Source organism: Methylocaldum szegediense (assembly GCF_949769195.1).
Classification (GTDB): domain Bacteria; phylum Pseudomonadota; class Gammaproteobacteria; order Methylococcales; family Methylococcaceae; genus Methylocaldum; species Methylocaldum szegediense.
Genome location: NZ_OX458333.1, coordinates 4,091,372 through 4,206,714 on the forward strand (window position 1 = coordinate 4,091,372; position 115,343 = coordinate 4,206,714).

Sequence of the window (115,343 nt, forward strand, 5' to 3'; positions counted from 1 at the left end):
CTCTGCTAATCCTCAACTTCGTCAAAAGGTTGTTCAAATTGCCGCGGCCTAAGCCGGAGGCAGCGGTGAGTGCCAGGATTTATCCGCGATCCGAACACATGATTTCCCGCTCGATGATCAGCGGTAACGCACTAAAGGTGCTGTATCGCCTAAAGAAATCGGGGCATCAGGCGTATTTGGTCGGCGGTTGCGTGCGCGACTTACTTTTGGGGCGCGAGCCGAAGGATTTCGACGTCGTCACCAGCGCACATCCCGAAGAGATTAGGACGATCTTTCGTAATTGCCGTTTGATCGGGCGGCGCTTTCGCCTCGCGCATGTGCACTTCGGGGATGAAATTATTGAAGTGGCCACCTTTCGAGGACTAGCAGGTGAGGATAGCTCTGAGGGGCGCGTCATAGAGAACGGCCGCATTTTGAGGGACAACGTCTACGGAACCATCGAAGAAGACGCTTTCCGCCGAGATTTTACGGTCAACGCGTTGTATTACAACATCGCCGACTTTTCTGTAGTTGATTACGTCGGCGGCATGGAGGACCACAAGGCCGGTGTGCTGAGACTGATCGGTGATCCGGAACAGCGGTATCGGGAAGATCCGGTGAGGATGCTTCGAGCGATACGTTTCTCGGTCAAACTTGGTTTCACCATTCATCCCAGTTGCGCCGAACCGATCAGACGGCTCTCCCATTTGCTGCGAGAAATCCCACCAGCCCGTCTTTACGAAGAAGTTCTGAAGCTGTTCTTATCCGGATACGCCGTACAGACTTTCGAACAGCTCCGGCAATTCGGGTTGTTTGCGGTGCTGTTTCCAGAGACGGAGACATGTCTGGCCAAGGAGCAGCAGGGTTTTCCTCTGACCTTTTTGGCGAAAGCCCTGGAGCGTACCGACCAGAGAATTCAGGAAGGCAAACCGGTGGCGCCGTATTTTCTGTTCGCGGCTTTACTGTGGGAGCCTGTGCGGTCGAGGGCCCAAGCCCGAGTCGACGCAGGTGAAAACGATATTATGGCTTACCAAGAAGCCGCAGGCGAGGTGATCGGAGCTCAAGTCCGGCATACCGCTATGCCGCGGACCGTCAGCCAGCCAGCACGCGAGGTATGGGCGCTGCAGCCGCGGTTTGAGCGGATTCTCGGTTCAAGGCCGTTCCGCTTGCTGAGTCACCCTCGTTTCCGTGCTGCGTATGATTTTCTGTTAATCCGGGCGGAGACGGGCGAAGCCGAGCCTTCGCTCGCTCAGTGGTGGACTCGATTCCAACAGGCGGACGAAGCCGAACGCAAGGCCATGACGAGTCCGGGTCGGCGTCGCTCTGGCCGGTCGCGGTCACGCAAACGCAGGGTTCGTACTGAACCTCCCGCCAATGTGTCCGTCTGATTGTTCAAAGCGGCTCAGCAAAGTGGTGGCCTATATTGGTCTAGGGGCCAATTTGGGTGACCCCGTGATGACCATCGAGTCGGCGCGGTCGGCCGTGAGTCGGATTGCAGATGTTCGGGAATTGGCTTTTTCAAGCCTATACCGCAGTACGCCGATGGGGCCTGCCGATCAACCCGACTATGTCAATGCCGTGATGGCGGTCGAGACAACATTAGCACCCCTGGCATTGTTGCGCGAACTCCAGATCATAGAAACCTCCTACGGACGGGTACGCACGGGTGAGCGCTGGGGACCTCGTACGCTGGATTTGGATCTCTTGCTGTACGGCGACGAAACCATAGTGAGCGATGTGTTGACCGTACCTCATCCGGGGATCGCGGACCGCGAATTCGTGCTCTATCCGCTCGCGGAGATCGCGCCGGACCTCGATATTCCCGGCCGGGGACCGCTGGCCGATCTGGTTAGCAAATGTCCGCAACGAGGATTGAAGGTGATTGAGCATGCCTGACGCGCTCAAGGCTTTGACGATTCCGGACCTGGCGGAAATGAAGGCGAATGATAAGAAAATCGTCGCGCTTACCGCATACGATGCCAGTTTTGCCAGGATTCTGGACGAGGCCGGGGTCGATCTTGTATTGGTCGGCGATTCCTTAGGGATGGTTGTGCAAGGCCAGCCGACGACACTGCCGGTGACCCTGAGCGACATGGTTTACCATACCCGGTGTGCGGCGCGCGGCGTCCGCCGCGCGATATTGGCGGTGGATATGCCGTTTGCCAGTTATTCCGGGCCAGCGCAGGCGATCGATAGTGCCGCTCGTCTGATCCGGGCCGGAGCGCATATGGTTAAGCTCGAGGGGGGGCAAAAACGGGCGGAGACCGTTCGTGCCCTGGTCGAACAGAGTATCCCGGTGTGCGGGCATTTGGGATTGCTGCCCCAATCGGTCCATCAGGTCGGCGGCTATCTGGTACAGGGAAAGGACGAGAAAGCCGCGCAAGCGATCCTTCAGGATGCCATTGTTCTTCAGGAAGCCGGTGCCAGCCTTTTGGTGCTCGAATGTGTGCCGGCGACCTTGGCCGCCGAGATTACCGCGGCTCTCGATATTCCAACGATCGGCATAGGGGCTGGTCCGGACTGCAGCGGTCAGATTCTCGTGTTATACGACATGCTCGGGATTACGCCGGGTAAGCGGCCTAGGTTTTCTCGAAACTTTCTTCAAGGCGTAGAAGATATTCCGTCGGCTATCCGCGCTTATGTGGAGGATGTGAGAGCGGGTCGGTTCCCGACCTCGGAACACAGTTTCTAGAGGTTTTGCAGCGGAAAATTCAAAGCTCAGCATGCTGATTATCGACTCTGTCGCTGCTCTGCGTGAAACCGTTCGGGGGTGGCGTTTGAAAGAACTTTCGGTGGCTTTCGTGCCGACGATGGGAAACCTGCATGAAGGGCATTTGCATCTGGTTCGTGAAGCAAAGCGACTCGCCGATCGCGTGGTGGTGAGCGTTTTCGTCAATCCAACACAATTCTCTCCGGGCGAGGACTTCGATGCCTATCCGCGTACGCCCGCAGCAGATGCGGAAAAGCTTCGCGGCGTTGCGACCGATCTCTTGTTCATGCCTTCGGCAGGCGAACTGTATCCGGCGGGTTTGGGTGCGACGACGTTCGTCGAGGTGCCGGTATTATCGGATGAGCTCTGCGGACGTTTCAGACCGGGGCATTTCCGGGGCGTCGCCACCATCGTCTGTAAGCTTTTTAACCTGGTGCAGCCAGATGTCGCGCTGTTCGGCGAGAAGGACTACCAGCAGTTGTTGATCATTCGGCGCATGGCGGCGGATCTCGATTTTCCCGTGCGAATTCACGCTGTCCCGACCGTTAGAGAGGCCAGCGGCTTGGCGCTGAGTTCTCGAAATACGTATCTCACGACTGAGCAGAAGGAGCAGGCGGCTCTCCTATATCGCTGTCTGTGCCGCGCAGCTGAGGCCATCCGTCGTGGAGAACTGGATTTTGAGCGTATCGAACGGCAGCAGATCGAGACCTTGCAAGCGGCCGGATTTCGCCCCGATTATTTCAGCGTCCGCCGCGAAACCGATCTGGCGCCAGCAGGACCGGAGGATTCTTGTCTCGTTATTCTGGCCGCAGCTTGGCTGGGTAAAGCTCGCCTAATCGATAACGTCCGGTTGACTCGTGAGCTGAGTCGGTAAAGCCGGAGAAGACTGCTTGCCGACCAAGGCAGCCTTGATGATATCACTTTTAACAAAGCGCTCGGCTTCGGTTCGGACGAATGCCTCGAACTCTCTTGCCACGGCCGACAGACGCTTGCCGGCCCGATGCACGATGTACCATTGGCGCATGATCGGAAACGATTCGACATCCAAAACGACGATCCGTCCGTCTTCCAGTTCGCGCTCTACAGTATGTATCGATACGATGCCTAGGCCGAGACCTTCTTCGACGCCTTGTTTGATGGCGCTATTTGTGTTCATTTCCATGCTGGCCGAAATCTGCACGCCTTTTTCCGCCAGGAAGCGCTCGACGGCATCGCGGGTGCCGGAACCTTTTTCCCGCATAAGAAAGGTCTCCTGGCTGAGTTCGCTTAAGGGTATGCTTTTTTTCCCAGCCAAGGGATGATTGGCGGCGGCGACCATGACCAACGGATTGACCATAAACGCTTCCGCCACCAAGTCTTGATCTTCCGGTGGTTGTCCCATGAGCACAATATCAGCCTCGTTATCGTCCAGTTGCTGCAGCAACCCTTTACGGTTGGTGACCTTAAAACGGACTTTTACCTTCGGATAGCGCCGGCAGAAATCGGCAAGAAGGCGAATTGCAAAATAATGGACGGTACTGGCGACAGACACCGCCAAGTGTCCACCTTCCGTGCCTTTCAATTCTTCGATCAGCTGTTCCGCTTCCTCTAATTGCAAGGAGATCGTTCGACTCAGCCGATACAACTCCTCCCCAGCTCGGGTCAGGTAAATTTTCTTTCCCAACCGCTCAAATAAGGGTAAACCGACGGCATCTTCGAATTGTTTGATTTGCATCGAAACAGCGGGCTGGGTTAGATAAAGTTCTTCCGCTGCTCGGGTGAAGCTCAAGCAGCGAGCCACCCTTTCGAAGACCTTTAATTGCCGAAGCGTAATATTCATGCTCTTGGATCGACATGCGAATATAAAAAATATTTATTTTGAAAGTATGGACTCAATGCTTCTTCTTATGCAATATCCTCGAACTGAAGCTGGCCTTGACTTTGATCGCGAGCAAGTAGTAGTGCAATGGCCGATTCAGGGCTAGGCGTGAGAAGTTCCATCGTAGTTTCGGATACCATAATTTACTTAGGCTTTTCCAGGGAGCCATTGGCACCGAGATTGCCGATCGACCTCGTTTTGCCTGGTGCCACGTCTTCGTGGCGGTTTTTCGGCGTTTTTAGCTTCGCGGCAACGCGATCCGCCAAGAATTTCGACGTGTTTTGCGGTTCGCGGTTACGCTTGTGCGGTTAAAATAACGAATTAAGGAGGAGGTATCTCATGTCCAAGAAACATCCTGTCATAGCAGTCACCGGTTCGTCCGGTGCGGGTACGACTACCGTCAAGCAGGCATTCGAGCGTTTATTTTTCCGCCTGAATATCAACCCGGCGGTGGTCGAGGGTGACAGTTTTCATCGCTACGACCGGGAGGAGATGCGCGCACTGATCGCCAAAGCGCAAGCGGAAGGACGGCACTTCAGTCATTTCTCGATAGAGGCGAACCTGCTCAAGGAGCTAGAGTATTTGTTCCGGCAGTACAGCGAGACCGGCACTGGAAAGCGCCGTTATTACATCCATAACGAAGAGGAAGGTCAGCGTCTCGGAGGCTACAAACCGGGGACCTTCACGCCGTGGATCGATATTCCTGAGGGAACGGATTTGCTGTTTTACGAGGGTTTGCACGGCGCGGTGAAAAACGAGTTCGTGGATATTCCACGATACGCGGATCTCTTGGTCGGTGTCGTTCCCATCGTCAATCTAGAATGGATACAAAAAATCCACAGGGATACCGCAGAGCGCGGCTATAAGCCCGAGGATGTCACCGATACGATCCTCCGCCGCATGTACGATTATGTGAAGGTCATCACGCCTCAATTCTCCCAAACGGACATCAATTTTCAGAGGGTGCCTCTGGTCGATACCTCAAATCCGTTCATCGCCCGCGACATTCCCTCGCCGGACGAGAGCCTCGTGATCATCCGGTTCAAAAATCCGCGCAAGTTCAACGTGGATTTCCAGAACCTTTTGGCGATGATCAAAGATTCATTTATGTCCCGCTACAACTCAATTGTCGTGCCGGGTGGCAAGATGGGACTCGCCATGGAAATCATTTTCCGCCCCATTCTGGAGCGGATGATGGAAGAGAAGAAAAGTGCCTGATCAATCGTGAGGCTCGTGTCGATACGGTCTTTTTTAAGCCGGCTGTAAATTGGCGTAGGCAAGCATTAGCCATTTAGTGCCAGCCTCGGCGAAGTTCACCTGAACCCTGGCTTGGTTGCCTTCTCCCTCATACTGAAGAATTACGCCCTCGCCGAATTTCGCGTGCCGGACGCGCTGTCCGAGTTTATAGACGCTGGCACGCTCGCTCACGCCTGATGAAACGTGCGAGGACATCATCGGCCGTCCGATGCTTCCGCGCATGCGTACCTCTTGAAGATACTCGGACGGAATTTCCCGCAGGAACCGGGAAGGGCGGGGATAGGTTTCTTTGCCGTAGAGGCGGCGGGTCTCCGCGTAGGTAAGAAAAAGCTTGCGCTTCGCACGGGTGATGCCCACATAGCAGAGGCGGCGTTCTTCTTCCAGGCGCCCGGGCTCTTCCAAGGACTGCAGGCTAGGAAACAGTCCTTCCTCGAGTCCGACAATGAATACCAGGTCGAATTCCAGCCCTTTGGCCGCGTGTAGGGTCATGAGCTGCACGCAGTCCTCGAACTCGTCGCTTTGATTCTCTCCGGCCTCCAGTGCAGCATGGGATAGAAACTGGTCGAGTTTCGACAGTTCCATGTCCAGTTGCGGTTCGTATTCGAACTGGCGTGCGGCGTTGATCAGCTCGTCCAGGTTCTCGATTCGCGCTTCGGCTTGCTCGCCTTTCTCCTTTTCATAATGGGCGCGGAGACCGGAAGCCAAAACCACATGTTGCACCTGTTCCCAAAGCGTATGTTCCGCCGTGTCCCGGGCCATGGCTTCGATCAGCTGCAGAAAGCCGGTCAGTGGCGTTCGAGCTCGGGCCGGCAACGCAGAGTCGCGGCACAAAGCTTCGGCCGCCTGCCAGAGGGAGCAGCGCTCGGCGCGGGCAACGTCGCGGATCAAGTCGATTGTCTTGGCGCCAATTCCACGTACGGGCGTATTGACGACGCGCTCGAAAGATGGATCGTCGTGGCGGTTGGCGATCAGGCGGAGATAGGCGAGCGCGTCTTTGATTTCCGCACGTTCGAAGAAGCGAAGTCCGCCGTAGACCCGGTACGGTATCCCCATGGCCAGAAATTTTTCTTCGAACTGTCGGGACTGTGCGTTGGAACGGTAAAGAATAGCGGCGTCTCGACGGGCATTGCCCTCCTGAGCCCACTGTTTGATCCGCTCGGCGACGAAATAAGCCTCGTCCTGTTCGTTGAAAGCGGCGTATACGGAGATCGGCTCCCCGATGCCGCCCTCGGTCCATAAGGTCTTTCCGAGTCTACCCTCGTTGTTTGCGATCAGAGCGTTCGCCGCGTTCAAGATGTTGCTGGTGGAACGGTAATTCTGTTCTAGCCGGATGAGCCGGTGGCTAGGATAGTCTTTCTGAAAGCGGTGGAGATTTTCCACTTTGGCTCCGCGCCAACTGTAGATGGACTGATCGTCGTCGCCCACGACGAACAAGTTTTCGCGTTCCTGGGTCAAGAGTCGCAGCCATGCATACTGAATCCGGTTGGTGTCCTGGAATTCATCTACCAGTACGTGGTGAAAGCGGCGCTGATAATGCTCCAGCACCTCCGGCGTGTCGCGGAGAAATTCGTGGGCGCGCAGCAGCAATTCGGCAAAATCCACTAGCCCGGATCGTTCGCAGGTTTCCTCGTAGGCGAGATAGATGCGTTGCATCTGCTTTTGGTATGGATCGTACGATTCCGGGAGATGGCGGGCCCTGCGGCCTTCTTCTTTGTGCGCATTGATGAACCATTGCACTTGACGGGGCGGCCAGCGCGCTTCGTCCAGATCAAGGCTCTTGAGCACGCGGCGAATGAGCCGATGCTGATCGTCGGAATCAAGGATCTGAAAAGCGTCGGGTAGTCCTGCTTCCTTGGCATGACGCCGCAATAGGCGGTGTGCGAGACCGTGAAAGGTGCCGACCCATAGGCCCTGGGCGGAGATATTCAGAAGCTGTTCAATGCGACCTCGCATTTCGCTCGCGGCTTTGTTGGTAAAGGTAACCGCCAAAATTCCGTGCGGTGAAATACCCTCCATTTGCATGAGCCAGGCAATGCGGTGTACAAGCACGCGGGTTTTGCCGCTTCCGGCGCCGGCCAATACCAAGAGAGCTGGGGTAGGTGACGTGACCGCCTCCCGCTGCGCAGGATTTAGAGGACCGATGATAGGGGTAATGTCCATGATGCTATTCTAATCGGCTTGCGTGAACGATATGAAGCTTGCACAATCGCAATCTCTTTCTGAGAGAGGAGGTTAGCGATGAGTTTCGATATAAAAAAAATGACTAAACGCGAGCTTAATGTTGGGCTCAAGGATCAAAAAATTCGCTACGGCGTCGGCGCCGCACTGGCGCTGCTTTCGGTATTTCTGGCCAACATCCCGCTGTTGATTATCGGCGGTCTTTTACTGGGATCTGCCCATCTCCGTTGGTGCCCAGTTTATTCCGGGCTTGGCCGGAGTACAGTGGAACCAGGAGAAGAGCAATCCGGTTCCACCGGGCCTCAGACCAATCATTAGATCGCATTTCTTGGAACGGATTCTGTCGGTTTCAATCCAACATGGCGCAGGGAGGCGCCGAGTACCCGTCGCCTCAAACTTTTTATCTGTCAAGCTAACCCCTTTTTCGGCTTTGCCGCTGTCCTCTCCAGAGCCTCCTTCGTCGCAAAGAATAGAGCCACCAACGCAATCGTCCACTTGGGTCGGTTCTTGCAAAAAGTTTCCTATAAAGAAACAATATTTATATTATATGGATAATTGTAAACAATAAGTTGTTAGATAAGATGAGGCTGTAAGCGATCATGAGTCGGTTAACGTCCGAAGGGAGGTTCAGATGATTGCGATGACTTGGGTTGAATTGTTGCTAACTGGTCTGCTTGTAGCTTCCATTGCTTTCTCGGTTGGGTTCTGCGTCAGCAATTACGCAAAAGCCGACAAAGACGATGTAGGTTTTTTTAAGAAAAGCGGTTAAATAGGTCACCGTCATAAGGTTCCTTTTGGGACCGTGGTGATGAGATCTGACGTTTTCATGATAGGTTTTTGTAGCTTTTTCCGGGGGAGCCGCCGACCGGTTTTTTCCCGGAAAAAGCTTTTGCCCTCCGAATCGTCTCGTCTTTGGTCATAGCGGCTTTCGGTATCGACTTCATTCCTTTTGGCTGCTCTTGACCGATCGATAGGGGTGAACGCCCTTTTCCGCGACAAGCGTCCTATTTCCGGACACTGCACTTTTCCAGCAGTTGAACGAGTGTGAGCTGCTAGGCGGCTAGCAGTTTCGGCTCGTGAAATGACCGTTATCCGACTTCCCGGCTTTGCGGTACCCACGATGTGGCTTGCGGTTGACGCACACTCCTCGCTGCGCTCGCGGGGCTCTGCTGGGGTATTGTCTTAAGTTATTGGTTTAAAAAAGAAAGAATCCTGTCGAAGCAGCTCTGCCGGAGCTTGTCTTAAGTACGTCATCACCTCGAAAAAATAATCGGGATCTCGCTTGACTTGATAGCGGATGATTTCTATATTCCATTCAAGTGGTAAGAAGTGGAAAAAAATGGATCCCGATGGAAGTAGGGGGATTTCTTGTTTCGAGGCGTTAGCTCGATCAATCTCGACGAAAAGGGTCGATTGACCATGCCCACCCGTTATCGGGCGGAACTGCATGAAACTTGTGATGGCCAGTTGGTGGTTACCGTCGGTTTGGATAAATGCCTCATGCTCTACCCGCTTCCCGAGTTTGAAGAAATCGAACGTAAGCTGGTGAAGCTTCCTTCCCTGAATAGGCAAGCCAAGCGGCTGCAGCGTTTGCTGATCGGCCATGCTACCGAGTGCGAGATGGATGGCCAGGGACGCTTCCTGGTTCCGGAGCCTTTGCGAAAGTTCGCCGGGCTGGAAAAGCGTGTGGCGCTGATCGGTCAAGGCAATAAGTTCGAGATCTGGGACGAGGACTTATGGAGCGCCTCTCGCGATGAGTGGATACAAGAAGAGCGCATGGAAAGTCTGGAAGACCTCTCGCCCGAGCTGGGATCGTTGGCACTGTGAGCCAGGAGGGTCGCACCCACCGGCCGGTCATGCTGCGTGAGGTGCTCGATGGTCTGGCTCTGAGGGCTGACGGTTTATATGTCGACTGCACCTTCGGGCGTGGTGGGCATAGCGCGGCGATTCTCGAACATTTGGGCGCGGAAGGACGGTTGCTGGCGCTCGACAAAGATCCGGAAGCCGTGGCTTCCCAAGAAGCGAGACGTCTTTGCGCGGATCCACGGTTTGCGCTTGACCACGGTAGTTTCGCAAATCTGCGCGAGTTCGTGGAACGGCGCGGGTGGTTGGGGCATATCGCCGGTGTGTTGATGGACTTGGGCGTATCGTCGCCCCAACTGGATGAAGCCGATAGAGGATTTAGCTTCATGCGAGAGGGTCCTCTAGATATGCGCATGGATACCACACAAGGCATGACAGCGGCCGAATGGCTTGCGGGCGTATCCGAAAGGGAGTTGGCTAGCGTGCTTCGAGATTACGGGGAGGAACGTTATGCGCGGCGTATTGCCCGGGCAATCCTTGAAGAGCGATCGAAGCACCCGATCCTTTCTACGCGCGAATTGGTCGAGATCATCGAGAACGCCGTCCCTACCCGAGAAAGGAGTAAGCACCCGGCCACGCGGAGTTTTCAGGCAATACGCATTTTTATCAACAGAGAGCTGGAAGAGCTTGAGCGGGGACTACGGCAGGCCGTGGACGTACTTAAGCCCGGTGGGCGGTTGGTGATCATAGCTTTTCATTCTTTGGAGGATCGGATCGTGAAGCGATTTATGCGCGACGAGGAGCGTGGCGGAGCGTCACTCCCGCATTTGCCCTTGCAGGCGACCGAGCCCGGAAGGCTGAAACGCATCGGCAAAGCCCGCATGCCGGGACCAGAAGAAGTTCGAGACAATCCGCGTGCTCGCAGTGCGGTCCTGCGTGTGGCGGAGCGCCTCTAGCCATGAGGGTTCTTCTAGTTTTACTCGTGGTCGCGGTGGCTTCCGCCTTGGGCGTCGTTTACACCAAGTACCGTTCGCGACTGTTGTTTGCCGAGGTTCAGCGACTCGAACAGGAGTTGGACGCGTATGACGAGGAATGGGGACAGTTACAGCTCGAGCAGAACACCTGGGCCGAACATAGCCGTATCGAACGGATGGCGCACGGCCGCTTGGGCATGCTTCTGCCGCCAAGAGAATCGATTATTTATATCAAACCTTAGACGTAGACGTCGCGTCGAAATATGTTGATTATCCAACCCAGGCCGGTAAATGAGGCAAATTACAACGGGCGCTGGTATTTTCTGCTGGCCGTCATGCTGATGGCCATGGTGGTTTTGATCGGACGCGCCGTTCACCTACAGGTGCTGGACCGGCAGTTCCTCAAGCGCCAGGGTGATTTGCGCCATATCGGCATACTGCCGGTCCCGGCGCACCGCGGTCGAATTCTCGATCGTAACGGAGAGTTGCTGGCTATCAGTACACCGGTCAAATCGATCTGGGTTAACCCGAAAGAGTTCCGCGCGGCGGAGATCCCAGCGGGTAAGCTTAGGCTGCTGGCCGAGCTTCTAGGTCTAGCCCCGAAAGCGCTTGAAAAACACATTGGACGCAATGAGAACCGCAGCTTCGCTTATCTGAAGCGCCGGATCAATCCCGAGTTGGCCGACCAAGTTTTGGCTCTAGGTATCCCGGGCGTTTATGCGGAGCGGGAATATCGTCGCTACTATCCGACGGGGGAAGTGGCCGCCCACCTGGTCGGCTTCACCAATATCGATGACAAAGGTCAGGAGGCGATGGAACTCGCCTACGACGACTGGTTGAAAGGTGTGGATGGGGCGAAACGGATTCTTCGCGACGGCAAGCGGCGTATCATCGAAGACTTAGAATCTATCAGGCCGCCTGTGCCCGGCAGGGATCTCATTCTGAGCATAGATCAGCGTCTGCAATACCTCGCTTATCGGGAACTCAAGAAGGCCGTACTCCAGCATCAGGCGCGCTCCGGTTCTTTGGCGCTGCTGGATGCCCAGACAGGCGAAGTGTTGGCGATCGTCAATCAACCCTCTTATAACCCTAACAGCCGCATTCAGGTGAAGGGAAGCGCATCGCGTAATCGGGCGATAACCGATGTGTTCGAGCCGGGGTCGACGATGAAGCCGTTCGTCGTGGCCCTGGCCTTGGAACTCGGACTCTATCGTCCCGACACCGTGATCGATACCACGCCGGGTACGATGCGCGTGGGGCGCAATGTCGTCAAGGATATCCATAACTATGGGGTCCTTGATGTGGCGCATGTCCTTCAAAAATCGAGCAACGTGGGTGTTACGAAGATCGCGCTTAACTTGCCGGCGAGGAAGCTCTGGGCTTTCTACAATAATCTAGGCTTCGGCCAGCCTTTGGAGACGGGGTTTCCCGGCGAAGCAAACGGCCGCCTTCCCGATTATCAAGGCTGGAGCCCGTTCGAACAGGCAACTCTCTCGTTTGGTTATGGCATGTCGGCCTCGACGTTGCAGTTGGCGCGAGCTTATCTAGCGCTCGCCAATGACGGGGTGATGCCCATGGTAAGTCTCGTCAAGCGAGACAAAGCCCCCGAGTCGCATCGCATCATGTCAGACCATACGGCCGTCAGCGTACGCAGGATGCTCGAGCGGGTCGTTAGCCGCGAAGGTACGGCACTGAAGGCCGCGATTCCGGGCTTCCGAGTCGCCGGCAAGACCGGGACAGTGAAGAAAAGTGCCGTCGGTGGCTATTCATCTTCTCAATATCTATCGGTATTTGCTGGGATGGCGCCAGCAAGCAAGCCGCGTTTGGTTATGGCGGTCATGATTGACGAGCCATCGGCCGGAGAGTATTACGGCGGTGCCGTGGCCGCACCGGTTTTTTCACGTGTCATGGAGGGAGCTTTGCGGTTACTGAACATCGCTCCGGATCAGGAGGAGACCATGCCTATCCTTGCCGCGCAGCAGGATGAACCGGCATGACAAACGTCGAAAAACCGGTTCAAGGATACAAGCTTGATTCCTTGGTATCCGGATTTATCGATAATCCCGTTCCGTTGTCGGTTGACGTCACCGGGCTTTGTCACGACAGTCGGCGCGCTCGTCCCGGTGATCTTTTCGTGGCATTGGCAGGACACCGTTCGCATGGTATGCGCCACGCCGAGCAGGCGGTTCGGCATGGTTGTTCGGCCATCATTTACGATCCTGCCGGAGACGGACATCTCTTCGCGAGCGGTATTGCCGGCATACCCTGTATTCCGGTCGAGGCGCTGAGTCAAAAGCTGGGGTTCATCGCCGACCGTTTTTTTGGCACGCCTTCCGCATTTCTGGATGTCATCGGGATTACCGGCACGAACGGCAAGACGTCGTGCAGTCACTTTCTCGTCCATGCACTTTCGGCCAGAGCGACTGCGGCCGTAGTGGGGACCTTGGGTTTTGGAGCTCCGGGTGCGCTCGAGGTGACGCACCATACCACGCCGGACGCCATCGAGGTTCACCGACTCTTGGCTCGTTTGCGCGGTCAGGGCGTCAAAACCGTGGCGATGGAGGCATCGTCCCACGGTCTGGTGCAGGGCCGTCTCAACGGTGTGCGTTTTAAAGGCGCGTTGTACACGAATTTCGGCCGCGATCATCTCGATTACCACGGCACCATGGAAGCTTATTTGGAAGCCAAGCTAAGTCTTCTCACCTGGCCGGGGCTGGAGTTCGCGGTCTTCAACGCCGATGACCCGATCGCGGACGCCATTTTGAGGCGAGCACCGTCTCAATTAAAATTGATAGGTTTCAGCTTGAGCGAGCGATCCATCGAGTCGGCGCCCGTGGTTTCTGCGGAAGCCGTACGTCAAGATGCACAGGGAATCTCTTTTCGGGCGCGATATCATCAACAACTCGCTAATGTATCCGCCCCGGTTTATGGCGATTTCAACGTAGAAAACCTTGCCGCCACATTGGCGGTTTTGGTCGCTTTAGGATACGGGTTGCCCGAAGCGGCGGAATTGCTCAAGAATGTTCAGCCCGTTCCGGGACGGATGGAACGGTTTTCACGGCTGGGACGCACGGCCGTCGTGGACTATGCCCATACCCCCGATGCATTGGCTAGCGTATTGCGCAGCTTGCGCCGACATTGCGAAGGCAGACTATGGGTGGTCTTCGGGTGCGGCGGCGACCGCGACCGTGGTAAACGCCCGCTGATGGGGGCCGTCGCCGAGGAACTGGCCGATGTCGTCATATTGACCGATGACAATCCCCGCTTCGAGAATGGAGACGCGATCATCAGGGATATTCTGTCTGGCTGCCGTCAGAATAAAGCCGCCACTATTCGAAATCGCCGCGAAGCCATCGTCTGGGCGCTGGAGCGGGCGGGGGCGGGCGATATCGTTCTTATAGCCGGAAAAGGACACGAAGATACCCAAGAAATTCAGGGACAGAAATATCCTTTCCGTGATCGCGACGTCGTAATGGAAACTCTTTCGGTACTGGAATTGCCGAGATGAAGATGCACCTTTCCGAGTTTAGCGCGATCGTCGGCGGTGAGTTGCGGGGCGACGATGTGGCATTTGAGTGTCTGAGCATCGATACGCGCACTATGAAGCCGGGCGATGTTTATCTGGCAATCCGAGGCACTCGGTTCGACGGCAACGATTTCGTTGCTCAGGCGAAAGCTGCGGGCGCGCCTGCGGCGGTGGTGGAACGCTGGGTAGATTGCGATTTGCCCCAGGTGCGGGTTGAAAACGGGCGAATGGCGCTCGGACGATTTGCGGCGGCTTGGCGCGATCGATGGAGTGGCCGTTTGGTCGGCATCACCGGCAGCAACGGGAAAACCACGGTCAAGGAAATGATTGCGGCGATTCTGGAGGTCGCGGCACCGGTGCTCAAGACGCAGGGCAATCTCAACAACGATATTGGCGTTCCATTGATGCTGTTGCGGCTAACGGACGAATACCGTTTCGCCGCTATCGAAATGGGAGCGAATCATCCGGGCGAGATCGCTTATGTTGCTGGATTGGCGAAACCCGATGTTGCTGTGATCTCGAATGCCGGTGCAGCGCATTTGGAAGGATTCGGTTCGCTCGAGGGGGTCGCGTCCGCGAAAGGTGAATTGATTTCATCGCTGAGACCGGGCGGTACGGCGGTGCTCAATGCCGAGGATCGTTTCTTTGATTTTTGGCGTGATATGGCTGGCAGTCGAGCGGTGATCAGTTTCGGATTCGGCCCCGGTGCCGTTGTGCGTGCCGACAAAGATTCCATACGGATGGGATTGAGTGACGGCAAATTCCGCACGTCTTTCGATCTTCTCTATCAGGGCGGGCGGTATCCAATAGCTTTGGCCTTGGCTGGAGATCACAATGTCGTCAATGCCTTGGCGGCGGCGGGTGTGGCTTGCGCCCTGGGGCTCGACATTGAGCAGATCCGGGTGGGGCTTTCCCGTGTAACTCCCGTGTCGGGACGTTTGGAGCCGCTGACCGGCGTTCGGGGATCCTTGGTGATCAATGATGCCTATAACGCCAATCCCAATTCCTTTCGGGCCGCGCTGAGCGTTTTAACGCAACTTCCGGGCGAGCGCTGGGTTGCCTTAGGTGCGTTTGGCGAGTTGGGCGATGCGAGCGCGGAATTGCATGCCGAGATCGGTCGTCAGGCGAAGGCGATGGGCGTCGCGCGACTGTTCGCCGTGGGGCCGAACGCGGATCGAGCAGCGGAGTCCTTCGGCGAGGGCGCCATGTACTGTCGCGGGCAGGATGAATTGATTGAACGAATACAACAGCAGATTAACGAGAACGTTGTGTTATTGATTAAAGGTTCACGCAGTCAGCGTATGGAACGGGTGGTGGAAACCTTGCGCGAGCGGAGCGGTTTATGCTGCTGATAGTCGCGGAGGCGCTCCAGAAGTACTTCGACGTTTTTCGCGTCTTTCAGTACCTGACTTTTCGCGCCATTCTGGGCGTGCTGACCGCCCTGATCATTTCGTTCATCGTCGGTCCGGTGATGATCCGCCACCTCAGCAAATACAAAGTCGGACAGAACATCCGGAGTGACGGGCCGCAAAGCCATTTTTCCAAGGCCGGAACCCCAACCATGGGCGGGGCTCTCATTCTGGTCTCGATCGCGATCAGCACCGTGCTCTGGGCTGATCTCGGTAACCGCTACGTGTGGGTTGTCTTGCTGGTTACGCTGGCGTTCGGGCTGATCGGCTTCGTCGACGATTACAAGAAGCTTGTGCTGGGCAATAGCGATGGCCTCGCCGCGCGACACAAATATTTCTGGCAGTCCGTCGTAGGCACGTTGGCGGCGTTATTTCTCTATGGTACTGCCACGGTTGCCGCTGAAACTCAGTTCATCGTTCCCTTTTTCAAGCAGGTTGTGCTGAATCTGGGGGTCGCTTATCCGATTCTGGCCTATTTCGTGATTGTGGGTTCGAGCAACGCGGTGAACCTCACCGACGGTCTCGATGGCCTCGCCATCATGCCGACGGTTATGGTGGGCGGTGCGCTAGGCATTTTCGCGTATGCCTCCGGCAACGTGAACTTTGCGGAATATCTGGGCATTCCATTCATACCCAAGGCCGGCGAGTTGGTGGTCTTTTGCGGCGCATTGGTGGGTGCGGGGCTCGGGTTTCTCTGGTTCAACGCATATCCCGCCCAAGTTTTCATGGGGGATGTCGGCGCGCTGGCCCTTGGCGCCGCCCTCGGAACGCTCGCCGTACTTGTTCGGCAAGAAATCGTATTAATGATCATGGGCGGCGTGTTCGTCATGGAGACGGTTTCGGTGATGCTTCAGGTCATTTCCTTCAAGCTCACCGGACGTCGGATTTTTCGCATGGCACCTATTCATCATCATTTCGAGCTAAAGGGATGGCCGGAACCCCGTGTGATCGTCCGTTTTTGGATTATCACCGTGATTCTGGTCTTGATTGGACTCGCGACCTTGAAGTTGAGGTGAAAAATGGCGGCAAACGCAGAAGCTCATCTTGATGCCGAAAATCCATTGGACAAACTCGGATTGGACCGGCGCACCTCGCGTGTGCTGATCTTCGGACTGGGCAAGACGGGGCTTTCGGTAGCGCGTTTCCTGAAAAGCCAAGGTATTGAGTTTGCAGTGACCGACACACGCGACTGGCCACCTGGTTTGGCCGAGTTCCGGGAGACCTGTCCCGACGCCGGAGTGTTTTTAGGAGGGCTTCACAATGCGGCGTTTTCGGCCGCTACCCATTTGATCGTCAGTCCTGGCGTGCCGTTGGACCAACCGAAGATTAAGGAGGCGCGACGGCGCAAGATACCGGTATTTGGCGATCTCGATCTTTTCGCCTGTATGGCCAAGGCACCTGTCTTGGCGATCACCGGGGCGAACGGCAAGAGTACCGTAACGACTCTGGTCGGTTTGATGGCCGAGGCCGATGGCAGGAACGTGAGGGTAGGGGGGAATCTCGGTACGCCAATGCTCGATCTTCTAGACGATCAGGCGGACCTTTATGTTTTAGAGCTGTCGAGTTTTCAGCTGGAGCGTTCTTCGCTTCTTCAGCCCGCCGCGGCGACCGTTCTCAACATCAGTCCCGACCATATGGATCGCTATCCGGATATTCAGGCTTACGCCGACGCTAAGCGGCGCATCTTCCGAGGGTATGGCGTGATGGTGCTGAATCGCGATGATCCTATGGTCGCGGCGATGGCAGAACCGGACAGACGTTGCGTATGGTTCGGATTGAAAGAGACTGAAGTCGACTATGGTGTTTCGGTCATCGATGGGACGGAATGGCTCACCTGTTGTGGCGAGCCTCTGATGAGGACCGACCAGATCGGGATTCAAGGTAGCCATAATGTGGCAAACGCTCTTGCGGCCGTTGCATTAGGAGAAGCGATCGGTTTGTCGCGCGCGGCAATGGTCAGTGCGCTCGAGCGCTTCGATGGGTTAGCGCATCGCATGCAGAAGGTGGCGGAAATCGATGGCGTCACATGGATCAACGATTCCAAAGCAACCAATGTGGGTGCCTGCATGGCGGCCTTATCCGGTTTGCACAACAAAGCGGTGCTGATCGCAGGGGGAGACGGGAAGGATGCTGAGTTTTCCGTACTCAGGCCTGTGGTTGCGGAAAAGGTTAGGGCGGCGGTGTTGATGGGCAAAGACGCCCCTCGGTTGGAACAGGCGTTAAGGGACGTGGTTCCTACGGTATGCGTCCAAAACATGCGCCAGGCGGTTCAAGCGGCGAAATCTCTGGCGCAGCGCGGGGATTCCGTACTGCTTGCGCCGGCGTGTGCCAGTCTCGATCAGTATAAGGACTATCAAGAGCGAGGCCGCGTGTTCACTGAAGAAGTCATGGGCCTCTTGCCATGAGAGCGAAAGTAGCGCTCAGAGGACAAGGTTTAGTTTTGCGGCGAGGCCACCGGCGTTTTTACGTGGACACGCTCTTGCTGATCACGTCATTGGGACTTTTGCTCCTCGGTTTTGTCATGGTCGCCTCGGCCTCGCTGCACCTGGGCGAAAAGATCGCTGAGGACAGCTTCTATTTTTCGAGGCACCAGCTCATCCACATCGCTCTCGGCCTATGCGCTGGTTGTGCCGTTGCCGCGATCAAATTAGAGGTGTGGCAGAAATTGTCGTTACCCCTATTCCTGTTTGGGCTTGCTCTGTTGGCTGTGGTTTTGATACCCGGAATAGGCAAGACCGTCAACGGGAGTTCGCGATGGATCGATTTGCTCGGCCTCCGGGTTCAGGTTTCCGAAATCTTCAAGCTCATCGCCGTGATTTACATGGCGAGCTACATTCACCGTCATCTCCATACAGTGCGCGATTCGGTTCAGGGAATGATCCGCCCCTTGGCTTTGCTGTCCGTAGGCGGGGTGCTCCTGCTGATGGAACCCGATTTTGGTGCGACAGCGGTCATCATGGCGACGGCGCTGGGCATGTTATTTCTGGGCGGCGCGAGACTTTGGCAGTTTGGCGTACTGATCGGCCTGATGATTGTTGCGGGGATCGGATTGATTTGCAGTGCAGAATACCGTCTGCAGCGCGTACTCAGTTTCACTAATCCCTGGGAACACCCGCTCGACACCGGTTTTCAGCTAACCCAGGCACTGATCGCTTTCGGCCGCGGGGAATGGACGGGGGTTGGCCTGGGTTCGAGCGTGCAGAAGCTGTTTTATCTTCCCGAAGCGCATACCGATTTTCTCTTTTCCATCATAGGTGAGGAATTGGGTTTGGTCGGGACGACGACCGTCATCGTACTGTTCATGATGGTTGTTTGGCGTGCGCTCGTGATCGGCCAACTGGCTGAGCGGGCCGAGCATCGGTTCGGCGCATTCGTTGCTTACGGAATAGGCATTTGGTTCGGCTTGCAGTCTTTTATCAATATGGGAGTGAATATGGGCATGTTGCCCACGAAAGGACTGACCTTGCCGCTGATGAGTTACGGCGGTGGAAGCATGTTGGTGATGTGTGCGGCATTGGGGCTTTTATTTCGGGTTCGGAGCGAAGCCCTCGAAGCTTATGCTGCGGCACCCAGGGTTAGAGCCAGATGGGCGCACGTGTGATGATCATGGCCGGCGGTACCGGCGGTCACGTGTATCCCGCCCTTGCGGTTGCCCGGGAATTGTTGTCCCGCGGACACGAGGTGGTCTGGATGGGGACACGGCAAGGGTTGGAAGCGCGGGTCGTGCCGGCCGCTGGCATACCCGTGGAATGGTTGTCGGTATCGGGTTTGCGCGGCAAAGGGTGGATGGCAACGTTGAGATTTCCATTCATGTTGACAAAAGCTTGTCTGCAGGCTTTGCGCATTTTGCGCCGCGCCAAGCCCGACGTGGTCCTCGGAATGGGAGGGTTCGTATCGGGCCCGGGCGGACTCATCGCGCGTTTACTGGGTATTCCTTTAGTATTGCACGAGCAAAACCGTATCCCAGGAACTACCAATCGCTGGCTCGCTCGGAGGGCACAAGCGGTTCTGGAAGCGTTTCCGGAAAGCTTCGGACCTAAGATAGCCGCACACTGCACAGGAAATCCGGTACGGGAGGAAATCGTCACGCTAAGACGGGAAGTCGGTGCAAGATGGGACGAGCCGCTAAAGATTTTGGTCCTCGGCGGCAGTCAAGGCGCTAGGGCATTGAACGAGATCGTACCGGAGGCTCTTGCGCGGGTTGACATGCCCATTCGCGTTTTTCATCAGACCGGGGAGGCTATGCGCGCCAAAACGGCAGTTCGCTATGCACAGTTAAGAATTTCGGCGCGCGTAGAGGCCTTTGTCGAGGACATGGCCGAGGCTTATGCCTGGGCGGATCTGGTGGTCTGCCGCGCAGGGGCGATGACCATCAGCGAACTAACCGCCGCGGGTTTGCCGTCGATCCTGGTGCCGTATCCGTACGCCATAGACGATCATCAAACTCATAACGCCCGATACTTGGTCGATAACGGTGCGGCCATCATGATCCCGCAATCCGAACTGTCCGCCGAGCGTCTTGCCAACGAAATCACTGCGCTGATGCGGGATCCGGTCCGGCTGAAAACGATGGCCGAGCATGCCGCGGCTCTGGCGAAACCGGAGGCGGCCCAAGCGGTTGCCGAGATTTGCTTGAATGAGGCGAACCGTGAAGCTGCCTGAACAAATCGCTGGACAGTACGGTATGAACCGCATCCGCCGCATTCACCTCGTCGGGATCGGCGGAACCGGCATGTGTGGCATTGCCGAAGTTCTTTTGAATCTGGGATATCAGGTTTCGGGGTCGGATCTCAACGAAAACGCCAATACACGCCGTCTGGCCGAACTCGGCGCAAAAATATTTCTCGGTCACTCGCCTGAGCACGTCGCGGAATCCGAAGTCGTGGTCGTTTCCAGTGCCGTCAGTCGATCCAATGTCGAAGTCGTTTCCGCGCGTTCCCAGAAGATTCCGGTCATTTCGCGGGCGGAGATGCTCGCCGAATTGATGCGCTTCCGGTACGGCATCGCCGTCGCCGGCACTCACGGCAAAACCACGACCACCAGTCTGGCGGCGAGTGTACTTGCGGAAGCCGGGCTCGACCCGACTTTTGTTATCGGTGGGCGTCTCAACAGCGTTGGCACCAACGCCCAGCTCGGGAAAGGCTCGTATCTGGTCGCTGAAGCAGACGAAAGTGATGCCTCGTTTCTCTACCTGCAGCCAATGATCGCCGTGGTCACGAATATCGATCGGGACCACATGGAAACCTATAGCGGCGACTTTGGCAAAGTGAAGAAAGCTTTTGTCGAATTCCTGCATCATGTGCCTTTTTACGGTCTGGCCGTGCTGTGCCTGGACGATCCGGGCGTTAGGGACATTCTTCCCGAAATCAGCAAGCCGATGAGAACCTACGGTTTTAGCGAAGAAGCCGACGTACGCGCCGTGAATATCCGTCAAGACGGCTTGCGTTCGCACTTTACCGTGCTGAGGCCCGGTCATGACGAGCCGCTGGACGTGAGTCTGAATCTTCCGGGACGCCACAACATACTGAACGCCCTATCCGTGATCGCGGTGGGGGCAGAGTTGGGAATCTCCGACGAAATCATCCAGCGCGCTTTGCGGGGATTCCGGGGGATCGGACGGCGTTTTCAGATCAACGCCGAGGTGCCTTTCGGCGGTTCCGTGGTCACCTTCGTCGACGATTACGGGCATCATCCGCGGGAGATAGCGGCGACACTCGATTCTGCCCGGCAGGCCTGGCCCAACCGTCGACTGGTATTGGTTTTTCAACCCCATCGTTACACGAGGACTCGTGATTTGTTCGAGGATTTCGTGGAGGTTCTCTCCCGGGCCGACGTGCTGGTGTTGCTCGACGTTTATGCCGCTGGCGAAGCACCGTTGATCGGTGCGGATGGGCGTGCGCTATCTAGAGCGATCCGGGTGCGGGGCCAGATCGATCCGGTGTTTGTCGGAAACATGAACGATTTGACGGAAGTTCTGCCGGGCATCATTGAACCAGGCGACGTGGTTTTGACTTTGGGGGCCGGGAGCGTCGGGCAAATTGCGGTCGAACTGCCTCTTTGCTTGACCGGAACGCCGGTCGGGGCAATCCAGTGACCGCTGTTTGCAATGACGGAGTGAGCGCATCCCGTCCGGTAGGGCTGAGGGGCGAACTGCGCTTTAACGAGCCGCTGGCGAACCACACCTCTTGGCGTGTTGGCGGACCAGCCGATCGTTTTTATTTGCCGGCAGATGCAGACGATTTGATTCTGTTTTTACGCTCGCTTCACCCCGATGAGCCGGTTTTTTGGTTGGGTTTGGGCAGTAATCTACTGGTCCGAGATGGGGGAATCAGAGGTACGGTCATTTGTACCCGAAACCGGTTGAGACAGCTTCGGCGCAAAGACCACCAATCCATTTATGTTGAGGTAGGCGTGCCTTGCGCTCACGTTGCCCGGTTCTGTTTGGAACAGGCGTTAACCGGTGCCGAATTCTTGGCGGGGATTCCGGGGACCATGGGTGGTGCTTTGGCGATGAACGCAGGGGCGTTCGGGGGCGAGACATGGTCGCTGGTGCAACGGATATTGACGGTCGATCGTACCGGCGTGTTGTGGGACCGCGAGCCGGCTGATTTTGTCATCGGCTACCGTAGTGTGAAGAAGCCAGAAAATGAATGGTTTCTGGCCTGTGAACTCCGGCTTCGGTCCGGCGACACGGCGGTCGGCCGCAAGCGAATCAGAGATTTGTTGGCGAAACGGAACGCATCGCAGCCCATTAATTTGCCGAGTTGTGGTTCAGTGTTCCGGAACCCGCAAGGTGATTACGCGGCGCGTCTCATCGAAGCCTGCGGGTTAAAGGGGTATCGTATCGGAGGCGCTTATGTTTCCGAGAAGCATGCCAATTTCATTATCAACTCCGGCGCGGCCACGGCAGCGGATATCGAGGCACTGATATTGCTCATCCAGGCAAGGGTAGAAGAGAAATTTGGGCAGCGCTTGGTTCCGGAGGTTCGGATCGTAGGCGAAAGATCGCGAGGAGAGAGTGAATGAACAAGCGAATCCAGAATCCGGCCGAATTCGGACGTGTCGCCGTATTGATGGGTGGAGCCGCCGCCGAGCGCGAAATTTCCTTGAAGAGCGGTCAAGCGGTACTGGCAGCTTTGTTGAATAACAACATTGATGCTGTAGGTATCGACGTTGGGGAAAACCCGATCGAGCCGCTTCTCGGACAAGGTTTCGATCGCGTGTTCAACATCATCCATGGCCGTGGCGGTGAAGACGGTGTCCTACAGGGCGCATTGGAAGCCTTAGGATTGCCCTATACCGGCAGTGGAGTGCTGGCTTCTGCCCTGAGCATGGACAAGCTCAGGACTAAGCTGTGCTGGCTCGGAGCCGGGTTGCCGACGCCACGCTGGATGAAGCTTCGGGGTCCCGAGGACGCGGATCGGTGCGCGGATTTCCTGGGGTTCCCGGTGATTGTGAAACCCGCTCAGGAGGGATCCAGCATCGGTATGGGGCGGGCCGAAAACAAGAATGAACTGTTAGAAGCGTGGGAACGCGCTTCACACTATAATTGCGCGGTTTTTGCCGAGACTTGGATCGTCGGTCAGGAATATACCGCGAGCATACTCGATGGCGAGGCCTTACCGCTGATTCGCTTGGAAACGCCGCGTGCCTTTTACGATTTCGATGCCAAATACCGCGCTGAGACGACTCGCTATCATTGCCCCACTGGACTTCCGCTCGAAAAGGAGACGGCGCTTCAGCAACTGGCTTTGCAAGCTTGCGACACACTGGGTGTTACCGGCTGGGCTCGGGTGGACTTTCTGGTCGATCAAAATGATCAGCCGTGGTTGATCGAAGTCAATACGGTCCCCGGCATGACCGATCACAGTTTGGTTCCGATGGCGGCCAGGGCGGCCGGCTTGTCGTTCGAGGAATTGACTTGGCGGATATTGGAAACGAGTTTTCGGCGCGGCGGAGAGGGCGATGCCGCGGTCTAGAAAATTGCCCGTCAGGGTGTCGTACTTCTTGGGGCTTTCGGCTCTTTGCACATTTGCGGCGATCAGCAACGATTTCAGCGCGCTCAAAGGGCTTATGCCTATACGTTATGTGCGTGTCGAGGGCGAGATCCGAAATCTCGATGTGGAGGCGTTCGAAAGGACGCTGCTGCCGTTGACCCAAGTCGGATATCTTCAAGTCAATTTGCGTGGCATAGAAGATGCCGCGAAATCATTTCCCTGGTTGGATCGCGTGCAGGTGACGCGGCTTTGGCCCGATACCCTGGTGTTGAAAATCGTTGAGCAAAAACCGGTTGCCCGAACCCACGACGGCAGTTTGATCAATGATCGCGGAACGCGGTTTTCGCCTGGAAACATTCAAGCGTACGCAAGCTTGCCTATGCTCGACGGTCCGCCAGGGCAGGAGAAGCAGCTTTTGAACACGCTTTATCGATTGAACAGAACGTTGAAACAGAAAGGGATGCGGGTCGATGCTCTCAGGCTTACGGGGCGGAGGGCGTGGAGCGCTCGTCTGACGAGCGGCATGGAGATCGAGTTCGGAAAGCAGGATCCCGTCCGTGCTTTGGAGCGCCTTTTGGGCCTGTTGCCGCGCCTGGGCGAGGCGCGTACTGCGGCGCTCCAGAAAGTGGACTTGCGCTACCCGAACGGATTCGCAGTGATTTTCCGGCCGCAATCCGGAGCGGATCAGGTTTCCCTGATGCGGTCGGACCGCTTGGAGCGAAGCCGAATTCGGAGCAGGGCGTATTCCTGACTTGAATTGAGAAAAGATTCATCCAATGGCTAGAAAATCAGATCGAAATCTCATCGTCGGTTTGGACATCGGCACCTCCAAGGTCGCTTGCATTGTCGGCGAGCTGAACGAAGACGGTGAAATTGAGGTGGTGGGCATCGGAACGCACCCGTCCCGTGGCTTAAAAAAAGGGGTGGTGGTCAATCTAGAGACTACGGTGCAATCGATCCAGCGGGCCGTCGAGGAAGCCGAACTGATGGCGGGTTGCCGGATTCAGTCGGTCTATGCGGGGATCGCGGGTAGCCATATCAACAGCATGAATTCGCACGGCATCGTTGCCATCAAGGATAAGGAAGTCACTCAGAGCGACGTGGATCGCGTGATCGATTCGGCGCGCGCGGTGGCCATTCCGGCGGATCAGAAGATCCTTCACATTCTGCCGCAGGAGTTTGTCATCGATCGTCAGGAAGGGATCAAGGAGCCCGTCGGCATGTCCGGGATCCGTCTCGAAGCCCGTGTGCATATCGTTACCGGGGCGGTCAGTGCGGCACAAAACATCGTCAAGTGCATTCGACGCTGTGGTCTCGAAGTCGAAGACATCATTCTGGAACAGCTCGCGTCTTGTACAGCTGTGTTGACAGAGGACGAGAAGGAGCTCGGGGTTTGCTTGGTGGATATCGGCGGCGGCACAACCGACGTCGCGGTATTCACCGACGGAGCGATTCGCCATACGGCCGTCATTCCCATTGCCGGCGATCAGGTGACGAACGATATTGCAGTCGCGCTTAGAACGCCAACCCAGTTTGCCGAAGAAATCAAGATCAAACACGCCTGTGCGTTAACCCAATTGGCCAAGCTGGAGGACACGATCGAGGTACCCAGCATCGGCGATAGACCGGCGCGCCAGATTTCCCGCCTGAATCTCGCTGAAATTGTCGAGCCGCGTTACGAGGAGTTGCTGTTGCTAGTGCAGCAGGAACTGCGCCGGAGCGGTTTCGAGGATTTGATCGCGGCCGGGATCGTGCTGAGCGGTGGTAGCGCCAAGGTCGAGGGATTAGTCGAGTTAGCGGAAGAAATTTTTCACATGCCGGTACGCTTGGGTTTGCCGCAATACGTCACCGGTCTGACCGATGTGATTCGCAATCCGATTTATGCGACCGGCGTCGGATTGCTTTTGTTCGGCAATCAGCACCAGGCGCTGGCAGGGAGATACATGCCTTTGGGAACCGGCATCAGAGGGTTGTTGGCAAGGATGAAAAATTGGTTCACGGGGAATTTTTAGGATTGAAAATTCGAGTGGAAGTGAGTTTAAAACGGGGTGGAAACAATGCAATTCGAATTAGTGGATTCTTATAGCCAAAATGCGGTAATCAAGGTTATCGGGGTCGGTGGTGGTGGCGGAAACGCCGTAAATCATATGGTCAACAGCCATGTCGAAGGGGTCGAATTCATATGCGCCAATACCGATGCGCAAGCATTAAAGAGTATTAAGGCAAAATCGGTGATTCAATTGGGAAATGCGCTGACCAAAGGATTAGGGGCGGGAGCGAACCCGGAAATCGGTCGGCAGGCGGCATTGGACGACCGCGATCGCATCATGGAAGTTCTGGAAGGAGCCGACATGGTTTTCATTACGGCCGGTATGGGGGGCGGAACCGGGACGGGAGCGGCGCCTGTGATTGCCGAGATTGCCAAGGAGGCCGGTATTCTTACGGTTGCTGTTGTAACCAAACCGTTTCCATTCGAGGGTAAGAAACGCCGCAGCGTGGCCGAAAAGGGCATTGAGGAACTCGGGCAGTTCGTCGATTCGCTGATTACGATTCCGAACGAGAAGCTTCTGACGGTGTTGGGTAAAGACGTCAGTCTGATCAACGCATTTGCCGCAGCGAACGACGTTTTGCTTGGCGCTGTGCAGGGCATTGCCGATCTCATCACCCGCCCAGGGCTCATCAACGTGGATTTTGCCGACGTGCGTACGGTAATGTCCGAGATGGGGATGGCCATGATGGGTACTGGCGTCGGGACAGGCGAACACCGCGCGCGCCAGGCTGCGGAAAAGGCCATCGCCAGCCCCTTGCTCGAAGACATTAATCTGCAAGGTGCGCGCGGCGTTCTGGTCAATGTGACCGCATGCCAGACGCTCTCCATAGGCGAATTCAACGAAGTGGGCGACGCGATAAGAGACTTCGCTTCGGATGATGCGATCGTCGTGATCGGTACCGCCATCGATCCGGAGTTGGATGACGAAGTGAGGGTTACAGTGGTTGCTACGGGTTTGAGCAACCAGCGCCAGACCAACGAGGCGCCGATCAAATTGGTGCATAAGCACACCGGTGAAATCGATTATGACCAGTTACAGCGTCCGACGGTAATCCGCAAGCAACCCAAGCACGATGTACGCGCGGAGACGAAGAAAGATATGGACCTTGATTATTTGGATATCCCGGCATTTTTGCGGCGCCAAGCCGACTGAAGAAGTTAGTGGGGACGTTTCGGTCCGCCCCGTCGCTCCTTTCTGCCCTGCAGGTTGTCCCGCCTAAGCAGCTTGACTATGCAGGGCTGTATGAAGGATTTTTGGGGGATAATTAGAACAAGACAGGTGAATCGAATGATCAGGCAAAGAACACTTAAAAATGTCATCAGAGGTACCGGCGTCGGGCTGCACACCGGGGAGAAGGTTTATTTGACCCTTCGTCCAGCTGCTCCGAACGTTGGTATCGTATTCCGCCGCGTGGATTTGCCTGAACCCGTCATAATCGAGGCGAGACCGGAAAATGTCGGCGAAACCACCCTGTCAACGACCCTTGTCAAGGGTGATGTGAAAATTTCCACCGTCGAGCACCTCTTGTCTGCCTTCGCGGGGCTGGGCATCGACAATGCCTACGTCGATGTCAGTGCCCCGGAAGTCCCCATCATGGATGGTAGCGCAGGGCCGTTTGTATTTCTCATTCAATCGGCCGGCGTCCAGGAACAAAACGCACCGAAGCGCTTCATCAGGATCAAACGCAAACTGAAGGTCGAAGACGGCGACAAATGGGCTAGTTTTGAACCATACGAAGGCTTTAAAGTCACTTTCACGATCGACTTCGAGCACCCCGCGTTTCGCAAGGAGGTACAGACAGCCAGCATCGACTTTTCTTCTACGTCTTTCGTGAAGGAAGTGAGCCGCGCGAGAACCTTCGGTTTCATGCGCGATATCGAAGCCCTGCGCAAACGGCGATTGGCCTTGGGCGGCAGCATGGATAACGCTATCGTGGTGGATAATTATCGTGTTTTGAACGAAGATGGTTTGCGTTGCGCGGATGAATTTGTGAAACACAAGATTTTGGATGCGATTGGAGACCTTTATCTTTTGGGGCACAGCCTTATCGGTTCGTTTACCGGCCATAAATCCGGGCACGGTCTGAACAATCGCTTGCTTATGGAGTTGCTCAAGCAGAAAGATGCTTGGGAATTGGTGACTTACATGGAAGATGACGTGTTGCCGATTTATTTCATGAGAGCAGCCCAGGCCGCCGGTTGATTCACGTTTAGTTCCGAGCCTTTTCTGGGCTCTATGATCAATCGAAACCGAATCCTAAACGGAACTGTGGCAGCGAGGCCGATGTCGAATTATCCGCCGCACCGCTCGTTTCCCGAGCAATCCTAATTCCCTGGGGCTGGGGAGCTTATCATCGGCGTGTTATTCGCCCTAAAACGGCATTTTGGTCAAAAATTTCTTCCTTGTTTCACGAGCGTAAGGTGAGCGCGCAGATTCGGCTTCTCCGGCATAGTTCGTTGACCGGGCGAGTCCGGGCCTGTCATGGCACCAGCCGCCGTTTTGGTTCAATCGATTTCTTGGGACGGCGAGTTCCTTAGCGTAAGCACCGTTTGGCTCAGCCGTAATAGCGCGTCCTTGAGTTCCCCAGACGGCGATGACAATGCGCAATCTTTCAAGAGTTTGGCCACGAATCCAGGCGACGAGACGCCGATAGGTTTGCGCCGCGGCTTTGTAGTGACGGGAAAAGTGTTACGGGTTACCAAGTCCTGAAACCGATGGCCGGTCGACTGTTGGACCGTGGATAAGAGGTGCGGTGCGTAGAATCGAATTTGTGCGGCCCAAGCCGGCGAGTCTACGTAGAGAATCAGCCGGTCCGGCTTTATGACGCAATCTATGCAATGGTCGGCGAGAAACTTCGGCAGTGCCTTTCTGGCTGCATCGAGTATCTGACGGTGCTTTTCGATCTGAGCGCGGATCAGTTGAAGCGCGGCCCCTTGGCAGAGCCCCGCAACGGGTTCGGGGCGGTGCATTTTAGACTTCAATCCGGTGACGGCCCGGTGGTTTGCCGAATCGAACCCACCTTTGCTGAGGGCTCTTTCCTTCGACTCCTGATAAAGCTCGATGAGACTCTGAACTCATTATAAATACTGTGGATTTGCGGTATCATCGTTTGATTGTTTATTCGTTTGGACTCGGAATTAAACCGCAATGCTTGGCAAGCTGGTAAAAAAAATCGTTGGCAGTCGCAACGAAAGAATCATCAATAGAAAACGCAAACTCGTCAAGAAGATCAATGCCCTGGAACCGCAGTTCCAGAGTCTGTCGGATGATGCGTTACGGCAAAAGACCCAAGAGTTCAGGCAACGTCTGAACGAAGGCGAAACGCTCGACGATTTGTTGCCAGAGGCTTTCGCCGCCGTCAGGGAGGCGTCTTCGCGCGTTTTAAATATGCGCCACTTCGATGTTCAGCTCATCGGCGGGATGGTTCTCCACGACGGCAAAATCGCGGAAATGAAGACCGGCGAAGGTAAGACGCTGGTCGCCACCTTGGCGGCGTACCTGAATGCACTGCCCGGTAGAGGCGTGCATGTCGTGACCGTCAACGACTATCTAGCGCGCCGCGACGCCGAGTGGATGGGAAAGATCTACAATTTTCTCGGACTATCTGTGGGTGTCATCATAAGCGGCCTTAGCGCGGAGGAGCGTCGTGCATCCTACGCGGCCGACATCACCTATGGCACCAACAACGAGTTCGGTTTTGATTACCTCCGGGACAATATGGCGTTTTCCCGGGATCAAAGGGTACAGCGAGATAGGTATTTCGCGATCGTCGACGAAGTTGACTCCATTTTGATCGACGAGGCACGGACGCCCCTGATTATTTCAGGACCGACCGAGGACCGTAGCGACCTGTACCACAAGATCAACGCGCTCATACCTCACCTTAAGCGCCAGGAAAAGGAAGGCGCCCACGGCGATTACACCGTCGACGAAAAATCCCGGCAGGTTTATCTCACTGAAGAGGGCCACGAGCGCATCGAGAAGTTGCTGGTTCAGCAAGGGCTGATCAATGCGGATGAAAGTCTGTACGACGCGGTTAATATCCGGCTCATGCATTACATCAACGCGAGTCTGAGGGCGCATGCGCTGTTCCAGCGGGACGTCGACTATATCGTTCGGGACAATCAGGTCATCATCGTAGATGAGTTTACCGGTCGCGCGATGCCGGGACGTCGGTGGTCCGAAGGTCTGCATCAGGCCGTTGAGGCGAAGGAGAACGTGCCGGTCCAAAACGAAAATCAGACGCTGGCTTCCATCACGTTTCAGAATTATTTCCGGCTTTACGACAAACTGGCAGGCATGACCGGTACGGCCGACACCGAGGCGGCCGAATTTCATCAAATCTACGGCCTGGAAGTCGTCGTCATCCCAACCAACCGTCCCATGATTCGGCAAGATCTCGGCGATCTGGTTTATCTGACCGTTCGAGAGAAATACAACGCCATCATCGAGGATATCCGCGGGTGTGTGAAACGCGGCCAACCGGTACTGGTGGGAACCACATCCATCGAAAACTCGGAGTTTCTCTCGGGGCTGCTGCGTAAAGAGGGTATTCCACATCAGGTACTGAACGCTAAACATCACGAGAAGGAGGCCCACATCATCGCGCAGGCCGGCAAGCCCGGTGCGGTGACTATTGCGACTAATATGGCTGGGCGCGGTACCGATATCGTTCTCGGAGGCAGCCTGGAAGAGGATTTGGCGTCAGTCGATCCCAACGATCAGGCAACTGTGGCCCGCTTGAAAGAAGAGTGGAAAGCCCGTCATGCCCAGGTCGTAGAAGCCGGGGGGTTGCATGTCATCGGGTCGGAGAGACACGAATCGCGGCGTATCGACAATCAGTTGAGGGGAAGGTCCGGACGGCAGGGTGACCCCGGTTCGTCACGATTCTATTTGTCCCTGGAAGATCCTTTGATGCGCATTTTTGCTTCCGACCGGGTGGCGGTTCTGATGCAGAAGCTGGGTATGAAGGAAGGTGAGGCGATCGAGCACCCGTGGGTGACACGGGCTATCGAGAGCGCGCAACGTAAGGTGGAGGCGCGCAACTTCGACATTCGCAAGCAGTTGCTGGAGTATGACAACGTCGCCAACGATCAGCGCAAGGTGGTGTACCACATGCGTGACGAACTGATGGAGGCTGACGATATTTCCGAGGCGATTACCAACATGCGCCGCGATGTCCTTGGCCAGATATTCACCCAGTTCATTCCGCCGCATACCTTGGAAGAGCAGTGGGACGTCAAAGGACTGGAGGAAACACTGTTGCGGGAATTCGGGGCGAAGTTGCCTGTGCAGCAATGGTTGGATGAGGATTCGCGCCTGGACGAGAACCGTTTGCTAGCGAAAATCATCGACCAGATGGAAACGATTTACCGGGAAAAAAGTGCCGCGATCGGCGAACCGGTCATGCGCCATTTCGAGAAAACGGTCATGCTGCAAGTTCTCGATAACGCCTGGAAAGAGCATCTGGCAGCCATGGACCACTTGCGCCAAGGCATTCATCTGCGAGGTTACGCACAGAAGGATCCGAAACAGGAGTACAAACGCGAGGCGTTCGAGATGTTCACCTCGATGCTGGATGGCATCAAACACGAGGTGATCGGTATTGTGTCTAAAGTCCAGGTGCACAGCGAGGAGGAAGTGGTCGTTATGGAGGAGCAGCGCCGTGCCGTACCGCAAGAAATGCATTTCGAACACGCCGAGGCGCACGCGCTGACTGCTGAACCCGAAGAAGCGGAAATCGTGGAAAAGCCGGTCAAACCCCGGCCCGCACAGCCTTATATCCGGGATGTTGCAAAAGTCGGGCGCAACGAACCTTGTCCTTGCGGTTCCGGGAAGAAATTCAAGCATTGTCACGGCAAACTGGATTGAAATAGCGGCGCATGAGCGTAGCAAGCGAAGAATTGAATGTGCGGAAAGTAAAGGGGGTTCGGCTTGGCTCGGCGTGCGCTGGTATCAAGCGGAATGATCGCGACGATCTCGTGGTGATCGAAGCGGCCGAGGGGTCTATTTGTGCTGCGGTTTTTACCCAAAATGCCTTTTGCGCCGCTCCTGTCATCGTGGCAAGGGAACACCTCGGCCACCACCCGCGCTGGCTTTTGGTGAATTCCGGCAATGCCAATGCCGGCACCGGCCAACGGGGACTGGACGATGCTCGCCGCACCTGCCGGGCATTGGCGCGTTTGACCGGCAGTCCTGCCGAGCGAGTGCTCCCTTTTTCGACGGGCGTTATCGGCGAGTATCTTCCTGTAGAAAAGATCGAATCGGCTTTACCCGAAGCCTTAAGCGCCTTGGACGAAATGGGGTGGGCTCGGGCTGCGCGCGCGATTATGACAACCGACACTCGACCGAAAGGCGTGAGCCGTACCTTCGATTTGTCGGGTGTGCCCGTGACCGTCACCGGTATTGCCAAAGGCGCCGGTATGATTCATCCCAATATGGCCACCATGTTGGCTTTCATCGCTACCGATGCGAACGTCGAGCAGGCAAGCTTACAAGCTTGTTTGAGCGAGGCCGTGGACAGCTCTTTCAATCTGATCACAGTGGATGGCGACACCTCGACCAACGACGCCTGCGTGTTATTGGCGACAGGCGCGGCCGGCAATCCGTTGCTGAACCAAGAGAGCGCGGATTTTCAACTCCTGTCCCGAGCAGTACGGGAGGTTTGCGAGGCGTTGGCCGAAGCCATCGTACGGGACGGCGAGGGTGCTACCAAGCTGATGCGGATAGAGGTCGAGCAGGCCCGTAACGAGGCCGAGGCGCGCCAAGTGGCCAAGACCATCGCCCATTCGCCCCTGGTCAAGACCGCTTTTTTTGCCAGTGATCCGAATTGGGGACGTATTTTGGCCGCGATTGGTCGGTCGGGTTGCGTTGATCTCGATATTTCCCGTGTGTCGATCTGGCTCGGGGACGTGCTGATCGTGGAAAACGGCGGACGCGCCGCGAGTTACAGCGAGGAAGCCGGACGTTCCGTGATGTCTGAAAACGATATTCTGATTCGGGTTGCGCTGGGAAGGGGGAGCGCGCGTCAACGCGTACTAACCTGTGACCTCTCTTACGATTACGTCCGCATCAATGCGGAATATCGAACCTGAACCAACCTCATTGTCGGACGCGTGAGCGATTGCTCAGAGCTACATGTTGCTGCCGGCGTTATTCGTAACGACCGTGGCGAAATTCTCATTGCGAAGCGTCCAGCCCATGTCCACCAAGGCGATCTCTGGGAGTTCCCGGGCGGCAAGCTGGAACCCGGTGAGACGGCAAGGGAAGCTTTGAGCCGGGAGATCTACGAAGAACTCAACCTCAAGGTTATCGACACATCGCCTTTGATCCGAATTCGCCACACTTATCCGGAGCGGCGCGTTCTGCTTGACGTGTGGCGGGTGGACCGGTTTGACGGTACGCCCGTGGGCATGCAGGGACAACCGATTCGTTGGGTTTCGCCCGACGATCTGCCTCGGTTTGTGTTTCCTGCGGCGAATCGACCCATTGTCACGGCCGCGAGGCTTCCCGATCGATACGCGATTCTGGACGATGAATCGGGCGATGAAGCGGTCTTGCGCGAGCGCCTGTACCGTATCGTTTCGCAAGGCATAGAGCTGATCCAATTACGGGCGCGGCGCTTAGCTGTGCACCGATATGAGGCATTGGCTGAATTCGCTGAGGACTATTGCCGGGCCCGGGGCGTAACCTTGTTGCTGAACGCGGATCCCGAATGGGTTTCCAGAACATCGGCTGCAGGTGTACATCTCACGGCAGAGAGGCTCATGCGTCTGAATGGACGGCCATTAGAGCAGGATCGTTGGGTTGCCGCATCTTGCCACGATCTGCGTGAGCTGAGACATGCGGAGCGGATCGGCGTCGATCTGGCCGTTCTTGCCCCGGTGCTGCCCACGCCCACGCACCCGGCAGCCAAGCCGCTAGGATGGAAACGTTTCGCCGAACTGGTGGATCAGGTAAACCTCCCGGTCTTCGCTTTAGGGGGGCTATCGCCAGCAGATATTGAGGTCGCGAGATGGCATGGCGCTCAAGGCGTGGCGGCTATCCGAGGTTTTCTTCGATAGGATGCACCGTAAAAGGTCAGGTGCACCAAAATAGGTCATTTAGTTTAGTGCCAGCGTCGTCGCACTAATGTAATTTCGGAGAATCAAAGCATTTTTTCGCTGGTATGGTTTTTGTTAGTTAATCCGCTTGAGATTTATACCACCCTAAAATTCGGGAGAAAAAAATGACGCCAAAAGATGTACTCCAGCTGATGAAGGAAAAGGAGGTCAAATATGTCGATTTGAGATTTGCCGATACCCGCGGCAAGGAACAGCATGTGACGGTTCCGGCGAATACTGTCGACGAAGACTTATTTGAAGACGGCAAGATGTTTGACGGTTCGTCTATCGCGGGCTGGAAAAGCATCAACGAGTCGGACATGATTCTTATGCCCGACCCGACAACGGCGGTTATGGATCCGTTCTTGGACGATCCAACCCTGATTCTTCGCTGTGACATCGTGGAACCGGCGACGATGCAGGGATACGATCGCGACCCACGGTCGATCGCGAAGCGCGCCGAAGCTTACCTGAAATCCACCGGAATCGCGGACACGGCCTTATTTGGGCCGGAAAACGAGTTCTTCGTTTTCGACGACGTGCGCTGGAGCGTTTCCATTCAGGGTGCCTTCTACAAAGTCGATTCCGAAGAAGCCAGCTGGAATACCGAGAAAGTTTACGAAAACGGCAATATCGGTCATCGCCCGAGCGTCAAAGGGGGATACTTCCCGGTGCCGCCCGTGGATTCCATGCAGGATTTGCGCTCAGCGATGTGCAATACGCTGGAAGATATGGGGCTGACGGTCGAGGTTCATCACCACGAAGTGGCGACCGCCGGGCAATGCGAGATCGGCGTCAAGTGTAATACGCTTGTAAAGAAAGCCGACGAAGTTCTCATTCTCAAATATGTGGTGCAGAATGTCGCCCACGCTTATGGTAAGACGGCCACATTCATGCCGAAACCATTGGTCGGTGATAACGGTAACGGCATGCACGTTCACCAATCCCTGGCTAAAGAAGGGGTGAACCTATTCAGCGGAGACTTGTACGGCGGTCTCTCCGAATTGGCCCTGTTCTACATCGGTGGCATCATCAAGCACGCTAGAGCCTTGAATGCCTTCTGCAACGCGTCGACCAACAGCTATAAGCGCCTGGTCCCCGGTTTCGAAGCGCCGGTTATGCTGGCCTACTCCGCGCGCAATCGTTCGGCGTCCATCCGGGTGCCGTATATCATCAATCCGAAAGCACGCCGTATCGAGGTTCGCTTCCCGGATTCCACCGCGAATCCGTATTTCGCCTTTGCGGCTATGTTGATGGCTGGGCTGGACGGTATTCAGAACAAGATCCATCCGGGCGATGCCATGGACAAGGACCTTTACGATCTGCCGCCGGAAGAAGCAAGGGAGATCCCGCAGGTTTGTCATGCGCTCGATATGGCGCTAGAAGCACTGAGCGCGGACCGCGAGTTCCTGACCCGCGGGGGGGTGTTTACCAACGATGCGATCGATGCTTACATCGACCTCAAAATGCAAGAAGTTACCCGCCTGCGTATGAGCACGCATCCGGTCGAATACGATATGTATTACAGCCTCTAGGGCTCGTTCGACTCGAGACTCAAAACGCCCCTTTTTGGGGCGTTTTTTTGCGCCTAAATCCCGGCGGATCGGAAGACATCGTAGCGGAGTACGAGCCTTTCGGCGGGATTTATTATTCGCTAAATCTGAACCATGCCTCATCCGGAACAGATTTTCCGGTAAACTGGTCCAAAATGCACCACGATGGTGCATTTTGGGTTCGTGCGGAGCGGTCGCTTGATGTTCGCGTTCATAGGTACCCATACGCTCCTGCTCAAAATAGCTTCTTCGAAAAATCGTTGGCCCTTATCTTGCTTTGCAAGCGGTAATGAATAATCCAGATCCGGTCGCGCTTTATCAGCGCATTCTCGATCATCTAACCGACGCTGTATTGGTCTTCGATCCCGGGTACCGTTTGATTTACATCAACGTCGCGGGAGAAATGCTGCTGGCCGTGAGTTCGCGACAGGTTCTCGGTACAAGCGCGAAAGAACTATTCTTTCTGTACGATCAGAATATTGAGCGTGATCTAAAACGGACCTTGCAGCAAGGGGAATCGTTGACCAAACGAAATCTAGCCTTGGGTCTTCCATCTCAGGCCATTACCGTAAACTTTACAATCACGCCGATGCTGGAACAGGACAAGCCGGTTGCTGCGCTCGTGCAGATCGAACAGGTGGACCGGCACCTCCGTATATCCATGGAAGAACAGCTTCTCGCGCAGCAAAACGCCGCCCGTATGCTGCTGCGCGGCTTGGCCCATGAGATAAAGAACCCGTTGGGCGGTTTGCGCGGCGCGGCTCAGTTGCTCGACAGAGAGTTGGTCGAAGAAGAGCTGCGGGAATATACGAAAATCATCATGGATGAATCCGACCGGCTACAGTTACTTATCGATCGGATGCTCGAGCCCAACAAACCGCCTCGGAAAAGCCGGCTCAATATCCACCAGGTGCTGGAACGGGTTCGCCAATTGGTGCAAGTGGAAGCACCGCCAAGCGTCGTCATCGAAAGAGACTATGACCCGAGTATACCCTTGGTGAATGGCGACAACGATCAGCTGATTCAGGCGATCTTGAACATCGTGCGCAATGCCGCACAGGCGGTAGGACAGAAAGGGCATATCCTTATCCGCACGCGGATTCACCGCCAGGTTACGATCGGCCACCGCCGCAACCCAATGGCCGTAAAGATCGACATAATAGATGATGGACCGGGCATCAAGCCGGAACTGCTCGGCCAGATTTTCTACCCGATGGTGACCGGGCGCGCTGACGGTACCGGCCTGGGGCTGTCGATCGCGCAGTCCCTGATCAATCAGCACGGCGGATTAGTCGAGTGCTCGAGTTCCCCGGGCAATACGGTTTTTTCTATTTTCCTGCCTTTGGAGAAGGAACATGAGTAGTTCAGCCCAAGTATGGGTGGTGGATGATGATCGCTCGATCCGATGGGTGCTGGAAAAAGCTCTTCAGAAGGCGTCGATACATACGCGTTGCTTTTCCAACGCCAATGGCTTGCTCGATGCGCTCGATCATGGCGTGCCCGACGCCGTCCTGACCGATATCCGAATGCCCGGTATGGACGGGCTCGAGCTCTTACGGCAGTTGCAGATCAAATACCCGCAGCTGCCCATCATCATCATGACGGCGCACTCGGATCTGGAGAGCGCGGTTTCCGCTTTTCATGGCGGCGCATTCGAATATTTGCCCAAGCCTTTCGATGTGGACGATGCCGTCGACTTAGTTCGTCGTGCCTGCGCTCAAAGCCAAAGGGCGCGGCAAGAGCAAAGACCGCCTGAGACGCCGGAAAAAACGCCGGAAATCATCGGGGAGGCACCGGCCATGCAGGAGGTTTTTCGCGCCATCGCCCGCCTTGCCCGCTCTCACATCACGGTTTTGATCAACGGTGAATCGGGCACCGGCAAAGAATTGGTCGCCCGCGCCCTGCATCGCCACAGTCCACGAGCGGACAAACCGTTTATCGCTCTCAACATGGCCGCCATTCCGCGCGATCTGCTGGAATCGGAACTGTTCGGCCATGAACGCGGTGCATTCACCGGTGCTCAGGCTCGTCGGGCCGGGCGTTTCGAACAAGCCGATGGAGGTACGTTGTTTCTGGATGAAATCGGTGACATGCCGGCCGATTTGCAAACTCGGTTGCTGCGTGTCCTGGCCGAAGGCGAGTTTTTTCCCGTCGGTGCTCACGCGCCGGTCAAGGTGGACGTCCGTATCATCGCCGCGACTCACCAAAATTTGGATGCGCTGGTTGCCGAGGGGCGCTTCAGGGAAGACTTGTACCACCGTCTAAATGTCATCCGCATTCACCTCCCGCCTTTACGCGAGCGACGCCAGGATATTCCTTTGTTGCTAAACCACTTCCTGAAGGAAGCGAGTCAAGAACTGAAGGTTGAAACGAAAGTTCTGTTGCCGGAGGTGGAGGACTACCTCTGCAGGCTCGACTGGCCGGGTAATGTACGCCAGCTGGAGAATACCTGCCGCTGGATCACGGTTATGGCGGCGGGCAAGGAGGTTCATCTGGACGATCTCCCGCCGGAGTTGCTGAGTACCAAGGCGAGCACCCCCACGGTCGTCGATAATTGGGAGGAATGTTTTCGGGAATGGGTCGACAAGCGGTTGAGGCGCGGGGATAGGAACGTAGCAAAGGAAGCGATCGATTCCGCCGAGGGCATTTTGATTTCCACCGCGCTGCGATTCACCCGTGGCCGCCGCCAGGAGGCCGCTAAACTCCTGGGTTATGGTCGCAATACGTTGACGCGAAAGATCAGCGAGCTGAGTCTGGACGTATAAGGATCGGCTGGCAGTCAGCCTCAACACCATCGGCTTTTTGGTGCGATAATGGCGGCCGTCGGCTTTCCGGCGGCCCATTCTTTGGTCGTCTGGGGCCGCCGGAAACGGCGATCTTTTTCCGTGCCCAATCTGATTTTGCTAAACACCGGATCGACTATGCCAAACAAGAGTCTAGTGAACAACAAGCGGAAACCGTGGCTGGCTGAGTTGCCGGCGCTCGGAATAAAGGCCAAAGACCTGGCCTTGGACATTCGCCGTCATTTCAGCTACACGCTCGGGCGCGACAAATACTGCGCATCCGCGCACTATGCCTACACGGCCGTGGCTTTGACGGTCCGGGACCGCCTGATGGAGCGGTGGAAGAATACGCACTATGCCTACGAGGAAGCGAATTGCAAACGTGCCTACTACCTGTCTATGGAATTTCTGATGGGGCGGGCGTTGAGCAACGCGATGCTGAATCTAGGCATCGACGACCCGCTGAACGAGACGCTGCATGATCTGGGACTGGATCTCGAGGAGATCGTCGAGTGTGAGCAGGATGCCGGCTTGGGTAACGGCGGACTGGGACGCTTGGCCGCTTGCTTCATCGACAGTTGCGCGACGCTACAGCTGCCCGTGATGGGGTACGGTATCCGTTATGAATACGGCATGTTTCGGCAAAGTATTGAGAATGGGCATCAAGTCGAGGAGCCGGATCATTGGCTGCGTAACGGTCATGTTTGGGAACTGGAGCGTCCGGAATTGACGGTTCGCGTACGATTCGGCGGACGGACAGACGACTACGGCGACGGATCACACCCGAGGAGGCGCTGGGTGGATACCCAGGATGTGCTCGCGGTGCCCTACGATGTTCCGGTTCCCGGGTACAGAAATGGCACGGTTAACACGCTGCGTCTCTGGAAAGCGGTGGCCACAGACGAATTCGATCTGCAAGACTTCAATGCAGGCGATTACGCGGAAGCCGTCCGTTCGAAAAATATGGCGGAGAACATCACCATGGTGTTGTATCCGAACGATGCCAGCGAGAACGGCAAGGAGTTGAGGCTCCGCCAGCAGTACTTCCTGGCTTCGGCCAGCCTGCAGGACGTGGTTCGCAAATGGGTGCTGGTGCACGGCGAAGATTTCAGTGAGTTTGCGGACAAGAACTGCTTTCAACTCAACGATACCCATCCCAGCATTGCCGTCGCCGAACTGATGCGCCTATTGATAGACGAGCACGGGCTGAGTTGGGACGACGCTTGGTCGATTACCACGCGTTGCATGGCTTATACCAATCACACGCTGCTCCCCGAAGCATTGGAAAAATGGCCGGTGCGCCTGTTCCGGCAGTTGTTGCCGCGTTTGCTTGAAATCATTTTCGAAATCAATGCCCGGTTTTTGGGAGAGGTCGCCAGCCGCTGGCCCGGCGATTTGGATCGATTGGCGCGAATGTCCCTGATCGAGGAAGGCTGGGAGCAGCAGGTTCGCATGGCTTATCTCGCTATCGTGGGGAGTTTTTCCGTCAACGGTGTGGCGGAACTCCATTCCCATCTGCTCATGCAGGGATTGTTCCGCGATTTTTATGAGCTTTGGCCGAATAAGTTCAATAACAAGACCAACGGCATCACACCGCGCCGCTGGCTGGCCGGGTGCAACCCCAAGCTCGCCTCATTAATCACTGAAGCGATCGGAGACGGCTGGCTGACTGATCTATCTCAGCTCAGCCGGCTTGCGGAGTTTGCCGACGATTCTGCGTTTCGCCAGCGTTGGAGGGAGATCAAGCGCTACAACAAAGAGCGTCTATTGAAGTACAAAAAGGCGGAGCTCGATTTGGATGTCGACCTGGAAGCGCTATTCGATGTTCAGGTCAAACGGATACATGAATACAAGCGCCAGTTGCTCAATGTGCTTCATGTCATTCACCTTTACGATCGGATTAAACGCGGTGACACGTCCAATTGGACGCCGAGATGCGTTCTTTTCGGCGGAAAGGCGGCCCCGGGCTACTTCATGGCGAAAAGGATCATCAAACTGATCAACAATGTTGCGAGCGTTATCAATCGGGATGCCGAGGTCAGCGCGTTCCTCAAGGTGGGCTTTTTGCCTAATTATCGGGTTACGGCGATGGAATACATTTGTCCCGGCACCGATCTATCGGAGCAGATTTCGACTGCCGGTAAGGAAGCTTCCGGTACCGGCAACATGAAGTTCATGCTGAACGGGGCGCTCACTATCGGTACGCTCGACGGCGCCAACATCGAGATCCGGCAGGAGGTGGGACCCGAAAACTTCTTCCTGTTCGGTCTTACGGCCGAGGAAGTGGAAGCCATGCGCAGCCACTACGATCCCGAGTCCATCATCAACGGCAACGAGGACCTACGTCGGGTGATGCATCTCCTGGAAAGCGGCCACTTCAATCAATTCGAGCCGGGAATCTTCGATCCCCTTATTCAGTCCATAAAAAGTCCGAGCGATCCATGGATGACGGCAGCCGATTTTGCGAGTTATGTGGAGGCTCAAAGGCGCGCGGCCGCTGCTTATCTCGATCAAGAGCAGTGGACCCGGATGAGCATCCTGAACTGTGCGGCGAGCGGCAAGTTTTCCACCGACCGCACAATTTCCGAGTACAACCGAGACATTTGGAAGCTGACGCCGGTTAGTCCTTCGCCGGTTGGGGCTCAATCGTAGACGTGTTCCACGTCGTTCTTTACGAGCCGGAAATACCGCCTAACACCGGAAACATCATCCGCCTTTGCGCCAACACAGGTACATGCCTGCATCTCATACATCCTCTCGGTTTCCGGTTGGATGATGCGAAGCTGCGCCGCGCCGGACTGGATTACCGGGAATGGGCGGATGTGCAGGAATACGGCGATCTGGACGAATTCTTGGAGCGAATCCGGCCAGAGAGGTTGTTCGCGCTCAGCACGAAGGGACGCCGTTGTTATGCCGATGCGGATTTCCGGCCGAACGATGCACTGCTGTTCGGCCCGGAGACCAGGGGTTTGCCAGAATCCCTGCTGGCTTCCTTGCCGGAATCGCACCGGCTTTATGTGCCGATGAAGCCAGAAAGCCGTAGTCTGAATCTTTCCAATACCGTAGCGCTTGTACTTTACGAAGCCTGGCGGCAGAACAGGTTTTCAGGTGCGGTTAGGTTCGGCTGACCGGACAGTGCTTAACACGCCAGCGTTTCCGATTTTTGTTCTCTTAAGAGCAGATTGTTGACGGCATCCAGGGGTGCGAGGTTCTCGTACAGGATCTTGTAAGTCTGCTCGGTAATCGGCATCTCGATTCCAAGGTTTTGTGCCAGTTGGTGAATCACTTTCGTCGTCACGATGCCCTCGATTTCCTGGCCGATTTCGGCGACGATCTGATCCCGCGGTAGCCCTTTGCCTAGCCCTAGACCGAAGCGCCGGTTCCGGGACTGGTTGTCGGTACAGGTCAAAATGAGATCGCCGACTCCGGCAAGTCCCATGAATGTTTCCGGCTTGCCGCCCATCGCCAAGCCTAGGCGCATCATTTCGGCAAGTCCACGGGTAATCAGCGCGGCGCGTGAATTGGCGCCAAAACCCAAACCGTCGGCGACGCCGGCGGCGATAGCCAGTACGTTCTTGGTGGCTCCGCCCAATTGAACTCCAATAATGTCGTCCGTGGTGTAAGCCCGGAAGCGGTTGTTATGAAGCAGCCCCGCAAGCATTTTAGCGAATCCGATTCGCCGCGATGCCACCGTAACGGCCGTCGGGAGATTGGCGGCCAGGTCGCGGGCGAAGCTGGGGCCAGACAACACGGCAGCCGGAATTTCGGGTCCCAGAACATCCTCGATGACCTGATGCAAGAGTTTTCCGCTTTGTAGTTCCAGCCCTTTGGTAGCCCACGCGATCTTGGACTTTGGGGAAAGATGCGGCGTGAGGTTCGTCAAGAAGCTGCGAAAGGCATGGCTCGGCACTGCGACGATGAGAACCTCGGCGAACCTGACGGCTTCGGCCAGATCGGCAAGGACGCGAAGATTGTCGGGAAAGTTAAAGCCGGGTAAATAACGCTCATTACAGCGCGCGGCGGCAAGCTTGGCGATATGTTCGGGTTGGCGGCCCCAGAGTGCTACGGAATGACCGTTGCGAGCCATCAATAGGGCTAGGGCCGTACCCCAAGAGCCCGCGCCAAAAACGGATACTGCAGTCATGTGGAATGGCAAGCTTGCCCTGTTAATGGCTTGTGGGAGCGGCGCCTTGCTGTTGCTGCAACTGCTGCATATATAGGGCGTCGAAATTGATGGGGGCGAGGAGCATGGGCGGGAAGCCGCCTTTGGTCACGAGATCGGAAACGGCCTCGCGTGCATACGGAAAGAGTACGTTCGGGCAGTAACTGCCGATCAGGGGACCGAGTTCCTGGTCGTTGAATCCCGCCATGGCAAAAATTCCTGCCTGGCAGACTTCCACCAAGTAAGCGGTTTTTTCGCCAAGCTTGACGGTTACCGTAGTGGTCAGGCTAACCTCATACAGGTTTTCCTGAAGCTTCTGCGCATTGCTCGAAAGATTGAATTCGACCTTGGGCTCCCATTTGTGTGTGAATATCTCCGGCGAATTCGGCGTCTCGAACGAGACATCTTTCACGTAAATCTTTTGCAGGACGAACTGCCTTTCCGGCTGCGTGGTTTCTTCGGCCATGGATAATCCTTGATTCTTGGACTGGAAAACTCAATAAACACGAGGAGCGGGTAGAATTATTTACTATTCCGCTTTTTAACGATGGGGTATTTTTGGTCTTCCCAGGCCAGCATTCCACCTTTCATCTCGAATACCCGGGTAAAGCCTAAACGGATCAATTTTTTGCAAGCCTGGGGAGAGCGTGTGCCGGACTGGCAGGTTACGACGACTGGATTTTGCTTATAAGCTTCCAATTCGTTCGCGCGTTCTTCAATCTTACCCAGGGGGATGAATTTCGCGTTTTGGATATGGCCGTTGGCATATTCATGTGGTTCGCGTACGTCGACAATGACGGTGCTTTCGTCATTCATCAGCTTCACGGCCTCCAAGGGCGAGATCACTTTATGCTTACGGAAGGCGCTCTCGATGAAATCCTGAATTAACAAAATCGTAACAATAAGCAAACCGCTGGCCATGATCCAGTGGTTGCCGAGGAATTCCAATAGACGGTCAGGTGTGACACTCATACAGAAAATTCGGCTCCAACTAATGATGACAAAATACTTCTTTCATAAGCTTAATCAGCTGCAATGTGCGCTCGTCGTCCACGTAATAGTACACGCGGTTGGCATCTTTTTTACAGGCGAGTATGCCTTTGTCGCGCAGGATGCCTAAGTGCTGGGAGATATTGCTTTGGGTTGTGCCGACCTGCTCGACGATCTCCTGAACGCTGACTTTGTTGTTCCCCAACGTACATAGAATCTTGAGCCGCAACGGATGCGACATCGCTTTTAGGCAATAGGCGGCCTGTACGATGTCGGCGTCTTCCGTAATCAATATCTCGTCTGATTTGCTCATCGGAGGCTTCGCATTGTAAGAATTTGTATGCTCTTCAGCCGCACTTGCTCGATCAACACGGGGCGGTAAAAAGGCGTTAAAATAGCACCTCGTATTTCCCTTTGCCTAAACGCATGGCGCGCCGTTTTCAGATCCATTGTTATCAGACGATATTTATTATTTCTGGATCCTTTCCTTCCCGCGAAAGCGGCAGCTCAGCCGTTAGGGCATTCTGATTCTTCTGCTGCGGGGAGCAACAAGCTGCAATTGCCAGGCAAACGCGCAAAAACCGAGAGGGAGATTATACTTTGAAGTTGAATCGTCCTAAACCCGTAGTTCTCATCATACTGGACGGCTTCGGCTATAGCGAAACCAGGGATCATAATGCCATCGCGCTCGCGGCAACCCCGACTTGGACGAGGCTTTGGAATACATGTCCACATACTTTGCTCGATTGTTCCGGTGAAGCCGTTGGCTTACCCGATGAGCAAATGGGCAATTCCGAAGTCGGGCATCTGCATTTAGGGGCAGGCCGACTCATCTATCAAGATTTTACGTTAATCAGCAAAGCTGCGAGAGACGGTTCGTTTTACGCTAACCCGGTCTTGTCCGAGGCGGTGGATAAGGCCATTCGAAACGACAAGGCGCTTCATGTCTTAGGATTGCTTTCGCCCGGTGGGGTTCACAGCCACGAGACACACATCCATGCCATGGTTGAACTCGCGGTCCGGAAAGGCTTGCGAAAAGTCTATGTTCACGCCTTTTTGGACGGACGGGATACGCCACCCAAAAGCGCTGGCGATTCGATCCGTGAGATGAGCGCCAAGTTTGACGAACTTGGAACAGGACGCATTGCGTCCATAATTGGACGTTTCTACGCGATGGACCGCGACCAGCGCTGGGAGCGGGTCAAGGAGGCGTACGACCTTATCGTACAGGGAAAGGCCGATTACCGTGCCGAAAGCGCGATTGATGGCTTGAGGCTGGCATACGAGCGGGGGGAGACGGACGAATTCGTCAAGGCCACGGTGATCGTTCCGAACGGCGAAGCGCCAGTCACTGTCAATGATGGCGATGTCGTCGTATTCATGAATTTCAGGGCCGACCGTGCTCGAGAATTAACGCGAGCGCTGAATGATGCCGATTTTTCGGGATTTCGGCGCGAAGTCATTCCAAAACTGGGTGGATTCGTTACATTAACCGAGTATCATCGGGAGTTTAAGTTTCCCGTCGCTTTCCCTCCGCAAAACGTGACCAATAGTCTGGGTGAAGTTTTGGCGAAGCATGGTCTCAGGCAACTGAGATTGGCGGAGACCGAAAAGTACGCTCATGTAACGTTTTTCTTCAACTGCGGGGTGGAAACACCCTTCCCGGGAGAAACCCGCATTCTGGTACCGTCACCCAAGGTCAAGACCTACGATTTGAAGCCGGAAATGAGCGCTCCGGAAGTGACGGACGAATTGGTCAAGGCCATTGAGTCCGGCGAGTACGATGTCATCATTTGTAACTACGCGAATGGCGACATGGTTGGCCATACCGGCAATTTGGATGCGTCGATACGGGCAGTGGAGGCCTTGGATCAGGCGTTGGGTCGAGTGGTCGAGACCCTGGAAAAGGTCGGGGGCGAAATGCTGATCACCGCCGATCACGGCAACGTGGAACAAATGATCGACCCTGCGACCGGCGAGATTCAGACGGCGCATTCGGTCAATCCAGTGCCGCTCGTATATAAGGGGCGTCAGGGAAGGTTGGACGATGGCGGTAACTTGGCCGACGTGGCGCCGACCTTGCTAGCGATCCTCGGGATTGAAAAGCCTGTGGAGATGACCGGGCGGTCACTGCTGCTTTGATGTTTGCCGGCTTGTCCAATTACGGGATCACGTGCATTTTGTGTCTGGCTTTGGTCATCAATGCTCCTCCGGCATCGGCAGTCTCGGAACCAAAGGACCGAGGGGACGAACTAATTACGATTCGAGAGCGTATTAAGACGGTTCAGAAGTCGCGTGATGCGTTGGAGTCGCAAAGACGCGCACTGGTCGCGCAATTGAGCTCGATCGAGCGAGATTACGGACGTTTGGCAAAACGGCTCAAAGAGCTCGAGGTCAAAGCGGAGGCTCAGTCGCGACATTTGAAGGATTTGGAGCGTCGCCGCAGCCAGTTGCAGAAGGCGGTGAAAGAGCATCACAAGACTTTGACGGGACAGGCTCGTGCGGCTTACGCTGCCGGTCGCCAAGATTGGCTGAAGCTGGTGTTGGATCAGGAAGACCCGACAAAGGTTAGTCGTATGCTGGCTTATTACAATTATCTTAGTCGAGCGCGATTTGCACTGATGAACGAGATGCAAAAGGACTTGGCGGCCGTTTCGCAAATGCAGCAGGAGGTCTCGGCGGAGGCGGATAGGCTCAGACTGACCCGGGAACAGTTGGCGAAAGATCGTCTGGAGTTGGATAAATTTCGACGATCCCGGCAACAGGTTTTGGCTGGCTTAGAGCGTAACCTTGAGGATAAGGAGTCGCAACTGAAGCAACTCCGTGAGGATGAGGAACGCCTCCGGGATTTGGTTGCCGCCATTCGGCCCATGGTCGACGACTCGGCGCCGAAGCGTTCGGTTGCGGGCGGACCTTTTGCGACTCTTTATGGTCGTTTGACGTATCCCGCCGAGGGACCGTTGATCGAGCAGTTCGGCAGTCCGCGTGCGGGCGGGCGTTGGGATGGCGTCGTCATCCGAGCACCGGAGGGTACGCCGGTACACGCCGTCGCGGCAGGGAAGGTGGCCTATTCGGACTGGTTACGGGGTTATGGATTGTTGACCATCATTGATCACGGCGACGGATATATGAGTCTCTATGCGTTTAACCAAAGTCTGTATAAGAATGTCGGAGATTGGGTGAAACGCGGTGATATTATCGCCACGGTCGGGACTAGCGGCGGCCGTAAGGAGCCGGGACTCTACTTCGGTATTCGAGAAAAAGGAAAACCATTGAATCCGATGCTATGGTGCAGTCACAAGGATTGACGGTCTCTACGGATTGATTGAGAAGCCTTAAATTCAGGGCGTTTTTGGTTGTAGGAAAATCTATGTTGCGACAAAGAAATTTTCTGGTTCTTATCTTTGGCGTTCTGCTCGGAATTTTGATCAGCACGGGCGGTAGTGTGCTCGCCGAGCGCGACAGCGACATGAATGCAATTCCCTTCGAAGGTTTAAAAACCTTTTCGGAAGTTTACGGTCGCATACGTCAGGATTACGTCGAGCCGGTAACGGACCAGAAATTGCTGGAAGATGCTATCCGAGGCATGCTTGCCGGTCTCGATCCACATTCGGCCTATTTGGATCAGGAGCAGTATAACGAACTGAAGGTCGGCACTACGGGGCAATTCGGTGGTTTAGGCATCGAGGTCGGAATGGAAAACGGCTTCGTGAAAGTCATTGCGCCGATCGATGACACGCCTGCGCAGAAAGCGGGAATAAAAGCCGGCGATCTCATCATCCGGCTAGATGATAAACCGGTAAAAGGCATGAGCCTAAACGATGCGGTTAAGCTGATGCGTGGCGAGCCTGGCAGCGAAATCGTTCTGACCGTAGTTCGTGAGGGCGTCGAACAACCGCTGAAGATCAAGATCGTACGCGATGTGATCAAGGTCAAGAGCGTAAAAAGCCGGCTGCTCGAGGAAGGATACGGCTATGTTCGCATCACCAGCTTTCAGTCGAAGACCGGCGACAACGTCATAGAAGCTGTCAACGAACTCAAGAAGAAAGGCGAGCTGAAGGGCCTCGTACTCGATCTCCGGAATAATCCGGGCGGTGTTCTCAACGCGGCGGTGGCGGTTAGCGATGCTTTTCTGGAGAGCGGACTCATCGTTTATACCGACGGCCGAGTCGAAGACGCCAAAATGCGATTCAATGCAACACCGAACGACATTTTGAACGGTGCGCCTATCGTCGTGCTGATCAATTCCGGTTCTGCTTCGGCCTCGGAAATCGTGGCGGGCGCTCTGCAGGATCACAGACGGGCCATCATCATGGGCGAAAAGACGTTCGGCAAAGGGTCGGTTCAAACGATCTTACCAACCAGCAACGGGGGCGCTGTCAAGTTGACCACGGCTCGGTATTACACGCCTTCCGGACGTTCGATACAGGCTGAAGGTATTTCTCCTGATGTGCCGATTTCGAAGGTGAAGCTGGAATTGGCCTCCCAGTCCGAGTTTGCTCCGATCAAGGAAGCCGATTTGCTGAACCATCTGGAGAACGGGAACGAGAAATCCCAGAAGAAAGACGAATCCGCCAAAAAACAGGAATCTAAAGATGGCGGAGAGAATGGCGAAGAGAATCTGGCCTTGCAGGATTATCCATTGAATGAAGCTCTAAACCTATTAAAGGGCATCAATATCATGAGATCTAGCCCCAAAAAGAACTAACCCCTATTCGGGGCTGTTCTGGATTTGTGCCTTAAGAGAGCCGTTTGCTCAATTACCCCCGGCGTAGCTGGGGGTAATTCGACTTATCGATAGTCATTTTGTTGAGGAAGCTTTGCAGTAAGCTCCGTCCCCTCCGGGAAAGGAGCCTTATAGTTTTTGCCCCGGCGGATAATGGCTCGGCGCTCCTTAAGGCGAGCGACAGCGGCGATAGGCAATGCTGTGTGCGGCATCAATCCTCGATCGTTGGGTGCAAGGAATGACGGTTCCGCGTTTAGCGCCGGATCCTGGAATCTATCCGTTCACTACCGCGAATGCGCAAATCAAACCCCGTAAGGTTTATCCTAAATTCAACGGGGTGATAGGCATTAGAAGTCGCACCTTCAGCTGTAGTGCCGGACATCGAGGCACTTGAAACGCTCCAAAACCTCAATAGTGCTTCTGCGGGCCTTCCTAGGATTCCGATGTAATAGAGGCGGCGATGACTCGCGTGTTATGTGGGTCGCCTACGAAGCGGTACTTTGACGTCCACGGCGGCTTGATATTTCACCGTGAACTCCTTTAGTGCCGGCAGCATGTCCTGCAAATTCTGGGCGTCTTTCGGCTCGAAAGCGTTTACGCCCACCCGAGTTAGAAAAAACATCTGGTCCCTAATAAAGTCTCCACGAGCGCGGATTTCGCCATCAAAACCATAACGCTCACGCAAGAGCCGAGCCAGAGAGAAGCTACGGCCATCGGTGAACTGGCGAAATTCCAGAACGACGATCGAGAAATGTTTCAGATCGTCTACGATTTCCTCAAGTGGGTCGTCGCTGTTAAGGCGTAATCCCAATGGGATTCCGAAGGTGGTCTGGCGGTCTTTCTCGTTTCTCCAGCGCGAGAGCGAAACGGTGACAGCCTGCTCCGGCACTGCTTCGTCATCGCTCAAATGTCGCCAGTCGTTTGCGACGATTTGGCCGTCTTTAATGATCTCCATACACTCGCTCCTGGAAGGGTCGTATGCCAATACGCCGAACCGTTTCGAGAAACGTCTCGTCCTCAAGCCGGTGCTCGCAGTAGGTATGAAAAATAGCTTCGACTGCATGGCAGATTTGGTCTTTAGCTACTGAAGGACCGAGACGTTCGCCGAGAGCAGCGTCCTTACCGGACGAGCCGCCCAGCGTAATCTGGTACCACTCTTCCCCTTTCTTATCCACACCCAAGATACCTATGTGACCCACGGTGTGGTGCGCGCAGCCGTTCATGCAACCCGAGATGTTGATCCGAATATCGCCGAGATCGTAGAGATAGTCCAGATTGTCGAAAATCTGCTGAATGCCGTTAGCGATTGGGATCGATGTTGCGTTCGCGAGCGCGCAGAAATCAAGGCCCGGACAGCAAATGATGTCGCTCGCCGTTCCGATATTGGGCGTTGCCAGTTCTAAGAACTCGAGTTGCTTCCACAGTTCGTATAAATCCGTCTGTTTGACATCGGCCAATACCAGGTTCTGAGTGTGCGTCACGCGTACTTCGCCGAAACTGTATTGGTCCGCCAGATCGGCTACTGCATCCATTTGGCTATCCGTAAGGTTTCCTGGCGGTTTTCCGGGCACTTTCAACGAGAGAAACACAGCCCGATAACCAGGCACTTTATGAGCATGAGTGTTGTGACGGAACCAGGCACCGAACCGACTGTCTTGAGCTGTTCTTTCCGCCAACGAGGGATCGTCGGACAAGGTCTCATAAAGAGGCGGTTGGAAGAACGTTTTGATCCGCTCGACTTCTTGGAGATCGAGGAGCAGGTGATCTTTGATCGCCGCCCACTCGGTTTCAACCATTTCGGTAAATTTCTCTTTTCCGAGTTCTTTGACAAGGATCTTGATCCGGGCCTTGAACTTGTTGTCGCGCCGGCCGAAGCGATTGTAAATGCGGAGAATCGCTTCCAAATACGAAAGCAGATGGATTTTTTCGAGAAACGGGCGGATTGTCACGCCGATCATCGGCGTTCGTCCAAGGCCGCCACCAACCAACACCTCGAAACCGATCTCACCACGGTCGTTCCTGACTAGTTGCAAACCGATATCGTGAAGTTGGGTCGCTATCCGGTCTTTTGCTGCACCGTTAACCGCGATCTTGAATTTACGTGGAAGGTAACTGAACTCAGGGTGTAGCGTGGACCACTGCCGGATGATTTCGCAATACGGGCGAGGGTCTTCGAGTTCGTCCTCCGAGACGCCGGCGAGGTGATCGCTAGTCACGTTACGGATGCAATTGCCGCTGGTTTGAATGGCATGCATCTGTACCGTCGCAAGCTCACCCAAAATCGTCGGCACGTCTTCGAGTTTCGGCCAATTGAATTGGATATTCTGTCGCGTGGTGAAATGGCCGTAACCTTTGTCGTAAGTCCGCGCGATATGAGCCAGCTTGCGGAGTTGACGCGACGAAAGCAGGCCATACGGAATAGCGATGCGCAACATCGGCGCATGTCGCTGGATATACAAGCCATTCATCAAGCGAAGAGGTCGAAACTGGTCTTCTGTGAGTTCTCCTCTCAAGAACCGTTCCGTTTGACCCTTGAATTGAGCGACGCGCTCATCGACTAGGGTCTGGTCGTAATCGTCGTACTGGTACATATAAAAGGAAATCCATCCGCCTGGCGAGAAAAAGCCTGAGTGTAGCAGTAGGACAAGACTATAGCATAGGGTTGCTAGTGAGAAAAAATAATTAAGACCGAATTATCTATAACCTGACGTTATATACGTATGTCTACAGCCGTGTTCGTGTCGCTTGCGACCGGTGACGAAGCACGTAACAACTTTTTTATTCATGCATCATCCCGTCCTCAGATATAATCCTCAGTATTTTTGACTCGGGGGCGCGCTGCTAGACGGCAGTGGTATAGACGGTTTTAACGAAACACAGAAGAGGGCTTACCTTTGTTACGGGCATTCGTTTTACTCTCCTTGCTATCTCTGTTACCCGGCATGGCATCAGCCGAGGAACTCGAAGTTTTGGGGCTGACCGGTACGCATCGGGGGCTTTATTGCGTTTTGGTCTTCATCATTGCGTACGGTTTCGTAATGACCGAAGAATTCAGTCACTTGCGCAAGTCGAAACCGGTCATCGTAGCGGCCGGGATCATCTGGGCGCATGTGGCTTATTTGGCCGCCAGCAATGGCGTCCCGGTGGAGAAAGTGCACAAGGCGTTCGAGCACGATTTGCGCGAGTACGCCGAGCTGTTTTTGTTCCTGCTGGTCGCCATGACCTACATCAATGCCATGGCCGAGCGAAACGTGTTCGAGGCGCTGCGTTCATGGCTGGTGAGTCGCAAATTCGGTTACCGCAAACTCTTCTGGATCACTGGTATAATTACCTTCTTCCTTTCCTCGGTGGCCGACAACTTGACTTCGGCTCTCTTGGTCGGGGCCGTGGTGATGGCGGTTGGCGTCAACAGTCCGCGTTTCGTGGCCTTGGGATTCATTAACCTGGTCAGCGCGGCCAACGCGGGAGGTGCATTCAGCCCGTTCGGCGACATCACGACGCTGATGGTCTGGCAGGCAGGTAAGGCGGAGTTCTTCGACTTTTTCATGCTGTTCATTCCGTCGCTGGTGAATTTCGCCGTGCCGGCCGCGTTCATGCACTTCGCCATTCCGGATGAAACGCCGACCTTCCCTGAAGAAGAGCAGGTCAAGATGAAGGAAGGGGCGTTGGTCATTTGCGGCTTGTTCGCACTCACGATCATAACCGCCGTCAGCTTCAAGCAGTTCCTTCATCTGCCGCCGTTCTTGGGAATGATGGTGGGCCTTTCCTATTTGATGTTCTATGGCTATCGCTTGAAGCTGCTGCACAGTGCCGACAACGGGAAGTTCGACGTATTCGCCCATGTCCGCGATGCAGAGTGGGACACTCTGCTGTTTTTCTTCGGCGTGGTTTTCGCGGTAGGTGGTTTGGGCTATATCGGTTATCTGGAGTTGGCTTCCGAGGCGATGTATGAAGGACTCGGCCCGACGACCGCCAATATTCTGATCGGCATACTTTCGGCTATCGTCGACAATATTCCGGTCATGTTCGCGGTGCTGAACATGAATCCGGACATGGATATCTATCAATGGATGCTGGTGACCTTGACGGCCGGCGTGGGCGGAACCATGCTGTCCATCGGTTCTGCCGCGGGTGTGGCTCTTATGGGGACATCGCGTGGGATGTACACCTTTTTCAGTCATTTGCGGTGGACCCCCGCCATTATTGCAGGTTATGCGGCGAGCATCTTGACCCACTACTGGCTCAACGGCTGAACGCCGATCCAACTCACTCAAAACAAGGCGTAGCCGTACCTCGCGGCTACGCCTTGTTACGTGGTTCACGTTTTTCCCAAGCATCGAGCAAGATCGCGACAAGCATGTCGGCGAGTACGTTCACGCCGGATCGGATGCGCGCAAGGATCCAATCGACCGGTGCGATGAGTGGTATCGCAGCGGCGACAACAGCTTCCGGCAAGCCGGACGCGCTCAGTACCAGCGGTAAAATAATCAATCCCGCTTCAGGAATCCCGGCGACGCCGATACCGGCCATGACCGCGGAAAGTACAATGATCGCTTGCTGACCAGCGCCGAGTTCGTAGCCTAAAGCCTGTGCTAGGAACAGTGCAGCCATGGCCTCGTATAGGGTGATGCCGTCGTTGTTGAGGTTCGTACCGGCGCAAACGGCGATACGTGCGGACGACTCCGAGACGCCGATGTTCCTAAGGCAGCGCAAGGTAACCGGCATGGCGGCCAAGCTGCTGTTCGCCGACAAGCCGGTCATGATGGCATCCGCCCCTTGTTGGAGATAAACCCGTGGCGATTTTCCGGCTACCAGCCAGGCCGCCAGGGGATAATAAACCAGACCATGAAGGCCGAGGCCGAGTGCTATTACACCGAGAAACCCGCCCAGGTCGGCAAAAATTTCTAGCCCCGTTTTTCCGACGACTTGCGCCACGAGACCGAATACGGCGAACGGAACGACCTCGACGACCCAGGCGAGCACCTTGGCTAAGATCTGATAGGCCGACGAGACAAAACCTTCCAATGGCCGAATGTCTGCGACATCTTCCTCTCCCTGACGATCTTTGAACCACCGAAGAGCGGCGCCGAATAGCAAGGCGAGCAGGACGACTGAGATCACGTTATTGCTGGCGAGCGGTTCGATAAGGCTCTGGGGGATGTAGGCACCGAGGTTCCGCAGTGGGTTGAGAGACGGGGGCGGCACCGAACTCGGACTTGTGGGTGTGGCGTTTTCGGAGACTCGAGCGGTAAGGTGTTCGAGCCGGTCCCGCCAGGCCAACCCTGGTTCGATCGTATTCATCAGCAGCAATCCGATGGCGCAAGCCATCGACACATTGATGAGACAAATCATGAGCAGTCGCCCCCCGCTTCTCGCGGATATCGGAGTTCGCACAAACGCATCGAGAATTGCAAAAAGAATGAGCGGCACGGCCAATGCTTTCAGGAGTCGGATCGCCAGCATTCCGATTTGTCCGAGGTGCTCGTTTCTAAGTCCCCAAAGATAAGGCTCATCACCTCCAATGACGCCGAGCAATGCGCCCAATGCGACACCTATCAGTACGCGTAAGGACAAGGGCCATCGTTTTATAGTCATGGTTACGTTCTACTTAAGGAAAGGGAGCGATTAACCGGTTAGCTGAGATCCTTCCGGGCAGGTCCCAAGAATTTTCCACTCGGCGCAGGGCGGGCCTGTCCAAGCGATCAGGGCTGAGAACGACTCAGAGGTGTGGCGCGTAGCTTAAGATGAGACACCGGATAGTCCAAGGGACTTAGCCGCGGCGCCAGCATGCTATGGTACGTCTTCCAATCTGAGGCCGGCATAGCGTCGCTAGGGAGTTGTCCCAATTGACGGAGCTCTCGCTTGCTGCTTATATCCGTTGGACCGCGTCCAAGAGGGCAACCCGATGAGCCGCGTGTATCCTAAGGAAAGGAGGGTTCTGATCATGAGATTTGTCATCTGTGGTTTGTTGTATCTAGCCGCTCTTGCAGGCTGTGAAAGCTCCGGAAGTTCAACCGAGAAGAATATACCGTTGAATCAGGTTCCGCCGGCGGTAAGGGCCACGGCCGACAGGGCATTGCCGGGAGTCCAGTGGAAAACGGCCAAGACGGAAACCGAAAATGGTCAACAGATTTACGAGATGAAAGGACGCGACTCAGCGGATCGTGCAGTAGAGGTCGAGGTGACTCCTGACGGGACACTGGTCGAGGCAGAAACCGAAGTTCCACTGGAAGAGGTTCCCGTTACGGTCCGGGAAGCTCTGAAATCGAGATTACCCAACTTCAAACCGGAAGCGGTTGAATCGGTCACCAAGGGAATCGGTTCTTCAGGGTATGAGTTCGAGGGGCTGGACGAGGCCAAAAAGATGATCGAGGTCTTTGTTTCGGCTGATGGCACTCAGGTGACTGTCGAGGAAGAAGAGGATTGAGGGGCGGCTTTCCCATAGCAGGTTTCCATTCGCGCATAAGGCTAATTGAAACACGCCTTTAACGTGGGAGCGGGCTTTATCCCCGAGTGCGGTTCGATAAGTTAGGTATGACAGACCGCCCTCACGGAGCATAAATCAATCCATAGAATCGATCCGAGTTTGCTCTGCGTGCTCGTCTCACTTCCTATGACTGCCGTCAGCTGGCGTGAGTTTGGGTATCTCCTTGAAATCAAAGAGCCTGGATTAATGGTCGTGCCGATTCCCGCCTGGTGGCGATTCTGTCGTCGTGCTGCATATCTTCCGTTCCACTTCTTCCGCACTAGAGAGCGGTTTCGATCAACCAACCAAATAAAATAGTGCCGCATTTCCGTCCCTGAGAAGGCCTGTGGGGCTGTTACGGCGAGTGGCTGTACCACCGATTTATCGGTATCTTCGCGTTGCGTGAGCCGGCAAAAAAGCTGAAAATCGCGTCACGGCAATTTTCGCCGGCTCCTTATCGGGGTGGCGTTGACGCAACGCTCCGTTTTGTTCCAGTAGAGTCGAGCGAAGTTCGAGCGGCCACCTGAATCCGGGGGGCGGCAGGTATTCGTATCCGCTTGGGGTGATTATCCAATACTCTATAGAGGAGCTATTTGCAGTGAAACGAATTTCTATGTTCTTGGGGGCTATGGTTTTTGCGACACTGGCTTGGGCGGAGCAATCCACTGTGGCTCCGGCTCCGAACGGGATTACGATCCCCGAGGGTTATAAAGATTGGCGGCTGATCGCCGTAACCCAGCGTCCCGAAACGAATACGCTTCGTGCTATTTTAGGCAACGATGTGGCGATAGCAGCAGCTAGAGCCGGAAACACCAATCCCTGGCCAGATGGAGCCGTGTTGGCAAAGGTGGTAGTCAAGCAAAAGAATCATCCCAGATACCCGACGGCGCAGGTGCCGGGTGAGTTCGTTCATGCCGAGTTCATGATCAAGGACTCCGCCAAGTTCGCTTCAACGGGAGGTTGGGGTTTTGCTCGCTGGCTGGGAGAAAAACTGGAACCGTATGGTAAGGACGCGAATTTCGTTCAGGAATGTGTCGGCTGTCACACGACCGTCCAGCAGACGGACTGGGTATTTACCGCACCGATCAGTTTGCCCTAAGTGGGCCAGCAGTTGCCAAGCCAGCGGACGCTTGTTTGGGAAACGACGCGGCTGCATGTAAAATGGATCTTTTAACTATAAGACGCTGCCCGTTGTTGCTGGTCGCAAGATAAGACTGGAACGGTTCGCTCTGCGGTGAAACCGCATGCGTACCGCGGAGTCCAATAACGAGCGAATCAGGCTGGTACTGTTACTCGGTAGCTATACAGCTTACAGGAAAATTCAAAATGACTTTTGTAGTAACCGAAAACTGCATCAAGTGCAAATTTACCGATTGCGTCGATGTCTGCCCGGTCGACTGCTTCCATGAGGGGCCGAATTTTCTAGTCATTGATCCAGACGAGTGTATCGATTGTACTTTGTGTGAGCCCGAATGCCCCGCAAATGCCATTTATTCCGAGGATGAGGTGCCGGAGGGCCAAGAGCATTTCATTCAATTGAATGCCGAGCTTTCGAAAGTGTGGCCAAGTATTACGGAAGTCAAGCCCGCCTTAGAAGATGCGGACGAATGGAACGGCAAGCCGAACAAGCTGCAATATCTTGAGAGATAGTCGCCAAGGTAGGCGGCGTATCGTGCGAGAGCTCAACCCGGTTGGACGATTTACTTTCGATCGCGCCGAGCGACAAGTTTTTTCCACTGTTTGACGGCGCTGTTGCGATTGGCAGCGCCTTTTTTCTCTTGCAATCGGCTTTGATTCGGAAGCATATCAGCAATAACTGTTGCCTTCACCAGCGCTGATGATCTGTCGTCCGCCTTTGGAATGCTGAACCAGCCGCGTGTGCCCGGCGGCCGTGCAATCGCTTTCGTCCTGAGATAAGGCCTCAAGCGCAACCGGGTTTATCTACGATTTCGGTTTGATATTTCCAGGCTAGTGCCAACATCGCATCCTTCATGTCGACGCCGGTGACGCACTCTGTGTTTTCCGCCGATTGGGCTGTCATGTCGCGAATCTTTCCACCGCCGGATCCCAGAGACCGAGTGCGATATCGCCTTCTCTCACGTAGCGGGACGGATCGCACCACCCACCATGCATTTTCGACAACCTCCTGCAGTAGCCGTAAGAGCGGCTTGCCCTAATCTACCGGACAACACAGTGCGGGTTCGGTTTTTCCCGCTCCGGTCAATAACGCTTTAAGGCGCTTGATTCAGCCTTTTTGGCAAAGCCTCGCAATTGTTGACGCTTGAAGAATCCGTCGCAGGTGCTTTGCACTTGCCGTTGATCTTACCCGGACGGGCATCGTGACAGAATTTCGGGGATAAAAGAAGGGGCCCACTTTCAAAGACCATTTTGGCCCAAAGCCCAGCTTTGAGCAAACGGTGCCATTGAAGAGAGTATAATTTTCGTTGTCCTCGTTTATTCGGGATGTTGCTGAAAAGACTATGAAACTACAGCAGTTACGCTATATCTGGGAGGTTGCGCAGCACGAATTGAACGTTTCCGCAACGGCGGACAGCCTGTATACATCGCAGCCCGGAATTAGCAAACAAGTCCGTCTGCTGGAGGACGAGCTCGGGCTTCCGATTTTCGCACGGAACGGCAAACATCTGACGGAAATCACGGCAGCCGGCAAGCAAATCGTGGCGATTGCTGGAGAAATTCTAGGAAAAGTTCAGGATATAAAGAACATCGCCCAGGAATACCGGGACAACAAGGTCGGCTCGCTGTCCATCGCCACTACGCATACACAAGCGCGTTATGCGCTTCCTCCCGTCATAAAGGAGTTCATGAATCGCTATCCTGGGATCAAGCTCAATATCAACCAGGGTACTCCGATGCAGATTTCGGAATTGGCGTCGCGTGGCGTAGTGGATATGGCGATTGCTACGGAGGCCATGGAACTCTTCGAGAATCTCGTCATGTTCCCGTGTTATCGATGGAATCGCTGTGTCTTGGTACAGCAAGGGCATCCGCTCACCGAGAAGAAGGAACTCACGCTGCAGGATGTCGCCGAATATCCCATCGTGACGTACGTTTTTGGTTTTACCGGACGCTCGCAGCTGGATCAAGCTTTTGAGAAGGCGAACTTGCATCCCCAGTTGGCGTTGACTGCGGTGGATGCCGATGTGATCAAGACCTATGTGAGGCTTGGGTTGGGGATCGGAATCGTCGCCAGAATGGCTTACGACCCGGTCGCGGACGCCGATCTGGTTCCGCTAGATGCCAGCCATCTGTTCGGTTCAAGCACGACCAAAATCGGGCTGCGGCGGGATATGTTCATTCGCGGATTCATCTATGAATTCATCCGTCTATTCGCACCACATCTGACCCGGGAGTTGGTGGAACAAGCCATGGCTCAGCGGGACCAAAAGGCTGTCGATGCTTTGTTTGCGAACATTGAGCTACCGGTGCGCTAGTTTTCTCGTGTCCAGCGTCTCATTGCGGGAAGGTGACACCTGCCTCAAGCTTTGGCAACCGTTTTGAGGTTGCCGGCATGCAGACCGCATTCTTTCTTGGCGGCATCCTCCCACCACCAACGACCTTCGCGCTCATGCTGATTCGGCAGAATCGGGCGTGTGCATGGTTCACAGCCAATACTGGCGAAACCTTTGCGATGCAGTTCGTTGAAGGGCACGTCATAGGCTTCGATGTAATCCCACACCTGCGCCGATGACCAGTTCGCGAGTGGATTGAATTTGATCAGGCGATGGTCGGGCGTGGAAAAGGTTTCATCCAACTCGACCTCTGCCAGATGTTGCCGAGTTGGGTTTTGGTCGCGGCGCTGGCCGGTGATCCAGGCCTCCAGCTGAGAAAGCTTGCGTCGCAGTGGCTCAACTTTACGGATGCCGCAGCACTCGTGATGGCCGTCTTTGTAGAAACTGAATAAGCCCTTTTCTCTAACCAAAGCTTCCAATTGGGCGCGATCGGGTGAAAGAACGTCGAGTCGAATGGGATATCGCTCTCGAACTGTTTCGATCAGGCGGTAAGTTTCAGGATGCAAGCGACCGGTATCCAAGGTGAACACCTGAATATCCGGCTTAAGTTTGCTGGCCATGTCGATCAACACCACGTCTTCCGCACCGCTGAAGGAAATGGCGATATTGTCGAACCAGGCCAGCGCTGCCTTCAGAATTATGCGGGGATTTTTTCCCGCCAACTCGCTTTTAAGCTGATCGAGATCGAAGAATTGAGTGCTCATGTCGAATTAAGAAATACGTTGTCGTGGATACGGTAACACACGAGATTCAATCCTAAAAATTCTAAAAATTACTTTTCATATAGAAAAATAGGATATGACCAAATGAAAACCTGATGGGTGATGAAGCTTACCAATGAGCACAGAACTACCGATGGACTCCGAGCTTCTAGGTTTGAGTCAGCCCTATCGGAACCTAAGTGACTATCTTCATTGGCCTTCCGTATCGGTTAGATGGGCGCGTTCGACTTCATCGCTCATCGGAAATGAAAAAGCCCTGCCGGAAACGGCAGGGCTTTGATGTCTTCGTCCGTGAAATCGACCGATTACATCATGTCGTCCATGCCGGCTCCCGGCATTCCGGCCGCCTTTTCCTTTTTCGGCAGCTCGGCCACCATCGCTTCCGTGGTGAGCATCAGACCAGCCACGGACGCTGCGTTCTGCAGCGCGGAACGGGTGACCTTGGTCGGGTCGAGGATACCCATCTGGATCATGTCGCCGTATTCGCCAGTTGCGGCGTTGTAGCCGAAGGTGCCTTCGCCTTCCTGAACCCGGTTCAGAACGACCGAAGGCTCTTCGCCGGCGTTGGCGACGATTTGGCGCAGCGGCTCCTCAATTGCACGGCGCAGGATGGCGATACCCACGGTTTGGTCGTGGTTCTTGCCCTGCAGATCCTTCAGCGCTTTTTGAGCTCGGATGAAAGCGACGCCGCCGCCCGGAACGATGCCTTCTTCAACCGCGGCACGGGTTGCGTGCAGCGCGTCTTCCACGCGGGCTTTCTTTTCTTTCATCTCGACTTCGGTTGCCGCGCCGACCTTGATTACGGCAACACCGCCGGCCAGTTTAGCGACACGCTCCTGCAATTTCTCGCGATCGTAGTCCGAAGTGGTGTCTTCAATCTGTTTGCGGATCTGTTCGACGCGAGCCTTGATGTCTTCGGCTTTGCCGGCGCCATCGACGATGGTAGTGTTTTCCTTGTTGACTTGTACCTTCTTCGCGCTACCCAAGTCGTTGAGGTCGACCTTTTCAAGGCTGAGCCCCAACTCTTCGGAGATCACACGGCCACCGGTCAGGATGGCGATGTCCTCCAACATGGCCTTGCGGCGATCGCCGAAGCCCGGTGCCTTGACCGCGCAAACCTTGAGGATGCCGCGCATGTTGTTGACCACCAAAGTCGCCAGCGCTTCGCCCTCGACGTCCTCGGCAACGATCAACAGCGAGCGACCGGCCTTGGCCACTTTTTCAAGCAGCGGCAGCAAATCGCGGATGTTGGAGATTTTCTTGTCATGCAGCAGGATATACGGGTTTTCGAGCTCGACGCTCATGGTCTCCTGCTGATTGATGAAATAGGGCGAGAGATAGCCGCGATCGAACTGCATACCTTCGACGACGTCCAGTTCGTTTTCCAAACCGGACCCTTCCTCGACGGTGATCACGCCTTCCTTACCCACTTTATCCATAGCGTCGGCGATAATCTTGCCGATGCTTTCGTCGGAGTTGGCAGAGATGGTGCCGACCTGAGCGATCGCTTTGCTGTCGGTGCAGGGCTTAGAAAGTTTTTTCAGCTCTTCGACGACCACGCTGACCGCCTGATCGATGCCGCGTTTGATATCCATCGGGCTTGAACCCGCAGCCACGGATTTCAAACCTTCGCGGACTATGGCTTGGGCCAGAACGGTCGCCGTGGTGGTGCCGTCGCCAGCGACATCGGAGGTCTTCGAAGCGACTTCCTTCACCATCTGGGCGCCCATATTTTCGAACTTGTCTTTCAGCTCGATCTCTTTTGCGACCGAAACGCCGTCTTTGGTGACGGTGGGCGCGCCGAAGCTCTTTTCGAGTACGACATTCCGGCCTTTCGGGCCAAGGGTTTGCTTCACGGCATCGGCCAGAATGTTAACACCAGCCAACATGCGGTGGCGGGCATCATCGGAAAAACGGACTTCTTTAGCTGCCATCAGTTAATTCCTCCAAGTATCGGTCTGAATGTTAATGTCGTGGATCAGGCTTCGAATACGCCCATAATGTCGTCTTCGCGCAGCATCAGATATTCGGTTCCGTCGATTTTCACCTCGGTACCGGCATACTTGCCGAACAAGACTTTGTCACCGACTTTTACATCCAGTGCGCGTACCTGACCGTTATCTAGGATTTTTCCGTTTCCTACAGCTACCACTTCACCTTTGATGGGCTTTTCCTTTGCGGTGTCGGGAATGACGATCCCGCCTGGAGACGTTTTCTCTTCTTCCCAGCGTTTTACGACGACACGGTCATGCAAGGGACGAATTTTCATGATGACTGTTTGCTCCTTGAAGTAATGTTGAATCTCGAAAAAAGCCGCGATAGCGATGTTAGCACTCGCTAGCGAAGGCTGCTAACAATATAGTGACGGCAACTTAGTTTTCAAGTGGCCCAACATGAAATTTCGATTAAGGCTTGGGGCCGAGGAAAGGAAGGCCGGTAGAGCTTTACGCAAAAAAACGAAAGGTCCTATTGTCTGTAGAAGCTTGGGAATGCAGTCGAGTGGATGAATGTGACGGTGGCGATAGCCTGGTTATCGGTTCCGGCGGCCTAGCGACGAAAGAACAAATTGATCACCAGTGTCAGCACGAGGCTGATGATGATCATGGAGGTAATGGGGATGAAGATGTACTTGTTTTCGTCTTGAATCCGGATATCACCGGGCAGTTTCCCGAACCAGCTGAAAATTCCTGGAGCGTACGACAGGATCAGTCCGAGCAGAAACAAGCCGATACCGACGAAGATAAGGATTTTTCCAATAGACACGGTTCAAACCCTCTTTGAACTTTCATCACCAGCCACTAGGTAGACCGAAGCGAACAGCAAGAGTGCCGCAAGCCCCAGCAACCATCGAATGTCGGTCCAGGTGGTCCGGCGTTCAGCGAATTCCGGCGCGCGCAATGCCTCCATGAGAGCTTGCGGTGTTTCCAGACGATGGTAGCGGAGTCCTGTTGTTGCGCTCAGTTCACGCAGATGGTTTTCATCCAGCCAGGAAAGGTAATAGCCCTCATGCGGAAGGCGGGGGGCAGCCTCCGTCGTTTGGTATGCGGTGGTGGATTCCGGTATTTGCGCGATATCGGTATTTTCCCAATAACCGATGAGCCGGTTTTCACGATCGTATTTCGGGACAGTGGTTGGTTGCAGGCCGCCCACGCCCACGATGAGACCCGCAATTTCCCCGGGCTTTTCAAAAAAATTCGGGCGTATGGTCTGCGGTGGTGCTTCCTGGCCGTCGGTGAAGAACGCGAGCCGAACGCTGGGATCGCGTTTCTTGATGTCCCGGATCGCCGCATAAATCCCTTGCTCTATAAAGCTGTTGGCCGCCCAGGCCATACGCCAATCGATATGGGCGAGCACGTCGTCGATCACGGGCAGGTGTTCGCAAACCTCAATGGGTTCGAACAGTAGTTGAACGCTCCGAGTCGTAAAAATTCCGAGGCCGACTTCAGAACCGCAAGGCAGTTCACGTACCGCTTGACGGATCGATTCCTTAGCGAAATTGAGCCGGTCCGGCGGCATGTTATCGACATGATAATCGCGCACGTTCATGCTCTGGGTTACGTCGACCACGAACGCGTAGCGGTAAACCTGCTGTGGCAAAGGGAGTTTCGGCTCGGCAAAGGTCCATGCGACGAGTACGGCGGCTACGAGCAGCGTCGTCGCGCGCCAGTCCCGACAAAACAACCGCATCTTCACGGCGCGCCGCCCGGAATCGTGGGTACGGTTGCAAACACGCTGGATTTCGCACCCTGCCAATTCGCTTGCTCCCGCTCCCTGGCCGGAGGCGTAATCCGATGAGCATATTCAAGATTAATGCGGGCGTCCAAGTTGTTCGGGTTCAGCCTGAGAGCCTCCTGCAACTGTTCCTTCGCTAGAGCGACCAGCGTGTTGACGCGAACGTACTCCAGAACGCCCTTGGCGTTCCAGAGCTCAGCCGCTTCCCGCAGATACAGTGTTCCAAGGTTGTAATGAACCCACTCGCGAAAATGTTCGTCCCCTTGACCGAGAATGCCGGTATAAAGCTGCATGGCTTCCAGGGTCGCGCCCGATCGTTCGAGTTGGTGGGCTTTGGCGAACAACAGCGGCGAGGGTGTTTTCTCGTCGACCTCTATCCGTTCCGGTTCTGCGATTAGACCGTTGTGGCGGGCAATACGGAAAATGGCGTGGCCTTCGTAAACGATTCCGGCTAGCAGTATGGCTAGAACGCCCCAGATCGTTGCTGGCGAGCGCCAAACGTGTATCAGGCTGGCCATGATCTTACCTCCAGGAACTTGGCACCGAGCAGTAGCGCCAAAAATACGAGAGCTGCCCCGTAGCAGTAGCTGGAGACATCCTGGCGCGGTAGCTTTTCGAGATAATGCAAAGGAAGATTTTCCAATCGTTCGACCTCCGCGATCGCATGCTGTAGCGCCTCCGGGTTTTCCGCCTCGAAAGCCCGATACGGTACGCCGAGACTCTGGAAATATTCATGGAGAAGATATTCGGGCGTCGTGCTTTCGTTGGGATTGGCTGGTTTCTCCGAAAGGCGTCCGCTTCTTGGGTTACGGAGATAAATCCAGTAAAGGGTTGCTTGCGTTTCCTGAAACCACTGTCTGAGCTGGTCGCTGGTTTCCTCTTCGATCTGCGCGGCTCCGTCCGAAACCAGCAATATGATCCGAGAACCCGTAAACGGTTTTCCGCTGTAGAAGTCGAGTGCCATCGCAAGTCCCGGAGCGATGTTGGTTGCGCCGTGGCCGCGGCCGCTGGTTGCCTCGATAGCGGCCAATACGGCCTGCTTATCTTGCGTGAAAGGCATCACGTAAATCGGCGCGGCCGAAAAATCGATCATGGCGAACAGATCGTGTTCCCGCCGATTGACAAATTCGGCCAGCAGCTTGCGGGCTACGGCCCCTTTGGTCTCCTGCGCGCGGCCGCCCATATACTGGCCGGAAAAATCCTCGTTCATGCTGCTACTCCGGTCTAGCAGCAATACGATATGCGCTCCAGTCCCGACTCTTTCCACCCAGCGCTCGCTCAAATAGGGGCCGGCGATGCCCAGACTGAGACTGAGAGCCGCCGCCGCGGCGCTGAAGCGCAGCACGCGGTCGAATAGGGTCGATAGCGGATCGCTCGGGAGTATCGATATAGACGAGTAAGAAATCGCCGGCTGTCCGCGTCCAAGCAAAGGAATGAGAGCGGCGAAACCGAGCAGTAAGGCCCATGGCGCCGAGAACTCGATGTTCAAGCGCTCCTCCGTTCGGCAGCGATGCAGCGACGGCACAGCGTTTCAAGCCGTTCCAGCGGCGAATCCGCCGGGATGGGTGCATCCGGGGCGGTGTAAAAGATACGCCGGGACAGAGCGAAGAAATGATTCAACTCGTCACGAAGTTCATTGAAGGCGGGATGTGCCGCGAGGAAGCTCTCCAATTCCCCGGCAAACAGACGAAATCCGGCGGTATCGTCCAAGGCTCGATGCAAAAGCCTGACCGCGGTCCGGTACGCTTCAGCGTCGCCTCGTTTACGATTGAGTTTCCTAATATCTCGCAAGGCGCGTGCGAACGGCGGTGTTGTCTTTGCAAAGAACGGCAGCCAGCCGTAGCGGCGGGCGAGGATGGCGAGCACGACTAGGGCTCCGGCGAGATAAGCGGTAAATCTCAGGGGATGGGGACCGATCGGAAGCGGTTCGGGACCGGCGGACTCGCGGATCTTGACGTTCTCGTCCGAGATATCGGTCGGAATGATCGGAGCGATTGCAATATTCCAGGGCTGTGTCTGCACTTCCAGCGGCGCACGGCCCCGAAAGCGGATCGGCAGCGCAGGGATGGTCAGTTTTTCCGGCTGTCGTACGCCTTTAAATATTTGATACGTCAGCCGTAGCCGATATTGTGTCTCGTCTTGCGTGTCAACCTTGGTCCAATTGACGGCGCGGATGTCCAGCCACTCGTTGAGTGGCCCGGGCACGGGCAGATATTCGGTTTCCAAGTCATAGCCGTCAGGCACGGTGACAAGAACGTCGTAGTCGACCGGGTCCCCGATGACATAACCGAAATCGCGCAGCGTGAGGGATTCGATGCGGGGTGTGGACCCGGCGGCGTAGGCGAGTATCGGTAGCCACAGAAGCACCGGACTCAAGCTTAAAATCAGTTTAAACAGGGGCCGCATCGCTTAGGCTCGATAAAAATAACGGGTGAGGTCATCCGGGTCGAAACGGTCTTTCAGGAAGAACGGTTCTCGGCCGTGCAGCGCGCAGATCCGTTCCAGATCGTCGCGGCGTTGTTCGAATGAAGCCCGGATCTTTTCGCGCAGCGCCGGGCGCATGAATAATCGCCGCCGGATGCCGGTTTCGGGATCTTTCAAATAAATCAGCCCCCATGACGGAAGCCGATCGAATTCGGCGCTGTCCCACAAAACCACCGGAACCACGTCGTGACGCACTAGTGAGTCGAGCACGGTGTCGAGACGGTCGAATGAGAAATGAAAATCCGAAACAAGAAAGACCAAGGCTTTTTGTTTCCCAAGATGCGGTGCAACTTCATTCAGTCCATCAGAAGACCGACCTCGCGGGTAAAAATTTCCCAAGGTCTCCAGCAGTTCGGCGGCGGCTCCTTTGTGCCAACGCAGCGGCAGGAACAAGTCCCAGCGTATCGCGCTGTCACAAGCGATAAAGCCGAAAAGATCGCCGGTGCGATAAGCGGAATAAGCCACCGACGCGGTGAATTCGGCCAACAGTCGGGTTTTCGATGTGGTACCCCGAAACCCCATGGACGCCGAAAGGTCAGCGATAACATAAACGGGAATCGCGCTTCTTTGGCGAAAGGTTCGAACCATGAGCTGGCCGAAGGGGTCGTGCAGTGTGGCGCGTATGTCCAGGCTTCGTGGGTCCGGATGGGCCGTCAAGAGCGCATAACCGGCGAACTCGTGGCTGGTGCCGTGCTGTGTGCCGCGGTGGTGGCCTGGAAGTATGCCGGGCGAGCGCCAACTGACTTGGTAATGAAACTCGGGAATCAAGGTGCTGCGACGCGTTGCAAAATACCGTTCATCAGTTCACCGACCAGGTCAGTACGGCGAAGCTCATAAACCGGGTTGAAGAAAACCCGGTGGGCTGTGGTATCCACGAAGACCTGACGGATGTCCTCCGGAATTAGAGCGGTCCGATCGTTGAGCCAAGCCGAGACACGGGCTGCCCGCATCATCATGCTCATTCCTCTGGGGCTGGCACCCGCCAGGATCAATTGCCGCATGTCCACGCCGTCTATCTTGATCCCATAATCCTGGGGAGTCCGGGTCGCCTGCCAAAGGTCGAGCGCATATTGCTGCAGCGCGTCGCTCGCTTTGATCTCGGCTTGAATGACGCGGGCGATATCCACGATGTCTCGATAGGGCAGAACGCCCGGCTGTACGCCCTCGATGAGCCTATCGGTGTCGTGAAAGCGCGGATCGAACATCAAAGCGCGTCGCAAAGCGGGGTCTTGCGGCGTCTCGATATGCAGTTCCATCAGGAAACGGTCGCGCGCCGCCGAAGGAATTTCGAAGGTTTCTTCCTTTTCGACCCGGTTGCGGTCGGCGAACACTTGGAGATACGGGAAAAAGTACTCCCGGTTGAAAGCGCTGATGCTGCGCTCGGCCATGATCCGCAACAGCAAGGAATGGACCTGAGGGCGGGCACGGTTCACCTCGTTGAAGAAAAATACGGAAAGCTGCTCGCCATGTTTGAGAATAGGGCCGGGATCGACCTGCGGTTTGCCAACTTCATTAATATAAGTGTGATAGACGAGATCGTTCGGCATTAGATCGATCGTGCCCTCGATACGCTCATAAGCGCCGCCCAATCCGCGCGCGACGGCTCGCAGCAAGGTGGTTTTACCGACGCCGACATCGCCTTCCAGCATAACGTGGCCGCGGGAGAACACTGCCAGAGTGATTTGATGAATGGCATGATCGAGACCGATCACAGCCTTTCCGATTTCCTGCTCAAAGCTTAAGGCGCGCTGCCGCCAGTCGGACAGCAAGGAGTGTTTATCGAATCGGGACATAGGGTAGAAACGGGTGGTATGGTATGAGAGAGATGTTCAGCAGGCAACTCTGTAGGTTACATCATCGGAACCCAAAAAGTAAAAACCCCGCGTAGCGGGGTTTGGGTCAGGCTCAAATATCGGTTGATTGCTCGTTGAGAGATTAAGGGAATGATCTAACGATCGCGACGTTACTAGGCGGTCTCGGTCTGTTTTCCGGAATCAATGAGTGGGTCGAAGCGCTGAATTTGGCTGTATCCGAATGAGATCAATTGCACACCGATATCGACGACTAGTTTGTAAAGTTCGGGCATCCGAGAGACAAGATAGCCTATGTAACCCAAGGCGCCGATGCCAAGCCCGGCGGCGAGCACGGTCGGCAAGCCGATGCCGTGGAAAATGCGGATAATCTGCGTCAGAATGTCCAGTGGCAATAGCAGCATAACCCCGAAGTAAACGAGGGTCATGAATGTAAATAGTACGAAGACGACGAACTTCAACGCCTTCGCCAACATAAGATCTACTTTCATACGTATTTTTTCCTTCCCAAGCTCAAGCTAAGAAATCTTTGTCTGGGCCGACACGATGGAAATTGCGACCACCGCCCCAAGCCTCCCGGTAGTTCGGGAGCCGTCTATAAAATAAAAGCCGCGAGATGCCGGCTCGAATCATACTGCCTATGGTAAATTTCGCGGCATTTTAGCATATCAATCCTCCTCGACCAGCTTAAATCCGTGGCGTGGGATCTCGCATCCAAGTGATCACCGAGGTGGCTATCTTCAAGCGTATCCGGTCGGCCAGTCTTTTCGAAAACGGAGGGAGCCGTTGACTGTAATTTTGAATTCGATAGGAGGATATCCCCATGTTCGGACGTGAACATGCGAAAATCGTTTTTTCAGTGGGCACATCTTTATCGAATGGCCAAGACCATATTTCGTTTGTTTCCTCCCCCTTTTGAGGAGGTAGCATTAGAAGGGCTTTATCTCAGACTGAATCTGCACCGGCTGGGCACGCCCGAAAAGCCTTTCGTGTACGCCAATTTCCTCACCAGCCTGGATGGACGAATTGCGTTGGAGGATTCGAGCGGACAGACCTACCTTCCGAAAAGCCTGACCACGCCGAATGACTTTCGATTGTTTCTGGAGCTGGAGTGCCAAGCGGATTGCCTGATCACGCACGGTGGCTATCTCCGTTCGCTGGCGGAGAAACGTCTGGGAAACATTCTTCAAATCGGTCTGACCGATACGACCCGCGACCTTGCAGAGTGGCGCGAGGCGCAAGGGCTGGTTCCTCAACCGGCGATCGTCGTCGCGAGCGCCAGTCTGGACTTCCCGATGCCGCCGTCCATCCGAGAACATGGTCAGGCTTGTTACATCGCCACAGGAGAACAGGCGGATCCTGCGAAGCTGGACTATTGGCGCAGGCAAGGATACGACATCATTCTCGCGGGGAAGGGGAGAATGGTGGAGGGTGACGTGCTGACGCGTCGGCTGGGCGAACTCGGCTACCGAACCATTTACCTGATCGCCGGGCCTCACATGTTGGACACGATGGTCCGTGAAGGGCGTCTTGCACGTCTGTTTCAGACGATCACTCATCAACTGATGGGCGGAGAGGTCTTCCGTACGTTGCTGCCGGGTCCGGAATTGGGGCCGTTCGGGCACCTGAAACTGCTGTCCTTGTATTACGATCCTACCTCGCCGCTGGGGGCGGGGCAGTGGTTCGCCCAATTTGAGAGCAATCACGTGTAGAGGCTGTTGGAATTGTGAGGGGTGATATGACGAAATCGGCGCTCGTTACCGGCGCGGCACGCCGTATCGGTGCGGAAATTGTACGTCGGCTACATGCGGCCGGATACCATATCGTGCTGCATTACCATCGGTCCGCGGCTGACGCCGAGGCTTTGTGCAGAGAGCTTAACGCCGTGCGCGAGGATTCGGTCCACTTGCTGCAGGCCGATTTGCGGGAGACAGGCGGGCTGAATGATTTCGTCCAGCGGGCGGCGGCCGTTTGGGGCGGTCTAGACGTCTTGGTGAATAACGCGTCGGCGTTCTATCCCACCCCGTTGGGGACGGTGACGGAGGATCAATGGAACGACCTTCTGGGCAGCAATCTGAAAGCGCCGTTTTTTCTGGTCCAAACGGCGGCACCTTATTTGAGAGAACGTAAGGGTTGTATCGTCAATATCGGTGACATCCATGCCGATCGTCCGCTCGAGAACTACACCGTTTACTGCGTCGCGAAAGCCGGGCTGGCGGCGATGACCCGTGCCCTCGCGAAAGAGTTGGCGCCGGATATCCGGGTTAACGGCGTCGCGCCCGGTGCTATTCTGTGGCCCGAGCACGATATGGATTCCACGAAAAAAGCCGACATTCTGACCCGTATACCCATGAAACGCGCTGGCGAAGCGTCCGATATCGCGAAAGCGGTCGTATTCCTGGTCGCGAATGCGCCTTATGTTACCGGCCAGATACTGGCGGTGGATGGCGGTAGGAGTCTGTTTAGCTGATATCCGAAACTGAGCCGAGCCGCCGCTGCTTTACGCCGGTTTTATCGAATTTGGCCCACAGTTCAGCGTAACTCTCGCCAAGTATGGGGTGTTTTCGATTGGGTGTGATTTCGGCAAGCGGTTCCAATACGAAGGCATAGCGGGTGATGTCATCGCGTGGTAGTGCAAGCTTGCCTTCTTGGAGTACCTGGTCGCCATATAGGATCAAATCGAGATCGAGCGTGCGCGAAGAGAATTTCTTGCAGTCCCGTGTACGCCCATGGTGGCTTTCGATCTCGCTCAGCATCGTCACGATCTCGGATACCGGGCGCTCGGTGGAGAATGCCACCACTAAGTTGTAAAAGCTGGAGCCCTCGAAGCCGACCGCTTCACTTTCGTAAACGCTCGAGACAGTCAATGGGCCTACCCGCTCTTCCAACTCTTTCAAGGCGGAAGCGATGTGCTTTTCTCTTTCGATATTGCTGCCGATGCTGAGGAAAACATCAGGCATATTTTTGTTTTTCACCTCGTTCGATAATGATTCCCACGTCGCTGGCTTTACGGATTGCCCCTTTTTTGTTGAGCGTTAACCTGAGCCAGGGCACCTTGAACTCATCGATAACGATTTGAGCGATCTTCTCGGCTAGAGTTTCCACGAGGTAAAAATCGCTTTCCTCTACGAAAGAAATGATGCGTTTTGAAACCGCTTTGTAATCCAGTGTGTGTTTGATATCGTCCGAGGCCGCAGCTTTACGGATATCGGTACCCATTTCCAAGTCGATTAGGACAGTCTGCTTGATTTTTCGCTCCCAATCGTAGATGCCGATCACCGTCTCGATCTCTAGACCGCGTAGAAATATAATGTCCATCGTCAATCCGACCGGTTTTCGCAAAGTCGCGAATTGGTATCACAAAAATTACAAAACTAGCAACCGGAATACATTTTAAGCGCATGGCAGTGTGGTTTTTAGTTCCTTTGGCATATCTCCTGGGCTCACTGTCCAGTGCGGTGATCGTGAGTCGATTGTTCCATCTCCCTGACCCGCGCGAGCAAGGCTCGAAAAATCCGGGTGCGACCAATGTGCTGCGACTGGGCGGCAAGAAAGCGGCCGCGATTACCTTGTTAGGGGATGCCGGCAAGGGATTGGTTCCGGTCTTGTTGGCCAAGGCTTTTGATGCTGACGCGATCAGCATGGCTTTGGTTGGGCTGGCTGCATTTTTCGGGCACCTTTACCCGGTGTTTTTCCAATTTAAGGGCGGCAAGGGCGTTGCCACCGCTCTCGGGGTGCTCTTGGGCTTTGCGTGGGCGGCTGGGCTGGCTGCTTTAGCGACTTGGATTATCGTTGCGTTTGTCTCGCGCATTTCGTCGCTTGCGGCTTTGGTTGCGTCCGTTCTAACGCCATTCTACGTTTGGTTCTTGACCGGTTCCGAGCAGTTGACTGGAGCGGCAGGCGTGATGGCTCTGTTTCTCATTTGGCGCCATCGCGGAAACATCGAGCGCTTGCTTCAGGGGCAGGAGGCTCGGATCGGGCGCAAAGCCTGAATAGTTTGGGCTTTACTGCTGATTTTTCAGACCTCCCTGGCTCGTTTGCCTAAGCCATCGGACTGGGCGCGGGACCGTTCGCTCACGCGGTTTTTCGAGATCTAAGATTCTCGGGCCGCCGAGTCTTGCTCTAGCGTGATCGGCGCCAATGTGCTCAACGGCCAACGCGGAAACGCGCTGATTTCGGGCGGTTCAGTCTGTCCGGCGAGCAGTCTCTGGCAGCCGGCAAACGCGATCATGGCGCCATTGTCGCCGCAAAATTCGAGCCGCGGGAAATAAACCTGGAAGCTTTCTTCTCGAGCCATGCGTCGAAGTTTGTCGCGCATGGATCGATTCGCGCTGACGCCGCCTGCGACCACCAAGCGGGTAAGCCTGGTTTTCTTGAGTGCCCGTCGGCATTTGATCACCAATGTATCGACGACGGCTTCCTGGAACGCCTTGGCAATATCAGCCTTGTCCTGTCGCGTCTTGGCCGTTGAGGCGAATGTAAGCAAGGTGTGCGTTTTCAGGCCGCTGAAGCTGAAATCGAGGCCCGGTCGGTCGGTCATGGGGCGGGGGAACTCGAACCGTTGGACGTCGCCTTCCTCAGCCAATTCCGCGATCGCGGGACCTCCCGGATAGCCGAGGTCGAGCATCTTGGCGGTCTTGTCAAAGGCTTCCCCGGCGGCATCGTCCAGGGATTCTCCCAGGATGCGGTAATGGCCTATGCCTTCTACTTCGATCAACTGGGTATGTCCCCCGGAAACGAGGAGAGCAACGAAGGGAAATCGGGGCGGATCTGGTTCCATCAAGGGTGCAAGCAAATGGCCTTCCATGTGATGGACGCCGATGGACGGGACGCCCAAGGTCCACGCCAAGCTGCGAGCGACAGCCGCCCCAACCAGCAGCGCGCCGACCAGTCCCGGACCAGCCGTGTAAGCGACGCCGTCGATTTGCCGCTTGGAGATGTTGGCGTCTGCAATCACTTGCCGGATCAGCGGCACCAGTTTCTTGATATGGTCGCGGGATGCCAGTTCGGGTACTACGCCTCCGTATTCCGCATGGGTTCTTATCTGGCTGTACAGACGATGAGCCAAGAGCCCCTTTTGAGTGTGATAGATCGCTACGCCTGTTTCATCGCAGGACGTTTCAATGCCGAGTATGTGCATACAAATTGGCTTTTATCTGGAGCTCTCTAGAAGTATAATTAGAGCTTTTCAGTTGGCGGAGTAATTCCGCTGTGGGAATTTTATTTGTTTTGGTTTCAATTTTTGGGAAGCTACATGCCGTCGATCAAGCTGAGAGAAAACGAGCCCTTTGAAATTGCTATCCGTCGTTTTAAACGTGCCTGCGAGAAGGCCGGTATTCTTTCTGAAGTTCGCCGCCGCGAATTCTACGAGAAACCGACCGAGGAACGTAAGCGCAAAGCGGCTGCGGCAGTTAAGCGGCATCTCAAGAAGCTTTCCCGTGAACGGTTTGCTCTGCAGAATTTGCGTAAAGGGCGTCCGCAGACCTGATGGTCGCTATCTATCATGAGCGCGTTGAAAGACCGTCTCCAGGCCGATATGAAAGCGGCCATGAAGGCTGGGGAAAAGGACAGACTAGGCGTCATCCGGCTTATAATGGCCGCCATCAAGCAGCGCGAAGTGGACGAGCGTACTCAGCTAGATGATGCTCAGATCCTCGCCGTTCTAGATAAGATGGCCAAGCAACGGCGTGAATCCATTGCGCAATTTCAGTCCGCTGGGCGCGACGATTTGGTGGCTGCGGAACAAGCGGAACTCGGTATTATTCAGGATTATTTGCCTCAAGCGTTGAGCGAGGCGGAAGTGGAGTCTCTGATTAACGAGGCTTTGGCGGAATCTGGTGCTTCCGGAATCGGCGATATGGGGAAGGTGATGGCTATCCTGAAGCCGAAAATGCAAGGCCGAGCCGACATGGCGGCGGTAAGCGCGCGGGTTAAAAGCCTGTTGAGCCGTTGAAGCACGGAGGTTTAACTTTATTTTGGGAACGGCGAAGCATGAACTGAGCTGCCGGTGTAAACGATGGCCGGCAAAATTCCCCGTGAATTCATTCAAGAACTGATCGCGCGTATCGATCTGGTTGATGTCGTCGATGCGCGCGTCCCTCTCAGGCAGGTCGGCAGTAATTTTACTGCTCGTTGCCCTTTCCATAACGAGAAGACTCCCAGCTTTACCGTAAGCCGCGACAAGCAGTTTTACCATTGCTTCGGTTGTGGCGCACACGGCAATGTCATTGACTTTCTGATGGGCTACGACCATCTGACTTTTGTCGAGGCGGTGGAAAGTCTCGCAGCGCTGGCGGGGCTGAAAATCCCGGAAGAGGCTCAACGTGCCGCGGCAGAGTCCGGCGTTAAGATGGCGAATGCCATATACGAGTTACAGGATGCCGTTTCTCGGTTTTACGCGCATCAGCTCAAAGTCCACCCTGCAGCTCCACGAGCGGTTGCTTATTTGAAAGACAGAGGGGTCAGTGGCGAGCTTGCACAACGATATCGCTTGGGTTATGCGCCCCCAGGGTGGCAAAATCTACCATCAGAGTTTTCGCAGGAGCTTCTCAACGCCGCGGGACTCAGGGTCGTGAAAGGCGACAAGGTTTACGACAGTTTCCGGGATCGTATCATCTTTCCCATACGCGATCGCCGGGGTAGGGTTGTAGGTTTCGGCGGACGGGTTATGGGCGATGGAACTCCGAAATATCTCAATTCGCCGGAAACCATCGTTTTCAAGAAGCACAGAGAAGTATACGGCTTGTACGAACTGTTGAAACAGTCTACGAGGCCTGAACGCATCGTGGTGGTCGAGGGCTATATGGATGTGATTGCCTTGGCACAGAACGGCATTCGCAATGCGGTCGCGACGCTCGGAACCGCTACCTCTGCCGATCACGTCGAACTGTTGTTCCGGTATACGGACGAACTGGTTTTTTGCTTCGATGGCGATTCCGCAGGGCAAAAGGCTGCCTGGAAGGCGCTCGAAGCGAGCCTTCCGTCACTGCGGGACGGACGACAAATCCGATTTCTTCTTTTGCCGGAAGGGCACGATCCTGACTCCTTGGTTCGAACCGAGGGGACCGAAGCGTTTCTCAAACGTCTCGACGCCGCGCTGCCTTTCTCGGATTATTTCTTTAGAAGCTTGGTGCAAAGGCTTGATTTGGACACCCTAGAAGGGCGAGCGACCTTGGTTAATGAAGCCCGGCCTTTGATTGGCAGATTACCTGGCGGCGTTTTTCGCGAGATGATCGAGAGTCGTCTGGTGGAACTTGCGGGACATGGGGTAGTCGAACCATCCGATAAATCGGCTAAGCTTGTAGTACCGTCGGAATCAAGGGTTGCATCCGCAAGCAGTGGAATGCGCCCCTCTACATCGCGGCTCCTTTTGGCGCTTTTGGTCCAAAATCCGGAACTTGCGGCCATGGTTGGAGATGATCTTCGGGCCAACCTAGGCGCTGCCCGCAAGAACGGTCGTCTAATTCAAAAGGTGCTCCAGATTCTCAATGAAAATCCTGGGTTGACCAGTGGTGGTATTTTGGAGCATTTTCGAGGCACGCCGGAGGAGAAGCTTATTGCCACCCTCATGCAATGGGATGTTCCGTTGCCCCCGGATGGTATACGAATTGAGTTTTCGGATGCTTTAATGCGTTTCGAAAAGCAACTCAAACAGGAGCGGTTGGATGAGCTCATAAAAAAATCGAAGAAATTTCAGCTCAGTTCGGCAGAGCGGGAGGAAATGAGAGTGCTCATGAGCTCATGATGTTAGTATTCCACGTTTTCTGTTTTGTCAAAGTTCGAATATACTGTATTGTTTTGCGGGCATACAGCAGTCGCGGGTCAGTCGATGAATCTGGAACAACAGCAGTCTCAGCTTAAAGAGCTTATCGCTAAGGGTAAAATGCAAGGTTACCTCACGTTTTCTGAGGTAAACGATCACTTGCCCAGCGATATCGTCGATCCCGAGCAGATGGAAGACATCATCTGCATGATCAATGACATGGGAATCGAAGTGCATGAGGATGTGCCGGATGTGGATTTAATCCCAGAACCCGCGGTCGTTACCGAGGAAGACGAGGAAGAGGCGGCTGAGGTTGCGGCAGCACTCGCTTCCTCCGTCGACTCCGAGTTGGGCAGGACCACGGATCCGGTGCGGATGTATATGCGCGAAATGGGAACGGTCGAGCTCCTGACTCGTGAAGGCGAGCTTAGCATTGCCAAGCGCATCGAAGAGGGATTGAACCAAGCGGCGAATGAGCTGGTTCGTTTTCCGGCTGCGATGGACCATTTCATCAAGGCCTTCGAGCGGGTAGAAAAAGGAGAGGTAAGGCTGTCGGATCTGATTTCCGATTTTTTTGATCCGGTAGCCGACTCGGAAGAGGTCGTGCTGGACGAAGATGCAGACACAGACACCGATATTCTGGACGACGCCGAGAGCGGGCCGGATCCGGAACTGGTAAGAGAGAAGCTCGATCTTTTCAGTAAACAATATAAAGCGGCGGTCAGCACCCATCACAAGTACGGCTATCACCACGAACGTACGCAAAAGGCGTTCGACGCTCTTGCAGAGAGCTTCATGGAATTCAAGAAAACGCCTCAGTTTTTCAAAGAGTTGACCGACCTGCTACACAATACGGTAGAGAAGATCCGTGAACAGGAACGAATTCTTCAGGATATCTGTGTCGTCAAGGCAAAAATGCCGCGCGCAGAATTCGTGGAGTCGTTCACTGGTAACGAAGCCAATCCCGATTGGTTTCAGAAGCTGCTTGAGTCGAGCTACGGCGAGGCACTGGCTCCCTTTGCCGACGAGGCGAGGCGGGCACAAAGCAAACTAGCTCAGATAGAGAAAGACAATCAGCTGTCGATCGCTGACATCAAAGAAATCAATCGGCGTGTTTCCATCGGAGAAGATCAAGCACGTCTGGCCAAGAAAGAAATGATCGAAGCCAACCTGCGGTTGGTGATTTCCATCGCCAAGAAATATACGAATCGCGGTCTGCAGTTTCTCGATTTGATTCAGGAAGGCAATATTGGCCTAATGAAGGCGGTGGATAAATTCGAATATCGGCGCGGTTATAAATTCTCAACTTATGCGACTTGGTGGATCCGTCAGGCGATTACCCGTTCGATCGCCGATCAGGCGCGCACCATTCGAATTCCGGTTCACATGATCGAGACGATCAATAAACTGAACCGCATTTCGCGCCAAATGTTGCAGGAAATGGGGCGAGAAGCCACGCCGGAAGAATTGGCCGCACGTATGGACATGCCTGAGGACAAAGTCCGGAAAGTTCTGAAAATAGCCAAGGAACCCATTTCCATGGAAACCCCCATTGGTGACGACGAGGACTCTCATTTGGGGGATTTCATTGAGGACTCTCGGGTAATGTCTCCAATCGAGCATGCGACCGTCGCGAGTTTGCGCGAGACGACCCAGCAAGTTCTAGCTGGACTTACTGCTCGGGAAGCAAAAGTCTTGCGAATGCGTTTCGGTATTGATATGAATACCGACCACACACTGGAGGAAGTCGGCAAGCAGTTTGACGTAACCCGCGAACGTATTCGCCAGATCGAAGCCAAAGCACTGCGAAAACTCCGCCATCCTTCACGTTCCGAACAACTTCGGAGTTTTCTCGACATGGATTAGACTCGGTTTCCGGGCCCTTAGCTCAGTTGGTTAGAGCAGGGGACTCATAATCCCTTGGTCCTAGGTTCGAGCCCTAGAGGGCCCACCAAGTAAAATAAAGCCCTACGAGAGATCGTAGGGCTTTTTTCTTTTTGTGGGGTGCTGGTGGGGGCTATGGCGAACTAAGACGAGGTTGTCTGATTCAAGACACTCTTGATTCTCATGATGGATACGTCAGCATTGACCGTGCGATTCAGCCTTTTGGGCGAGCTCCTCACACAGGGTCGGATCACTCCGGGCGGTCTTATCGCGGTGGAGTCTGAAAAACCAGACTTGACCCGATAGGATCCCGATGGTTTGCTTTCAGATCGAATTTTCGATGCTGGCGGTTTTTGCGGGTTTGGTTAACCAGCCGCCGAACTTTATATTCAAAGGACACTCTATGAAGAAGTTCATCAATACGGTCGACAACCTGCTGGATGAGAGCGCGCGCGGTTTTGCGCTAGCCCATGCCGATATTGTTCGCCTCAATCCCGAACCTCGCTATATCGCTCGTACCGCTCCTCGTGCTCCGGGCAAGGTGGCGTTGGTTTCCGGTGGCGGCTCGGGACACGAGCCTCTGCACATCGGCTTCGTCGGGTTAGGCATGCTGGACGCGGCTTGTCCTGGACAAGTGTTTACCTCGCCCACGCCTGATCAGATGCTCGCCGCCGCTCAAGCGACGGAAAGCGGTGGCGGCGTGTTGTTCATCGTCAAGAATTACGCCGGCGATGTCATGAATTTCGAGATCGCGGCAGAAATGCTCGACTGCCCCCATGAGACGGTGCTGGTACATGACGATGTGTCTATTCCCGAGCATCAGGGCATGGGCCGGCGCGGAGTGGCGGGTACGACGATTGTCGAAAAGATCGTGGGCGCAGCGGCGGAAGCGGGCGCGGACCTTGCGGCTTGCAAGGCGCTGGGTGAACGGGTGGTTCGGGCGACGGCGTCCATGGGCGTGGCGTTGACCAGTTGCACCGTCCCAGCCGTAGGCAAGCCGACCTTTGGCATCGCCGACAATGAAATCGAAATGGGCGTGGGCATTCACGGGGAGAAGGGCAGGAAACGCATGGCGTTAGCGAGTGCTTCGGAAATCGTCGAACACTTGACGCAGGCCATCGACGATGAGCTCAAACCCGCCAAAGGCCAGCCGGCTCTGCTGCACGTCAATGGCTTCGGTGCGACGCCGCTGATGGAGCTGTATCTGGTTTATGATTTGACCCGCCAGTTCTGGGATCGGCGCGGGGTAAGCATCGTCCGTTCGCTGGTCGGCAACTTTACCACCTCGCTGGACATGGCCGGCTGCTCCGTCACCCTGACCCTCCTGGATGATGAGATGATCCGGCTGTGGGATGCGCCGGTGCACACCGCGGCTCTGAGATGGGGATGCTAGGTTGCCGGCGAGCTGTTCTTCGCCACAACGTCGGTGATCGCCTTGATGATTAACTGACTGGTTCTCGCGCCGGCGTCGATATGGCCGCGGGCGCGTTCGCCCAAGAACGAAGCTCGCCCTTTGGTGGCAATCATGTCTCGGGTCGATTCGCAACCGGTCTCGGCGACTTGATTGAGGGTTTCCAAGGTTTTCGGTAAGTCCCAGGATTCTTGCGCCGCCTGTCGCAGGGCGTTCGTTACCGGAATCAAGACATCGAGCATGGTTTTTTCGCCCAGATCGGCCTTGCCCCGCTGTTTCATCGCTTCCACGCCCTTGCCGAACGCGTCGGCCAGATTAGGCAGACTCATGTCTTTATCCTTCATTGCCTTGCTCATGGCTAGAAAAAGGGTGCCGTAGAGCGAGCCAGAAGCTCCTCCCACGCTGCTCATGAGGTTCATGCCGATTTTCTGGAAGGCGGCGGACCAGTCCATCCGTCCGAGTTCCTCCGTGATCGAGTCCAATGCGGCAAGGCCTCGCTGCAAGTTAGCGACGTGGTCGCCATCGCCGATCGCTTGATCAAGCGCGGCGACTTCCTCGGCATGTTCGCGGATAACCGCATCGGCGGCCTGAATGTACGCTTTGATTTGGGTGCTGCTTGCTGACATGGATATCCTTTCGGGCTGATTTACGGTTTCGGAAAAGCGATCTGGTATCGACGAAACGGCCTTCAAAGGTTAATTTAGGCGCGCTCCGATCGGCAACCTATATTCAACCATCGATCCCATGACACTCAACGACATTCGCGCCTTGATCATTGATATGGACGGCGTGCTCTGGGAGGGTGATCGTCCCATGCCCGGACTGGTGGAATTCTTTGAGACCCTGAGAGCCCGCGACATCCGTTTCGTATTAGCCACCAACAACGCCAGCAATACACCGGACCAGTATGTCGCCAAGCTTGCCCGCATGGGCGTCAGCGTAGACCGTGAACAGGTGATCGGTTCCGGCCTTGCCGCTGCGCTTTATCTCAAGCAGCACGCGCCGGCCGGGTCCAAGGTTTTTCCCATCGGCGAGGATGGCGTCTGCCAGGCTCTACTGGAAAACGGCTTTCGCCTGGCGGAACTTTATGAGAAGGATGCCGATTATGTGGTTTGCGGTTTGGATCGAACCCTGTCGTGGGATAAGCTTGCCACCGCCACGCTGAATCTTCGCGCCGGGGCCAAGTTTATCGGCACCAATCCGGACACGTCGTTGCCGACTGAGCATGGCCTTACCCACGGGAATGGGGCGGTTTTGGCGGCCTTGCAGGCGGCTACCGGCATCGAGCCCATCATCGTCGGTAAGCCTGAGCCCATCATGTATCAGCTAGCGATGGAGCGTCTGCAAGTGCCGCCCGAACAAACCGTCGCACTGGGCGATCGCCTCGACACCGATATCCTCGGTGCCGTGCGTGCAGGGATTCGGAGCATTCTGGTACTTTCGGGCATTTCCACGCGGGAGCACCTGGCGGACGTCGATTACGCGCCGACCTGGGTGATGGAAGATATCCGAGAAGTCATTGAAGCCGTACGTTAGCGTGTTTATTGCTGATGTACGATCGAGCTCGATAGAACGAAGCCTTAAAGAAATCTGCCAGTGGCTGTCCAAATTGACGACTTTCTTTGCTGGACATTGCGCTTTGGGAACACATTGTTCGTCCTATTGCGGTCCCGGCGGATTGGTCGCTGCCGGTGAGTTTTCTGCCAGTCTCCGCCGAGAACAGGGAGAGACATATGGAATGCGCATATGCCTGTGTCGCCAAGCTCGATTCCTCGCGTCCCATTTCGGATGGGTTCGCTTAGCCGGGACACTTGGGCGCGCCGTTGAGAGATGGTTGACCGGGGGAAGAATCTTTCAAGTATCGTTTTAGGCTTACTTTTTCACATTCTGTTCCTGGAGTCTTTCGTTTTGAAGAGCAGGCGCTTTCATTTGAGTTAAAGGAAGGTCTCGATTTCGAGCTTAGGGCCAGAGATTCGGACAAACTAATAAGCGCCAAGAAGTTCCATATCGAAGGTCGTGGATTTATAGATCAGGAATCCGCAAAGACTAGTGGCGAGCGGTTACGCACGCGGTCACGTGTTTTAAACGCCATGCTCGCACTAGGGATAACCGTCCCTTTAACAGACTCAATATCCGGTTCAGTTTCTCCAGAAATTAAGAAACATGTATACGAGAGCACTGGTGGGATTGCGCTTGATCCGATTGTTGGACTGGCTGTTTTCCCGGATGATGAGCGATATCTCGAATGCGTAATGTCAGGTGACGTTGAAGTATATCCAAGCAAGCCTGATTACGTTCTAGATGCTCTTAAAGCAATTTGGTCCATAGAAATGAATCTTGATGAACGAGCAGAGGATGCATTAAACATCAACATTTCTACTACCGAATCGTCACCGCGTGCCAGATTTCTCACAACATATCTCGCGCTGGAGCGTTTAATAGCCGATCATCCCGAAGCGAGTCTGCTAAGAAATTAATCGGGCAGTTTCAAAACCAAGTAAAGAATTCCGAACTGGAAGATGATGAAAAAAATTCACTTATCGGAGCTCTTGGGAAGCTTCATGAAGAATCGTCTAGCAGCGCTCTTTCCCGTTTCGCGCGCCGGATTCAAAAACCGACAGAAATCGCAGGACGACCAGTTCGGAAATTTTTTTCTAAGTGTGTCGATATCAGGAACAAGATTGCTCACAACGCAACATTGGACCCAGACATCGACTTAGAATCCATATCCAATGAGCTCCGCAAGGTTGTTTTGGCACTCATCTGGACAACACATGGAATTCCGGATGTATCAATAAATATTCCTGCCTCAAAAATCTCGTTCCCGGCTGGCGGAAGTTCGATTCGAATTCTTTAACAACGGCGGCGGTTAAAGGAATCAGGTAGCTTTTCCTAATCGGTTAATTGCCGTAGCTAGCGTGTCCGCTCTTTCCCATATCTTCTCATACTTAAGTTTCGTTCTCCTTGGGGATTCTATGGACCGTTGTCTATCTGTCACGTCCCGTATGATTATTTACCGAGAAGGCGTTATGCTCTGTTTGAAGCCCGGAGCCTTCTCCAGGAGATCTTTGGTTCGTCCAAGTAAGGTCCATCACCATGCAGATTCGTCTTCATAAGAACGCCCGTACCACCCCAGCCGTTCGGCAGGCCATTCAAGCGTCCACGTTGAGCGAGCGCGCCTTGGCCCAAAAGCATGGCATTAGCCGAACGACCGTCCGCAAGTGGAAACACCGCTCCTCGGTCGAAGATGCCTCGCATCGGCCCCACACCCTCAGAACCACGCTCACGCCCGCCCAGGAAGCCATCGTGGTCTACCTCCGCCAAGCTCTGCTCCTCCCCTTGGATGATCTCCTGGCCGTGACCCGGGAATTTCTCAATCCCGCCGTGTCCCGTTCCGGGCTAGACCGCTGCCTGCGCCGCCACGGGGTGGCGTCCCTCAAGACCCTGCTTCCGCCTACAGAGAAGGCGAAGGTCAAACCCTTCAAGGCCTATGAGCCCGGCTTCCTTCACCTGGATGTTAAGTACTTGCCCGCCATCGACGGCGAACCCCGCCGATACCTGTTCGTCGCCATCGACCGCGCCACCCGCTGGGTCTATGTCGCCCTCAAGCCCAACCGCACCGCCTTAAGCGCAAAGGACTTCCTCAAAGCGGTGATTCAGGCCGCGCCTTTCCGCATCCAGAAATGCCTGACCGACAACGGCTCGGAGTTTACCGACCGTTTCCTGACCCGAACTCGGCAGCCCTCGGGGACGCATGAGTTTGACCGCCTCTGTACTGAACAAGGCATCGAACATCGCCTGATTCCGCCGGGCCGGCCCCAAACGAATGGCCTGGTGGAACGCTTCAATGGCCGCATCGAGGAGGTGTTGCAAACCCATCACTTCGATTCAACCGCCGATCTGGACACCACCCTGCACCGCTATGTCGAGCTGTACAATCATCACATTCCCCAAAAGGTCTTAGGCCATCTCACCCCGATCCAGGCTCTCAAAAACTGGCAACTGTCCCATCCTCATCTTTTTCGAAAGAGGGTTTACAATCATGCGGGACTTGACATCTACCGACTTTATAACGATCTGGAAAACCGAGATAAAAACGTGCTTTTCTCTTTAGTTGGCGCCGTCTTTTCTCGCCAGGTTCATTGGTTTTATTGTTAATCGTGTCTGTAGGTTCCTTTGCTTGATCTCATCGATCCTTTTAGCCCATTTGTGAGCAAGGTCTTTAGTTGAAAACTTCCGGTAAGCGGTTTTGAGATGTGACAGAACAAAGATTTAGCGGTTCGAAGATTATTGTAAGCAGTTGATTTAAATGGCGCCCCGGATACGATTCGAACGTACGACCTTCCCCTTAGGAGGGGGACGCTCTATCCTACTGAGCTACCGGGGCGGTGTAGACTGATGCCGCCGTAAAGGCTTTGAGATCATGCGGATAGCTTCGAGGAAACAGCGATAGTTTACCTCTAAGACTCTTCCGAAAGCCAGCAATTCATTCCGAAACAGTCTCGATAGCTGTTCGGCGTGAATCGCTCATACCTGACATAAGTGTCGGCGTTTTGGACGCGGAATTCGCTGTCGATCGTGAAACATAGGCCGGGTCATTTCGCCACAGGAAGTCCCGCAGAGCGACAAGCCGCATGCCCCCAAGGCCAAGCGTGTTTCCGCCTGGGCCGGGCCGATAAACACCAGGAGGGTTACCTTACGTGCCTGATTAATTGGGTCGACCGTTCAGGTCATCGCAGGCTTCCCGCAAGGCATCTAAGGCTGAGACCAGAGCCGTGAAAGGGATCAACGAGGCTTCTGTCGACTCACTGAGTTCCCGGGCGAATCGGCGCAGTTTGGCCAGGTGTTGTTGAAGGTGACGTTCGGCGAAAAATGTGGTCGGGTCATGCAGCCCGGCTCGTAACATGGCGAGACTGAAGCGGGCCGGTCCGTGTTTAAGGCGTTCTAACAATACGGTTTGTACCCGGCGTTCCCAGCGGGTGCGGGGTTTTACGTTCTCGAGTCGGGGAATTAGCCGTCTTAAGTCGAGATAATCGGCAACCGCATTGTTGAGTTCGGCCGCTTTCGACAGTGGCGCGCCGGTTCGGGCAGCGAGGTCGACCAAGACCGGAAAGTCGTGCAATCGCTCCATGAGCGCAATGAGACGGGCTTCTTCGGGCGTGAACCCCAATTCTTCCGAAGCGGCGACACGCTCGTTGACATCCGAACGTTCGTTTTCCATAAGGCTTTCCGCGAGATAGTCGAGATATTTCGTTAAGTCCGCACGCCAAAGGCTCACGGTTTCGGCATGCGGAGACAAGGGTTTGCCCGCTTGCAGCGTCCAGAGGCAGAAGGAACGAAGGAGGTTTTCGAGATTCAGCAGCAGCTGGATTTGCTGGGCGGCCTCTATTCGGTCATCCAGCGCGCAGATTTTGCGGCGCAGCGTGCGGCCGTCGAGCACACGGTCGAACAGAACATACGCCCCGACGGCCTGGTTGAGAAAACTGGGTTCCAGCTCGTCGACCCAAACCAGAAAGCTTACCCCGGCTTGGTTGATCAGGGTGTTGCAGACGACGGTGACGGTAATTTCCTTGGCGAGAGAGTGTTCGTCGAGCGCATCAGAGAAGCGTTCGCGCACCGCGGGTGGAAAATAATCGGCGAGAAATTCGCGTGCCCAACCCGAAGCCAGGAACTCAGGGCTGTCGAACAGCGCTCGCTTCAAGGCCAGCTTCGCGTAAGCCATCAGCACGGCCAGTTCCGGCCGGGTCAGAGCTTGTTGGGGGCGTGCCGCGATATCCTTGCGGGACGGAAACGATTCGACCGTCGGGTCGAACAGTCCCGCGTTGATCAGCCGCGCGGCGACTTCAAGGAACGGTTCCACATCCTGGAGGCAACGCGCCTGGTCCAGCGAGAGGCAGAGACTTTGCCGGTAATTGTTAGCGAGGACAGAACGGCAAACATCGTCTCTGACTTTGACAAGCCACTCGTCGCGTTCCTCGCGGTTGGCGATCAGTTGTTTGTGCTGAAGAAGATCCAAAAGAATTTTGAGGTTGACCTCATGATCGGATAGATCCACCCCGCCTGAATTATTGACCGCGTCAGTATCGATGCGCCCGCCTTTGAGGGCGAATTCGACGCGGGCGAGTTGGGTGAAGCCGAGGTTGGCGCCTTCGCCGACGACTTTCGCTTTGATCTGGTTAGCGTCGACGCGGGTGCTGTCGTTGACTTTGTCGCCGACGTCCTCGTTGGTTTCCGTGCTCGCTTTGACGTACGTTCCGATGCCGCCGAGCCAGAGCAGGTCGACCGGGGCGGTGAGCAGCAATCGAATCAGTTCGTCACCGTCGACCGTGGTATGGTGGGTCCCGAGCCATTCGCGGACCTCTCGGGAGAGCGGAATGTCCTTCGCATCGCGCCGGAATACGCCACCGCCGGGTGAGATCAGGGCTCGGTTGTAGTCGTCCCAAGTGGAGTAGGGCAGGTCGAACAGGCGTTTTCGCTCTCGGTAGGACAGGGTGGGATCGGGATTCGGATCGAGGAAGATATGGCTACCGCTGAACGCGCCGCGCAGGCGGATCTTGTCGGACAGCAGCATGCCGTTGCCGAATACGTCGCCGTCCATGCTGCCAACGCCGATCACCGTGAACGTTTGGGTATCGATATCCTGTCCCAGTTCGCGGAAGTGCCGCTTTGCGCACTCCCAAGCGCCGCGTGCTGTGATACCGAGCTTCTTGTGGTGATAGCCGTGCGAGCCGCCGCTGGCGAAGGCATCGCCGAGCCAGAAGCCGTATTCCGAGGCGATAGCGTTGGCAAGGTCTGACAGGCGCGCCGTCCCTTTGTCGGCAGCCACGACCAGGTAGGGATCGGCATCGTCGTGGGTCACGACATCGGGCGGAGCGGATACCACGCCGCCTTGCAGGTTGTCGGTTACGTCCAAGAGTCCCCGGATCAGTGTGGAATACGCTTCCTGCACCAGGCGCTCGCGCTCGTCCGGGTTGCGCGGCGTCTGTTTGATCACGAATCCCCCTTTGGCGCCTTGCGGGACGATCAGGGAGTTCTTGATCATCTGGGTCTGCATCAGGTCGAGAATCTCGCTGCGGAAATCGTCCGGCCGATCCGACCAGCGGATGCCGCCGCGAGCCACTTTGGCTCCGCGCAGGTGTATACCTTCCATCAGCGCCGAGTGGACGTAAATTTCGAAGGATGGCCTCGGTGCCGGCATGTTGATGACTCCGAGGCTGCTGATCTTGAGCGCGATGAAATGATCCGGCTGATGGATCCGCCGGTAAAAATTGGTCCTGAGGGTCGCGTCTATGAGATTGAACAGGTCACGAAGGATACGGTCCTCGTTCGAATCTTCCACCTCATTGAGCGATGAACTCAGTTCCATGCGGATGGGCAGCATGGCCTCGTCCTCACGCCGGGCGAGGTCGGTCCAGCGGAGATCGGGCTTGAAGCGGCTCTCGAAATAACGAAAAAGCAGCTGAGCCGTCTTCGGATTGTTGAGTAGTGCCTGGTGAAAGCGGAAACGGCCGAAGCGGCTCCCGAGCTGAAAGTAGTAGTTCCGGTACGCCCGAAAGATGTCGATTTCCTTCCAGGAGAGTCCGGTAAGCAGAAGCAGACCGTTCAAAGCGTCTTTGTCCGCTCGTTCCGTCAGCAGCGCCATGAAGGCATCCAGCAAGGGTTCTTTGACGGACATCAAAGAATCCACGCCGTCCGTGACGGGCTTGATCGAGAAGCTGCGGATGTAGACTTGTTGCGATCCTATTTCCATGCGGAACTGAACCTGATCGATCGTCCGTAGGTTCAGGTCCTGAAGGATCGGTATGATTTCATCCAGGCTCCTCTCGCGTAACCCGTAGAGCTGAAGACGGTGAAACGGGTCGCCGAGTCGTAGGTCCGGCTCCCAGAGATCGACGGTCTCCTCGCCAGTGCGGATGACCTGTTCGACCTTGAACGCATCACGAGTGGCCAAGTGCGGTGGAACGAGTGCGCGGTATTCGTCGGAGAGCGCCTGTTCATAGGGGAACGATAAGGGGGGTTGCCGGAGCTCCCGAGTGGACTGGTCGAGAAAGAGTCTGAAGTCGCGTTCCCAAGCCATGTTTGGTTTCCCGCCGAAACGGAGTACGAAGGTTGGTACTCCACGAGACAAGCGTCGGATTTCGTCCGGCGCGCGTTGGCGTTAAGAAATAAGGTGGTTTTAGGCCAATTTTTTATACATTTCCAGGACGTTGCCGTTGTCCGCCTTGCGATAATTGACCCGGTCCATGAAGGTCCGCATAAAGAAAATGCCCCGGCCGCGCTCGTCCAGAGCATCGAGATTCGGCGGCGGAACGGCGTTCAGGTCGAAGCCTTGTCCGTGGTCGTACACAAAAATTTGGAGGTCTTTGTCGCGTATGTGCATGCACACCCTCACCGTCTTATTGGCGTCGCTGGGCGAGGCATGCTCGATCGCGTTGACCATGGCTTCCGTCAAAACCAGATTGAGATGATAGGCAAGCGCGTCGCGGTCGCCGGTGTAGACGTCCAATGTCTTGGCTACCTGTTCGGCGATATTGCCGATCAAACTCAGATACCGAGTTTGGTTCGGAACCACAATCTCGACGTTGATGATGTCGGTGTCGCCGCCCATCTCAGTCTCCTGGCTAGTTACTATCGGGTACCTCCTGCAGGCTGGGATAGATGTCGAATACCCGATGCAGGCGGGTGAGCTCGAACATGGACTGCACGCGGGGCTGTAATCCCGCCAACAGAAAGCTGCCGGAACGCAGGGAAGCGTTCTTGTAACCAGACAACAGTGCACCCAAGCCCGAACTGTCGATAAAACGGACGCCCGACAAATCGATAACCAAGCGTGTGTGCCCCTCTTCCAAAAGCTTGAGAATGTAATCCTTCAGTTCGCCGGAGTTATGTGCATCGAGGCGTTCCTCCTTCAGGCTAAGGATGGTCCTGCCGTTACGATTTTCGGTCGAGATATTCATCGTTTGGCTCCAGCATCGGCGATCTTCTTAGGACAAGTTGCAGGGAGAATAATAACGTGGATTTCACCAGCAAAAACACACGCGCGAGTTTTGGGCGGCAAAGCTTTTGCGCCGAACCGCTGACATGCTCGTCAGGTCGAGTTTCAGCGCCTTGTTATCCCGGGACTTGCGGCGATTGCGAGTCGTACGAAAGCGGATTTTTTCGGCGGCTTGCCGTTAACGCGTTTTTATCGAGCCGGAACAACCGGCGTGAAACGATTCGTTCAAGCTTTTAGACGGCGGCATCGAGCCAAAAATTCACTGAGTCTCGTTTCCTTGAAGTTGTCCAGGTCCCAGCTTCGCCGTACGAGCAGCCGGTAATGCGCGGGCGGAACGAGATAAACCTCGGCATCGACAGGAACTTCCCCGGACGTGATCACGGTCAAGGATTCGCGCCGATAAAAATCATCCTCAAACGCATCCAGAGCTCTTAGCGCGCGCGGCGGCACATTCTCGTAGAGTATGCCATCAGTAAAGCTGCCCGGCTCTCTTCGTAGTCCTGGGTAAACGCGGCCGCGGATGCAATAGCGGGCGTAATCGTGTAAACGGGCGGGTTTTGACGGGAACACGTCGCCGGTAACGGCTCTCATCACGTCTGGGAGCTGGAGTGTGCCATAAGCGAAAACCTTGAACATGGCTGTTGCAATTCATTGAATAGCTTGAAACAGCATATCCGGCCCTCTGATTTGATCCAAGGGGCTGACCGTCTTACAGCCGGAACTCAGTGGATACAAAAACGTTTTGGACAGACTCCATACGAACCTTTTGGCGCCATAGATGGCTTTTTTGACAGTCTGGCGCAGCGGCTAGTGGGCTCTTAACCGCGCGGGTTTTCCTCGGCGATATTAGGGGCCAGCGTGCTCTTTCGTGTATCCTGTTTGAGGAAGCCCTGAACAAGTGGATTCCGTTCATGCTCTTCAACAAACCTGCACTGAGCTTGGTCGAGTGGCCTGTCTTATTGATCAGGCCTGTAAATTCCTTCCTGGTATTTACCGGCCGCTGCCCAGGCCGGTACACGCCCGGCCTGGGCTCGCGCGGCTTGTCGCCGCGCCGGGGCATCCCTGTCCCGGATTAACCCAGCCTAATTTAAGGGCCGGGTTAATAAGCGGAGCCGAAGGACCTGCCAGAGCTTTCTTAAAAAAGCGATTTCCGCCTTGCAAGGCCTCGTTGGAGCAACGGGCGGGCGGTCGCAGAGCAGTGAATCTGAACGTTTCGTCGCAAGCGGGATTATAGCGGCGGCACGGTAAGGTTCAGCGTCCCACTCAATCGAGAGGAGTAAAACCTTGGTAATAGTTCATGTCTGGCCGGGCACGGGTGTCATCGGCAGCGGCGGGAACGTCGGCCACGGCGCGATGACCTGCGGTTCGACTTACATCAGTTGGTGGCCTAGAAGCGGGTCAGTCGCTACGTCCGAGGCCGCGTATCAGATACTCATCGGGGAATCCACCGTTCCGGGAGGTGCGGAAGTGTTTCGCGTCGACTGCGCCAGCGAAGGCAACCGGCTGCCTCAGGATTACGCGTTTGCCGACGTGTTCGACGAGGAGGCGATACTCAACGCTTGGGCAGCGTGGCAGAGGATCGGAACCTATAACCTGACTTACAAAAGCTGCTGTGCGTGCGTCGTTGCCTTGCTGATAGCCGGAGGACTTCCGCGAATCTTGCCCGGAAGTCGTCGCTACTACAGCTCGACTCCCGATAGAAGACCGATTGTCACGCCAAACGGTTTGGCCACTTTGGCCCGCGCGGCAAGGACGAGCATCCGCCCCGAGCGGTTTCCATCGATGACCATTGGACGGCACCGCAGATAGTTGGAATCTATCCCGCTAGATCCCAAAAAAACTTCGACTCTGCTGAAATGCGAATTAAGAGCTAACAGAAAGAAAGCGCCAGCCCATTGGTGTCTCTTAAGGATGATTCTGCAACATCCCTTGGAGAGACGACCATGGACGGGCAAACTCAACTTATTACCGTGTATCTGACGGTGTGCGATCTCTACCGTAAGGGCCTCTGGGTCTATGGACAGCGATTCGCTCCCTATAGCGACCTCCGCTTTACGGATGAAGAAGTGATCACTCTTTATTTGTGTGGCCTCCTCGATGGAAAGTGCCCGATCAAAACGCTCTACGAGCATGCGCGGCGTTATTGGCGCGACTGGTTTCCGCATCTGCCCAGCTACGGCGGCTTCGTCCAACGCCTGAATCGGCTCGCCGATGTGTTTCCCGCGCTGTTGGAACACTGGAGCCCAGCGGGCGCGTCCGCCACCCCGATCGGGGTCGCCGATTCCTTCCCCGTAGTGTTGGCCCGGCAGACCCGGCGGTCTACCGCCAAGGTTGCCCCGGACCTGGCGGCGAGCGGCTATTGTTCGGCCAAGAAGCTCTACGACCACGGCGTGAAAATCCACGTAATCGGTGATGAGCAGCCAGGCACGTTACCCCGGCCCCGCTAGATCGCTCTGACGGCGGCGAACCTGAACGATGGCCCGGTGCTCGAACAGATTGCCCCGAGCCTGGGTGATCGCTATCTGTTTGCCGATAAGGCTTACGAATACCTCTCGCGCCAGACCTCTCTCCCGTTCACGGTCTTCACGCCCGTACGCAAGACGCCGGGACAGATGCATCTCGATGCCGCTGACCGGTTGTATTCCTCGGCTGTCTCGCGGGTTCGCCAACCCATTGAAGCACTGTTTAACGGGATTCAGGCGAAAACCGGAATCGAGACCGCCAGCAAAGTCCGCTCCTCGCGGGGACTCCTCGTTCACGTCCTCGGCCGCCTCGCAGGTGCCATGTTCCTGTTGAATCAATGCCCAAACAGCCCTTAATTCGCATTTAAGACCGCTCCTTCGACAGGCGCGCCCCGAGTCTGTCGAAGGGCTCGGGGCGAATTCCCGTCGGAATGGGCTCTCAATGACGAGCGGCGTTCGCGATCCGTCGCAGGTCGGACCGCGGAATGTCGCCGGCGGCGCGATGCTGTCCGAGCGCTTTGACGCGTGCCGGGCCGTTGTAATACGATCCGCCGCACGTTCCGCTTATTATGAAGGTTTCGATGCGAGAAGCATCAAGTGTGAACAGGTTTGGAGTCGAGAGACCCGCGGATAATATAATATCGAGTGTTCCCGTTCGAACGAGTGCAAGCGCGTGGGCTGATGACCGCCATAACGAAGACCGCAAGCCATTTGCCCGGACTCACGACGGGTTTTTCCGCCGTTTTGCTGACCGTTGCGGTCTACGGTTGCGCGGTTTCTCTGCTTTTCGGCTGGGGCATGGTTCCCATTTTTTTATATGTCGGAGCCGCCGGCATCCTCGCCCGACTGTTCCTCACGCCCAGGCAATTTACAATCGATAGGCCGATGGCCTTGTTGCTGGCGTTGGTGGTCGTGATCGTCGTACAGGGCTATCTCATGTCGCCCTACCCAACCGATCTTCGCTTCCTGAAGCATCTTTCCTGGCCTTTGGCGGTGGTTGCCGGAGCGACGATGCTGCCGGAACGACTTGGCGGAAAGCTGCAGCTGACCCATTCCCCAGTGGTTGCCGTGCTGGCGTTGCTTTACGTCGTCGCTCAATGGGTCGCGTTTTCAGTCTATCCGGACGCGTTCGGTCTATTTTCGAATCCGCATTTCCCAGCGCTTTATTGCGTATTGACACTGCCCATCCTGCTCTATTTCGCGGTCGCGGTCGGCGGTCCGTGGCGTTGGGTTTTCATTTTGGCATCGCTCGGCGATATGCTGCTTTTGCTGAAGACCCAGTCCAGACCGGGCTTTTTGGCGCTGACGGCGAGCGCTCTCGCTCTCGTCCCGTTGTTGTCGGGCAGGCAGCGCCGGGTCGTTCTCGCGGCCGTTCTGGCTGTTCCGGTTCTGCTGTTCGTAACCGGTGTTTACGGGTTCGATGCCAGAATGGCCGATCTATTCGGTAATTTGACCCGGGAGGAGCGCGTGGCTATCTGGACGGAGACCTTGGCGCTGCAGTCGGCAAGTTCGGGTCCTGAATGGGTTTTCGGGCACGGTTTCGGGGCGTTCCTCCAGGATTATCAGACTGTTTCGAGCTTTCACGGCATCGTCGATTTCTCCTTTCCGCACAACTTCTTACTGGAATGGCTGTACAGCCACGGAGTGGTGGGATTCGTGCTATTGGTCGCGGCGTATTCGCTGTTCCTTGCGAAGCTCGCCGTGCATACCGCGAAGTCCGTGGATCCCGATCGCAGAAGGTTCGGTATGCTCCTGATCGCCGTAACCACGGCTCACCTTACGCATTCGTTTTTCACCCTGCCGTTTTTCTCCAAATCGACCTTGTATCCGTTGAGCCTGGTGTTGGGAGTCGGTTTGCGTTTTCTCAAGGACCGTCGCGCCGATGGTTGAGCAAGGCTTTCCGCCCGTCACTCTGATCATTCCCAACTATAACGGGGCGCATTTGTTGCGCCGTAATCTGCCTTTCGTGATGGCCGCCGCCGCAGCTTACCCCGGAGCCTGTCCCATCGTCGTGGTGGACGACGGCTCCGGAGACGGAAGCGCCGAGATGCTTCGTGGAGAGTTTCCTTCGATTCGCGTCGTGGCCCACAAAGCCAATCGAGGTTTCGCGGAAGCGATCCGATCGGGGGTCGATGCCGCCGAGTCGGAGTTCCTGATTTTCCTGAACTCCGATGTGCGCCCGCGGGAGGATTTCATAGCACCGTTGATCCGGCACTTGGCTCGGGCGGATGTCTTCTCCGTTTCGCCTCTGGTTCTGGACGAGGACGGACGAGTGAACCCGGTGTCGTGGCGCTGTTTCCGGATAAGACGCGGTCGGCTGAGATCGGTGCGCTGGCGCTTCGACGATCTGAATCCCGAGGTGCCGACGGAAAGTCTATTCGCCTCCGGGGGCTCGGTGGCGCTTCGGAAATCGATGTTCGAGGCCTTGGGCGGATTTTTGCCGCTTTACAAGCCCTTCTATTCAGAAGACTTTGACTTGGGCTTGCGCGCGTGGAAACGCGGCTGGCGAACGCTCTTGGAGCCAGCCAGCCGGGTGATGCATGAGCGCAAGGGTTCGATTTCCGAAAATGTCGCCGCCCGCCGTGTCGGCAAAACGCGGGTGCGCAATCGTTTCCTGCTCGAATGGACGCATATGCCGGGCAGGGACCTGGCGCTCTACTTGATGCCGGGTTACCTGCTCCAACTCATCGGACGCTTGGCGCGGCTCGACCTGCTGTATGTCGAAGGTTTCCTGGCCGCTTTGCGCCGTCTTCCGGAAGCGCTTCGGGTACGTGCCGAAATCCGGAGGCACCAAGTCCTGGATTTTTGGCGTATAGTCGATTCGGTCGAGCAAAGTTTCAAATCGCGGATTTGATTGTTATGAAAGCGTTCTCGAAATTACGGAGACCGTATGGCTACGGACAGTCCGATGTTTACCGTCTTTATTCCCACCTATAACCGAGCCGGGTTGTTGCCTAGGGCTTTATCCAGCATCGAAGCCCAGACCTTTCGGGATTTCGAAGTCGTCATCGTCGACGACGGCTCGACCGATGACACCGCCGCCGTCGTGGCCCGCTGGAAGGCGCGCGTCGAATTTCCCGTCACTTACGTCAAGCAGAACAATCAGGGCAAGCACGTTGCCCATAACAAAGGGGTCGAATTGGCCAAGGGAAGGCTGTTTTTCAATCTGGACTCTGACGATCGTCTGTTGCCGGACGCCCTGGAACGAATTTGGCGCCAGTGGGAAGCCATACCGGAGGACGGTCGCGAACGTTTCGCCGGCGTCGAGGGACTGGTCCTGAGCATGGACGGGAAGCGGTTGCTGAGCAATCCCTATCCCCACAACCCGCTGGATGCGAGCTTTCTGGACGTGCGCTATCGCCTGAGGGTAAGCGGCGACAAAAAGCACGCGATTCGGACTGATATCGCGCGCCGGTTTCCGTATCCGGTCTTTTCCGGCGAAAGACATGTCCGGCCTTCGATGACCTGGAAACGAATTTCCCACCACTATGTCTTTCGTTGCATCAACCAGCCGCTACAACAAGTCGAGTATCAGCCGGACGGTCTGTCTTCCGACCGATTTCGCCTGCGCATGCATAACCCGCGCGGATTCCAGCTCTATTACCTGGAGGACGTGACCATGCACCGGCCATGGCTCAGCCGTCGTCAGCTGCGGCGCAGCATGGTCGACTTCATCCGATTTTCCTTCCATGCTGGCACCGGTCTTCTCGAACAGGCGCGGCTGACGCGTTTCGATCCCTTGTGGTTGATGATGCTGCCGGCCGGATGCGGACGTTGGCTGGTGGACCTTTATCGGCTGCGTTTCAGGAAGGGCTATAAGCCGAACCGGAAGGCGACGCGCAACTGACGCCAGAGACGTTACTGCCGCTCGGTGCGTTTCAAACAGGGGATGTCGAGTCACAGGTCGGCAATCCCGTTTCGGCTAACCCCGCTGCGCTTCAAAGTGTCGGGAAAGGATTACCGGCCTACGGTAGCGTCACCTTAGCGGACTATCAGTAGGGTGTGCACCAAGCTAAGTTCTCACACACCTTCTCACAGCCACTCGGCGCGTTTCAGGCGTCTATACAGCCAGACGCACCCGATCAAGGTGGCTGCTAGGACAGCGGGATAACCAAATCGCAGTTCCAATTCCGGCATGAATTTGAAGTTCATGCCGTACATGCTGAATACCATGGTTGGCAACGCCAGAATTGCACCCCAGCCGGCCAGTCGCTTGACGACTTCGTTCTGCCGCACCGTGATCAGGGCCAGGTTCGCCTGCATTGCGTCGGACAGCGTTTCGCGCATGGTGTCGGTGGCGCGGATGATACGGTGCACATGGTCCAGCACGTCGCGGAAATAAACCCGCAGGTCCTTAGGCACGATCTCGGGGTGAAGCCGCATGAGCGCATTGCAGATATCCAGTAGCGGCATCGCGGCATTGCGCAGCCGCAGCAGGTGGCGCTTGAGATCGTACAGGCGCTCCATCGCGTCGCGATGCGAGCGGTTTTCGAAAATGTCTTCCTCCAGTTCTTCGAGCAGCGATTGATAATGCTCGACGACCGGCATGAAGTTATCCACGATCAAGTCGAGGACCGCATAAAGCGGAAACCCGGAGCCCTTGGCAAGGAGTTGGGGTAGGCTTTCGCAACGGGTTCGGGCGCGGCCGTAGCCCAGCGAGGATTGGTGGCGGATGGAGATCAGAAACTGCTTGCCCACGAACAGATGGGTTTCGCCGAAGTGAACCTCGCCGTCGCGGAGCTCCACCGTGTGCAGGACCACAAACAAGGAACCCTTGTATTCTTCCAGTTTCGGCCGCTGGTGCGCGGAGCGCGCGTCTTCCACCGCGAGTTCGTGTAGGCCGAACTCCGCCTGGAGTTGCAGTAATTCGCTAGGATCAGGTTCGGCCAATCCAACCCACACGAAGCTCTCTGGGTCGGCGAGCAGCTCGCTGATATTTTCGACGCCGATGTCGTCGATCCGCTGGCCGTTACGATAGGCGGCGCATCTGATATACACGATCTATCCTTTTTGTTCCTCTGTGAGAAACTGATCATGGTTTTTGTACGTATTAGTTACTTATAATACGATCCATTCAACGGATTTCCTTGAGGGGCTTGATGGTCGATGTACAACGTTTGAAGGGCGCCGCGCAGACGGCTGGTATTTTTCGCTACGCTTCTGTTGCAGGGCTACTTTCTTTAGGCGTTGTATTTTATTTTACCCCGTTGAAAGCTTGGCTGGCCGATGGTTTGATGCTCAAGGCCGAGTTGGCGAGCTACGGTTTGGCGGCACCCCTGATTTTCACGTCGGCGGGCGCTGTGCTTACGGCAATCGGAGCTCCCCGCCTGATTTTATGTTCTCTTGGCGGGCTGGTGTTCGGTTTTGCTTGGGGGTTGGTGTGGAGCCAGTTGGCGACGGTGTTGGGCTCGTATTTGACGCTTCTGCTCGTTCGCCGCTTCCGTATAGGTTACGGATTGAGGAAGGTCCGTCAATTTGAGCGGTTGGTGCGGCAGATCGCGTGCAACGGCGTGTTGGCCGTCGTGTTGATTCGACAGCTTCCGCTAAATAATTTCTACAATAACGTGCTATTAGGACTGACGGATGTCAGGCATGTGGATTTCCTTGTGGGAAGCCTGATTGGTTTCTTGCCCATGGGGATAACTGCCTGTTTGATCGGTGCGGGCTTGCTTCAGACCGATTTCGCCAGGGCTGCCGAATATATTTCCTTGGGATTCGCGTCATCGGTGATTCTGGGCTATGCGCTGAACCGGCTCCGTGCTTTCGTGTACGTCAAGAATGCCGACTGGTCTTTTTTGGCCGATAAGGACTCGTGATCGGCTGTGCGGAATGTCTCGGCCGACGGCCGAGCACCGCTCCATTAAGGGATGTCATAAAAAATTTAACGGTTCGACCGACGTCCTTTGATTTCGTGACGCCTTCTCAAATTTGCCTTTTCATTCCCAGCTTCGGCGATGGCGGTGTTGGGCGTACCTTTGTTCATCTCGCTAATGGGTTTTCGGCGCACGGAGTGGCTACGTCTCTGGTCGTCAATCAAGCCAATATCGTTTTTGCGAACCGCTTGGACCCGAGCGTTGAGCGAGTGGTTTTTCACGGCCGGAACGACTTGGCCCTTGAGCAGGAATTACAAAAGTACCTAAGCACCAACAGGCCGTCGGTTGTCATGACCGGCCAAGGTCGCGACGATGTTATCGCGTTGAAGGTCAAGAAAAAGCTGCGCGATTCCGGCATTAAGTTCTTTTTGCGCGTAGGTACCTCACTGGGCGCGCGAACCGAACGCAAGCACCGGTTCTGGTGGTCGCGCTGGCTGTTCCAATACAGGCAACGGCGCCTGTTTTCGCAAAGCGACGGTATCATCGCCAACTCCCATGACGCGGCAGCCGATTTGTCGGCTTTTCTGGACGTTCCGCTGGAGCGCATCCGCGTGCTCCCGAACCCCACGGTGGCGCCCGATCTGCCGGACCTCGCCCATAGGCCGGTGGATCACCCCTGGCTACAGCCGGGTGGGCCACCGGTCGTCATGGGTATGGGGCGCTTGGGGAGGGCTAAAGATTTCCCCACCTTGCTGAGAGCGTTCGCCCGGCTGCGCCGGGAACGGGTTTGCCGCCTGATGATCCTGGGCGAGGGCAGACAGGCGGAAAAACTGAAAAACCTGGCGGTGGAACTTGGGATTCAGAACGATTTCGATCTGCCAGGCTTCGTTGACAACCCTTATGCGTTCCTCGCCAAGGCTTCGCTATTCGTTTTGTCGTCTTTGTGGGAAGGTTGTCCGAACGTGCTCATCGAGGCCCTGGCGGTAGGCACGCCGGCGGTGGCCACCGATTGTCCGAGCGGGCCGAGGGAAATTCTAGCGGGAGGACATTATGGCCGAATCGTCCCGCCGGGCGATGCGGAAGCGCTCGCCGAGGCTATGGCCGCGACTCTGGATAACCCCCCACCGGCCGAGTTCCTACGCGAGGCGGTTCGTACTTACACCATCGAAAACAGCAGCCGAGCCTACCTGGAATTCTTCGGGCTGAGCCACGCATGAGTTCGAGCCGGACCGACCTCGCTCTGTTTCTGGCGACTTCCGGTCATAGCGGGGTTGATCGGATCATGCGCAATCTGGTGCCGGAGTTCGCCCGATTCGGTCTCCGGATGGACCTTTTGAAGGTGAGAGGGCACGGCCCTTACTGGGACGAATTACCGCCCGGTGTTCGAGTCGTCGACCTGGGCGTGTCGCATGTGAACACCGCCTTGCCAGCCTTAGTCCGTTATTTGCGCCGCAATCGACCCAAAGCCTTATTGAGTGACAAGGACAAGGTGAACCGTACGGCTGTGATGGCGCGAGCGCTGGCACGGGTCGATACTCGGGTGGCAGTGCGTATAGGCACGACTGTCTCCAAGAATCTCGAGCGCCGCGGCTGGTGGGCACGAAACGCCCAGATGGCTTCGATCCGCCTGTTCTACCGCCATGCCGACGTAATTCTGACCCCGTCCAAAGGCGCGGCCGAAGATCTGGCCAGGATAGCTGGGCTGCCGGTGGAGGCGGTGACCGTGGTGCCGAGTCCCGTGATCACGGATCGTTTCGAGGCAATGGCCAAAGAAGCGGTCGACCATCCTTGGCTCAAACCGGGCGAGCCGCCAGTCATCCTCGGTGTGGGCGAATTGTGTGCGCGCAAGGATTTTGCCACTCTGTTGAAGGCTTTCGCAGAACTCAGACGTATTCGTCCCTGCCGCCTGATCATCGGTGGCGAGGGCCGGCAGCGTGACAAGCTGCTGCTGCTCGCCCGCGGTCTGGGCGTGTCGGAGGACGTCGACCTCCCAGGATTTCTGTCCAACCCCTATGCTTACATGCGCCGGGCTAACGTCTTCGCCCTTACATCGGTCTGTGAAGGCATGCCGGTGGTACTGATCGAGGCCATGGCCTGTGGGACGCCAGTGGTATCGACCGAATGTCCAAGCGGTCCGAGAGAGGTACTCGGCGGCGGTCGTTTTGGGCCTTTGGTTCCTCTCGGAGATTCATCGGCTCTTGCAAAGAGACTGGCGGAAATGCTGGATAGGCCCACCTCGCCCGAAGTGCTGCGCGAGGCGACAGTGCCTTACACCGTTACCAATAGCGCACGGCAATATTTGAATGCTTTGGGTCTACTGACAGGGGAGAGGTGATGGATCGTGCACAACGTCTCGCGGTACTGATTTCATTTTCCGGTACTGGCGGTGTGGAGCGTATGGTGATGAACCTGCTGCCCGCGTTTTCGCAGGCGGGGGTGGCGGTGGATCTCCTCGCCATCTTGCGCAAACCAGCGCCCGAACTCTTAAGGCTCAACGGTTCGGGATTGCGCGTTCTGGATTTTGGGGTCGGGCACACCGCCTTGGCGGTGCCGGGACTAGCCCGGTATCTGAAGACCGAAAAGCCCGCCGCGCTACTGGCTGCCAAGGACAGAGCTATCCGTGCTGCGGTGCTCGCCAAGCGGCTGAGTCGGGTCGACACGCGTCTGGTAGGTCGATTAGGGACCCATCTCTCGGCGGCCATGGCACACAAACCGGCGTTGATACGCTGGGCCCGCCTGTGGCCGATGCGCGAGATGTATGCGGCAGTAGACCGTATTGTCGCCGTGTCCGAAGGTGTTGCGGAGGATACGCGGCGGATCGCGAGGCTACCGCCGGAAAAGATCGTAGTGATCCGAAACCCGGTGATCACGCCGGACATGCTGGAAAAAAGCCGTATGCCGGTTGATCACCCCTGGTTCGAATCTTCGAACATTCCTGTCATACTGGGCGCTGGCCGCTTGACACGGCAAAAGGACTTTTCGACTTTGATCCGCGCTTTTGCCCGTGTCCGCTCCACGATCGATTCGAGGCTGTTGATCCTGGGAGAGGGCCGGTTGCGTCCCGATCTGGAGAAGCTGGCGGCCCGTCTGGGTATTGCCGATGCGGTTTCTCTGCCCGGCCATGTGGCCAATCCTTATGCCTATATGGCGCGGAGTTCGTTGTTCGTGTTGTCGTCGGCCTGGGAGGGCTCGCCGAATGTGCTGACGGAAGCCTTGGCCTTGGGCACGCCTGTGGTATCCACCGACTGTCCCAGCGGTCCGCGCGAGATTCTTAGGGATGGCCGTTTTGGCCCGCTAGTACCGGTAGGTGACGCCGAGCGATTGGCCGAGGCCATGTTGAACATGCTGCAGTCGCCGCTGGATAGCCGGTTTCTGCGCGAAGCGTCGGCCGAATACACGGTGGAACGCAGCGCAGCGCGTTATCTGGACGTGCTGGGCTTTCGATGAGTGATGAGGACCGAATTTGGTTTGCGTAATTTCGAGCGGTTCGAAGATGGGGTTGCTTGGTAAAGGCCCGCCTGCTGGTAGGGGTGATTTATTGGGTTTGTCGCCAAAGCATCATGCGCTGAGGTTCGTTCTCAGCTGTACGCGGCTGTCGACGCTGGTTATTTGACTCAAGAACAATTCGACTGCTTGAATAAACAAGCTGAAGAGCTTGCCCGTACCATTGGCGGCTTGCGAATTGCCGTCGAGAAATAAGGAGCCAAGGTCAGTACGAGTAACAAATTCGGTAACCAGTCATGAGGACTGAGTATGAGTAGTTAAGTAACAAACTCAATCCTCATCACTCGTTACTCAGTCCTCATCACTAGAAAACAATGCTTCTTTCCCTAAGATACAACTTCTTGTTCGTCCACATCGCCAAAACCGGCGGTACCAGTATCCGCAACGCCCTCTGGCGCCAAAAGTGGACTGATCCGTACCGGATTCCCCAGTTTCTCTGCAGCAAGTTGAGCGCGATGACCGGCCACAAGATCGGAGCCAAATTCCCGCGCCATGCCAAGATCATCGCCGCCAAGGAAATGCTGCCGAGAGAGGTTTTCGAAGGTTTGTTCAAGTTTGCATTCGTGCGCAATCCTTGGGATTTACAGGTGAGTTCCTATCACCATATCCGTCGGGAGCGGCCGCACCTGATTACCCACATCGACAGCTTCGAAGCTTTTCTCCGCTGGAAATTCGACCCAGCCCGCCCGCCGCAGTATCACGCCGATATGTCGACGGAGCTGCAAAGCGACTATGTGATCGACCTGCATGGCAACACCATCGTGGATTTTCTCGGGCGTTACGAGTTTCTGGTCGAGGACTTCGACACGGTTTGCAAGCGCATCGGCATCAAGACCCCGAAGCTGCCCCACAGCCGCAAAGCGACCGACCGTCGGAGAGATTATCGGGAGTACTATACCGATGTGACGGCCCAGCTCGTCGCGGACCATTACCGGCCGGACATCGAGCGGTTCGGCTACCGGTTCGACGAGCCTCTGGTCTCCAATCTGACGGGTTGAGATGTATCCTTCGCTGCACATTCTCGGCAGCCGTCAGTTCGGCGGTGCGGATCAGTTCTATGTGCGCTTGCTGGGCGCGCTGCACGAAGCGGGGCAGAGAGTGGTCGCCGTCAACCGGGCTGGCAGTCCAGTTGCGGAAGCCTTGAAGACCAGTTCCATCGAGCAGGCGCATCTGCCGCTGGCCAATCAGTGGGACCTCTGGTCGATCTGGCGGATTCGAGAGCTGGTGGCCCGATGGCAGCCGTGTATCGTCCAGACCTACATGGGCCGTGCGACACGTCTGACCCGCCTGCCTTCCAAGATGAAAGCCGTGCATATCGCCCGCCTGGGCGGTTACTACAAGATCGACGGCTATTACCGGCATGCCCATGCCTGGGTGGGCAATACGCGAGGCATCTGCGACTATCTGGTCCGATCCGGTCTTCCCGCCGAACGGGTTTTTCATATAGGCAACTTCGTGCCGGAACCTGCCGTTTTCTCGAGACTCGAGCTCCAAGCCCTGCGTGACGAACACGATATCCCGAAGGATGCATTCGTGTTGTTCGCCTTGGGGCGATTGATCGGCAAGAAAGGCTTCGACGATCTGTTACATGCTTTCGCCAAACTCCCCGCCGAATCGAACGGACGTCCACTGATCCTGCTGATCGCGGGCGACGGGCCCGCAGCTGGCTTGTTGAAGACGCTGTCCGAAAGACTGCAGATCAGCCCACGCGTCCGCTGGTTGGGTTGGCAGCGGCCCGATCCGTTCTACGCCGCGGCCGATTTGTTCGTTTGTCCCTCGCGCCACGAACCTTTGGGTAATGTCATCCTAGAGGCTTGGAATTATCGTTTGCCGGTGGTGAGTACGGCTACCGACGGTGCTCTGGAGTTGATCGAGCCGGAGCGAACGGGACTACTCGCGCCTTGCGGCAACCCTGCGGGGCTCGCGGCGCAACTTCGGGCGGTGATCGTGCTTTCCGACACCGAACGAAGCGCGTTGGGCGAGGCCGGGCATGCGTTTCTGCGAAGCCGGTTCAGCCGCGAGGCGGTGGTCGGTACCTACCTGGAACTTTATCGGCGCCTCATGGCAGAGAGAGGCTGCTGAGCAATGCCGGAAACCGAATCTCCGCCGAAAAGCATCCTAATCATACGACTCAGCGCCATCGGCGACGTCATCATGGCATCGGGGCTGATTCCTGCGCTGCGCACCGCTTACCCGGATGCCCGCATCGCCTGGCTGACGGAATCTACTAACGCCGATCTCCTGCGCCATAACCCGCGTCTGGATCGGGTTTATCTATGGCCAAGGGCCCGTTGGCGGCAGTTGCGCCTAGAGCGGCGCTATCGCGAATTTGCCCGGGAAGCTTACGATTCGATCCATGCGCTCCGGGGCGAAGATTTCGATTGGGTGATCGATCTCCAGGGTTTGCTCAAGAGCGGCGTCTGGGCCTGGCTCTCGGGCGGGCGGCGGCGCATCGGACTCGGTTCGCGCGAGGGCAGTCAGTTCCTGATGACGGAAGTGCTCGACCGGCGCGTGAATGATCTTCGCATCGGCAAGGAATACCGTAAGCTCGCCGAGATGTTGACCGGACGTAAGGATATGTTCGCGCTCGACATTGCCATTTCGGAAGACGACCGAATAGAGGCAAGAGGATTGCTGGAATCGCTCGGTGTGGTCGGGAAGTATGCTGTGATTTGCCCATTCACCACCCGACCGCAAAAGCATTGGTTCGACGAGCGCTGGGCGCAGTTGGTCGCCCGGTTGGCTGACAAGAACCGGCTTACCGTCGTCATGTTAGGCGGGCCGGCGGACAAGGCGCGTGCGGAAATCATTGCCGATCAAACGCCGGGACTCATCAATCTGGCTGGCCGAACCAGCCTCGGACAATGCGCGGCGATCATCGAGAAAGCGAAGCTGTTGATCGGCGTCGATACCGGATTGACCCATCTCGGTATCGCTTTGAACGTTCCGACTATAGCCCTCTTTGGTTCCACGCGGCCTTATCTGGACACGGGCCGTGCCAGGGCGAGAGTGCTTTATGGGCCTCTCGAATGTTCACCTTGCCGCCGTCGTCCGACCTGCGGCGGGACCTATGACTGCATGCGTCTTCATACTACGGACGGCGTCTTCGAGGCCGCTAACCAGCTTCTGGAGGGAGACATATGAAAGTGCTGCACGTGGAAATGGGGCGGCATCTCTACGGCGGCGCCCGACAAGTGGCTTACCTTCTCAACGGATTGAGCAGGTTTCCTGGTGAGCATCTGCTAGTGTGCAGCGAAGGTGCCGAGATTATCGAGGCTATCCAAAATCCCGCGGTCGCGATTCGGCCGTTTCATTTCCGGGGCGATGCGGATCTCGGTTTCATCGGCCAGTTGCGGCGGCTGATACGAAGCGAAAAGCCGGACATGCTGCACGTCCACAGCCGCCGTGCCGACCTACTCTCTGCTTTGGCGGGACGGCTGGAAAACATTCCGATGATCCACAGCCGGCGCGTGGACAATCCGCCGCGCTGGGTCGACACCCGTATCAAGTTTCAGCTGTTCGAGACCATCATCGCTATATCGGAAGGTATACGCGCGGTGCTCATCGAGGCGGGCGTGCCGACCAGTCGGGTGGTGTGTGTTCCGAGCGCGGTCGATACCGAACGTTATCGGCCGGGAGGCGACAGGGCTTGGTTTCGTTCGGAGTTCGGTCTCTCGGAGGGCGAAACGGCGATCGGGATGGTCGCCCAGCTGATTTCCCGCAAGGGGCATGAATTGTTGTTCGACGCCTTGCCGGTGGTCCTGTCGCGTCACCCTGAAACGCGTGTTTTGCTGTTCGGCCAGGGACCCATGGAGGCTGAGTTTCGCACATCGGTTCGGGGCCGGGCACTCGAGAACAGTGTGATTTTCGCCGGTTATCGGAATGATATGGCGCGGGTCATACCCTGCCTCGATCTGATGGTCCATCCCGCCTGGATGGAAGGGCTCGGCGTATCGCTGCTGGAGGCGGCGGCTTCCGGGGTTCCGATCGTGGCGACACGGGCCGGCGGTATCCCGGAAATCGTGAAGGACGGCGTCAACGGTCGCCTGATCGAACCCGGCGACGCCGACGGGCTGGCTTCGGCCATCGTCGAACTGCTGGACGATCCGACGCGGCGTCAGGCACTGGGGCAGGCAGCAAGACGCTGGGTTCTCGAACGGTTCTCGGTCGACGCCATGGTGGAGGGCAATTATCGGGTTTATCGGTCCATATCGGGTGTAGAGGATTCTTGCGCGGATGATAAAGTGTGATCCGTTCGGGAGCGCTTAAGAATCAAAGCTTGATGACGGGAATTAGAATGTCTGTCGAGTTTCCCTGGGAAATCCATCTACGTCTTGAGGGAGTCCTCACGAAGCTAGCCAGCCACAGGCTCTAGCGATCCGCTCCGCACGCTTTTCCCAGCTATAGTCCCTAGCTTTTTCCTTGGCGGCTTGCGCGAGACGGCGGGCCAATTGCGGATCGTTCTGAAGCCGCCGAACCGCCGCGATCCATCCTTCGGTGTCCTCTGGTTCCACCAGCAAACCGGTTTTCTCGTGGTCGATGATTTCTCGGATGGCTGGAAGGTTACTCACAACGATCGGACGTCCCGCCGCCATCGCCTCGAATAGCTTAATGGGGCTGATCGAATCGGCATGGGGCAGGTTCCGCTGATAGGGCAGCAGGATCAGGTCCGAGCGTTCCCACCAAAGCGGCACTTCCCGGTGGGGCACGAACGGCACGACTTCCAGTTTGCCCGAGGTTTGAACCGCATCTTCCTGTTCGCCCACCAGGGTGACGTTCGCAATACCCCGTGCGGCGATCTGCTGGAAGACGTCGAGGCCGCGGTCGCGGCTCAGGCGCCCGAGGTACACGATGCGCGGGGCGGAAAGCCGGTCCGGATCGAAGGGCGCAATTGGGGCGAAGGCGGAGAGTTTGGTTCCGCTTGGGCTGACCAGAACGCGCTCGGCGGTGGCTCCGGCCCTGATCAATATCTCCGCTGCGGCATGGCTAATGGGGAAAAGCCATTCGATGATTCCCTGCCGATGGTGTTTCACGATATCCGCCAAATATCCCTTGCCGATCAGTTCACGTTCCGCTTCGTGGATTTCCAGTTGGTGTTGGATTCCGGCGGCGGCCAATGTGGCGCTGATTTGCACGGAGCGAGTGTAAACGCCCGCCGCTTGGCGTAGGCGTCGCCCGTAGAGCGTGACGAACGGCTTCCCGTTCCAGCGTCGGTTCAGCAGCCAACTGGAGCGGATGTCCAGGGACGATTCGATACCAAACTCGCGCAGCCGGGTTGCCAGGTCCAGCGAGTTCGGCCACGGTGGCAAATACAGAGTGGCGTCTAGCCCCACCAGGCGGAACGCCTCCATCATCTGCAGGGTTTGGATCAAGTTAGCGCGGTTTCGCTGCAGTCGGCTTCGGCCGAGATAGACGACCGATGGCCTAATCATAGCTGGCAACCTTAGGATGCCAGGCAAAGCTGTGGGCGATCCCGGCGAGTAAAATCCAATAGGCCCGGCAATCGCCGTGCAGAATGCGGAAGTCGAACAGGCTCCACACAGCGAAGAGCAAGAAGCACCCGGTCAGAAACGCGAAATGATCTTTCGGCAAGACTCCGGTCTTATAGCCGCGCCAAACGTTTTTTATCATCAGAAAAACCGTTGCAAGCAAGACCAGGGCGCCCAAAAGGCCGAAGCGGACCAGTATTTCCAGATACGTGTTATGAAAATGGTCCATCCAGTCCGCTCCTTTCTCCTGCGGATGGATCAGTTCGGGTTGGCCGCTGATTTCAATGAGATGTTCGGTAGAGCCGGGCCCCCAGCCGAACCAGGGCCGCTGCAAGAACTTTTGCAGTCCGAATATCTGAACGTCGTGGCGGAAGCTGATCGAGGTGCGTGGCAATGGCTCGCTTTTTCCCTGCAGGATCGACGAAACGACCCGGTTTTCTTCAGTGAGCCGGGTGCGGATTTCATCCTGATTCAGGGCAAACAGACTCGCCACGAGACCCAAAGCGAGAAGCAGAAAAGGAACCGACTTTCTGAGCGGAAGGTCGGTTTCTCCGCCATTCGAAAAGCATCGAATACCGAACGCAATAGGGAGGGCTATCAGCGTGGCGAGCCAGGCGCCTCGGGATTTGGAGGACAGCAGCATGAAACTGGATAAATACAGGGCGCCGAGCCAGCAGGCTAGGCGCAAAAGATCGTGCGGAGTTCCCGCGCGGCTACTCCAAATGCGAGGCGTAAAGACCAGGAGTCCCAAAATCGCCGAGGCGGAAACGAGACCGGCGAAGATGATTCGGAGTTTGAAGCCGGTTCTTTCAGTGACGGTCATGTGATACAAGTTCGACCAATCGGCCTTCCAAAGCATACCGATAAGGAGTCCCGCGGCAGCCAGGATCAGCGTCCGATGGATACGCCGCAAGTCGCCGCGCAGCCACCAGGCGAGCGGCAGAAAGGCGAACAGTTTGAGCCAGTTCGAGGCATCCCGGGCCTGGAGTTTGTGCGTGTCGGGAAATTCATCGATCGCAACGTAAACCCCGATGGCCGTGTAGATCGCGAAAGCGGCGAAAAGCCGGAACATGGGGTCGCGGCGGAACATTTTCCATGCCGACGGTGCCAACAGAAATGCCAGCGAAAACAGGGCTAATGCGATATTCGCTCCGGCTACACTCAGCCAGGCAAAGAAGGCGAAAGCCAATGTGGCCGTGACACCGGTATAATCGGTGTATTTGTGGATCGGGGGGGCGATGACTCCGGCGATCATAGAATGTTTTCTATCCTTGTGAAAATACCGCGATTCTAGCAAAGTCGAACGAGGCGCTTGAGAAATCAGGGCGGCCCTATACTTTTCCACGCTGTACGAATTCATGAGCGAAAAACACTCCGACCGAAAGCCGCTTACCGACGGAATGATCATCTACCGGCGGCTGCTCAAATACGCTTTACCCTACTGGAAGATGTTTCTGGCTTCGATCGTGGCCATGATCGGCTACGCTTCGTTAGGGCCGGCTTTCGCTAAGCTGATTCAGCCGCTCATCGACGGCAGTTTCATAGAAAATGATCCCGAGATTCTGCGCCAAGCGCCTTTCGTCTTGCTGGGTCTGTCGATCGCACGCGGCATTGCCGGGTTTGCCGGAGACTATTGTTCCGGGTGGGTCGGGCGACGGGTGATCGCCGATCTTCGCCGGGATTTGTTCGATCAACTCCTCAATCTTCCCTGTACCTATTACGATCACGCGTCCTCGGGGCAGTTACTTGCCAAGCTCCTGTACAACACCGAGCAGGTGGCTAATTCCCTGACCAAAGGCGTGGTCGCGGTATTCAAGGACGGCTTGACCATCGTCGGACTGACCTTGCTGATGGTTTACGAAAATGTCTTGTTGTCCCTGGTCTTCATGGTGGTCGGCCCGGTGCTCGGTATCAGCATTCGCGTCGTCAGCAAGCGTTTTCGAAAGATCAGTATGCGTATTCAGGAGTCCATGGGGAATGTCGGCCATGTCGCACAGGAGGTGATCGATGCCCAGCGCATTGTCAAGGTGTTCAACGGAAAGAGTTACGAGGGCCAGAAATTCGCGAAGGAAAACGAGCGTAACCAGCGGCGGCAGATGAAGCTGATCGCCACGGACGCGATGAGTAGCTCGATCATTCAGCTCATCTATGTCAGCGGATTCGCGGCGATTCTGTACGTGGTGTCCCTGGATTCGGTGCGTCACACCATCACGCCCGGTAGTCTGATCGCCTTCATCGCAGCGATGGCCATGATGCTGAGTCCAATCAAGCGCGTGACCCAGGTGCTCAATATCATGCAGAAAGGCATTGCCGCCGGGGACAGCATCTTCGAATTGCTGGACAAGGAACGCGAGCACGACAGCGGAACGCAGGAACTCGAAGCGGTAAAGGGGCAGATCGAATACAAGGGCGTCAGCCTCTCCTATCGAGAGGGAGGAGAGTACGCGCTAAGGAATATCGATCTGACGATAAAGCCTGGCGAAACCATCGCCTTGGTAGGGCAATCGGGCAGCGGGAAGACCTCGCTGATACGCTTGTTGCCCAGGCTTTACGAACCGACCCAGGGCGAAATCCGCATCGACGGGCGGGACATCCGGGAGTTTACATTGAGCAGCCTGCGCCGGCACATCGCATACGTGGGGCAGGAAGTCACCTTGTTCAATGACAGCATCGCCAACAATATCGCCTATGGCTGTCGGGAATCGGTGAGCTTCGAGGACGTTCGGCAGGCAGCCAAGACTGCCCATGCGCTGGAATTCATCGAAGGGTTGCCGCAAGGCTTCGAAACAGTCGTCGGCCAGCACGGCGTCGTGCTTTCGGGCGGGCAGCGGCAACGCATCGCGATCGCCCGCGCCGTGCTCAAGAACGCGCCTATCCTAATACTCGACGAAGCGACATCAGCGCTGGACGCAGAATCGGAGCGTCATGTCCAGGAGGCTTTGGAGGTCTTGATGAAAGGCAGAACTACCCTGGTCATCGCGCATCGCTTGTCCACCATTCAGAACGCGGACCGCATCTACGTTATGCGCGACGGCCGCATCATCGAAAGCGGCACTCACGAACAATTGTTGCGTGAGCAGTCCTATTACGCGGAGCTTCACCGTTTGCAGTTCGAGCACAAGATGCCCAGGCCGATTCCTCAAGTTCACGCGATGTCTTAGTAGGTTTGGAATGCCTTGAAGCGCTTCGACGAGATGCTTCCATTGGCAAAGGATCATCGACCTAGGCTAAGAATCGGTTTTGTCGAAAAATGCGGGGGGTTTCGGGGATTTCTGGCGCAAATGGTTGACTAAAGTCAGGAGAGTATTGCGGTTTTATTCGTTTCGGCCTATGGTGTGTCGGCTCGCATGTGACCGCGGTGGGACAGTTCGACTCCAAGCGCGGCTGCGGGTTGGCACGAACTAACTATAAGAAGAGGAGGAGAAGGATCATGATGCAATTGTTGGTCGGTCTGACGATTATTTTCGTCGTCTATGTGATCTACGAGGTATTCAAGACGGTATCCCGGTCGGAAAGCGCGCCATCCCCCGAAGCAGTGCCGGAACCGAAAGCCGAAGAAGCTGCCGGTGAGCCTGCGGCCGCCAAAGCGGCTGAACCCGTCGCGAAAGAGGCTGCGCATGCCGAACGAGGTGCACAGTTGCGAAATCCGGTTACCGGCGAAGTTTCCCCTGCGCCGACGAATTATCGCTTCGCGAAGAAGTGGGTCAAAGAAGCCTTGGTGGCGGAAGGACTGTTGGACCGTGTTTATAAGCCCACTGAGCTGAACGACGCGGTTGCCGCGAAGACCAAAGAGGCTTTAGATAAGCTCAAGACTCTGGAGAAATACCGGGCTTGAAGGTGCGTCTACAGGAGGAATCCCTCAGACGTTCGGCTCAGGGCGACGGCTGATTCGCTTCGTTGTGTATCTCGGCCGTCCATCCTCGCCGGTTCTCAATCCAGCCCAAGCTTTTTCAGCTTGTAGCGCAGCGCACGGAAGGTTATCCCCAGCTGTTTTGCCGCTGCCGTCCGGTTCCATCGGGTTTTTTCCAGCGCTTTAATGATCGCCTGCTTCTCAATCTCGTCCATATAACTTTCCAGCGACAGTCCTCGCTCTACCGCGGGAGTCTCGTCCGGTATGGTCGGCAAGGCGGGCTCGGATAGCGTCGGAAGATTTAGGTCCTCGGCCAGGATACGATGTCCGTCGCAGAGCGCGACCGCGCGCTCGAGAATGTTTTCGAGCTCCCGCACATTGCCCGGAAATGGATAACTCATCAGTGCGTTCATGGCTTCGGGGCTCAGCGTCACCTTGGCATCGCTGCCCGGGGCGAGTCTCGCCAGGATGTGATCGACCAGGGACGGGATATCGCTGCGGCGCTCACGCAAAGGCGGAACGCGTATCTCGATCACGTTAATGCGGTAAAAAAGATCCTGCCGGAAATCGCCGGTTTGGACCATCTCGGCAAGATTTTTGTGGGTAGCGCTGACGATCCGTACGTCCACCGGAATTTCGCGGGGTTCGCCCAGTGGCCGAATCGATTTTTCCTGAATGGCGCGCAACAGTTTCACCTGCAACGACAGTGGCAGGTCGGCGACTTCGTCCAGGAACAGCGTTCCGCCGTGGGCTGCCTGAAACAGCCCCTGTTTGTCCGCGACCGCTCCAGTGAAACTGCCTTTTCTGTGGCCGAAAAATTCGCTTTCCATCAAATCATGCGGGATCGCGCCGCAGTTCACGGCAACGAAGGGTTTTTCCGAGCGCGGGCTCATGTTGTGGATAAGCCTCGCGACCAGTTCCTTGCCGGTACCCGACTCACCGCTGATGAAGATTGGAGCTTGATTGCGTGACAGCTTGGTGATCTTGGAACGAATCTCCCTCATCGCCGGAGAATCGCCGAGCAAGATGTGGCGGGAGCGTCGGTCCCGCCCTTCTTGCTGAACGAGTTTGAGGGCGGTGGTGACGAGATTCCTGAGCACGTGCAGGTCCAAGGGTTTGGAGACGAAGTCGAAGGCGCCGCTTTTCAAGGCCCGAATGGCGGATTCCATATTGCCGTGGGCAGTGATGACCGCGACCGGTAGTTTCGGATGGTTGAGCTGGATGTACTCCACCAAATCCAAACCATCGCCGTCCGGCAGCTTCATGTCGGTCAGGCACAGATCGAAATGGCGGTTTTGTAGGTACTCTCTGGCTTGGCGCAGCTCGCAGGCGGTTACCACGTCGATATCCATGCGCCGGAGCGTGATTTCCAGTAGTTCGCAGATGGCAGGCTCGTCATCGACGACTAGGACGGACGGTTTGTTCATAATTCGATTGTGGTTTTTTCGGCATCGGCGAGACGGAGTCGGAAGCAACCGCCGCCGGTCACGGGCTCGTATTCCAGTTTAGCTTGGTTGAGCTCGGCCAATTCGCGCGCGATGTAAAGTCCGAGTCCGGTGCCGCTGGACGAGGTCGTGAAAAAAGGCTCGAACATTTGCTGAACGGTTTGGCTGTCGATAGGGGCTGCGTGATCGATGACCTCGACGCAGGGTTCCTGCCGTTGACGTCTTACCCGTACCCGGATCGCACCGCGCTGCGGCTGGCCGTATTTCAGTGCATTCGAGAAAAGGTTTTCGAGAATCTGCTTGAGATGGCTGGGATCGACCAGCACCAGCGCATGATTGATTCTGACATCGAGCTGGAAGGCATTTTCATGCACAGCCTGCGCCGTCCTATAGTCGCTCAGACATTTCTTGACGCTGGCTGCCAAAGAAAGGACTTCCCGTTTCGATTGGCTTCGTCTCGAGATTTGAAGCACGTTTTCGATGATGACGTTGACCCGTGCGGTATGGTCGAGGATGATCTGTGTCAGACGGCGGTCCTGCGTTTCCAGCGAAGAGCTCTCCGCCAGAAGTTGAGCAGCGTGGCTGATCGCTGTCAGGGGGTTACGAATCTCATGGGCGATGCTGGCTGTGAGCCGGCCGAGCGAGGCCAGTTTGCTTTGCTGAACCCGCTGATTGTACAAGGCGTTGTCTTCCAGGAATCCCATATAAAGCGGCGGATGAGTACGACCTAGGCGCGTGAAGCGCACTTGCACAGGTTGTCCGGCGCGGGAGCCGAGATTCACCGTGGCGGGGCTCGGATCGTCCAGCCACGCCCAAAACAGTTCCGCTAATTCCGGACAGGCGGTTTCCAACGATCGAGCGGTCGAGGGGATGCCGAGGAGGCGAGCCGCGGATTCGTTCATCATCCGTATGCGCTGCTGCTCATCGATGACGAGGATGCCCGACTGCAGGTGGTGGATGATGAATTCGTTGAGCTGCCGAAGATTGGCGAGATCGGCGCTACGTTGCGCGGCGATGGCTTCGCTTTGTTCGGCGCGTCCGGCCAGCACGAGGGCGAGGATCGCGATGCCGAAGAAGGAGGCGCCGAGCATGCCAGCGTAAGTGTAAGCGGGTTCGAACGCTCCGAACAGGTCGGCGTAGATTTCCTCACCCAATACCGCGACGCTTGCGAGCGCCGCCAGCAGCAAGGCGCAGCGACCACCGGTCAAGATGCCGCCTGCCGCCACCGACAGGGCCAACAATACGCCTGTGCCGGATTCGGCGCCGCCGGATGCGTACATGACGATAGGGATCGTGACGATGTCCGTGAGTACGTGCAGCTGTGCCTGAAGCGAAAAAGCCGGACGGCGCAGTAGGAGGGGAATGGCCGAAAGAAAGATGGAGCTGAGATAAAGGCTGCTGACGGCCGCGTAGAGGCCAGGGTTATGTTTGCCTAGCGACGACGGCAGCGCCCCGAGAAAAAACAAGAAAACGAGGACGCTGCCCAACGTCAGACGATAGAGGAGATAAACCGTCAGCGCCTGCCAGGCTTGATGTTCAGGGATGCGGTAATGTTTGGAGAACGGACAGGGCGATATCGGCGGGTTGTCGAACTTCATTGTCCGTCACGGGCATTCTTGAAATGCGGAGGGACCTCATTCCGGTCAGCTCAGTGGGTGCAGACAAGCCGTGCATGCGAACGCACAAACGATCGACGCGCTCGTATCGGTCGAAGCGAAGGCTCATTCGAATTCAGAGGCGGTGCGTCCCGTCCTAGCATGGCTTAAGTGCGGTTTCGGAGCGGGTCTATTAGAATAGCCGCAACTATTAAGCGTAGCATCGATTTGAAGATTGATGTCCGGCGCGAGTGCTAGACGGAGTACCCGATGAACCTACATGAATATCAGGCGAAACAGTTGTTCTCGTCATGCGGTTTGCCCGTGCCCCGTGGCACGCCGGCCTTTTCCGAGCGGGAAGCTGCCGAAGCGGCGACGGCCCTGGGCGGCGGACGATGGGTGGTAAAGGCCCAGGTCCACGCCGGCGGACGAGGCAAGGCGGGTGGCGTCAAGCTGGTTGACAGCGTCGATGCGGTCGCGGCCGCCGCTGGGCAGCTGCTCGGTTCCCGTCTAGTGACGGCGCAGACGGGCGCCGCTGGGTTGCCGGTCAATGCTGTGCTGGTCGAGGAGGTCCGCCCGATCGCGCAGGAGCTTTACCTGAGCGTGTTGGTGGACAGGTCTAGCGCCCGAGTGCTGTTCTTGGCGTCCAGCGCCGGCGGAATGGACATCGAGGAGGTGGCCGCACAGCATCCGGAAAAGATCCTGAGTCTTAGCGTCGATCCCACGATAGGTCTGCAAGCCTACCAATGCCGGGAAATCGGATTTTCCCTCGGGCTCAAGGGCGAGCAGGTCGGCACCTTGACCAAGATCATGACCGGCATGTACCGGCTGTTCATGGACAAGGATCTGAGCCAGATCGAGATCAATCCGCTGGTAGTGACGGAAGACGGCGCCTTGCTGGTGCTGGACGCCAAGATCAATGTCGACGACAACGCTCTGTTTGCCCATCCCGATTTGGCGGAACTTCGTGATCCATCCCAGGAAGACCCCAAGGAGTCCGTAGCGCGGCAGCACGGGCTTAGCTATGTCACGCTGGACGGCAATATCGGCTGTATGGTGAACGGTGCCGGGCTCGCCATGGCGACCATGGACGTCATCAAGTTGTACGGGGGCGAGCCGGCCAACTTCCTGGACGTGGGCGGCGGAACCACAGCGGAGAAAGTCGCCGAGGCATTCAAACTGATTTTGTCCGACGCCAAGGTGAAAGCCGTTCTGGTGAACATCTTCGGCGGTATCGTGCGCTGCAATCTGATCGCCGAAGGCATTATCTCGGCGGTGAAAGAAGTACACGTTCAGGTGCCGGTGGTCGTTCGACTCGAAGGAACCAACGCCGAGGAAGGCCGGCGCTTGCTCGATCAGTCCGGCTTGGCGCTGATTACCGCGTCGGATTTGGACGAAGCGGCGAAAAAAGCTGTGGAGGCTGCGCGATGAGCATACTCGTCGACAAGAATACCAAAGTCATTTGTCAGGGTTTCACTGGCAAACAGGCTACTTTTCACTCTCAGCAGTGCCTGGAATACGGCACCCAACTGGTCGGCGGCGTGACGCCGGGACGAGGCGGGCAAACCCATCTTAATCTGCCGGTTTTCGACACGGTTAAGCAGGCGGTGCGCGAAACGGGTGCCACGGCCAGCATGATATACGTGCCGCCGCCGTTCGCGGCGGATGCCATTCTGGAAGCGGCCGATGCGGGGATCAAAGTGATCGTCTGTATCACCGAGGGTATTCCCGTTCTGCACATGCTGCGGGTGAAAGCGGCCCTGGCTCATTACGATACCGCCCTCATCGGTCCTAACTGTCCCGGCGTGATCACGGCCGGCGAATGCAAGATCGGCATCATGCCTGGCTTCATTCATCAGAAAGGCTCGGTGGGCATCGTTTCCCGCTCCGGTACACTGACTTACGAAGCCGTGCATCAGACGACCAAGGTCGGGCTTGGTCAGAGTACCTGTGTCGGCATCGGCGGCGATCCCATCAAAGGCCTCGATTTCATCGATGTGCTCGCGATGTTTCAGAATGATGACGAGACCAAGGGCATCATTCTCGTCGGTGAAATCGGCGGCAGTGCGGAGGAAGAAGCGGCCGAGTACATCAAGGCGCACGTGACGAAGCCGGTAGTTGGTTACATTGCCGGTCTGACCGCGCCGCCCGGAAAACGCATGGGGCATGCGGGTGCCATCATCACTGGCGGCAAAGGTACGGGGAAGAGCAAGGTGGCGGCGCTCAAAGCAGCGGGCGTGGAGGTCGTCGATACGCCTACGGCGATGGGACAGCGTATGAGTGCGTTGCTGGGGAGGCCCTGAAAGGCTTCTCCGCCTATAGGGCGTCCAACAACGTGCAGGCTGAGTTTGAGGAACGAGACTTGGTATTGCCGCGGGTTTGTCGGGATTCTTTCGCCATCCGAGCCTGCGTTCGCCGCTGAGTCGGTGAAGGGACTTAATCTCCCCGCATTCTGCGCGGATCCGGCGCGATGGTTTCCATCCTGAATGTGTATATGCCCTGTTTGCGATCGGCGAAAAAGAGGCGCAGCGACCGGTAAACCGTCTCGAAAGAGATTTCGTTCCAGGGGATTTCGTCTTCCCGGAACAGACGTGCTTCCAGGGTTTCCGAACCAGCGGAATAACGTTCTTCCAGCATGTGGGCACGAAAGAACACGTATACCTGCGAAATATGCGGCAAGCTGAAGATGGTATAGACCGACTCGATCTCCACCTCGATATTGGCTTCCTCGCGGGCTTCGCGACGCGCCGCGTCGGGTAGAGTCTCGCCGAGTTCCATGAAGCCCGCCGGCAGGGTCCAATAGCCAAGACGCGGTTCGATAGCGCGCTTGCATAAGAGTATTCGATCCTGCCAGACAGGAATGCATCCTGCGATCAGCTTGGGGTTCTGGTAATGGATGGTTCCGCAGGAATCGCAGATGTAACGCGGGCGGTCGTCACCTTCGGGTATGCCCCTCCGGAGCGAAGTTCCGCAATGTGTGCAATAGTTCATCAAGTGTTTTGTCCATCAAGCTTGGGCGGTCGTTTCGCCGTAAATGTCGGAATCTTCCCGCCCGCTGTTGTCCCTTGATTAGGTGATCATGCTTGAGATCAATCGATCCTCGAGTTCGATGCGTGTCGCCAATTCCTCGCCGAGCTTGGACAAGTCATTTTCGAGATGGGTTTTCAATTCGTCTTCGGCGAGCGTTTCGTACTTGTCGTTGAAGTTTACTGCCGCATCAGTGGTTTCGGCGATTCTAGGGTAAATGCTTTCTGCCACTTCAAGTACCTTCCGTCGTCGTTCAGCGCCGTCGATAATGCGTTGGTAAATTCCAAAATGCCCGAGCGATATGTAATCGATAAGTAATTGACAGAATTCCTGGATTTTCGGGCGAAGGGGCTGTTCTCCCGTAAACGGTTTCATTCCAGCAATCGCGCAGTACAAAGCCCAAACCTGCCGCCTCTCCTCCAGAAGCTCTTTGATCATTCGGTTTGTATTTTGTCTGCGCTCGTTGATGGTCGCATTCATTGTGAATGTTCCTGAGTTTTTCTTGCAGAAAGGCGGGCATACATTATGCCATCTTGTGGAGAGGAACAATCCTTTGCAGCGAAACGAAATTCTTGGGCGGTACGATGTCGAGTAGCCAGGAACGGAATGGTGTGATGATGTGGCCGGTGCTGATCTCGAGGCCTTTCGTGTTCAGGGTTGGGTTGAGCGGTTTACGCCGGCGAGGAGCTGTGAGAATTCTTCAATCGACTGCGGGCGCTGCGCCGGGTCTAGGATCATGGCCAGATCGATGGCTTGTAGCAGGTCTTGTGGATAGCGGCGCTTAAAAGCCTTAACCGCCGGAATAAGGGTGTCGCGTTCAGCGCGAATCGGAGCGGCAGGGGGCGGGACGCCGTCTAGGCACATGCGCATGGTCGCGCCGATAGCGTAAATATCGCTCCACGGGCCCAAGGCGCCGTCGTCCTGATATTGTTCGATCGGAGAAAAGCCGTTCGTCAGGACTTTGCTGATTCGAGTATGTTCCTCGTATGGGTAAGGCTGCGAGGCTCCGAAATCCAGCAGCAGAGGATCGCCGCCGGATCGGATCAAGATGTTTTGCGGTTTGATATCGAGGTGCAGCAGCCCGTTTTGGTGGATCATCTTCAGGCCGTCGAGCAGCGCCGGAAATACCGTGCGCAGAAACTGATCGCTCACACCGCCTTTCTTTTCCTTAACCAGATAATCGCCGAGGATTTTGCCGTATTCGAAAGTCATCACCAGGTAAACTGTCGAATTGGCCTGAAAGAAATTCAGGACCTCGACGATGTTACGGTGCTTGAGCTTGGTTAGAACTTTCGCTTCT

At 55.9% G+C, this 115,343-nt stretch carries 106 protein-coding genes, 2 tRNA genes and 1 pseudogene (1 of these 109 cut by a window edge); 71 read left to right on the plus strand and 38 right to left on the minus strand.

Features of this window, described 5'->3' with window-relative positions; genetic code table 11:
• The first annotated feature begins 65 nt into the window (after window positions 1-65).
• Genes pcnB through panC form a run of 4 tightly spaced genes read left to right on the plus strand, consistent with a single transcriptional unit; the run spans window position 66 to window position 3,563 of the window.
• The gene (gene pcnB, locus QEN43_RS17760; RefSeq protein ID WP_235726540.1) at window positions 66-1,367 is read left to right on the plus strand and encodes a polynucleotide adenylyltransferase PcnB; all 1,302 of its coding nucleotides are present in this window, start codon (window positions 66-68) and stop codon (window positions 1,365-1,367) included.
• A complete protein-coding gene (gene folK, locus QEN43_RS17765; protein ID WP_051331516.1) occupies window positions 1,354-1,875 on the plus strand; it encodes a 2-amino-4-hydroxy-6-hydroxymethyldihydropteridine diphosphokinase in 522 nt (173 codons plus the stop codon). Before pcnB ends, folK (QEN43_RS17765) begins: the two co-directional genes overlap by 14 nt.
• Entirely contained in the window at window positions 1,868-2,671 is an 804-nt protein-coding gene (gene panB, locus QEN43_RS17770) for a 3-methyl-2-oxobutanoate hydroxymethyltransferase (protein WP_084161761.1), read from the plus strand. The genes folK (QEN43_RS17765) and panB overlap by 8 nt, the downstream gene beginning before the upstream one ends.
• Window positions 2,672-2,702: 31 nt before the next feature.
• Window positions 2,703-3,563 (plus strand): pantoate--beta-alanine ligase, encoded by an 861-nt coding sequence (gene panC, locus QEN43_RS17775; protein ID WP_026609633.1) that lies wholly within the window; start codon window positions 2,703-2,705, stop codon window positions 3,561-3,563.
• Here panC and QEN43_RS17780 read toward each other — a convergent pair.
• A complete protein-coding gene (locus tag QEN43_RS17780) occupies window positions 3,522-4,508 on the minus strand; it encodes a LysR family transcriptional regulator (protein WP_317963455.1) in 987 nt (328 codons plus the stop codon). The genes panC and QEN43_RS17780 overlap by 42 nt on opposite strands.
• Before the next feature lie 378 nt (window positions 4,509-4,886).
• Between QEN43_RS17780 and QEN43_RS17785 the strand changes: the two genes are divergently transcribed.
• Window positions 4,887-5,765 (plus strand): phosphoribulokinase, encoded by an 879-nt coding sequence (locus QEN43_RS17785; protein ID WP_317963456.1) that lies wholly within the window; start codon window positions 4,887-4,889, stop codon window positions 5,763-5,765.
• 33 nt (window positions 5,766-5,798) lie between these two features.
• Here the strand turns inward: QEN43_RS17785 and uvrD are convergent, their stop codons facing one another.
• On the minus strand, window positions 5,799-7,964 hold the full coding sequence (gene uvrD / locus QEN43_RS17790) for a DNA helicase II (RefSeq protein WP_026609635.1): 2,166 nt from the start codon (window positions 7,962-7,964) through the stop codon (window positions 5,799-5,801).
• A gap of 78 nt (window positions 7,965-8,042) precedes the next feature.
• Between uvrD and QEN43_RS17795 the strand changes: the two genes are divergently transcribed.
• The 19 genes from QEN43_RS17795 to lpxC all read left to right on the plus strand — a co-directional run bounded on the left by QEN43_RS17795 (window position 8,043) and on the right by lpxC (window position 27,944).
• Window positions 8,043-8,300, plus strand: coding sequence for a YgaP family membrane protein (locus QEN43_RS17795; protein WP_026609636.1), 258 nt, complete (start codon window positions 8,043-8,045; stop codon window positions 8,298-8,300).
• Window positions 8,301-8,613: 313 nt separating this feature from the next.
• Complete coding sequence (locus QEN43_RS17800) at window positions 8,614-8,751, plus strand: hypothetical protein (RefSeq protein WP_317963457.1); 138 nt, start codon at window positions 8,614-8,616, stop codon at window positions 8,749-8,751.
• A gap of 599 nt (window positions 8,752-9,350) precedes the next feature.
• Window positions 9,351-9,809, plus strand: coding sequence for a division/cell wall cluster transcriptional repressor MraZ (gene mraZ, locus QEN43_RS17805; protein WP_026609638.1), 459 nt, complete (start codon window positions 9,351-9,353; stop codon window positions 9,807-9,809).
• Window positions 9,806-10,741 (plus strand): 16S rRNA (cytosine(1402)-N(4))-methyltransferase RsmH, encoded by a 936-nt coding sequence (gene rsmH / locus QEN43_RS17810; RefSeq protein ID WP_268870460.1) that lies wholly within the window; start codon window positions 9,806-9,808, stop codon window positions 10,739-10,741. The genes mraZ and rsmH overlap by 4 nt, the downstream gene beginning before the upstream one ends.
• 2 nt (window positions 10,742-10,743) lie before the next feature.
• Window positions 10,744-11,001, plus strand: a complete 258-nt coding sequence (gene ftsL / locus QEN43_RS17815) for a cell division protein FtsL (RefSeq protein WP_026609640.1) — start codon at window positions 10,744-10,746, stop codon at window positions 10,999-11,001.
• Window positions 11,002-11,022: 21 nt separating this feature from the next.
• Window positions 11,023-12,756, plus strand: coding sequence for a peptidoglycan D,D-transpeptidase FtsI family protein (locus tag QEN43_RS17820; RefSeq protein WP_026609641.1), 1,734 nt, complete (start codon window positions 11,023-11,025; stop codon window positions 12,754-12,756).
• The gene (locus QEN43_RS17825) at window positions 12,753-14,267 is read left to right on the plus strand and encodes a UDP-N-acetylmuramoyl-L-alanyl-D-glutamate--2,6-diaminopimelate ligase (RefSeq protein ID WP_036268010.1); all 1,515 of its coding nucleotides are present in this window, start codon (window positions 12,753-12,755) and stop codon (window positions 14,265-14,267) included. The genes QEN43_RS17820 and QEN43_RS17825 overlap by 4 nt, the downstream gene beginning before the upstream one ends.
• Complete coding sequence (locus QEN43_RS17830) at window positions 14,264-15,637, plus strand: UDP-N-acetylmuramoyl-tripeptide--D-alanyl-D-alanine ligase (protein ID WP_317963458.1); 1,374 nt, start codon at window positions 14,264-14,266, stop codon at window positions 15,635-15,637. The genes QEN43_RS17825 and QEN43_RS17830 overlap by 4 nt, the downstream gene beginning before the upstream one ends.
• Window positions 15,628-16,710: a phospho-N-acetylmuramoyl-pentapeptide-transferase gene (gene mraY, locus QEN43_RS17835; RefSeq protein WP_026609643.1), complete on the plus strand. Its 1,083-nt coding sequence runs from the start codon at window positions 15,628-15,630 to the stop codon at window positions 16,708-16,710. The genes QEN43_RS17830 and mraY overlap by 10 nt, the downstream gene beginning before the upstream one ends.
• Window positions 16,711-16,713: 3 nt before the next feature.
• On the plus strand, window positions 16,714-18,099 hold the full coding sequence (gene murD / locus QEN43_RS17840; protein ID WP_026609644.1) for a UDP-N-acetylmuramoyl-L-alanine--D-glutamate ligase: 1,386 nt from the start codon (window positions 16,714-16,716) through the stop codon (window positions 18,097-18,099).
• Complete coding sequence (gene ftsW / locus QEN43_RS17845) at window positions 18,096-19,295, plus strand: putative lipid II flippase FtsW (RefSeq protein ID WP_036268012.1); 1,200 nt, start codon at window positions 18,096-18,098, stop codon at window positions 19,293-19,295. The genes murD and ftsW overlap by 4 nt, the downstream gene beginning before the upstream one ends.
• Window positions 19,280-20,356 carry an undecaprenyldiphospho-muramoylpentapeptide beta-N-acetylglucosaminyltransferase gene (gene murG, locus QEN43_RS17850; RefSeq protein WP_317963459.1) on the plus strand — a complete coding sequence of 359 codons (1,077 nt, stop codon included), beginning with the start codon at window positions 19,280-19,282 and terminating at the stop codon, window positions 20,354-20,356. Before ftsW ends, murG begins: the two co-directional genes overlap by 16 nt.
• Entirely contained in the window at window positions 20,331-21,788 is a 1,458-nt protein-coding gene (gene murC / locus QEN43_RS17855) for a UDP-N-acetylmuramate--L-alanine ligase (protein WP_051331518.1), read from the plus strand. Before murG ends, murC begins: the two co-directional genes overlap by 26 nt.
• Before the next feature lie 20 nt (window positions 21,789-21,808).
• Window positions 21,809-22,720 carry a UDP-N-acetylmuramate dehydrogenase gene (gene murB, locus QEN43_RS17860; RefSeq protein WP_026609647.1) on the plus strand — a complete coding sequence of 304 codons (912 nt, stop codon included), beginning with the start codon at window positions 21,809-21,811 and terminating at the stop codon, window positions 22,718-22,720.
• On the plus strand, window positions 22,717-23,673 hold the full coding sequence (locus QEN43_RS17865) for a D-alanine--D-alanine ligase (protein ID WP_026609648.1): 957 nt from the start codon (window positions 22,717-22,719) through the stop codon (window positions 23,671-23,673). The genes murB and QEN43_RS17865 overlap by 4 nt, the downstream gene beginning before the upstream one ends.
• Window positions 23,660-24,442 (plus strand): cell division protein FtsQ/DivIB, encoded by a 783-nt coding sequence (locus tag QEN43_RS17870; protein ID WP_051331519.1) that lies wholly within the window; start codon window positions 23,660-23,662, stop codon window positions 24,440-24,442. The genes QEN43_RS17865 and QEN43_RS17870 overlap by 14 nt, the downstream gene beginning before the upstream one ends.
• Window positions 24,443-24,467: 25 nt before the next feature.
• The gene (ftsA, locus tag QEN43_RS17875; protein WP_026609649.1) at window positions 24,468-25,703 is read left to right on the plus strand and encodes a cell division protein FtsA; all 1,236 of its coding nucleotides are present in this window, start codon (window positions 24,468-24,470) and stop codon (window positions 25,701-25,703) included.
• Between the two features lie 45 nt (window positions 25,704-25,748).
• Window positions 25,749-26,894, plus strand: a complete 1,146-nt coding sequence (ftsZ, locus tag QEN43_RS17880) for a cell division protein FtsZ (RefSeq protein WP_026609650.1) — start codon at window positions 25,749-25,751, stop codon at window positions 26,892-26,894.
• A 135-nt stretch (window positions 26,895-27,029) separates the two neighbouring features.
• Window positions 27,030-27,944 (plus strand): UDP-3-O-acyl-N-acetylglucosamine deacetylase, encoded by a 915-nt coding sequence (gene lpxC / locus QEN43_RS17885; RefSeq protein ID WP_026609651.1) that lies wholly within the window; start codon window positions 27,030-27,032, stop codon window positions 27,942-27,944.
• A 302-nt stretch (window positions 27,945-28,246) separates the two neighbouring features.
• Here lpxC and QEN43_RS17890 read toward each other — a convergent pair whose 3' ends face one another.
• Window positions 28,247-28,711, minus strand: a complete 465-nt coding sequence (locus QEN43_RS17890; RefSeq protein ID WP_051331520.1) for a DciA family protein — start codon at window positions 28,709-28,711, stop codon at window positions 28,247-28,249.
• Between the two features lie 178 nt (window positions 28,712-28,889).
• On the opposite strand from QEN43_RS17890, the gene secA reads away from it, so the two are divergent.
• The 8 genes from secA to trmL all read left to right on the plus strand — a co-directional run bounded on the left by secA (window position 28,890) and on the right by trmL (window position 41,308).
• Window positions 28,890-31,613, plus strand: coding sequence for a preprotein translocase subunit SecA (secA, locus tag QEN43_RS17895; RefSeq protein ID WP_026609652.1), 2,724 nt, complete (start codon window positions 28,890-28,892; stop codon window positions 31,611-31,613).
• Window positions 31,614-31,624: 11 nt separating this feature from the next.
• Entirely contained in the window at window positions 31,625-32,836 is a 1,212-nt protein-coding gene (gene argJ / locus QEN43_RS17900) for a bifunctional glutamate N-acetyltransferase/amino-acid acetyltransferase ArgJ (protein WP_026609653.1), read from the plus strand.
• A gap of 21 nt (window positions 32,837-32,857) precedes the next feature.
• Window positions 32,858-33,805, plus strand: a complete 948-nt coding sequence (locus QEN43_RS17905; protein ID WP_026609654.1) for a Nudix family hydrolase — start codon at window positions 32,858-32,860, stop codon at window positions 33,803-33,805.
• A gap of 164 nt (window positions 33,806-33,969) precedes the next feature.
• Entirely contained in the window at window positions 33,970-35,379 is a 1,410-nt protein-coding gene (gene glnA, locus QEN43_RS17910) for a glutamate--ammonia ligase (protein WP_026609655.1), read from the plus strand.
• A gap of 307 nt (window positions 35,380-35,686) precedes the next feature.
• Window positions 35,687-36,760, plus strand: coding sequence for a nitrogen regulation protein NR(II) (glnL, locus tag QEN43_RS17915; RefSeq protein WP_026609657.1), 1,074 nt, complete (start codon window positions 35,687-35,689; stop codon window positions 36,758-36,760).
• Window positions 36,753-38,162 (plus strand): nitrogen regulation protein NR(I), encoded by a 1,410-nt coding sequence (gene ntrC / locus QEN43_RS17920; protein ID WP_317963460.1) that lies wholly within the window; start codon window positions 36,753-36,755, stop codon window positions 38,160-38,162. Before glnL ends, ntrC begins: the two co-directional genes overlap by 8 nt.
• A 156-nt stretch (window positions 38,163-38,318) precedes the next feature.
• The gene (locus tag QEN43_RS17925; protein ID WP_317963461.1) at window positions 38,319-40,832 is read left to right on the plus strand and encodes a glycogen/starch/alpha-glucan phosphorylase; all 2,514 of its coding nucleotides are present in this window, start codon (window positions 38,319-38,321) and stop codon (window positions 40,830-40,832) included.
• A gap of 2 nt (window positions 40,833-40,834) precedes the next feature.
• Entirely contained in the window at window positions 40,835-41,308 is a 474-nt protein-coding gene (gene trmL / locus QEN43_RS17930; RefSeq protein WP_317963462.1) for a tRNA (uridine(34)/cytosine(34)/5-carboxymethylaminomethyluridine(34)-2'-O)-methyltransferase TrmL, read from the plus strand.
• Between the two features lie 11 nt (window positions 41,309-41,319).
• Here the strand turns inward: trmL and QEN43_RS17935 are convergent, their stop codons facing one another.
• The 4 genes from QEN43_RS17935 to QEN43_RS17950 are packed head-to-tail and all read right to left on the minus strand — an operon-like array spanning window position 41,320 to window position 43,645.
• The gene (locus QEN43_RS17935) at window positions 41,320-42,324 is read right to left on the minus strand and encodes an NAD(P)H-dependent glycerol-3-phosphate dehydrogenase (protein ID WP_317963463.1); all 1,005 of its coding nucleotides are present in this window, start codon (window positions 42,322-42,324) and stop codon (window positions 41,320-41,322) included.
• Window positions 42,325-42,346: 22 nt separating this feature from the next.
• Window positions 42,347-42,808: a protein-export chaperone SecB gene (gene secB / locus QEN43_RS17940; RefSeq protein WP_026609662.1), complete on the minus strand. Its 462-nt coding sequence runs from the start codon at window positions 42,806-42,808 to the stop codon at window positions 42,347-42,349.
• Window positions 42,809-42,864: 56 nt separating this feature from the next.
• Complete coding sequence (locus QEN43_RS17945; protein WP_036268016.1) at window positions 42,865-43,314, minus strand: rhodanese-like domain-containing protein; 450 nt, start codon at window positions 43,312-43,314, stop codon at window positions 42,865-42,867.
• Window positions 43,315-43,333: 19 nt separating this feature from the next.
• Complete coding sequence (locus tag QEN43_RS17950; protein ID WP_026609664.1) at window positions 43,334-43,645, minus strand: ArsR/SmtB family transcription factor; 312 nt, start codon at window positions 43,643-43,645, stop codon at window positions 43,334-43,336.
• 293 nt (window positions 43,646-43,938) lie between these two features.
• Between QEN43_RS17950 and gpmI the strand changes: the two genes are divergently transcribed.
• The 3 genes from gpmI to QEN43_RS17965 all read left to right on the plus strand — a co-directional run bounded on the left by gpmI (window position 43,939) and on the right by QEN43_RS17965 (window position 48,040).
• Entirely contained in the window at window positions 43,939-45,474 is a 1,536-nt protein-coding gene (gene gpmI / locus QEN43_RS17955; protein WP_317964084.1) for a 2,3-bisphosphoglycerate-independent phosphoglycerate mutase, read from the plus strand.
• Between the two features lie 161 nt (window positions 45,475-45,635).
• The gene (locus QEN43_RS17960) at window positions 45,636-46,640 is read left to right on the plus strand and encodes a murein hydrolase activator EnvC family protein (RefSeq protein ID WP_162144277.1); all 1,005 of its coding nucleotides are present in this window, start codon (window positions 45,636-45,638) and stop codon (window positions 46,638-46,640) included.
• Window positions 46,641-46,702: 62 nt separating this feature from the next.
• Window positions 46,703-48,040, plus strand: a complete 1,338-nt coding sequence (locus QEN43_RS17965; protein ID WP_026609667.1) for a S41 family peptidase — start codon at window positions 46,703-46,705, stop codon at window positions 48,038-48,040.
• 490 nt (window positions 48,041-48,530) lie between these two features.
• Here the strand turns inward: QEN43_RS17965 and QEN43_RS17970 are convergent, their stop codons facing one another.
• Entirely contained in the window at window positions 48,531-49,013 is a 483-nt protein-coding gene (locus QEN43_RS17970; RefSeq protein ID WP_317963464.1) for a DUF934 domain-containing protein, read from the minus strand.
• Window positions 49,000-50,649, minus strand: a complete 1,650-nt coding sequence (locus QEN43_RS17975; RefSeq protein ID WP_317963465.1) for a nitrite/sulfite reductase — start codon at window positions 50,647-50,649, stop codon at window positions 49,000-49,002. Before QEN43_RS17975 ends, QEN43_RS17970 begins: the two co-directional genes overlap by 14 nt.
• Window positions 50,650-51,000: 351 nt before the next feature.
• On the opposite strand from QEN43_RS17975, the gene nhaD reads away from it, so the two are divergent.
• On the plus strand, window positions 51,001-52,311 hold the full coding sequence (gene nhaD, locus QEN43_RS17980) for a sodium:proton antiporter NhaD (RefSeq protein ID WP_317963466.1): 1,311 nt from the start codon (window positions 51,001-51,003) through the stop codon (window positions 52,309-52,311).
• A 46-nt stretch (window positions 52,312-52,357) separates the two neighbouring features.
• Here the strand turns inward: nhaD and QEN43_RS17985 are convergent, their stop codons facing one another.
• On the minus strand, window positions 52,358-53,653 hold the full coding sequence (locus QEN43_RS17985) for a dicarboxylate/amino acid:cation symporter (RefSeq protein ID WP_026609671.1): 1,296 nt from the start codon (window positions 53,651-53,653) through the stop codon (window positions 52,358-52,360).
• 349 nt (window positions 53,654-54,002) lie between these two features.
• On the opposite strand from QEN43_RS17985, the gene QEN43_RS17990 reads away from it, so the two are divergent.
• From QEN43_RS17990 to cysB, 4 genes are all read left to right on the plus strand, one after another.
• Window positions 54,003-54,485 (plus strand): hypothetical protein, encoded by a 483-nt coding sequence (locus QEN43_RS17990; protein ID WP_156912677.1) that lies wholly within the window; start codon window positions 54,003-54,005, stop codon window positions 54,483-54,485.
• A gap of 637 nt (window positions 54,486-55,122) precedes the next feature.
• The gene (locus tag QEN43_RS17995) at window positions 55,123-55,623 is read left to right on the plus strand and encodes a cytochrome P460 family protein (RefSeq protein WP_235726542.1); all 501 of its coding nucleotides are present in this window, start codon (window positions 55,123-55,125) and stop codon (window positions 55,621-55,623) included.
• A gap of 227 nt (window positions 55,624-55,850) precedes the next feature.
• Complete coding sequence (gene fdxA / locus QEN43_RS18000) at window positions 55,851-56,174, plus strand: ferredoxin FdxA (protein ID WP_026609674.1); 324 nt, start codon at window positions 55,851-55,853, stop codon at window positions 56,172-56,174.
• An 830-nt stretch (window positions 56,175-57,004) separates the two neighbouring features.
• Window positions 57,005-57,979, plus strand: a complete 975-nt coding sequence (gene cysB, locus QEN43_RS18005; protein WP_026609676.1) for an HTH-type transcriptional regulator CysB — start codon at window positions 57,005-57,007, stop codon at window positions 57,977-57,979.
• A 44-nt stretch (window positions 57,980-58,023) separates the two neighbouring features.
• Here the strand turns inward: cysB and QEN43_RS18010 are convergent, their stop codons facing one another.
• The 11 genes from QEN43_RS18010 to QEN43_RS18060 form a co-directional block, all read right to left on the minus strand.
• On the minus strand, window positions 58,024-58,761 hold the full coding sequence (locus QEN43_RS18010) for a phosphoadenylyl-sulfate reductase (protein WP_026609677.1): 738 nt from the start codon (window positions 58,759-58,761) through the stop codon (window positions 58,024-58,026).
• A gap of 323 nt (window positions 58,762-59,084) precedes the next feature.
• Window positions 59,085-60,713: a chaperonin GroEL gene (gene groL / locus QEN43_RS18015; RefSeq protein ID WP_026609678.1), complete on the minus strand. Its 1,629-nt coding sequence runs from the start codon at window positions 60,711-60,713 to the stop codon at window positions 59,085-59,087.
• Window positions 60,714-60,757: 44 nt separating this feature from the next.
• Window positions 60,758-61,048: a co-chaperone GroES gene (gene groES / locus QEN43_RS18020; RefSeq protein WP_026609679.1), complete on the minus strand. Its 291-nt coding sequence runs from the start codon at window positions 61,046-61,048 to the stop codon at window positions 60,758-60,760.
• A 278-nt stretch (window positions 61,049-61,326) separates the two neighbouring features.
• Entirely contained in the window at window positions 61,327-61,542 is a 216-nt protein-coding gene (locus tag QEN43_RS18025) for a DUF2905 domain-containing protein (RefSeq protein WP_026609680.1), read from the minus strand.
• A gap of 3 nt (window positions 61,543-61,545) precedes the next feature.
• Window positions 61,546-62,466 (minus strand): VWA domain-containing protein, encoded by a 921-nt coding sequence (locus QEN43_RS18030; protein ID WP_051331523.1) that lies wholly within the window; start codon window positions 62,464-62,466, stop codon window positions 61,546-61,548.
• Window positions 62,467-62,468: 2 nt separating this feature from the next.
• Window positions 62,469-63,029: a tetratricopeptide repeat protein gene (locus QEN43_RS18035; protein WP_026609682.1), complete on the minus strand. Its 561-nt coding sequence runs from the start codon at window positions 63,027-63,029 to the stop codon at window positions 62,469-62,471.
• Entirely contained in the window at window positions 63,017-64,000 is a 984-nt protein-coding gene (locus QEN43_RS18040) for a vWA domain-containing protein (protein WP_026609683.1), read from the minus strand. The genes QEN43_RS18035 and QEN43_RS18040 overlap by 13 nt, the downstream gene beginning before the upstream one ends.
• On the minus strand, window positions 63,997-64,917 hold the full coding sequence (locus tag QEN43_RS18045) for a hypothetical protein (RefSeq protein ID WP_026609684.1): 921 nt from the start codon (window positions 64,915-64,917) through the stop codon (window positions 63,997-63,999). The genes QEN43_RS18040 and QEN43_RS18045 overlap by 4 nt, the downstream gene beginning before the upstream one ends.
• Window positions 64,918-64,920: 3 nt before the next feature.
• Window positions 64,921-65,763 (minus strand): DUF58 domain-containing protein, encoded by an 843-nt coding sequence (locus tag QEN43_RS18050; RefSeq protein WP_026609685.1) that lies wholly within the window; start codon window positions 65,761-65,763, stop codon window positions 64,921-64,923.
• A complete protein-coding gene (locus QEN43_RS18055; protein WP_026609686.1) occupies window positions 65,760-66,788 on the minus strand; it encodes an AAA family ATPase in 1,029 nt (342 codons plus the stop codon). Before QEN43_RS18055 ends, QEN43_RS18050 begins: the two co-directional genes overlap by 4 nt.
• Window positions 66,789-66,961: 173 nt before the next feature.
• Window positions 66,962-67,297: a hypothetical protein gene (locus QEN43_RS18060; protein WP_026609687.1), complete on the minus strand. Its 336-nt coding sequence runs from the start codon at window positions 67,295-67,297 to the stop codon at window positions 66,962-66,964.
• Window positions 67,298-67,645: 348 nt separating this feature from the next.
• Here QEN43_RS18060 and QEN43_RS18065 point away from each other — a divergent pair, with 348 nt between their 5' ends.
• On the plus strand, window positions 67,646-68,518 hold the full coding sequence (locus QEN43_RS18065) for a RibD family protein (protein ID WP_235726543.1): 873 nt from the start codon (window positions 67,646-67,648) through the stop codon (window positions 68,516-68,518).
• 26 nt (window positions 68,519-68,544) lie between these two features.
• The gene (locus QEN43_RS18070; RefSeq protein WP_026609689.1) at window positions 68,545-69,276 is read left to right on the plus strand and encodes a pteridine reductase; all 732 of its coding nucleotides are present in this window, start codon (window positions 68,545-68,547) and stop codon (window positions 69,274-69,276) included.
• On the opposite strand, the gene folK (QEN43_RS18075) is transcribed toward QEN43_RS18070, so the two are convergent.
• Together folK (QEN43_RS18075) and folB are read right to left on the minus strand one after the other, a co-directional pair.
• Window positions 69,269-69,766: a 2-amino-4-hydroxy-6-hydroxymethyldihydropteridine diphosphokinase gene (gene folK / locus QEN43_RS18075; RefSeq protein ID WP_026609690.1), complete on the minus strand. Its 498-nt coding sequence runs from the start codon at window positions 69,764-69,766 to the stop codon at window positions 69,269-69,271. The two genes, QEN43_RS18070 and folK (QEN43_RS18075), sit on opposite strands and share 8 nt — an antisense overlap.
• Complete coding sequence (gene folB, locus QEN43_RS18080; protein WP_026609691.1) at window positions 69,759-70,124, minus strand: dihydroneopterin aldolase; 366 nt, start codon at window positions 70,122-70,124, stop codon at window positions 69,759-69,761. The genes folK (QEN43_RS18075) and folB overlap by 8 nt, the downstream gene beginning before the upstream one ends.
• 83 nt (window positions 70,125-70,207) lie before the next feature.
• On the opposite strand from folB, the gene plsY reads away from it, so the two are divergent.
• Complete coding sequence (gene plsY / locus QEN43_RS18085; RefSeq protein ID WP_026609692.1) at window positions 70,208-70,798, plus strand: glycerol-3-phosphate 1-O-acyltransferase PlsY; 591 nt, start codon at window positions 70,208-70,210, stop codon at window positions 70,796-70,798.
• 101 nt (window positions 70,799-70,899) lie between these two features.
• Here plsY and tsaD read toward each other — a convergent pair whose 3' ends face one another.
• A complete protein-coding gene (gene tsaD, locus QEN43_RS18090) occupies window positions 70,900-71,946 on the minus strand; it encodes a tRNA (adenosine(37)-N6)-threonylcarbamoyltransferase complex transferase subunit TsaD (protein WP_051331524.1) in 1,047 nt (348 codons plus the stop codon).
• Window positions 71,947-72,060: 114 nt separating this feature from the next.
• Between tsaD and rpsU the strand changes: the two genes are divergently transcribed.
• The 6 genes from rpsU to dhaK all read left to right on the plus strand — a co-directional run bounded on the left by rpsU (window position 72,061) and on the right by dhaK (window position 77,845).
• Window positions 72,061-72,294 carry a 30S ribosomal protein S21 gene (rpsU, locus tag QEN43_RS18095; RefSeq protein ID WP_026609693.1) on the plus strand — a complete coding sequence of 78 codons (234 nt, stop codon included), beginning with the start codon at window positions 72,061-72,063 and terminating at the stop codon, window positions 72,292-72,294.
• Between the two features lie 15 nt (window positions 72,295-72,309).
• Window positions 72,310-72,759 carry a GatB/YqeY domain-containing protein gene (locus tag QEN43_RS18100; protein WP_026609694.1) on the plus strand — a complete coding sequence of 150 codons (450 nt, stop codon included), beginning with the start codon at window positions 72,310-72,312 and terminating at the stop codon, window positions 72,757-72,759.
• Window positions 72,760-72,822: 63 nt separating this feature from the next.
• Window positions 72,823-74,550 carry a DNA primase gene (dnaG, locus tag QEN43_RS18105; RefSeq protein WP_026609695.1) on the plus strand — a complete coding sequence of 576 codons (1,728 nt, stop codon included), beginning with the start codon at window positions 72,823-72,825 and terminating at the stop codon, window positions 74,548-74,550.
• A gap of 84 nt (window positions 74,551-74,634) precedes the next feature.
• On the plus strand, window positions 74,635-76,434 hold the full coding sequence (gene rpoD / locus QEN43_RS18110; RefSeq protein ID WP_026609696.1) for an RNA polymerase sigma factor RpoD: 1,800 nt from the start codon (window positions 74,635-74,637) through the stop codon (window positions 76,432-76,434).
• A gap of 11 nt (window positions 76,435-76,445) precedes the next feature.
• Window positions 76,446-76,522, plus strand: a tRNA-Ile gene (locus QEN43_RS18115).
• Between the two features lie 333 nt (window positions 76,523-76,855).
• Window positions 76,856-77,845 carry a dihydroxyacetone kinase subunit DhaK gene (gene dhaK / locus QEN43_RS18120; protein ID WP_026609697.1) on the plus strand — a complete coding sequence of 330 codons (990 nt, stop codon included), beginning with the start codon at window positions 76,856-76,858 and terminating at the stop codon, window positions 77,843-77,845.
• On the opposite strand, the gene dhaL is transcribed toward dhaK, so the two are convergent.
• Window positions 77,842-78,489, minus strand: coding sequence for a dihydroxyacetone kinase subunit DhaL (gene dhaL, locus QEN43_RS18125; RefSeq protein ID WP_026609698.1), 648 nt, complete (start codon window positions 78,487-78,489; stop codon window positions 77,842-77,844). The two genes, dhaK and dhaL, sit on opposite strands and share 4 nt — an antisense overlap.
• A 118-nt stretch (window positions 78,490-78,607) precedes the next feature.
• Here dhaL and QEN43_RS18130 point away from each other — a divergent pair, with 118 nt between their 5' ends.
• From QEN43_RS18130 to QEN43_RS18140, 3 genes and pseudogenes are all read left to right on the plus strand, one after another.
• Window positions 78,608-79,399: an HAD-IIA family hydrolase gene (locus QEN43_RS18130; protein ID WP_036268024.1), complete on the plus strand. Its 792-nt coding sequence runs from the start codon at window positions 78,608-78,610 to the stop codon at window positions 79,397-79,399.
• Window positions 79,400-79,953: 554 nt separating this feature from the next.
• Window positions 79,954-80,340, plus strand: coding sequence for a hypothetical protein (locus QEN43_RS18135; protein WP_156912678.1), 387 nt, complete (start codon window positions 79,954-79,956; stop codon window positions 80,338-80,340).
• Between the two features lie 619 nt (window positions 80,341-80,959).
• Window positions 80,960-81,919, plus strand: a pseudogene (locus QEN43_RS18140) (IS481 family transposase); the annotation flags it as partial.
• 254 nt (window positions 81,920-82,173) lie between these two features.
• Here QEN43_RS18140 and QEN43_RS18145 read toward each other — a convergent pair.
• The 5 genes from QEN43_RS18145 to QEN43_RS18165 form a co-directional block, all read right to left on the minus strand.
• Window positions 82,174-82,250, minus strand: a tRNA-Arg gene (locus QEN43_RS18145).
• Between the two features lie 321 nt (window positions 82,251-82,571).
• Window positions 82,572-85,940 (minus strand): NAD-glutamate dehydrogenase domain-containing protein, encoded by a 3,369-nt coding sequence (locus tag QEN43_RS18150; protein WP_026609700.1) that lies wholly within the window; start codon window positions 85,938-85,940, stop codon window positions 82,572-82,574.
• 99 nt (window positions 85,941-86,039) lie between these two features.
• Window positions 86,040-86,471, minus strand: a complete 432-nt coding sequence (locus QEN43_RS18155) for an ATP-binding protein (protein WP_026609701.1) — start codon at window positions 86,469-86,471, stop codon at window positions 86,040-86,042.
• A 13-nt stretch (window positions 86,472-86,484) separates the two neighbouring features.
• Window positions 86,485-86,820 carry an STAS domain-containing protein gene (locus tag QEN43_RS18160; RefSeq protein WP_026609702.1) on the minus strand — a complete coding sequence of 112 codons (336 nt, stop codon included), beginning with the start codon at window positions 86,818-86,820 and terminating at the stop codon, window positions 86,485-86,487.
• A 263-nt stretch (window positions 86,821-87,083) separates the two neighbouring features.
• A complete protein-coding gene (locus QEN43_RS18165) occupies window positions 87,084-87,494 on the minus strand; it encodes a gamma-glutamylcyclotransferase family protein (protein WP_051331525.1) in 411 nt (136 codons plus the stop codon).
• A gap of 648 nt (window positions 87,495-88,142) precedes the next feature.
• On the opposite strand from QEN43_RS18165, the gene QEN43_RS18170 reads away from it, so the two are divergent.
• The 6 genes from QEN43_RS18170 to QEN43_RS18195 all read left to right on the plus strand — a co-directional run bounded on the left by QEN43_RS18170 (window position 88,143) and on the right by QEN43_RS18195 (window position 93,167).
• Window positions 88,143-88,667, plus strand: coding sequence for a hypothetical protein (locus tag QEN43_RS18170; protein WP_026609703.1), 525 nt, complete (start codon window positions 88,143-88,145; stop codon window positions 88,665-88,667).
• A gap of 134 nt (window positions 88,668-88,801) precedes the next feature.
• Window positions 88,802-89,305, plus strand: a complete 504-nt coding sequence (locus QEN43_RS18175; protein ID WP_026609704.1) for a hypothetical protein — start codon at window positions 88,802-88,804, stop codon at window positions 89,303-89,305.
• A 36-nt stretch (window positions 89,306-89,341) separates the two neighbouring features.
• Window positions 89,342-89,677: a hypothetical protein gene (locus QEN43_RS18180; RefSeq protein WP_235726544.1), complete on the plus strand. Its 336-nt coding sequence runs from the start codon at window positions 89,342-89,344 to the stop codon at window positions 89,675-89,677.
• Between the two features lie 324 nt (window positions 89,678-90,001).
• Complete coding sequence (locus tag QEN43_RS18185) at window positions 90,002-91,210, plus strand: O-antigen ligase family protein (protein WP_156912679.1); 1,209 nt, start codon at window positions 90,002-90,004, stop codon at window positions 91,208-91,210.
• Complete coding sequence (locus tag QEN43_RS18190; RefSeq protein ID WP_026609708.1) at window positions 91,203-92,174, plus strand: glycosyltransferase family 2 protein; 972 nt, start codon at window positions 91,203-91,205, stop codon at window positions 92,172-92,174. Before QEN43_RS18185 ends, QEN43_RS18190 begins: the two co-directional genes overlap by 8 nt.
• Before the next feature lie 36 nt (window positions 92,175-92,210).
• Window positions 92,211-93,167, plus strand: coding sequence for a glycosyltransferase family 2 protein (locus tag QEN43_RS18195; protein ID WP_317963467.1), 957 nt, complete (start codon window positions 92,211-92,213; stop codon window positions 93,165-93,167).
• Between the two features lie 185 nt (window positions 93,168-93,352).
• Here QEN43_RS18195 and corA read toward each other — a convergent pair whose 3' ends face one another.
• Complete coding sequence (corA, locus tag QEN43_RS18200) at window positions 93,353-94,318, minus strand: magnesium/cobalt transporter CorA (RefSeq protein WP_026609709.1); 966 nt, start codon at window positions 94,316-94,318, stop codon at window positions 93,353-93,355.
• 101 nt (window positions 94,319-94,419) lie between these two features.
• On the opposite strand from corA, the gene QEN43_RS18205 reads away from it, so the two are divergent.
• The 9 genes from QEN43_RS18205 to QEN43_RS18245 all read left to right on the plus strand — a co-directional run bounded on the left by QEN43_RS18205 (window position 94,420) and on the right by QEN43_RS18245 (window position 102,887).
• Window positions 94,420-95,136 (plus strand): TVP38/TMEM64 family protein, encoded by a 717-nt coding sequence (locus tag QEN43_RS18205; protein WP_051331527.1) that lies wholly within the window; start codon window positions 94,420-94,422, stop codon window positions 95,134-95,136.
• A gap of 95 nt (window positions 95,137-95,231) precedes the next feature.
• On the plus strand, window positions 95,232-96,350 hold the full coding sequence (locus QEN43_RS18210; RefSeq protein ID WP_026609710.1) for a glycosyltransferase: 1,119 nt from the start codon (window positions 95,232-95,234) through the stop codon (window positions 96,348-96,350).
• Window positions 96,347-97,468 carry a glycosyltransferase gene (locus QEN43_RS18215; RefSeq protein WP_036268031.1) on the plus strand — a complete coding sequence of 374 codons (1,122 nt, stop codon included), beginning with the start codon at window positions 96,347-96,349 and terminating at the stop codon, window positions 97,466-97,468. Before QEN43_RS18210 ends, QEN43_RS18215 begins: the two co-directional genes overlap by 4 nt.
• Window positions 97,468-98,580 carry a glycosyltransferase gene (locus QEN43_RS18220; RefSeq protein WP_026609711.1) on the plus strand — a complete coding sequence of 371 codons (1,113 nt, stop codon included), beginning with the start codon at window positions 97,468-97,470 and terminating at the stop codon, window positions 98,578-98,580. Before QEN43_RS18215 ends, QEN43_RS18220 begins: the two co-directional genes overlap by 1 nt.
• 90 nt (window positions 98,581-98,670) lie before the next feature.
• Window positions 98,671-98,832: a four helix bundle protein gene (locus tag QEN43_RS18225; protein WP_084161766.1), complete on the plus strand. Its 162-nt coding sequence runs from the start codon at window positions 98,671-98,673 to the stop codon at window positions 98,830-98,832.
• Between the two features lie 119 nt (window positions 98,833-98,951).
• Window positions 98,952-99,635 carry a sulfotransferase family 2 domain-containing protein gene (locus QEN43_RS18230; RefSeq protein ID WP_026609712.1) on the plus strand — a complete coding sequence of 228 codons (684 nt, stop codon included), beginning with the start codon at window positions 98,952-98,954 and terminating at the stop codon, window positions 99,633-99,635.
• 1 nt (window position 99,636) lies between these two features.
• On the plus strand, window positions 99,637-100,719 hold the full coding sequence (locus tag QEN43_RS18235) for a glycosyltransferase (protein WP_026609713.1): 1,083 nt from the start codon (window positions 99,637-99,639) through the stop codon (window positions 100,717-100,719).
• 3 nt (window positions 100,720-100,722) lie between these two features.
• Entirely contained in the window at window positions 100,723-101,781 is a 1,059-nt protein-coding gene (locus QEN43_RS18240) for a glycosyltransferase family 9 protein (RefSeq protein ID WP_026609714.1), read from the plus strand.
• Entirely contained in the window at window positions 101,778-102,887 is a 1,110-nt protein-coding gene (locus QEN43_RS18245) for a glycosyltransferase (RefSeq protein WP_026609715.1), read from the plus strand. Before QEN43_RS18240 ends, QEN43_RS18245 begins: the two co-directional genes overlap by 4 nt.
• Window positions 102,888-102,983: 96 nt before the next feature.
• Here the strand turns inward: QEN43_RS18245 and QEN43_RS18250 are convergent, their stop codons facing one another.
• Together QEN43_RS18250 and QEN43_RS18255 are read right to left on the minus strand one after the other, a co-directional pair.
• A complete protein-coding gene (locus QEN43_RS18250) occupies window positions 102,984-104,069 on the minus strand; it encodes a glycosyltransferase family 4 protein (RefSeq protein WP_026609716.1) in 1,086 nt (361 codons plus the stop codon).
• Window positions 104,062-105,381 (minus strand): O-antigen ligase family protein, encoded by a 1,320-nt coding sequence (locus QEN43_RS18255; protein WP_162144278.1) that lies wholly within the window; start codon window positions 105,379-105,381, stop codon window positions 104,062-104,064. Before QEN43_RS18255 ends, QEN43_RS18250 begins: the two co-directional genes overlap by 8 nt.
• A gap of 103 nt (window positions 105,382-105,484) precedes the next feature.
• Between QEN43_RS18255 and msbA the strand changes: the two genes are divergently transcribed.
• Together msbA and QEN43_RS18265 are read left to right on the plus strand one after the other, a co-directional pair.
• Complete coding sequence (msbA, locus tag QEN43_RS18260; protein ID WP_317963468.1) at window positions 105,485-107,287, plus strand: lipid A export permease/ATP-binding protein MsbA; 1,803 nt, start codon at window positions 105,485-105,487, stop codon at window positions 107,285-107,287.
• Window positions 107,288-107,556: 269 nt separating this feature from the next.
• Entirely contained in the window at window positions 107,557-107,961 is a 405-nt protein-coding gene (locus QEN43_RS18265) for a hypothetical protein (protein ID WP_026609718.1), read from the plus strand.
• Window positions 107,962-108,056: 95 nt separating this feature from the next.
• On the opposite strand, the gene QEN43_RS18270 is transcribed toward QEN43_RS18265, so the two are convergent.
• The gene (locus tag QEN43_RS18270) at window positions 108,057-109,403 is read right to left on the minus strand and encodes a sigma-54-dependent transcriptional regulator (protein WP_317963469.1); all 1,347 of its coding nucleotides are present in this window, start codon (window positions 109,401-109,403) and stop codon (window positions 108,057-108,059) included.
• Window positions 109,400-111,019, minus strand: a complete 1,620-nt coding sequence (locus tag QEN43_RS18275; protein WP_317963470.1) for a sensor histidine kinase — start codon at window positions 111,017-111,019, stop codon at window positions 109,400-109,402. The genes QEN43_RS18270 and QEN43_RS18275 overlap by 4 nt, the downstream gene beginning before the upstream one ends.
• A gap of 267 nt (window positions 111,020-111,286) precedes the next feature.
• On the opposite strand from QEN43_RS18275, the gene sucC reads away from it, so the two are divergent.
• On the plus strand, window positions 111,287-112,447 hold the full coding sequence (sucC, locus tag QEN43_RS18280; RefSeq protein WP_026609721.1) for an ADP-forming succinate--CoA ligase subunit beta: 1,161 nt from the start codon (window positions 111,287-111,289) through the stop codon (window positions 112,445-112,447).
• Complete coding sequence (gene sucD, locus QEN43_RS18285) at window positions 112,444-113,319, plus strand: succinate--CoA ligase subunit alpha (RefSeq protein ID WP_026609722.1); 876 nt, start codon at window positions 112,444-112,446, stop codon at window positions 113,317-113,319. Before sucC ends, sucD begins: the two co-directional genes overlap by 4 nt.
• Before the next feature lie 133 nt (window positions 113,320-113,452).
• On the opposite strand, the gene QEN43_RS18290 is transcribed toward sucD, so the two are convergent.
• The 3 genes from QEN43_RS18290 to QEN43_RS18300 all read right to left on the minus strand — a co-directional run.
• The gene (locus tag QEN43_RS18290; protein ID WP_026609723.1) at window positions 113,453-114,007 is read right to left on the minus strand and encodes an NUDIX hydrolase; all 555 of its coding nucleotides are present in this window, start codon (window positions 114,005-114,007) and stop codon (window positions 113,453-113,455) included.
• Window positions 114,008-114,085: 78 nt separating this feature from the next.
• A complete protein-coding gene (locus QEN43_RS18295; RefSeq protein ID WP_026609724.1) occupies window positions 114,086-114,523 on the minus strand; it encodes a sigma D regulator in 438 nt (145 codons plus the stop codon).
• Between the two features lie 171 nt (window positions 114,524-114,694).
• On the minus strand, window positions 114,695-115,343 hold the 3' portion of the coding sequence (locus QEN43_RS18300; RefSeq protein ID WP_317963471.1) for a serine/threonine protein kinase. Its footprint extends 278 nt past the window's final position; only the last 649 of its 927 coding nucleotides appear in the window; the start codon falls outside the window, past its right edge; the stop codon is at window positions 114,695-114,697.

Bases quoted from the DNA above. Each gene is read 5' to 3' on its own strand.
- QEN43_RS18220 (WP_026609711.1), top strand. From the start codon at position 97,468: ATGGATCGTGCACAACGTCTCGCGGTACTGATTTCATTTTCCGGTACT.
- glnA (WP_026609655.1), top strand. From the start codon at position 33,970: ATGACGCCAAAAGATGTACTCCAGCTGATGAAGGAAAAGGAGGTCAAA.
- QEN43_RS18230 (WP_026609712.1), top strand. From the start codon at position 98,952: ATGCTTCTTTCCCTAAGATACAACTTCTTGTTCGTCCACATCGCCAAA.
- QEN43_RS17800 (WP_317963457.1), top strand. From the start codon at position 8,614: ATGATTGCGATGACTTGGGTTGAATTGTTGCTAACTGGTCTGCTTGTA.
- QEN43_RS18215 (WP_036268031.1), top strand. From the start codon at position 96,347: ATGAGTTCGAGCCGGACCGACCTCGCTCTGTTTCTGGCGACTTCCGGT.
- nhaD (WP_317963466.1), top strand. From the start codon at position 51,001: ATGGCATCAGCCGAGGAACTCGAAGTTTTGGGGCTGACCGGTACGCAT.
- panC (WP_026609633.1), top strand. From the start codon at position 2,703: ATGCTGATTATCGACTCTGTCGCTGCTCTGCGTGAAACCGTTCGGGGG.
- QEN43_RS18270 (WP_317963469.1), bottom strand. From the start codon at position 109,403: ATGAACAAACCGTCCGTCCTAGTCGTCGATGACGAGCCTGCCATCTGC.
- dhaL (WP_026609698.1), bottom strand. From the start codon at position 78,489: ATGTCAGCAAGCAGCACCCAAATCAAAGCGTACATTCAGGCCGCCGAT.
- QEN43_RS18055 (WP_026609686.1), bottom strand. From the start codon at position 66,788: ATGTCCCGATTCGATAAACACTCCTTGCTGTCCGACTGGCGGCAGCGC.
- QEN43_RS18165 (WP_051331525.1), bottom strand. From the start codon at position 87,494: ATGTTCAAGGTTTTCGCTTATGGCACACTCCAGCTCCCAGACGTGATG.
- QEN43_RS18240 (WP_026609714.1), top strand. From the start codon at position 100,723: ATGCCGGAAACCGAATCTCCGCCGAAAAGCATCCTAATCATACGACTC.
- QEN43_RS17965 (WP_026609667.1), top strand. From the start codon at position 46,703: ATGTTGCGACAAAGAAATTTTCTGGTTCTTATCTTTGGCGTTCTGCTC.
- QEN43_RS18035 (WP_026609682.1), bottom strand. From the start codon at position 63,029: ATGGCCAGCCTGATACACGTTTGGCGCTCGCCAGCAACGATCTGGGGC.
- folB (WP_026609691.1), bottom strand. From the start codon at position 70,124: ATGGACATTATATTTCTACGCGGTCTAGAGATCGAGACGGTGATCGGC.
- secB (WP_026609662.1), bottom strand. From the start codon at position 42,808: ATGGCCGAAGAAACCACGCAGCCGGAAAGGCAGTTCGTCCTGCAAAAG.
- dhaK (WP_026609697.1), top strand. From the start codon at position 76,856: ATGAAGAAGTTCATCAATACGGTCGACAACCTGCTGGATGAGAGCGCG.
- murG (WP_317963459.1), top strand. From the start codon at position 19,280: ATGGGCGCACGTGTGATGATCATGGCCGGCGGTACCGGCGGTCACGTG.
- murC (WP_051331518.1), top strand. From the start codon at position 20,331: ATGAGGCGAACCGTGAAGCTGCCTGAACAAATCGCTGGACAGTACGGT.
- folK (WP_026609690.1), bottom strand. From the start codon at position 69,766: ATGCCTGATGTTTTCCTCAGCATCGGCAGCAATATCGAAAGAGAAAAG.
- QEN43_RS18175 (WP_026609704.1), top strand. From the start codon at position 88,802: ATGGACGGGCAAACTCAACTTATTACCGTGTATCTGACGGTGTGCGAT.
- QEN43_RS18245 (WP_026609715.1), top strand. From the start codon at position 101,778: ATGAAAGTGCTGCACGTGGAAATGGGGCGGCATCTCTACGGCGGCGCC.
- QEN43_RS17950 (WP_026609664.1), bottom strand. From the start codon at position 43,645: ATGAGCAAATCAGACGAGATATTGATTACGGAAGACGCCGACATCGTA.
- QEN43_RS17985 (WP_026609671.1), bottom strand. From the start codon at position 53,653: ATGACTATAAAACGATGGCCCTTGTCCTTACGCGTACTGATAGGTGTC.
- QEN43_RS18205 (WP_051331527.1), top strand. From the start codon at position 94,420: ATGGTCGATGTACAACGTTTGAAGGGCGCCGCGCAGACGGCTGGTATT.
- QEN43_RS17830 (WP_317963458.1), top strand. From the start codon at position 14,264: ATGAAGATGCACCTTTCCGAGTTTAGCGCGATCGTCGGCGGTGAGTTG.
- QEN43_RS18030 (WP_051331523.1), bottom strand. From the start codon at position 62,466: ATGCGGTTGTTTTGTCGGGACTGGCGCGCGACGACGCTGCTCGTAGCC.
- QEN43_RS17970 (WP_317963464.1), bottom strand. From the start codon at position 49,013: ATGGAGATCATTAAAGACGGCCAAATCGTCGCAAACGACTGGCGACAT.
- panB (WP_084161761.1), top strand. From the start codon at position 1,868: ATGCCTGACGCGCTCAAGGCTTTGACGATTCCGGACCTGGCGGAAATG.
- tsaD (WP_051331524.1), bottom strand. From the start codon at position 71,946: ATGCACATACTCGGCATTGAAACGTCCTGCGATGAAACAGGCGTAGCG.
- QEN43_RS17820 (WP_026609641.1), top strand. From the start codon at position 11,023: ATGTTGATTATCCAACCCAGGCCGGTAAATGAGGCAAATTACAACGGG.
- QEN43_RS18160 (WP_026609702.1), bottom strand. From the start codon at position 86,820: ATGAATATCTCGACCGAAAATCGTAACGGCAGGACCATCCTTAGCCTG.
- QEN43_RS18295 (WP_026609724.1), bottom strand. From the start codon at position 114,523: ATGAATGCGACCATCAACGAGCGCAGACAAAATACAAACCGAATGATC.
- fdxA (WP_026609674.1), top strand. From the start codon at position 55,851: ATGACTTTTGTAGTAACCGAAAACTGCATCAAGTGCAAATTTACCGAT.
- uvrD (WP_026609635.1), bottom strand. From the start codon at position 7,964: ATGGACATTACCCCTATCATCGGTCCTCTAAATCCTGCGCAGCGGGAG.
- mraY (WP_026609643.1), top strand. From the start codon at position 15,628: ATGCTGCTGATAGTCGCGGAGGCGCTCCAGAAGTACTTCGACGTTTTT.
- QEN43_RS18130 (WP_036268024.1), top strand. From the start codon at position 78,608: ATGACACTCAACGACATTCGCGCCTTGATCATTGATATGGACGGCGTG.
- QEN43_RS17890 (WP_051331520.1), bottom strand. From the start codon at position 28,711: ATGCACCGCCCCGAACCCGTTGCGGGGCTCTGCCAAGGGGCCGCGCTT.
- QEN43_RS18195 (WP_317963467.1), top strand. From the start codon at position 92,211: ATGGCTACGGACAGTCCGATGTTTACCGTCTTTATTCCCACCTATAAC.
- msbA (WP_317963468.1), top strand. From the start codon at position 105,485: ATGAGCGAAAAACACTCCGACCGAAAGCCGCTTACCGACGGAATGATC.
- lpxC (WP_026609651.1), top strand. From the start codon at position 27,030: ATGATCAGGCAAAGAACACTTAAAAATGTCATCAGAGGTACCGGCGTC.
- QEN43_RS18290 (WP_026609723.1), bottom strand. From the start codon at position 114,007: ATGAACTATTGCACACATTGCGGAACTTCGCTCCGGAGGGGCATACCC.
- glnL (WP_026609657.1), top strand. From the start codon at position 35,687: ATGAATAATCCAGATCCGGTCGCGCTTTATCAGCGCATTCTCGATCAT.
- QEN43_RS18235 (WP_026609713.1), top strand. From the start codon at position 99,637: ATGTATCCTTCGCTGCACATTCTCGGCAGCCGTCAGTTCGGCGGTGCG.
- QEN43_RS18250 (WP_026609716.1), bottom strand. From the start codon at position 104,069: ATGATTAGGCCATCGGTCGTCTATCTCGGCCGAAGCCGACTGCAGCGA.
- plsY (WP_026609692.1), top strand. From the start codon at position 70,208: ATGGCAGTGTGGTTTTTAGTTCCTTTGGCATATCTCCTGGGCTCACTG.
- ftsL (WP_026609640.1), top strand. From the start codon at position 10,744: ATGAGGGTTCTTCTAGTTTTACTCGTGGTCGCGGTGGCTTCCGCCTTG.
- folK (WP_051331516.1), top strand. From the start codon at position 1,354: ATGTGTCCGTCTGATTGTTCAAAGCGGCTCAGCAAAGTGGTGGCCTAT.
- QEN43_RS18100 (WP_026609694.1), top strand. From the start codon at position 72,310: ATGAGCGCGTTGAAAGACCGTCTCCAGGCCGATATGAAAGCGGCCATG.
- secA (WP_026609652.1), top strand. From the start codon at position 28,890: ATGCTTGGCAAGCTGGTAAAAAAAATCGTTGGCAGTCGCAACGAAAGA.
- QEN43_RS17870 (WP_051331519.1), top strand. From the start codon at position 23,660: ATGCCGCGGTCTAGAAAATTGCCCGTCAGGGTGTCGTACTTCTTGGGG.
- QEN43_RS18185 (WP_156912679.1), top strand. From the start codon at position 90,002: ATGACCGCCATAACGAAGACCGCAAGCCATTTGCCCGGACTCACGACG.
- QEN43_RS17825 (WP_036268010.1), top strand. From the start codon at position 12,753: ATGACAAACGTCGAAAAACCGGTTCAAGGATACAAGCTTGATTCCTTG.
- sucD (WP_026609722.1), top strand. From the start codon at position 112,444: ATGAGCATACTCGTCGACAAGAATACCAAAGTCATTTGTCAGGGTTTC.
- QEN43_RS17865 (WP_026609648.1), top strand. From the start codon at position 22,717: ATGAACAAGCGAATCCAGAATCCGGCCGAATTCGGACGTGTCGCCGTA.
- QEN43_RS17780 (WP_317963455.1), bottom strand. From the start codon at position 4,508: ATGAATATTACGCTTCGGCAATTAAAGGTCTTCGAAAGGGTGGCTCGC.
- cysB (WP_026609676.1), top strand. From the start codon at position 57,005: ATGAAACTACAGCAGTTACGCTATATCTGGGAGGTTGCGCAGCACGAA.
- ftsA (WP_026609649.1), top strand. From the start codon at position 24,468: ATGGCTAGAAAATCAGATCGAAATCTCATCGTCGGTTTGGACATCGGC.
- QEN43_RS18275 (WP_317963470.1), bottom strand. From the start codon at position 111,019: ATGAAGTTCGACAACCCGCCGATATCGCCCTGTCCGTTCTCCAAACAT.
- QEN43_RS17935 (WP_317963463.1), bottom strand. From the start codon at position 42,324: ATGACTGCAGTATCCGTTTTTGGCGCGGGCTCTTGGGGTACGGCCCTA.
- QEN43_RS18155 (WP_026609701.1), bottom strand. From the start codon at position 86,471: ATGGGCGGCGACACCGACATCATCAACGTCGAGATTGTGGTTCCGAAC.
- sucC (WP_026609721.1), top strand. From the start codon at position 111,287: ATGAACCTACATGAATATCAGGCGAAACAGTTGTTCTCGTCATGCGGT.
- rpsU (WP_026609693.1), top strand. From the start codon at position 72,061: ATGCCGTCGATCAAGCTGAGAGAAAACGAGCCCTTTGAAATTGCTATC.
- QEN43_RS18190 (WP_026609708.1), top strand. From the start codon at position 91,203: ATGGTTGAGCAAGGCTTTCCGCCCGTCACTCTGATCATTCCCAACTAT.
- QEN43_RS17925 (WP_317963461.1), top strand. From the start codon at position 38,319: ATGCCAAACAAGAGTCTAGTGAACAACAAGCGGAAACCGTGGCTGGCT.
- argJ (WP_026609653.1), top strand. From the start codon at position 31,625: ATGAGCGTAGCAAGCGAAGAATTGAATGTGCGGAAAGTAAAGGGGGTT.
- QEN43_RS18065 (WP_235726543.1), top strand. From the start codon at position 67,646: ATGCGAAAATCGTTTTTTCAGTGGGCACATCTTTATCGAATGGCCAAG.
- QEN43_RS18060 (WP_026609687.1), bottom strand. From the start codon at position 67,297: ATGAAAGTAGATCTTATGTTGGCGAAGGCGTTGAAGTTCGTCGTCTTC.
- dnaG (WP_026609695.1), top strand. From the start codon at position 72,823: ATGGCCGGCAAAATTCCCCGTGAATTCATTCAAGAACTGATCGCGCGT.
- QEN43_RS17785 (WP_317963456.1), top strand. From the start codon at position 4,887: ATGTCCAAGAAACATCCTGTCATAGCAGTCACCGGTTCGTCCGGTGCG.
- QEN43_RS17990 (WP_156912677.1), top strand. From the start codon at position 54,003: ATGAGATTTGTCATCTGTGGTTTGTTGTATCTAGCCGCTCTTGCAGGC.
- QEN43_RS17795 (WP_026609636.1), top strand. From the start codon at position 8,043: ATGAGTTTCGATATAAAAAAAATGACTAAACGCGAGCTTAATGTTGGG.
- QEN43_RS18070 (WP_026609689.1), top strand. From the start codon at position 68,545: ATGACGAAATCGGCGCTCGTTACCGGCGCGGCACGCCGTATCGGTGCG.
- groL (WP_026609678.1), bottom strand. From the start codon at position 60,713: ATGGCAGCTAAAGAAGTCCGTTTTTCCGATGATGCCCGCCACCGCATG.
- QEN43_RS18255 (WP_162144278.1), bottom strand. From the start codon at position 105,381: ATGATCGCCGGAGTCATCGCCCCCCCGATCCACAAATACACCGATTAT.
- rpoD (WP_026609696.1), top strand. From the start codon at position 74,635: ATGAATCTGGAACAACAGCAGTCTCAGCTTAAAGAGCTTATCGCTAAG.
- ftsZ (WP_026609650.1), top strand. From the start codon at position 25,749: ATGCAATTCGAATTAGTGGATTCTTATAGCCAAAATGCGGTAATCAAG.
- QEN43_RS18150 (WP_026609700.1), bottom strand. From the start codon at position 85,940: ATGGCTTGGGAACGCGACTTCAGACTCTTTCTCGACCAGTCCACTCGG.
- QEN43_RS18265 (WP_026609718.1), top strand. From the start codon at position 107,557: ATGATGCAATTGTTGGTCGGTCTGACGATTATTTTCGTCGTCTATGTG.
- QEN43_RS17975 (WP_317963465.1), bottom strand. From the start codon at position 50,649: ATGTACCAGTACGACGATTACGACCAGACCCTAGTCGATGAGCGCGTC.
- QEN43_RS17945 (WP_036268016.1), bottom strand. From the start codon at position 43,314: ATGAGTGTCACACCTGACCGTCTATTGGAATTCCTCGGCAACCACTGG.
- QEN43_RS18010 (WP_026609677.1), bottom strand. From the start codon at position 58,761: ATGAGCACTCAATTCTTCGATCTCGATCAGCTTAAAAGCGAGTTGGCG.
- groES (WP_026609679.1), bottom strand. From the start codon at position 61,048: ATGAAAATTCGTCCCTTGCATGACCGTGTCGTCGTAAAACGCTGGGAA.
- QEN43_RS18045 (WP_026609684.1), bottom strand. From the start codon at position 64,917: ATGCGGCCCCTGTTTAAACTGATTTTAAGCTTGAGTCCGGTGCTTCTG.
- ftsW (WP_036268012.1), top strand. From the start codon at position 18,096: ATGAGAGCGAAAGTAGCGCTCAGAGGACAAGGTTTAGTTTTGCGGCGA.
- ntrC (WP_317963460.1), top strand. From the start codon at position 36,753: ATGAGTAGTTCAGCCCAAGTATGGGTGGTGGATGATGATCGCTCGATC.
- murD (WP_026609644.1), top strand. From the start codon at position 16,714: ATGGCGGCAAACGCAGAAGCTCATCTTGATGCCGAAAATCCATTGGAC.
- QEN43_RS18135 (WP_156912678.1), top strand. From the start codon at position 79,954: ATGCTCGCACTAGGGATAACCGTCCCTTTAACAGACTCAATATCCGGT.